We start from the raw sequence: 111288 nt of genomic DNA on the forward strand, positions 1-111288 counted from the left end.
CGAGGTGTTGGTGCACGACGTGATCGAAGCGATCACGACCTTGCCCGATTCCATGGTGTAGTCCTCGCCCTTGACGGCGACTTCCTTGCCCATCGGACGCTTGAAGGTCTCTTCCATCTCTTTCGAGAAGGCGGATTTGGCACCGGTCAGTGCGACATAATCCTGCGGGCGTTTCGGGCCGGAAATCGCCGGAACGATGCTGCCCATGTCCAGCGACAGAGTGTCGGTGTAGACCGGCGCATAGTCCGCACCGCGCCAGAAACCGTTTTCCTTGGCGTAGGCTTCGACCAGCGCGATACGGTCTTCGTCGCGGCCGGTATTGCGCAGGTAGCGCAGGGTCTCATTGTCAATCGGGAAGAAACCGCAGGTGGCGCCGTATTCGGGCGCCATGTTGGCGATGGTGGCGCGGTCTGCGAGCGGAAGACGGTCCAGGCCAGTGCCGTAAAATTCGACGAACTTGCCAACCACGCCCTTGGCGCGCAGCATTTCCACCACTTTCAGCACCAGGTCGGTGCCGGTGGTGCCCTCAAGCATCTGGCCGGTCAGCTCAAAACCGATGACCTCGGGGATCAGCATCGAAATCGGCTGGCCCAGCATCGCGGCCTCGGCCTCGATCCCGCCAACACCCCAGCCCAGCACGGCCGCGCCGTTCACCATGGTGGTGTGGCTGTCGGTGCCAACCAGGGTATCCGGATAGGCGACCTCATCCCCGTTCTGATCCACATCGGTCCAGACGGTTTGCGACAGGTATTCCAGGTTGACCTGATGGCAGATGCCGGTGCCCGGCGGCACAACGCGGAAGTTGTTGAACGCGTTCTGGCCCCACTTCAGGAACTGGTAGCGCTCCATGTTGCGCTCATACTCGCGGTCCACGTTCATCTGGAACGCGCGCGGGTTGCCGAATTCGTCAATCATAACCGAGTGGTCGATGACCAGATCAACGGGGACCAGCGGGTTGATCTTGGCAGCCGAGCCTTTCAGCCCCACGATGCCGTCGCGCATGGCAGCCAGATCGACAACGGCGGGAACGCCGGTGAAATCCTGCATCAGCACGCGGGCCGGGCGGTATGCAATCTCACGCGGGTTCTTGCCGCCATTGGCACCCCATTCGGCAAACGCCTTGATGTCGTCGGTGGAGACGGAAAAGCCGCCATCCTCAAAGCGCAGCATGTTTTCCAGCACCACCTTCAGCGCGGCGGGCAGCTTGGAGAAATCGCCAAAGCCTGCTTCGGTGGCTGCGGGGATGGAATAATAAGAGATCGACTTGCCGTTGACGCTGAGCGTTTTGCGCGCTTTGGCATTGTCTTGTCCGACGGTGATAGGCATGTTTGGCCTCCCTCAAGGATTTGAAATCGGGGAATTCGCTGCCTGCTAAATGCATGAGGAAGATTAAGCATTCAATAGCCCAATCGCCGCAGGGGGCACTTTTGTATGCAATAGTACACATTTTTTGCGGTGCAACGGGCCTGCTCCGTTCAATCCCGGCTCAAAAATGATTGATTGGCGTATTTGCAGGCACATCTTTAGACCAGAAGCCTAACAAACGAAGCGGGCGATTCATGAAACTTCTGGCGTCGATCATTGCAGCTTGGGGCCTGGCCCTGCCGGTATACGGCCAATCCGCAGCGGAACCTGTGGTGGTGGAGCTTTACACGTCGCAAGGGTGTTCGTCCTGCCCGCCGGCCGATGCACTGCTGCATGAGCTGGCTGCACGCGACGATGTGCTGCCGCTGGCGCTGCATGTGGACTATTGGGATTACATCGGCTGGAAGGATCAATTTGCCAAGCCGTCCCATACCAAGCGGCAAAAGGGCTATGCGCATGCGGGCGGGCGCAGGATGATCTATACGCCGCAGATGATCATCATGGGGCAGGATGATGTGGTCGGCGCCGATGGAATGAAGGTGGCCGATGCCATCGGCAAACACCAATCCCAGCCGCGTCCGGTGTCGCTATCGGTTGAGCGGAAGGGGGAGGATCTGGTGATCCGGCTGCAGCCACGGGCGCAGATGGGGGAGGTGAGGCTGCTGGTGCAGCTGGTACGCTATACGCCCGAAAGATCCGTCAATATCACCCGCGGTGAACTGGCCGGTAAAACCTTGAGCTATGCCAATGTGGTGGAAGACTGGCAAATCGCAGCGGAATGGGACGGGGCAGGGGATCTGGAACTGTCAGTCCCGGTTCCGGGCCGCCAGCCTGCTGCCGTCGTGGTGCAAGAAGCGCCCTTTGGCCGGATCATAGCCGCTGCCCGTGCCGAGTAGCAGCCTGGGTCAGCCCGCCTCGGGATTTGCCTTCCTGCCGGGTTTGGGCAGTGGAACATAGGGTTTCCAGCGGCGGTGGATCCAGAACCATTGGCCGGTGTGCTTGCGCACAATGGCTTCCAGATCCGCGCTGAGGGATTTGGTCATGGTGAGCGGATCGGAATGCGGGATCTCAGCGCTCATCACGATCTCGAAGTCCAGACCGTTGTCCTGCCGCACCGCGTAAACAGGGATGACAGCAGCGCCGAATTTCAGCGCCAGTTCGGCCGGCACGGTAGAGGTTACCGCAGGTTTGCCGAAGAAATCGATCAGCTCTCCGCCCTGGGCGTGAAGATCAGTGACGATTGCCGCGATACCGCCCTTTTTCAAGTGCCGGACAAGCGCGACCATGCCACGCTTTCCCTGTTCGAACAGGGGTTCGCCGTTGCCTTTGATTGCTGCCACGTAATGGTCGTTGAAATAAGGGTTGGCCATCCGGCGGTAAAGCGCACCCATCTCGAAACCGCGGGCAAACAGCGCCGCGCGGGCGGCATCGTAATTGCCGAAATGCGCCGTAGCCAGCAGGACCGGACGCCCTGCTGCACGGGCCTCTTCCAGCGCTTTCAGGCCGGGGCCGGTAATGGGGGCAGCCCTGGCGCGGTCGTGAAAAGGGGCGCCGGCATAGATTTCGGCTATCATCCGGCCCGCATTATCGCTGACGTCCCGGTAAAGCGCGCGGGGATCAATTTCCGCCAGCTCGGGGCTGACAAGATCCAGGTTGCTGCGCACCCGCTTTTCGAACCCGGCCAGCCGGCCCATAGCTGTCACCAGCCGGCCCATCATGGGCACCCTCAACCCATAAGGGATCAGCCGCGTGCCAACCAGCAGCCCGCGCAGAAACAGGTTGCTGCCATAATATTTGACATGGCTCCAGGTGGAGAGCTCGGAAGGATCTACGGGCATGGCGTCTGGATGGCTGCGGCGCGGGAATGCGCCCGGAAGCCCGCATCATACGCAGCTGGACCGGCAGGTACAAGCCGCTCGCAGGCGCGGGCAGAATGGTCTGCGCGCCTGCCGTCCCGGCGCAAGTTGCGGATCTTAGCCGCCGTCCTCCTCATCCTCGTCGGATTTCAGATCAATCTCGCCTGTTGCCACCAAATCGCGCATCGCCGAGATGATCATGCTGAACGCAGCCTCGCCATCGCTGCGCTTGACCTTGCCGCGCTCGCCCACTTCCTCGCGGATATTGTCTGCCATCCGGCTGGACATGTTCTTGAGCAGGAATTCGTTGGTTGCCACGTCTTCCTCGTCGGTGGCAAAGGCCATGGCCGTGACCAGATCCGGCTGCGACAGCACCCGCATCAGCTTGGGCACGTCGATCGGCTGCATCCGTTCACCGATCAGCGCATAGGTGAAGATCGCCTTGCGCACCTTGGTGGCAAAATCCTCATCCTCTTCATCCAGCGCTGTCAGCACTTCATCACGTTTGGCTGCCGCCGCTTCGGTCAGAATGCCGCCAAGACGCTGGCCCGGAGTCTCATCAAAGGCGAGATCGGGCCGGGCTTCGACCTGAGCGGCAAGCGACAGGCCGATCCGGTCCACGGTGTCGGGCGTCACATTGGCGGTGTGGCTGACGGCATAGGTGATGCGGCGGGCAATCGGGCCGGGCAGATGCACCAGCATTTGCGCCGCTTTGGCGGTGTCCAGCTTGGACAGCAGAACCGCGGCCACTTCGGTGCTTTCCGCCTCGGCCAGACCTGCCAGATCTTCGGGCGGCAGCTGTTTCAAGCGCTCCCATGGGTCACCGAACTGGCGCACACCGGCTTCCTTGCGCAGGCGGCTGTGGGTGTGGCGGCTGATCTTGCCTTGCATCGCATTCAGCGCACCGGCCAGGCCATTGGGGAAATGCAGGCCAACGTTGTCCAGCAGATCGGCAAATTCGCCGACCACCGTATTCAGCGTATCGCGATCGACAATGCTCATCTTGCCCATCTGCTGGGTCAGCTCCAGCTGCAAGTCGTCCGGCAGCTCCTCCAGCGGGATTTCTGCGCCTTCATTTAGCAGCAGCCGGACGATAATTGCGGCCTTTGCCTTGCCGCTCAGCCCGCTGCCGCCCCCGCCGCCCAGAGGGGCCGGGGCTCCGAACCCGCCCAGGTCCGGCCCGCCTGAAGCCATCGGAAGCGCCAGCAAATTGTCTTGAGGCATTCTCGCACCCTACCAAAGATTCTTCTTGATCATCGAGGGCAGGATAGGCCGCAAGCCGTAAAGAAAGGCTGAAGCTAGTAGCTGTAAGTTGCACCTGTTTCCAAGGCGTTGCGCAGCGAAGCTTCGGCCCAGGTGCCATCACCGCCCCGTGCCTTGATCTCTTTCCACTGTATCAGGGCCGCGCCGTATTTCCCCTGATTCACAAGGCCTTGGCCCATATAGGAGCGGGCAAGTATGTTATCCGGATCCTGTTCAAGCGCCTGATCGTAATAGGCCTGCGCCAATTCCAAATTTCCCAGTTTGCGGTGGGTGAAACCCCAATAGGTCAGCACCAGGGTATCCTGCTGGTCCGGCGCCGCGCTCAGCACTGCCTGTGCATCCTGCTGGCGGCCCGCATAGGCCAGCTCGCGCGCCGCATTCAACAGGTCCTGCTGGTTCAGGGACGATTTCTTGGGCCGCACGCAGCGTTTCTTGTTTGGGTCCCAGATCCGCTTGCCCTTGCAGGTCTTGGTGGTCTCGGAAGGTTTCGGCGGGTTCCAGTCATTGCCGCCTGCGGCATAAGCCGTCATCGGCAGGGTCAAGGCAGCGGCGAGAGCAAAATAACGCATGTCGTCATCTCCTGATGCATGAAATCGTGATCAACGTACCCTTACAACCCGCAGGCCGGCCAATTTATTCACATCAAAACTGCGGGAGATGAAAATAGTTCAGAAATCATTCAGTCGGCAAGCGGTTGTGCAAAGGCGGTTGAGAACCGCGCCAGAAGGAGTTCAAACCGGATCTTTCTTTTCTTCGTCCCAGCCTTAGAGATGCAGCAGCTCCCGACGGCACCAATGTGCCAAGGTGGGTCTGCAACGATCCACAAAGGAGAGCGGTCACGCCGGAGATTAATACGGTCGAACTCGATCTGGCCAAGAATGTGTTTCAGGCCCGACAGGCAGATAGAGCGGAACAGCCTGTTCCGCGCAAGAAGCTGCGGTGGGGTCAGGTGCAGGCCTTCTTCAGCGAGTTGCTGCCCTATGTTTTCTAGATGAGAGACTGCGGTGGCGCGCATCACTTGGGCCGCGGGATCAGCATGCCAGGCCACGATGCACGCCTGATCCCGCCTGCAAATGTCAAACCCTTCGTCAAGCAAGAGAAGAACGATGCCGCCGATGCCCCGGAAAGCGGTCTGCCAGCTAGTGCGATCCCCACACTCAAGGTGCTGATCGCGGCCTTGACCCGGATGGAGGCAGAGATTGCCAAGCTCAATGCCGGGCTTCGGCCCGCTGATCTCTACGGCCATCGCCACCCTTGCGCTGCCGCCTGGGACGTTCCCCAAGGCCCGCGATTTTGCGGCTTGGCCCAGCCTCACGCGCCGACAGCATTCGACAGGCAGCAAACAGCGGCTGGGGGCTGCGACGAGGTACAACTTCACGAACTGGCCTTCGTACAGCGAGCCATTGATGCACCATTGGTTCGAGCACAATGGCGAGCGCACTAAAGCAACGCGGATTGCTTTCGGTCTTGATTGATCCCGGGATGATCTGGGTGCCGCCACCAAGCGGCAAACGGGGTCGGCTGCGGCAATTCAGTGACGTATCAATCCAGACGTGCCTGACCACTGCCCGGCATCAAAGCTGAGGATGAAGGCGGGCGGCTTGAAGCGCCACACCTGGCGCAAGATACACATCGGTATCGATGAGGAAACACTGGAAGTCCGGGCGATTGAGGTCACCAGCAGCAACATCGGTGACGCGCCCTTGTTGCCTGAACTGCTGAGCCAATTCCCGCCAGAGCTGGGCATTGAACGGTCACCGCTGCCGGGGCCTACGACACGCGCAAATGCCGCGACGCGATTGCAGCTCGCAATGCTCATGCTGTCATTCCACCGCGCAAGTACGCCAAGCCGTGAAAACCCGCAACTGCCGGAGCTACCACCCGAAGCGCGGCGGTCAACGCGTCGCGGTTCCTCGGCCGCGAGCTGTGGCGGCGATGGAGTGGATTTCACCGTAGGAGCCGCGTCGAGATATGAGCCGGATCAGAAAACGATCCGGGGAACCGTTTTCCGGGTGATTGGATGAACTGCCTGAAACCGTTGGGCCAGTCGTTGATGGCACGGGACTTCGAACGCCATGCTGCGAAAATCCAGGTCCGCGTTGCCGCGCTCATTCGCTACACCGCTCTGAGCATATCTGTCACAGAGCCCGTAGGGTAAGCCCGTCCGGGGAAAGGGGGAGTCTGCCCGTCATCCGATTTGCGCAACAAAGCCGTTTAGGTTCACCGTGGACTTCCGGATGCGCATCAGCTCAATCAGCAACCTGGCCCGCAAATGGATATTCAGCAAAGGGCGGCTGATGGGGCGCCGTTCGGTTTTGTAAAATACTCCAAACTGGACTGCCGCACCCCGCCGGGGCCGATGTCCCGGGCGGCGAGAGGGTTTTTCAAGTCGCTGGTCAGGAAGTCAACCTCGTCGTAGATGGCCGGTTTATTCTCGCGGTAGGCCAGATCCAGACCCAAGGCCGTCCCTTTGCCAAGGATCAGATTGCCGCTGTGAAGGTCGCCTTGGAAAGGCACGCGGTTGCAGGAGGCGGCCTGAAACTGTTGTGATTGACCATGGAGCTGTTCCGGAAATGCAGAGTAGTGATCCGGTTGCGCGCAAACATCGTCACCAGCCGCTAGTTTGTCAATTTCGGTTAAAACCCAGTTCATCCAGATGTTTTGCGGTTCGCAAGGCTGGTATTTAGGAAGATGGTAAAGCCATTTTCCGCAACGCCGGAAACCTGATTGGCCTGTGCTTGTGATTGCGAGGTCCGCAAGGCATCCGAGGCGGTCCGGCCTTCGGCAAATTTGGTGATCTGAAAGTTCTTGTCTGCTCACAGGTAGACTGGGCCGGCAACCTCGCAGCCATCTGCCGCCGTGAAACGGGGGCGGAGCTGTTCGAACGGGCGGAACTCCCTTTCGATCCATGGGGTGCTGGAATTGACGTCTTTCTTGAGGATCAGAACGGTGCCGCTCTCATGCATGAGGGAGAACACCATCTGCTGCCGTCCCGGATCAGTGGACTAATGGATACAATTTACGCTGAAACAGCATTCCGGGCCTATGGCCGCCTGAAATTACTGCAGGTGGCGCCGGATCAGGGCTTCGCCAAATTCTGCAAACAATTGCATGGGCGGTATGAGCGATGCCTGGGTTAAGGTTTCTGTACCATTCCCTTTCAGGTGCAGGATGAACCCCGGATGAAGAAACGCCCCGCCATGCTGACGGGGCGTTCACATTGGTTTCCAGGAGCCGGTTTACTCGCCGAACACCCGGCGGAAGATCGTGTCGACATGTTTGGTGTGATAGCCCATGTCGAATTTCTCGTTGATCGCCTCTTTGCCAAGGGCCGCAACCACATCGGTATCCGCAAGCAGCAGTTCGCGGAAATCAACCCGGTCTTCCCAGACTTTCAAGGCGTTGCGCTGTACCATGGCATAGGCGTCTTCGCGGTTGACGCCGGCCTGGGTCAGTGCCAGCAGCACCCGCTGCGACATTACCAGACCTGGGAATTTGTTCATGTTGTCCAGCATGTTCTCGGGGAACACCAGCATCTTGTCGATGACACCTGCCAGACGGTGCAGGGCAAAGTCGAGGGTGACGGTGGCATCGGGGCCGATGCCGCGTTCCACGGAGGAGTGGGAGATATCGCGCTCATGCCACAGCGCCACGTTTTCCATTGCGGGCACAACGGTCATGCGGACCAAGCGCGCCAGGCCGGTCAGGTTTTCGGTCAGAACCGGGTTCTTCTTGTGCGGCATCGCCGAGGAGCCTTTCTGGCCCATCGAGAAGAATTCGGCACCCTCCAGCACCTCGGTGCGCTGCATGTGGCGGATTTCCACAGCAACGTTTTCGATCGAGGATGCGATGACGCCAAGGGTGGCAAAGAACATCGCATGACGGTCGCGCGGGATTACCTGGGTCGAGATCGGCTCAGGCCGCAGGCCCAGCTGTTCGCAGACGTGATCCTCGACCACGGGGTCAACATTGGCGAAGGTGCCGACGGCGCCGGAGATCGCGCCGGTGGCGACTTCCCAGCGGGCTTTTTCCAGACGGTTCTTGTTGCGGTCCATTTCGGCATAGAAACGGGCAAAGGTCAGACCCATGGTGGTAGGTTCGGCATGGATGCCGTGGCTGCGGCCGACGCGCACGGTGTTCTTATGCTCCAGCGCGCGTTTCTTCAGCGCCGCCAGCAGCTTGTCCATGCCGTCCAGCAGAATGTCGGCGGCACGCACCAGCTGCACGTTCAGGCAGGTGTCCAGCACATCAGACGAAGTCATGCCCTGATGCACAAAGCGGGCTTCTTCAGAGCCGACATGCTCAGCAAGGTGGGTGAGGAAGGCGATAACGTCGTGCTTGGTGACGGCTTCAATCTCGTCAATGCGGGCGACGTCGAATTCGACGTCCTTGGCTTTCCACACGGCATCAGCGTTTTCGCGCGGGATCACGCCGAGGTTGGCCATGGCTTCGCAGGCATGGGCCTCGATCTCGTACCAGATCTTGAATTTGGTTTCGGGCGACCAGATGGCGACCATTTCAGGGCGGGCATAGCGCGGGATCATGGGCGAAAGCACCTTTATGTGATTGTGCAGCAGATGCCGGGCCTATTAGATCAGGTAAGGCGTGACAGCAAGGCTGGGAGACGGACATGAGGCACATTGCCCTGATGATTGCGGTATCATTGACCGTTTCGCCGCTTGCGGCGGCGGAATGGCGGGCGTTGAGCGGAGAGGACGTGCAAGCCGCGCTGGCAGGGCGCAAGCTGGTCTATGGCAGCGGCGCCTGGCAGGAGTTCCGGACGTCGGGACGGACGTTGTACAATGCTGGTCATGACAGCTGGGGCTACTGGGGTGTGCGGGACGGTAAATACTGCTCCACCTGGCCGCCGTCGGACCTGTGGGCCTGTTTTGTTTTGGAAAGCGATGGAGCGGCATTGCGGTTTGTGGATGAAAGCGGAGGCATCACTGCTGGCCGCTACTCTGAATAACAGCAGGGGCGGTCTCCCGCCTGCGCTGCGGCCTTCTGGCGAAGGCCTGCCGCAGTTGGGCCCGGCGCCGCGCCTTGGCGCGGCGCCGGGCCCAAGGCCGCTGCCGTTGCAGGTTTCCTGCAACGGCCGGGCGCGGGAGATCCTGGAATATTGAAAGTTACGCAGTCGCCGCCTGGGGGGTGGTCTCCAGATGCGTCACCACTTTGGCGCCGCTCTCCAGTGTCCGGTGCACCGGGCATCTGTCTGCAATCTCCATCAGCTTGGCCCGCTGCTCCCCGCTCAAAGGGCCGCAGAGGTGGATCACACGGGTGAACTGGTCGATTTTGGCAGGTCCCGTCGGCTGGGCATCCTGGGCGTGCACCTTGTCATGGCTGACATCTACGCTGATCCCCTCCAACGGCCAGCCCTTGCGGCGGGCATACATGCGCAGCGTCATCGAAGTGCAGGCGCCCAGCCCCGCCGCCACAAAGCCGTAAGGCGACATGCCGCGATTGGTGCCGCCATAGGCCAATGGCTCATCCGCAAAGGTGTGGTGATAGGGACCGGATTGCACATCCTGCAGGAACCCCTCCGGGTCCGCCTCGGTCACCCGCAGGATGCCTTCGGGGGCACCGGGCGGCGGCGCGGGCGGGGCCATTCTGACATAGCGCCCGGCCCAGGCGGCAATCACCTCGGCGGCATATTCCGCATCCGCAGCACGGCTGATCAGGTGATCGGCATCATCCAGGGTGACAAAGCTTTTGGGGTGTTTGGCCGCGGCAAAGATCGAGGCCGCATTGTCGATGCTTACTGTTTCATCCCGCGGGGCATGCAGCACCAGCAGTGCAGCCTTGAGGCCGGTAATTGCAGGCTCCAGCGCTTCGGCGTTGATATCGTCGACGAATTCCCTGCCAATGACAAAAGGCCGCCCGCCCAGGCAGACTTCTGCACGGCCTTTGGCTTCAATCTCGGGCAAGGCAGCGTCGAAGTGGTGCGAGACATGGCCGGGATCAAACGGCGCGCCCAGTGTCACCACGCCTTTGACAGACGGGATGCCTGCCCGCGCCCGCAGCACCGCCGCGCCGCCCAGGGAATGGCCGATTAGCAACGAGGGCGCCATGCCGCGCGAGGCCAAATATTGCGCCGCCATGATCAGATCCGCGACATTAGAGCTGAAGGAGGTGTTTTCGAACTCCCCTTCGGAATGCCCCAATCCGGTAAAGTCGAACCGCAGCACCGCGATCCCCATCGCCGCCAGCCGCCCGGCAATCCGCCGTGCCGCCGGGATATCTTTGGAGCAGGTGAAGCAATGGGCAAAGAGCGCCGTTGCAAGGACCGGTCCCTCGGGCAGATCAAGGCGGGCAGCAAGGGGTGTTCCGGCATGGCCGGGAAAGGAGATGCGTTCAGCGGGCATGGGCGTGGCCTTTGTTGGGTGTTCTGCATAGATTGAGCGCGCAATGAGCCCTGAACAAGGCGGCAGCCCGCAACGTCACGGGAAGGTGAAGGCAGATGAGCGCAATAACTCTGAGCGGCGTTGGATATTACAAACCCCGGACAGCCCGTGACCGGAAAATGTGGCGGCATTTGCGGAAGTTTTGCGAAAGCGAGCCTCAGGCCTTTGGCCGCAATGCTGAGACCGGCCATGTGACCGGATCAGCCTTTGTGATGTCACCGGACATGAAATGCGTTCTGCTTACCCATCACCGGAAGCTGGACCGCTGGCTGCAGTTGGGCGGCCATTGCGATGGCATTGCCGACGTGCCTTTTGTCGCGCTGAAAGAAGCTTATGAGGAAAGCGGGCTGTCCCGGATCAAGCCGTTGTCCGGCCAGGTGTTTGATGTGGATATTCACGAAATCCCGCAAACTGCGAAGGACCGCGCGCATCTGCATTATGATGTGCGTTATCTGTTTCAGGCGGAGGCCGGGGAAATTGCGGTGAGCGGGGAATCCCATACGCTGGCCTGGGTGCCGCTGGACCGGCTGCAGGAGGTGACGGAGTCACCGGGTGTTTTGGTGCTGCGCGAAAAGCTGGCGCTGTTCTTAAGCGGAGGCGCCTGACGGCGCCGCAGGGTATCCCGGCCCCGCCTGTACAGGCGGGGCCGGCAGTTCAGGTCAGGCTTCCCCCATGAGTGCCTTGTCGAACGGGTATTTGGTCAGGTTCTCGTAGCCGTCCTCAGTGATCAGCACCTGGTCTTCCAGCTTGATCGAAAAATCGCCGCCTTCGGGGGAGATCAGCGCTTCGACACACAGAACCATGCCCGGTTCCAGGTCATAGTCAAAGGCGCCCTCGACCATCTGGTCCGGATAAGCAACCAGCGGCCATTCATCGCACAGTCCAACGCCGTGCATCATGCAGCCGTATTTCTGCTTTTGGAACTGCGCATCCAACACATGGCAGCCGCGTGACAGTTCCTGGATGTTCACGCCGGGTTTCAGCATCTCCATATTGTGGCGAATGTGTTCGACGCCGTGCTGCATGGCATAGACCATATCGGCGCGGGGTTTTTCATCGCCGATCCACCAGCTGCGCGAGATATCGATGCAGATCCCGTAGGACCCCACCAGATCGGTGTCAAAACTGATCATCTCATTGTTCTGGATAATACGGGGGCCGCACTCCTGGAACCAGGGGTTGGTGCGCGGGCCGGAGGCCAGCAGCCGGGTTTCGATCCACTCGCCGCCGCGACGGATGTTTTCCGCGTGCAGCACCGCCCAGACGTCGTCTTCCGAGATATCGCCGCCGGGCACCTTTTCGCGGGCGAACCGTTCCATCGCGGCCACTGCGGTTTCGCAGGCGTGATGGGCGCAGCGCATTGCCAGGATCTCGTCCGGGCCTTTCACCGCGCGGCATTTTTCGGTCAGCTCTTCGCCGGGGAGGATCTCCAGGCCTTGCGCCTCCAGCGCGCGCAGCCCGTGCAGCATGACCTTGTCCACTGCCAGGCGCTTGTTGCTGCCGCTGTGTTCCTCCAGCAGTTTGCGCACCTCATTGGAGAACACATCCGCCGCCACATCCACCTTGTCGCCGCGGTCGAAGTAAAACAGGTCCGCACCAGCGCGCTGTTCGCGCACCAGCGGGTTGAATTCGCTGAGGAAAGGCGACTGTTTGTAATCCCACAGCACCATGTAGCCGTCGGCGCAGATCAGCAGGGCGCGGAACGGGTTGTGAGTGTTCCACAGCTGCATGTTGGTGCTGTCGGTGGCATAGCGGATGTTCAGCGGATCAAATACCAGAAGGCCGGCATAGCCGCGGTCGTTGATGAAACGGGTCAGCCGCTCCCAACGGAATTTGCGCATGGCCTGCAGGTCAGGAAGCTGCAGACCGGCCTCGGCCCATTCGCCAAAAGCCAGCTGGGTCGGGCCGATCTCCACCCGGTCATTGTTGTTCGGGGTGTTGTCGCCCAGATTGGCGCCGCGGGTTGGATCTATTTTGCGGATGTCGCGGTAATGCTCGTTCATGCGTGGCCTCCGTCGCTGCACAGGTTTGTCCAGTGTGCAGCCGTCTACTGGCGGAAGCGCAGCAGAAAACGACGGGTTTTACAGTCGTTTCTGACCCTTGGGCATTGGATAATGTGAACCGTGAAGGGGGGGGGTATCATCAAACGTGGCGGTCCGTGTTCGTACACAGGGCCTATGGCACCAGCGGGCGGGCAGCCTGCACCATTCCGGCACTTTCCAAATACAGCAGCAAAGCTGTCAGAAGCATAAGATGGCTGATGAAGCGCAATCGGCGGGTGCCCGCAATGCTGAAAGCGGCAATCGCCGTCGATCTGAGTTGATACGCCCAGCCGCGGTAGGGGCTTTGGGCCTGTTCCGGTTTGCGGGCTCTGGCCTGAGCACGATCCGCTTTCTGGGTTTCTTCTGGTTCGCTTTGGGTAAGCCTGACGGCTTGGAACGCTTGGTCGCAGTGGGCATCAAGTGCCAGCGCAGCTTGATCAACCGGAGTGAAACATGCCCGGCCGCGCAGCCTGACAGGAGCGGGTTGTTCCTGCCGGGTTTCGGCTGGCCCGGGTGTGGCTTGCAGGCTGCTTTCCGGATTGGGCTCGAACACGCTCAGGAACTGTTCGCACGTCAGTGCCACATCGGATTCGCGCCATTCAACCAAAGTTGCCTCGACAGCAGGAAGCAGCCGCCGCAGCATTTCGGCCAGGAACAGCTCCGAAATCTCCTGATCGCAATAATCGGGAAAGGCGGGCGTCAGCGAAAGTTCCAGCAGTGCCGCGGGCTGCAGCATCGAGTTTGTCAGCCGGCTGGCGCGCCGCAAGGGGACCCTGCGCAGGCGTACAGTCACCAGGTAATGGTCACATTGAATTTTGGCTGTATTTTCTGCCCGCGCCTCAATTGTTTCTGCCGGATGGCCGAAATCCTCGAGCGTGTCCACAACAGCCGAAACCGCTGCTGAAAGGGTCCCGGTATCGCGGGCTTCCAGTCCAAGCCTGCCTGTATACTGCACTTTCTCTGCCACCGTCCGGATCCTCCATTCAGGGTGCCGTTAAAAGAAGGATAAAATTTGAACGAGTTGAAAGTGGGGCGGAAAACACGGCGTCAGGCGAAACAGCGCGAACAGAGTTGCAGGAAACAGGGCGTTGTTGATGCTATTGTTTTTATTGGGTTTATTTCTATGTGTTCGATTTGGATGGCTGGATTGCGGCCCAATTGCGGCGGTCGGCGGACACATTGATGCCCAAGAGCCTACAATGGCGCGGGAATCATCTTCACTGTTCCTGGCGGTCAAAAGGGCAGACGCAATACAGCCAAAGGAGCAGGCAGCAACCTTGCCTGAAATTTTCTTGGTTGCGGCTTAGCCGTCGATCTGCCGCCCCATGATTGCGAGAGACTGCTGATAAACAGTTGCGGCGTTCCATTCTTTCAGAACCCGGTAGTTCGGCTCGCCCTGCTGATAGCCCTTGCCGGGTTTCCAGCCTTTTTGGCGCAGGTAATTGGCGGTGGAGGCCATCGCGTCCCCCATATTGTAGAAATCCACCTGCCCGTTGCCGTCCCAGTCCACCCCGTATTGCAGCGCATTGCCGGGCAGGAACTGGGTATGGCCCAGCTCGCCGTGCTTGGCCCCCAGCGTGGCCGGGGTGATGGCGCCCTGATCCACCAATTTCAGCGCCCCCAGCGCATGCGGGCGGAAAAAATCGGAGCGGCGGCAATCATAGGTCAGCGTCACGATGGCGGAAACCACCTGGCTGTCGCCCATATAGTTGCCGAACGCGGTTTCCATCCCGTGGATTGCAATCAGAACGCCGGCGGGCACGCCGAATTTCCGCTCAAGTGCGGCATAAAATTCCGGGTTGCGCGCCTTGCGCTTGCGGCCCTGCGCCACGATGGTCGCCGAGCCGCGGATCTGCATGAATTTCTCCAGCGAGTATTTAAAGCTCTTCTGGTTGCGGTCAGCAGAAATCGTGCGGCGGGCATATTGCGCGGCGGCAAGCGCCTGCAATCCTGCCTTGCGCACGCCTGCGCGCTTGGCCTCGCGCTGAAAATCCCGCTTCCAGGCGTCAAACCCGGATGAGGTATTGCCGCAAGGCGCGGCCAGGGCAGGGGAAGCTAGCAGGGTGGAAATCAGGGCAGAGGCCAGCAGACGGCGCATGAAAGACTCTCTCAAATGTGACTCGTAGCTTTCAGCCTAACGTGCTGGCCGCGCGTGTCTAACGGGAAAAGCCGTGCATGGTTCCCATTTACCTAAGCAAAGGCTGTTCCGGCGGCCAGGGCAAGCCCGTCCGCCACCGCTGTCATGGCATTTCCTGTTTCAACGCGGGCGTTTGGACAGATGCTGCGCATTTGCGCCTGAACCGCCCCCAGCAGCGAAGAGCCGCCGACCAGTACGATCCGGTCCACCTTGCCAGCAGTAAGACCGGCCTGCGCCAGAGTCTCGGCAGCGCAGGCCCCGATGGCTGCGGTCTGTTCTGCCAGAGTCTGGTTCATTTCTGCGGCGGGCAGCGGCACTGACAGGCCGCGCTGCAGCAGCTTCAGGTCGATCGCCGCCGCGCCGCCTGCCGTGTTGGCCTGGATCTTGCCGCGCTCAACCGCAAAGGCCAGTTCGTGCCCCAGTTCGTCCTCCAGCACGTCAACCAACCGGGTCAGCCTGTCCGGTTCAACCGCATTGGCGGCCAGGTCCTTTGCGGCCCGGCGGTTCTCCGGACTGTAAAGGAACGGGATCATCTGCCAGGTGGCCAGATCGTTGAACAGCCGGTTCGGGGCCGGCAGGGTGCCGCCGCCAAAACTGTTGCGGATTTGGCTGCCGCGTCCCAGCAGCGGCATCACATGATGGATGCTCAGCTGCCGGTCAAAATCGGTGCCGCCCAGCCGCACCCCATGCGAGGCCAGGATGCGGGTTGCGCCGTTTGCGTCCTGTTCAAAGGCGGTAAAGTCCGAGGTGCCGCCGCCGATATCGACAATCAGCCCGCGGCCCGGCGCAGGTGCTGCAGCGCGCAGGGCGGCTTCGGGTTCATACATGAACAGCACGTCGTGAAAACCCGCCTCCAGGTAACAGGCGCGCAGGTCCTTTTCGGCCTGGATATTGCGGGCCTCATCCTTGGAATGAAACCGCACCGGCCGGCCGGACAGCGCGTGGGTGAATTCCATATGCGTCGCCGTCTCGGCGCGGGTCTTCATCTCGGCCAGAAAGCGGGCGATGAGGGTGCCGAAACTGATCCGCTCGCCGCCCAGCCGCCGTTCCTCATGCAGCAGCGGCGTGCCCAGCAGGCTTTTCAAGGCGCGCATGAAACGTCCCTCGTCACCGTTGATCAGCGCCCGCGTGGCGCTGTGGCCGATCCGCATGGCACGCGCGCCGTCCTCAAAGAACACAGCGGTAGGCAGGGTCTGCTCGCCAGGTTCCATCTCGACCAGCCAGGGCCGGCCGGCCACGGCAATCCCCGCCGCCGAATTGGAGGTGCCAAAGTCGATACCAAGGGTGTTGGGGGCAGTCATGGGAAGGCTCCTGTCTGCTGGGCTGAGCCGGGCGGAATACTGAAAGTGCCGCCCAAGAGCAAGAGGTGCAATAGAAAAGGGCGCCCCGAGGGACGCCCTTTCTAAACATGGTGCTGCAGCTTAGCAGCTGTAGTACATGCCGAATTCGACCGGATGCGGGGTGTGCTCGTACTTGTGCACCTCTTCCATCTTCAGCTCGATGTAGCCGTCGATCTGGTCTTTGGTGAATACGTCGCCCTGCAGCAGGAAGTCGTGGTCGGCGGCCAGCGCGTCAACAGCTTCACGCAAGCTGCCGCAGACGGTCGGGATGCCTTCCAGCTCTTCGGCCGGCAGATCGTACAGGTTCTTGTCCATGGCTTCGCCGGGATCGATCTTGTTCTTGATGCCGTCCAGGCCGGCCATCAGCAGCGCGGCAAAGCACAGGTAGGGGTTCGCCGCCGGATCGGGGAAACGGGCCTCGACGCGCTTGGCTTTCGGGCTTTCGGTCCACGGGATCCGTACGCAGCCGGAACGGTTGCGGGCGGAGTAGGCGCGCAGAACCGGGGCTTCAAAGCCGGGGATCAGGCGCTTGTAGGAGTTGGTGGACGGGTTGGTGAAGGCATTCAGGGTCTTGGAATGCTTCAGAATGCCACCGATGAAATACAGCGCTTCCTGGCTCAGGTCGGCGTATTTGTCGCCTGCAAACAGCGGCTTGCCGTCTTTCCAGATCGACATGTTCACGTGCATGCCGGACCCGTTGTCGCCATAGATCGGCTTCGGCATGAAGGTCGCCGATTTGCCATAGGCGTGCGCCACGTTGTGGATCACGTATTTGTATTTCTGCAGCTCGTCGGCCTGTTTGGTCAGGCTGTCAAAGATCAGGCCCAGCTCGTGCTGGCAGGAGGCAACCTCGTGGTGGTGCTTGTCGACCTTCATGCCCAGACGCTTCATGGTCGAGAGCATTTCGGAACGCAGGTCCTGCGCTTCGTCGGTCGGGTTCACCGGGAAATAGCCGCCCTTCAGGCCCGGGCGGTGGCCCATGTTGCCCATCTCGAACTCGGCGTCGGTGTTCCAGGAACCGTCGGTTGCGTCTACTTCATAGGACACCTTGTTGATGGTGTTGGAGTAGCGCACGTCGTCAAACAGGAAAAACTCCGCTTCGGGGCCCATATAGGCCACATCGCCGATGCCGGAGGACTTCAGGTAGGCTTCAGCCTTCTGGGCGGTGCCGCGCGGGTCGCGCTCATAGGCTTCGCCGGTGTCGGGCTCAACAATCGAGCAATGGATGCAGAGGGTTTTCTCGGCATAAAACGGATCGATATAGGCAGACGTGGTGTCGGCCATCAGTTTCATGTCGGAGTTTTCAATCGACTTCCAGCCGGCGATCGAGGAGCCGTCGAACATGAAGCCTTCTTCGAGGAAGTCTTCGTCGACCAGGTCCACGTCCACGGTCACGTGCTGCAGGCGGCCGCGCACGTCGGTGAAACGGATGTCGACATAGGCGACGTCGTCTTCACGGAGAGTCTTGAGAACTGCGTCTACGCTCATTCCCTTAGTCCTTCTTTAGAGATGTCTTGGAGATTTTCTGTTAACTTACAACGCGTCCGGGCCGGTCTCGCCGGTGCGGATGCGGATGGCTTGCTCGACGGGCGAAACAAAGATTTTGCCGTCGCCGATCTTGTCGGTTTTGGCGGCGTCGACGATGGCCTCGATCGCTTGGTCGACCTGATCGTCGTCCAGCACAACCTCGACCTTCACCTTGGGCAGGAAGTCGACCACATATTCAGCACCGCGGTACAGCTCGGTGTGGCCCTTCTGACGGCCAAAGCCTTTGACCTCGATGACGGAAAGACCCTGGACGCCGACGTCCTGCAACGCTTCCTTCACCTCATCCAGTTTAAAAGGCTTGATGATGGCTTCGATCTTTTTCATCGGAATGGCTCCTCGCAAGCTTGTTGAGGGTGTCATTTCACTTCTAAATGAAGGCAGCAATGCGCGGCTGTGCAGCTGCGGCAATTCTGGCCAGGATTTGATGGTCGCCGCCTAAAAATTAAGCATTGCGCCCAAGGATTGCGCAAAAATGAATCGGGAAAGAAGACGAAATGACCGAACTGCTGACCGCCGCCCAGATGCGGGCCATTGAACAGGCCGCCATTGAGTCCGGCGAAGTGACCGGGCTGGAGCTGATGGAGCGGGCCGGGCAGGGGGTGGTTGAGGCCATCTTTGAGGAGTGGCCGGAGCTGGCAGAAGAGCGAGGGGCCGGCCCCTCGCACTCCCCGGAGTATTTGGACAAAGATGAAAAGCCGCGCCGGGCGGTGGTCCTGTGCGGGCCGGGCAACAACGGCGGCGACGGCTTTGTGGTGGCGCGGCTTTTGAAGGAGCGCGGTTGGGCGGTGGAGGTGTTTCTTTATGGAGACCCGGACAAGCTGCCGCCGGATGCGAAGACGAATTATGAGCGGTGGCGGGAGTCAGACGCGGTACGGCCGCTTTGTGAGGAAGTGATTGACGCTGGAGGGGATGCGGATCTGGCGGTTGATGCGGTCTTCGGCACAGGGCTGACGCGGCCGTTTCTGGATCAAGGCGAGATTCAAAATGAGCTGAACCTCTGGCAAGCCGCTTCCCGCCGTGGCGCGGCCCCGCGGGTTGTAGCAGTCGATATGCCCAGCGGCGCTTGCGCGGATAGCGGGCTGTACCTGGGGTACGCGGGTGAAAATCCGTTCGATTCAGTAGTGATGGCAAATTTCACGGTGAGCTTCCACCGGGCCAAGCTCGGGCAGTTCCTCTCTGACGGCGCGGTTGCGTGCGGCAAAATTGTTGTGAAAGACATCGGCCTTGCTGACAGGGACAGCCCAGCGGTGCCGGGCAAAGTGGTGACGCTTGCGGCACCATCTGGGGGCGGCAAGGCGGCGGGGCACAAATATTCCCACGGCCACGCCCTCATCCTCTCCGGCGGCCACGGCAAAACCGGCGCCGCCCGACTGGCTGCCCGCGGTGCTTTGCGGATCGGGGCCGGGCTGGTCACCGTCGGTTCGCCGCGCTCGGCGATGTTTGAAAATGCCGCCAATCTGACCGCCATCATGCTTCGCCAGATCGACGGCGCGCATGGGCTGGTGGAGCTGATGGAAGACGAACGGCTCAGCGCTATTTGCCTTGGCCCCGGTATGGGACGCGGGGCGGATACGCAGGCGATGGTTTTTGCCGCGCTGAAGGAAAAGCGGCCAACCGTTTTGGATGCAGATGCGCTTACCCGGTTCGAGATGAAGCCGGAGGTGCTGTTTGAGGTTTTGCATGAAGACTGTGTGATCACCCCGCATGGCGGTGAATTTGCCAGGCTGTTCCCGGACCTGGCCGAAAAGCTGAATGCGCCAGCCACCACAGGCCCGGCTGACTCTAAAGTGGATGCCACCCGCGAGGCGGCAATACGCGCCGGCTGCGTGGTGCTGTTCAAGGGGCCGGATACGGTGATTGCCGCGCCGGACGGCCGCTGCTCGGTCAATTCCGCGCATTACGAACGTTCTGCTCCCTGGCTGGCCACCGCCGGGTCGGGCGATGTGCTGGCGGGCTTCATCACCGGGCTGATGGCGCGCGGGTTCTCTCCCATGCAGGCGGCGGAAACGGCCGCCTATGTCCATGTGGAATGCGCGCTGGAATTCGGCCCCGGCCTGATTGCCGAGGACCTGCCAGAGCAGATCCCCGCCGTGTTCCGCAAGCTGGGCCTGTAACGCTCCGGTTCAGGCTGCCGGGCGCAGATCTTCGTCCGGTGCGGCGGCTGCGGCCAGTTCCAGTCCGCCTGCATAAATCACATGCGGGCGGGAAAACTCCAGGATCGTCAGATCCATCATCTGCAGACCCAGATCACGGATGAATTCGCCATCCACCAGCTCATAGGCCGGCACCACTGCCTGCGGCTGGCCGAACATTGCCTTGGCGCGCCAATCACGGACCAGGACCCGCTGGTCCCAAGGGACGGTCAGGTCGCTGTCTGCGCGGGTGTCGCCAAGCGATCCGGCAGAAATGCATACGGCTTGCAGCATGGCGCGGCGGGTGCGGACCGCTTCTACCCGGGCCATGCCCTGGGTGCGGGTGATGAGGCCGCCGCCTGCTTTAACCTCTTCCGCTGCGCGCTCACCCTCGCGGGTCAGTACCAGGGTGCCGCGCAGCAGGCTGATGTTCTGGCTGCCCTGATACAGGCGCCGGGGCTGTGCTTGGCCGCGCATCGCCAATTGCGCGCGCAAGGCCGCATTACCAAACGGTTTCATGTTGTTACTCGCTCTGTCTGCCTCAGACTTTTTTGTGAATCTATGCCAGAACCGGATTCCAGGCCCAGCCTTTTCCGGCGAATGCCTGCCCATTGTTGCAATTATGCGGACGGATTGTTGCTGTTTTGCACAGGGCGCCCGAGGACGCGTTTTCCGCTCGCATCCGCCGCTGTCCTTTGATAATCACCGCGTCACACAAAGCATTTTTGTGTGCGTGCGGGTGTGGCGGAATTGGTAGACGCACCAGATTTAGGTTCTGGCGCCGCAAGGCGTGGGGGTTCGAGTCCCTTCACCCGCACCAGATTGATTTTACGGGTAAATTTCTACAAACTCAGCGCGGCGAGTGTTCTGCGCTATGTTTTGTACTCTTGATCATGTTCTTGTTATGTTCTGGCGCGGCCGGGCGGTCTTGGATAGCTGCCTTTGCTTAGCCTGTTCTCATCCCAGCGGGTGGCAGGATCGACCCCAAGTGCCGGATCCTGCGAGGTGGGCGAACGGCAGCTTTGGCAAAATTCCTGGTACGCTGCATCGCTTGTTCCGAAACGATCCCCGGATCATTTAATTGAGGCCGGTCAACAGGTTCAGGGCGGCTCTACCCCAAACAGGTTGCGCTCTTTGGCCAGATAGGCGAGGCGCGCGGTTGACTTGCAGCCGAACTTTTGCCGCATCCGCAGAAAACTGGTTTTCACTGCTGATAAAGAAAGCGAAAATTGCTCTGCGATCTCATCATAAGACATCTCCTGCTGGATATGCAGGCGCAGCATCTCCAGTTCTTTCCCGGAAAGGGACGGGGGTGGAAGCAGCGAGTCAAAAAACTCGGTGACAACCATGCTCAGCCTGCGCATCTCGTTATCCGAAAGCTCCCTGTCCTGCCGGGAAACAAACACCATTGATCTTTTTGATCCCGTCAGAGCCGCAAAGGCAGCGCCATATACCAGACCGTACCGCTGAGACTTTTCGAGTATCTGCAGAGGGTCGGGCAGCTGAATGGCCGACCAGCGTATGGCGCCTTCGTTCTTCAGCGCCCAATTGAATACAGGGTCATGAAGGAAGTAGTTTTCCCGGTCATACTGTTCCTTCCATTTTTCGTGGAAGGAACATTCAAAGTGCTCATACCCCATGATTGAAAAGTTGACCATAAGGGTGAAACCCGTGGTGCTTACTTCGTTGATCGCGGATCTGCAGGCCGAAAAAGCCTCGGCAATCTTTGTGCTGTTTGCTCCGTCCGAGGGCAGATTCGTTGTAATCACAGATTTTGGCATCTCAACCTTCCACCCCGAATGACTTGCGACTTAAGTCTCACTGCCGGCAACCTTGGTTGTCTTGCCCGCAACCTAGGTCGCATTTGATGTGACCAGAGTTGCAAATAGAATGCAACAGTCAGGTAGTTGTGGACAGACGAAAATCTACCCTTAGGTGTAATTTCTGCGCAGGGAAGGTCGAAACCTGTACTGGAGATACATTTATGCAAAACGGATACGCCAGGAGCGAGGCCAAGGCCCGGACAGGTATTGAAACTATGGTTGTCCGGTTTGAGCCGGTGCGGCTGCCAAAGTCACTGAGAAGTCCAGATCAGGATGTGCTGGACGCCTTTATGTCGTTGCGCAAGAGCGTGTTTGCGGACGGCAAAAACTGGCGCGTGTGGTTGTCCTGCCGAAGCGATCTGGATCAATACGATCATCTGGACGCCTACTACATTATCGCATTTGATCCTGCCACAGGCGAAGCGCTGGCCGGTGCGAGGCTGCTGCGCACAGATCGCGGGGGCCGCCATCCAGGCAGATCCGAAATGACTTATATGGTGCGTGATGCGGTCCGCGGCATGCTTCCCGGGCTGCCCGCGGACTTGTGTGATGAAGAGCCGCCGTGCGATCCCGCGGTCTGGGAACTTACCAGGTTTGCATCGAATGGTGCCGCGGGAGCAGGGCAGCTGGTGTTGCAGCGGCTGCGGACATTCCTGCAGGAGCTGGGCGGAGAACGTTTCGTGTTTCTGTCTCCGCCGGTTGTCGCACGGCTGGCCAAGTCCTCAGGCTTTGCAAATGTCGTCCCGCTTGGCCCGCTCAGAGGCGATCAAAACGGCAAGTACCGTGTTTATTCTGCCGATGTGCCCCAGCCAGGAAGCAGCGAAGCGTGAAGAGCTTTCTGTTTTTCCGCAGACAGCACCACCACGACGGCACTCACGGCCCCAGACGGAAATCCGAGCACTCCCGCATGTCAAAGATTAACACTCAGCAAAGTATTTCCGACTGGCGCATCCTGTCCGAGCTTCAGGGCATCCCGCGGGCGTCTCAATTCGTCATGATGGGCGGCGAAGTCAGGCTGGTGCGCGGGGAACAGACAGCTGCGCCCGAATGCCGGTGGTTAGTTCAGCTGCACGGGTTTTCCGCACGCGGCGCCACATTGCGCGATGCGCTGGATAGCTGGATAGTGATAGCTGGACTAAGCCCCTTCGGCATGCCGTAAGCGCTGGCCCGGCGTTCCAAGCGCATCGCCTTGGAACAGGCTGGCCGCGGATGGCGCAGGCATTCCGGAAACCACGCCGCGCAGCGGCTCTAGCTGGATCTGATCGCTTGGGTTCAAGGCGCAGGTTGGAAGATCTGATCCTTGCGGGACGCAGCGCACTGAATTGCCTCGTTTGTCCGGGACTTTTTTTGCCGGACTCCGCTGCGCTGTTCTGTGCGAAAATGAATGCAGTATTGAGCGTGTGCGCAGGGTTGCAGAAATTGCATGCCCCCTCTGAGCCTAGTGATTGGGTGAAAGTGACCTTTTTCACCTAACGCATTGCCCATAGGCGGTTTCTTGCAGGCTTAAAGTTGCAGTAGGCAGAAAACCGCCTATTCATTTCTCCTGATCCCGGGGTGAATTTTCAACCCTGAAGGGGCGGAAAAACGCGTGATAGCTCCTGGCCCAAGCGGCGGTCTCAGGGATGGAGAGACATGCTGCTGACGGAACAGGAGACTTGAAGAAAATGAGCATTAAATTTGCAGCGCGCGCAGGCGCGGCCACTTTGGCAGCAGCGCTTGCAGCCCCGGCATTTGCGGGCCCGACTTACACCAACGACACTGGCGGCAGCTTCCGCTGGTACGGGCAATTCAACCCGTCGTTCCAGTCCTTTGATGACGGGCAGGAAGACTTTAACCGTCTGGTGGACAACGAGGCGTCAAATTCGCGCATCGGTTTTGAGATTGAGCAAGCTTACGGCGAAAACACTCTGCGGTTCCGCTTTGAGACTGCGTTTGGCTTTCGCGGCTCCGACGGGGTCAGCCAGCTGACCACCGGCGACAACATCAGCTGGGACCGCACCAACATCCGCCATGTTGATTTCCAGTTCGACACTGCCAGCTATGGCCGTTTCTCGGCAGGTCAGGGCTCGATGGCAACCGACGGCATCACCGGCGCGGATTTTTCGGGCACCGGCCTTGGCGCCTCCAACTCTGTTGCCGACTCTGCGGGCGGCTATGCTTTCCGCACCACCGGCGGCGCTCTCAGCGGTGTGGATATCGGCGATGCCTTCACCGATCTGGACGGCGGCCGTCTGGGCCGGGTCCGCTATGACACCCCGGAACTGGCGGGTTTCACTTTGTCCACCTCTTACGGCACTGACGTGCTGAAGGACGCAAACGACCGCGAAAGCTATGACGTGGCGGTGCGTTGGGCCAATGATGACGCGGCAGGTTTTGCCATCGACAGCGGCATCGGCGCCTCCTGGACCGAAGAGACCGGCAAGGCCGACCAGCGCGATATCTCCGGCTCCTTCGCGGTGCTGCACAAGGCAACCGGCCTGTCGCTGAACCTGGCTGCAGGCGAGCGCGACATTGCGGGCACCTATGCCTATGCCAAGCTGGGCTACAAGGCAGATTTGATCGCGGCGGGCTCCACCGCGTTCTCGGTTGATTACTACGATGGTTCGGACATGGTGACCGCCGGTGACAGCGCCGAGTCCTGGGGCATTGCCGCGGTCCAGAAGATCGACGCTTACAATGTCGAAACCTATCTGGCCTACCGTGACTATTCCTATGCTGATACCAGCGCCACCACCTATCAGGATGCCAATGTGATCCTGGCCGGTGCCCGCTGGAAGTTCTGAACCTTCCTCCCTCGGTTGCAGAACGGAAAACACGCCCCTTTGCGGGCGTGTTTTTCATATTCGGGCACCGGAAATCCGCGTGATTGCGCGGCAAACCGGCAATGCCTCTTGCGCCGGGGCGCCGGGGGAAATAGAAGACCGCAAATTGTCTGGGGGCGCCTGCGCGCACGCGCCCCGAATCTCTATGGGGTATAGGATGCAGGTCACCGAGACGCTGAACGAAGGTCTGAAACGCGGCTACGCTATCACCGTTACGGCTGCTGAGCTGAACGAGAAGGTCAACGAAAAGCTCGTCGAAGCGCAGCCGGAAGTCGAAATGAAGGGTTTCCGCAAGGGCAAGGTGCCGATGGCGCTGCTGAAAAAGCAGTTCGGCCAGCGCCTGATCGGCGAAGCCATGCAGGAAGCTGTTGACGGTGCCATGAACAAGCACTTCGAGGACAGCGGCGACCGTCCGGCGCAGCAGCCCGACGTGAAAATGACCAACGACGAATGGAAAGAAGGCGACGACGTCAATGTCGAGCTGGCCTATGAGGCGCTGCCGGAAATCCCCGAGGTCGACTTCTCCGGTGTTGAGCTGGAAAAGCTGGTTGTGAAGGCAGAAGAAGAAGCCGTCACCGAAGCGCTGACCAACCTGGCCGACACCGCCAAGGAATTCGAAGCCCGCGAAGACGGTGCGGCTGCAGAAGACGGCGACCAGGTTGTGATCGACTTTGTCGGCCGGATCGACGGCGAAGCCTTCGAAGGCGGCGCAGGCGACGACTACCCGCTGGCCCTCGGCTCCAACTCCTTCATCCCTGGTTTTGAAGAGCAGCTGATCGGCTCCAAGGCCGGTGAAGAAAAAGACGTGACCGTGTCCTTCCCGGAAGAGTACGGCGCCGAGCATCTGGCCGGTAAAGAAGCCGTGTTCTCCTGCACCGTGAAAGAGGTGAAAGCCCCGAAAGCGGCCGAGATCAACGACGAGCTGGCCACCAAATTCGGCGCTGACGATCTGGACGCGCTGAAAGCTCAGATCAGCGAGCGTCTGGAAGCCGAATATGCCGGTGCAGCGCGTGCTGTGATGAAGCGTGCGCTGCTGGACCAGCTGGACACTCTGGTCTCCTTCGATCTGCCGCCGTCGCTGGTCGAGGCCGAAGCCAAGCAGATCGCGCATCAGCTGTGGCACGAGGACAACCCGGAAGTCGAAGGCCATGATCACCCCGAGATCGAAACCACCGACGAGCACAACACCCTGGCCGAGCGCCGCGTGCGCCTGGGCCTGCTGCTGGCCGAGCTGGGCCAGAAAGCCGAAGTCGAAGTGACCGACGCCGAAATGACCCAGGCGATCATGGCGCAGGCGCGTCAGTATCCGGGCCAGGAACGCCAGTTCTTTGAATTCATCCAGCAGAACGCTCAGATGCAGCAGCAGCTGCGGGCGCCGCTGTTTGAAGACAAGGTTGTCGACCACATCGTCGCGCAAGCGAAGGTGACGGAGAAAGAAGTCTCCAAGGACGATCTGCAGAAAGCTGTCGAGGCGCTGGACGAGGAGTAATCCTCTTAAGCCGTCAGCATTACGGAAAGGCCGCCTTTGGGGCGGCCTTTTTCGTTGCGGCCGGCCTTACAGAACAACCCGGTCCTGCAGCCATACCAAGGACGGGTAGGCGGCCAGCCAGATCCAGAAGAACCGGTTCAGCCCGAACAGGCAGGCATTTGCCAGATGGAACAGCGCGGCGGTGAACAGCGCCAGCACCAGTGTCTCGCGGATTAAAAGGGCCAGCGGAAACAGCACCTCGAACGACATCACAGCCCAACCCATGACCCACAGCAGCCGCGGGCGGTCCGCCAGCCCGCGCAGGTCCTCGCTGACCGGATAGGCGGAGAAGCGGAACACGTCCTGCAGCGCGCGGCCGGAGCGCCACTCCGGATTCACGATCTTGACCTGGCCGGAAATGAAGTAGCAGATCACCAGCTGCCCGGCGAGATAGGCGAACGCGTATTCCTGCCACTGTTCAGAGGGCAGCCAGCGGGCTGCAGTGAGGCAGCAAAGAACCAGAAGGCTCATCTTGTCGCTGCCGCCGTTATAGGGGCCTTGGAACCGCTGCAGAATCAGCAGGCCCAGTCCGAGCAGTCCCAGCAGCACCCAAGGTGTGGCAATGCCGAACAGCAGGAACCCGGACATTATCAGGCGGGGTCCGTAAATCACCTGTTCGTCCCGGAACCCGGCCAGATGCTCTGCGCTTTGCTGCATAAAGGCGAGCGCCAGCAGGATCTCGGTCAGGCGCAGGGCCAAATCCAGTGTCATGCGGAGGCCACCCCAGCCACCAGATGCGGTTCGGATAGGTAGGTTACGGCCCTGACCAGCCGGCCATCCCCGGCGCGGTCGGTGAAAACCAGCCGGAACTGCAGATAGGGCAGCCGGGCACCGGGCGGCAGTGTGCGCTCCAGCTCGGCGGTGATCCGGCGCAGGATCTCCTGCCGGCTGTGGCCGGACGGCGCCAGCGTCAGCCGTTCCGCGCAGCTGACCAGGAACAGGTTTTCGTTCCAGCGCGGGTTCCACAGCATCCGGCAAGCCATTGCCCAGGGCGTCAGCTGCTGCGGGCGCGGCCGGAATTCATACCATTGGTCTGGCGTGCTGGTGGCATTGGCAAGCATGGCCCATTCCACCCGCGGCGACGGATCCACCGCCTTGAAGAACCGCCAGGAGGGCATCAGGGCAGGAAGAAGGAGTTTGATCAGGCTCAGCATGACGCCAGTTAAGCGGCTTCTGATTACAATTCCCCTAAAATGCAGGCCGCAGCCGGGTGCTCCCGCCCGTCCTTGCCGTCTTGCTGCGCAAGACAGCGCGTCCCGTTGGGCCGGGCAGCGCCCTGCCGGGCGCTGCAGCCGCCTGCGTCACCGGGGCTTCAGGGGCGCAGGCCGGTTTCTTTCAGCATGCCGCGGCGCTTGGCCTCGTGGTAATAGCCGCGGGAATAATGTTTGACGGCCTGATCCTGGCTGCCGTCCGAGATCAGCCAGGCGCCGCGCAGGTATTTCACTGAGTATTGCAGGTTGGTGCCGGCATCCAGCAGATCCTTGGGCTTGCCCTGGAACCCCATCGAGCGCGCGGTGGCAGGAAGGATCTGCAGCAGCCCGTAGTAGGGCCGGTTCACCGCATGCGGGCGGTGGGTGCTTTCGCGCACGGCCAGCCGGTGCACCAGGCTGCGCGGCACCTCGTAATGATCGGCCCAATAATTGATCTTTTGCCGCAGTTCGGGCGTTTCATTGGGGTACAGCGGGGGGGCGGTTCTGCTCACCTCAGGCGGAGAGGCGGTGCTGCTGCAGGCTGTAAGAACAGCAGTTGCAAAAATAAAGATCAGAGTGGTCCGGCGCGTCATGCGGCCTCCGAAAATTGTTATCCGGGACCAGATTAGCCGCATCGCCGCAAGCTGCAACGACGGCGTTGCCGGGGGTTCCCCGGACCGGCAGAGAACTGCCGGAACCAAGCAGATGTCCGCCTGTCCCAGCCCCGATCAGACGGCGGAAGGGTCAATCAAACTTTAATCATTAGAGATTTGTTAAATATGGATTCCTACTACATATTGGGGATGCGCATTGAGGCAGAAACAACCCTCAGGGCAGTTAGCCCCTCACGCCTGTGGGGCTGCTGACCAAATCGGGCAGAGGGGGCCGCGGCTGTTTCCCAACTTTTCCGCGGTCCCTATAAGCGCCGGGTTCTACCTGAAACATGCATCACACCAGCAAATTCACCGGGAGCCGGTCATCGGATGGCCGCGGTTCTTCCTGTTGCTGGTGTTCACCATGCGCTGGCTGCACTCATTGCCAACCGTGCCGTCTGCCGCGCAGAATACCCCGCGGATGACAGCACCTGCATCAGATCCTGTTCTGCCCGGCGCCTTGATGTTGTGCAGTGCCATCCTGGCGGCACTGGAACAGGTTCGCGCCAAACCGGGCGGCATCAGGCCCGCGCCAGGTGTGCGTCTTTGCTGCGATCTGCAGGTCCTTGACCTGTCAGCCTGGCGGCACTCCGGAGTTATGGGCTGCAGGACTGGGATCCGTCCTGAGAAGGGGGCTGCCCAGCTGGCCCTGAAGGCGTGAATAGCCCGTTTCCAGGTTTGATCATTCCCTGCGGCACCGGGTCGGAAATCGCCTCTGTTTTGAAGACCGGCGTGTCGAACCTGTGCCCGCGCAGCAACCGGAACAACAGCCGGCGGCGCAGGGCCAGTTCCTCTTGCTCCAATGATTTTTCCATATCACGGCCCCGTTTTTTTCCTTCTCCCGGCACCATCCTGCCAAAGGAAGGCAAACGGGAGGTTTATAGGGGAGGTGTATGTTCCTACAACTTAGGACATCTTTTCAAACTGTTAAGATAAAAAAAGAAAAGGCCGCTCAATCGAGCGGCCTTTTCCCTGTTTCCCTGATCCGGTTGGATCAGTTGGTTTCTTCGCCAGCGGCGTCAGCAACCGGCGCGTCGTCGTCGTCAGACGCGGCGGAACCGATATCGTCGAACAGTTCCGAGATCTCGTATTCAGCAGCGGCTTCCTCTTCGGCGGCCAGCTCCTGGATCGATTTACCGGATGCCTGCAGTTCGGCTTCTTCGACCGAGCGGGCAACGTTCAGATTGATGACGGCTTCGACTTCCGGGTGCAGGCGCACGGAGACAGAATGCAGGCCGAGGTATTTGATCGGAGCGATCAGAGCGACCTGTTTCTTGTCGACGGTGAAACCGTCTGCGGTTGCAGCATCGGCTGCGTCGCGCGGGGTGACCGAGCCGTACAGCGCGCCCGCGTCCGATGCGGAGCGAATCACGATGAACTGCTGGCCGTCCAGCTTTGCTGCCAGAGCCTCGGCCTCTTTTTTGGTTTCCAGGTTGCGCGCTTCCAGCTGCGCTTTCTGGTCCTCAAAAGATGCGATGTTGGCCTCAGAGGCGGTTTTCGCCTTGCCCTGCGGCAGCAGGAAGTTGCGGGCGAACCCGGGCTTTACGTCAACGACGTCGCCCATCTGGCCCAGCTTCGCAACGCGCTCAAGAAGGATAACTTGCATGTGCTTATCTCCTTACTTCACGGCGTAGGGCAGCAGGGCGAGGAAGCGGGCGCGCTTGATAGCACGGGCCAGCTCACGCTGCTTCTTGGCCGAAACGGCGGTGATGCGCGACGGTACGATCTTGCCGCGCTCGGAAATGTAGCGCTGCAGAAGACGGGTGTCTTTGTAGTCGATCGCCGGTGCGTTGTCGCCCGAGAAGGGGCACACTTTGCGGCGGCGGAAAAACGGTTTGGCTGCCATGGTTTAGCGTCCTTTTCTCAAGCTAAGATCAGCGGCGCTCGCGACGGGTGTCGCGTTCATCGCGTTTCTGCATCTGGACCGAGGGGCCTTCCTTGTGCTCGTCGACCTTGATGGTCAGGACGCGCATCACGTCGTCATGCAGACGCATCAGGCGTTCCATTTCCTGAATGGCGCCGGCAGAGGCGTCAGTCTTCAGGAAGGAGTAATGCCCCTTGCGGTTCTTGTTGATCTTGTAGGCCATCGTTTTGACGCCCCAGTACTCCTGCTCGACCAGCTTGCCGCCGTTGTCGGACAGAACAGCACCGAAATGTTCGATGAGGCCTTCAGCTTGCGAGTTGGACAGGTCCTGACGCGCAATCATGACATGCTCATAGAGTGGCATGCGAACTCCTGTTTGTGTCTAGGCGCATTTCATAGAACGGGCATCAAAGCTTCCGCTGCCCGGTCACGAGAGGCTGCGCGGATCGAAAATGTCGCGGAAGCAGGGCCTCCTATACAGGCTGCGGCTGAAAGAGCAAGGCAAAAGGGCGGTTTCACGCCGCCGGCCGCTGCCGCCGCTGCAATACCGCTAGCCCGCCGTATTGATGCCCCAAAGCAGGTCTTCACTGATTAACGAAGCCTTAACGCGGGCAGAAACCGCGGAGCCGGGCCATCCGGCAGGTGCAGCTTGAAAAAGGGCAATCAAATGGCAGTGACAGACCAAACCCCGCCGCAGGTTACCAAAACCCCCGGAGCCGCTGCGTTTGGTGCGATGGCAGCAGCTGTGCCGCTTAGCCTCAGACTGGAGGCCAATTGGAAGCTCCGGGTTGCGCTGCTTCGGGTGCTGGGGGCCGCGATGATCCTCAGCTCCACCGGATTGTGGCTGGTGCCGGGTTCCGGCGCCGATCCGGAAATGAACCTGATCAGGATCGGTATCTCGGTTGCCTTTTTGCTGATTGGTCTGGTGCTGATGACAACGCATGAACCGGGCAACCGGCCCGAAGCCTGCTTTGATCCGGTGCGGCGCGAACTGCGGGTGCTTCAGCGGGATGGCCGGGGCCGTCCGTGTACCGTGTTGCGCCGCAGCTATGACACCTTGGGCGGGGCACGGCTGACGGCGGTGTCGGTGCAATTGTATGAGACCGACGGCAGCCTGCTGATTGAGCTGCCCATCGGCTCTGCCGCGATGCGCAGCCAGCTGCGCGACCAGCTCAGCGGTGCGGTGCGGATCCTGACCTGACCCGCCTTCACATTTGCGCGAGGAAAATCCGTCGGCCTGTCCGGCGGGTTTTGTGTTCGCCGGTTCACAGGTAATGTTGGTTTTTGCGGGCTTCCCTTTCGGGCGCATGCGCCGCATCTGTTGCCTCATGATTTATTCTGACGGAGCTTTTCCCATGAAAACGACCCTGATTGCTGCCGCCCTGGCCGCTGTTGCTGCAACCGGCGCTGCTGCCGCCCCGGAAAAATACGTGCTGGATTCCAGCCATAGCCAGATCCTGTTTGACTACAATCACCTGGGATACTCGACCACCTATGGTATGTTCGCCGGTTTTGAAGGCGAGATCATGTTTGATCAGGAAGACCCGGCAGCCTCCAGTGTCGCGGTGTCCATGCCGCTCAGCATGATGTTCACCGGCTGGCAGGCCCGTTTCGACCATTTCATGACCAAGGATTTCTTTGACGCAACCGAAGACGAAACTGTCAGCTTCACCTCCACCGCGATCGAAGTGACCGGCGACAACACTGCCAAGATCAGCGGTGATCTGACCCTGAACGGCGTGACCAAACCGGTGGTGCTGGACGCCAAGCTGAACCAGACCGGCGACCACCCGATGGCGAAAAAGCCCTGGGCCGGTTTTGACGCCACCACCTCGGTGCTGCGGTCGGACTACAATCTGGGCCAGTTCGCGCCTTTCGTCAGCGACGAGGTGAACATCAAAATCTCGGTCGAAGCGATGAAGGCCGACAGCTAAGGTTGAGCCTCTGCTTTGAAAGGCTTGCCGCCAGCTCCACCGGGGCTGGCGGTTTTTTGTTGCCCGGCCACCAACCCATCTTCTAGCCCGGAGATAGATCCGGCGTTGGATCCGGCGCCGGCCCCTCGCCGAAGCGTGACAGAAGTTCATTGGTGTTCTCCTAGCTGCTGCGGCAGGCTGTAACCGGCCCCTCCGGCCGCTTAAGAAAGGAGGCATCATGTTTCGCCTAGGCTACTTCGTATCAGCCGGTGCGGCATTGGCCCTCGCTGCCAACCTGGCGTTCACACCACCGGCTGCCGCCCATGATTCAGGCCGTGATACCGCCCGCGCCATTGCCGGGCTGATTGCTCTGGGTCTTATTGCCAAAAACCTGAATGACCGTAATGACCGTCACCGCGGCTACACACATTCATATCAGCCGCGCACCTACTACCTGCCGCATCGCGGCCACGGCCATTACGCCGGCCGCCACAGGAACCATGACCGTGGCATACACCGCCACCGCACCCGCCACGGCGGCTACTACCGGCACCGTCACTGACATTTCGATGCGGTAAAACCTGTTGCGCAGAAACAGACCGGCTGAAACGGCACAGCGCCGCGCGTCAGCGCGGCGCTGTGCCCAAGGCTGCCAGGGGGATCAGCCCGCTGATCACCCGCAGGCTTGGGAGGGCTCCGGCCCCGGATCAACCGGCACCCGGATCTGCCAGCGCCCGGATTATTCCGCCCGTTTGGCCTCCAGCTCCACCGGAACCTCCACGGCAAACCCCAGCGAACTTTCATCCGGCAGGCTTTTGCCAATGCCGAAATCGAGACGGTTCAGGGTCAGGGTACCGGCCATCTTTGCGGTGCCGCCCTGCAGATCCAGGCTGAAGGGCAGGGTGACCGGCACCGTCTTGCCCTTAATGGTCAGGGTGCCTGATGCCTGATATCCTGCGGCCAGCTTTTCGATATCCGCCTTGAACAGGGCAGTTGGGAAATTAGCGCTGTCAAAGTAATCGGCGCCCATGGCCTGACCGGCAACCGATCCCAGTTCCAGAGACGGGATCGACACTGTCACCTCCACATCACCCGCCGGCCCCGGGGCCGCGGGTTCCTCAAAGTTGATCACCGCAGACCACTCGCTGAAACTGCCCGAGATGACGCTACCCATCTGGGTGACGGACAGGCCTAGTGTGCCGGACTGCACCACCCAGCCGCCCCCGGCCGCAGGGTCCACTGCCACAACTGGGGTCACGGTGCCTTCCGTGCCGTGATCCTGCGCGTTCCCGTGGCTGTGGTCATGACCGCCAAAGACACCAATGGCCGCGCCGCCGCCCAGGGCGCCGGCCCAGACCGCCAGCGCTGCCAGCACCGGCATCAGCCTGTGGCTTTGCGCGGGCGGCTGCGGCAGGTCGGCACGGCCCGGCAGCATCCGGCGCAAAGTGGCGTCGCGGTCCATCACATGATGCTTCAGCGCCCCGGCAATATGCAGGCCCAGCGAGGCGGCCAGGGTCCAGACCAGAACCCAGTGCAAGCCGCCGAAAAAATCCGCCGCGTGGTCGGATTTCGGCACAAACGGCAGGTTCTGCCCGAACGGCCACCAGATCGGCGCAAAACCGGTGGTCGCGGCGTGATGGATCCACCCCGACAGCGGCACCGCCACCAGCGAGCCGTACAGCAGCCAATGCACCATCTCGGCCGCCAGCGCCTCGGCCTTACGATCGGGATGCAGCAGGCCGGGTTTCGGCTGGCTCAGCGCCCACAGGATCCGCAGCAGCGCCGTAAAGAACACCGCAACCCCCACAGTCTTATGCAATGAGAACAGCAGGGTGGCCCGTGCAATCACCGCCTGGCTGCCGTCAAAGCCGGGGCTTTGGATCTCATGCGCCAGCTCATTGGCGAAATACCCCAGCGGAAAGGCCGAGAAAATCAGCAGGGCGGTCAGCCAGTGAAACGTTTTGGCGACACTGCCGTAAGAGGTGAACGTGTTGGCACGGGACATTGGCGCGCATTTCCTTGTCAGATTCCGGTGGCTCTAACCTAACCGCGGGGGGCTGCGTTGCAACGGCAGGAATTGTCAGCCGGTGCACAGCTTTGGTGCGCAAAGTGCGGCTTTGCTTGTACGCAGGGGAAAGGCCCGCTAAATCAGGCAAAACGTTAAAACAGACGAGGTCTTCAATGACGATCGCATTTGTGTTCCCGGGACAGGGTGCCCAGACCATCGGTATGGGCAAAGCACTGGCCGAGGCTTATCCAGCCGCCAAAGCCATCTTTGACGAGGTGGATGACGCTTTGGGTGAAAGCCTGAGCCAGCTGATCTGGGAGGGCGACATTGAAACCCTGACCCTGACACAGAACGCCCAGCCCGCGCTGATGGCCACTTCGATGGCCGCCATGCGCGCGCTGGAGGCCGAAGGCGTCACCATCGGCAAGGCCTCCTTTGTAGCCGGCCATTCACTGGGTGAATATTCCGCGCTGGCTTCGGCGGGGTCGATTTCGGTGGCCGACACTGCGCGTCTCCTGCGCACCCGCGGTCTCGCGATGCAGAGCGCGGTTCCGGTGGGCGAGGGCGCCATGGCCGCGATCCTGGGCTTGGATCTTGAGGCTGTGCGCGCCGTGGCAGAAGAGGCCGCGCAGGGCGAGGTTTGCCAGGCGGCCAACGACAATGACCCGACCCAGGTGGTGGTCTCCGGAACCAAGGCAGCGGTCGAACGCGCTGCGGTGATCGCCAAGGAAAAGGGCGCCAAACGCGCGGTGATGCTGCCGGTCAGCGCCCCGTTCCACTGCGCCCTGATGCAGCCCGCAGCTGACGCCATGGCCGAAGCGCTGGCGGGCGTGGACATCAAATCCCCGGCGGTGCCGCTGATCGCCAATGTGCGCGCCGACGCAGTGACCAGCCCGGATGAAATCCGCGCATTGCTGGTGGAACAGGTGACCGGCTCGGTGCGCTGGCGCGAAAGCGTGCAGGTGATGGCCGCCAACGGTGTGAACGAATTCTGGGAAATCGGTGCAGGTAAAGCCCTGTCCGGCATGATCCGCAAGATCGACCGTGCGCTGGTTTGCCGCCAGGTGGGCGCCCCCGAAGACGCCAAGGCTGCCGCCGAAGCATAAAGAGATTTAGCCGGCGCGCGCCCGTGCCGCGCCGGCCTCTGATATAAAGGACAAGAAAATGTTTGATCTGACTGGCAAGAACGCCCTTGTGACCGGCGCTTCGGGCGGCATCGGCGGCGACATCGCCCGCGCCCTGCATTCCGCAGGCGCCACCGTGGCCCTGTCCGGCACCCGTGAAGAGCCGCTTAATGCCTTGGCCGAGGAGTTGGGCGAGCGCGCCCATGTGCTGACCTGCAACCTGTCGGATGCAGAGTCGGTTGAGGCTCTGCCGAAACAGGCGGCTGCCGCCATGGGCTCGGTCGACATTCTGGTGAACAACGCGGGCATCACCCGTGACAACCTGTTCATGCGCATGAAGGACGAGGAATGGGAGAGCGTGCTGAACGTGAACCTCACCTCCACCATGCGCCTGTGCCGCGGCGTTCTGCGCGGCATGATGAAGGCACGCTGGGGCCGCATCATCAACATCTCCTCGGTCGTGGGCGCCACCGGCAACCCGGGCCAGGCCAACTATGCGGCATCTAAGGCCGGCATGGTCGGCATGTCCAAATCGCTGGCCTATGAAATCGCCAATCGCGGTATTACCGTGAACGCGGTTGCTCCGGGCTTTATCGCAACCGCAATGACCGACAAGCTGAACGATAGCCAGAAAGACGCGATCCTGACCCAGATCCCGGCCGGCCGCATGGGGGAATCGAAAGAAATCGCCTCAGCCGTTCTGTATCTGGCCAGCCAGGAAGCGGGTTATGTCACCGGCACCACGCTGCACGTGAATGGCGGCATGGCAATGATCTAAGCCCCGCGCCAACCTGTGCCATGCATTGCCCTGCAGCCTGTCTGCAGGGAATTTCCATGTCTGCCCCGGCCTGACCGGGCCGTAGGAACGGTGCAGGTTTCGCTGCCAAGCAGTTGAAAAGGAGCGGATTTGCGAAAAATTTGCTCTGCCCCTCTTGCAAGCACTTGATTACGGGGCCATCTGCACCCTTCATAGCCGCCAGAAGCCATCTGGTCCCGGCTGCTGTGACCAAGCGAAACCGTTTGCCTTGGCCGCGGTCTATGTTATAGGCGGCGCATATCTGTACTGGTGTTTCCCCAAGGGAGCCGCCGCACTGTCCCCGCCCGGCGGGGATTACAACGCCCGCTCCGGGCAATAACCACGCCGCCCGAACGGGCAAGGGCAGAACTGGGCAGAGTGCCCTGAAAGACGAGGAATAGACATGAGCGACGTCGCAGACCGCGTAAAAAAGATCGTTGTTGAGCACCTGGGTGTAGAAGAAGACAAGGTCACCGAAAACGCTTCCTTCATTGACGATCTGGGCGCAGACAGCCTGGACACCGTGGAACTGGTGATGGCGTTTGAAGAAGAGTTCGGCATCGAGATCCCGGACGACGCAGCCGAAACCATCCAGACCTTTGGCGACGCGGTCAAATTCATCTCCGAAGCGTCCTAAGCCACGCTTCCGGAGAACCGGACCCAGCGGCGTCTTCCCATCGGGGAAGGCGCCGTTTTCGTTTGTCCGGCAGGGCTCTGATTCCCATTTTGCCGGAAAATTTGCGGGGTGTTTGTTTGCGCTATCAAGCGACAGCTCCGCTGCGCCGCAATTGTTCCATAAATCGTCATGATACGGCGTTCCGGCGGCAGCGTTCCGTGCTAATCTCTTTGTAAGAGGCAAAACTTAGGAGATAGGCATCATGATGATTTACCCCACTATGGAGATTCAGAACGGCCGCTGCGTGAGCCTCGAAAAGGGCCGCCTGGATGAGCCGATGATCTGGCATGTGGATCCGGTGGAAACCGCTAAGGGCTTTGCGGCCGCCGGGGCGGAATGGATGCATGTGACCGACTTCAACGCAATTGAAGGCGATCACTGCAACGAGGAGCTGATCTGCGACATCATCCGCGGCGCCGGCATTCCGGTGCAGTTGGGCGGCGGCATCCGCTCACGTGAGCATGCCGAGCATTGGATCGACAAAGGCGCAGGGCGCGTCGTGATCGGCACGCTGGCCGCGCGCGATCCGCAGCTGGTTCAGGAACTGGCCAAACACCACCCGGACCAGATCGTGCTGGCCGTGGATGTATACCAGGGCCAGGTGATGACCGATGGCTGGCGCCAGTCCGGCGCAATCTCGCCCGAGGACTTTATCGCGGCGTTTGATTCCGCGCCGCTGGCGGGAATCATTGTCACCGATATCGACAGCGACATGTCGGATCTCGAAGCTCAGCTTGGCCTGATTTCCGCCCTCGCGGAAAAGTCCCGCACGCCGGTGATCGCCAATGGCGTTGTGCGCAGCTCGGATGATGTTTCGCGCCTGAAATACATCTACAATATTTCCGGTGCGATGATTGGCCGGGCGCTGTTCCGCAAAACAGTGACTGTCGAGGAAGTTCTGGAAGTGGCCCGGCCCGAACCCGAGCCGGTCGCCGAGTTCCAATAAATCAATGCCTGCGGATTTTGGTCCGCAGGCGATTTTTTACCCCTGTTGCGGCCATCCTTCGAGTGGCCCGGTACTGAAGGCAGGGATCCGGAAGGCCGGCAGCATGTTGCTGGATCATGCTTCGTTGGCGGCGGGTTCCGGTTGTTCCTGACCCGGTTGATTTGAATTGAGCAAGGCTTTCATATCGGCACGCAGCAGTTTGGCATTGAATTTGATGCCGAAATAGTCGGCGTTTTGCCACATAATCTGCGCGTCAAAAGACGCCACACCGGGCACCGAGGCGATTACAGCCTCTTTGATATTGAACTGCGGTTCGCGCGGTTCCTGCGGTTGCTCCAGCACCCGGATTTTTGCACCCACCCGGCTGATGTCCACAATTTTTGCAGGGAACCGGCGCTGGCGGCAGTGCAGGGTGCACGGCAAAGAGCAATGGTAACGGCGCCTTAGCCGCAAGCGTTTGCGCGTGACCCGCTCTGCCAAAAACAGGCCGGCGCCGGCGAGAAGCAGAGCTAAGAGAGAACTGGCAATGGCGGTCCTCCGCCGGTACGGCAGCAATGGGCCGAGGTTTGCCTGTGCCTGACCGGTTTGCATGTCTTTCGGTACGAAATCGCAGGGCAAAGAAACGATCTGTCGGGACAAATCCTCCAGCAAGGCCCGTGCGCCCAGCCGCCGCGCACTGACCTCCGCCCGTTCCCGTCCATGGATACGGTATACTTCGAGAAGGCCTTTTTGTTGTGTAATCAACCTCATGGTAAGCGGTTCATAAGCCCCCATGCCCGACCTGCGCATCCGCATGCGCAGCGGTACGGCCGGGTGGTCAGCCATCCAATGGCGAAGGTTCCTGGCCTGGCCGTCCTGTTGCCCGGTCCGCAAATAATCCAGGAATTCACGCATCTCATGCCGCATTAGCGCGAGATCCGATTGCAGCATGCAGGTCGCCCTGGATGATGCGGCAGCCATGCCTGCACTGCCGCAAACCACAGCCGGGGCAATCGATAGAGCGATAATCAATGGCCAGTGTTTCAATACAGGACCCTTCCGGTCATGAGGGGAAATGCAGTCGCGGTGTTGGATGCAGTAGAACCACCCAATGGATAATCGGATACCGTTAACACCCTCTATGCGGGTATATAATTCACCATAAAACCGGCAACACCGTCCGGAGTTGCACCTTACGGTGTGTGACATTGGCCGGTGATTTCGGAACTGAAAAGACACGCAATGCGCCTGCCGCCTGGCAAGTCCGTGCGGGACATGTCAGGTTCGCGCGTCTTTTCCAGGCGGTTTCATTTGGAAGGGCAGTTGAATTGCACAGTTTTTGTGCTGGACCCGCCGGATCCTTTAGCGCGCCGGAGGGCTGTTATATCCCGAGCCGCACTTCTTCGCGCAGGCCGTCGCCCTGAAGCGGGAAGGCCTCAAGCAGGCGGTGCAATTGCATGAAGTTGAAATCCTTGGAGAATTGGACGCCGCAATAGCCGGGGGTTTGCCAGCGGACCTGGGCGTCCATTGTGTATCCGCCGAAATTGAGGGTTACCCGCCCAGACACTTCGCAAGGGCTGTCGGGGCGCACCTTGGCGCCGGCCCGGCTCAGATCGACCAGATGAGCTTGGACTGTCCTGCCGCCCGCCTGCAAGACGCAAGGCACTGCGCAGGGGTAGCGTTTTGTGCGGCGGATTTTGCGGATGCCGATCCGGTCCAGGAAATACAGCGCACTGCCGCCCAGAACCAGAAACGACAGCCAGGCAATTGCGGCATTTCTGATTTGCTGGCTCTGCCGTGCATCGCCCGCAGCCACGGCAACCAGCTTGCTGCCATTGCCGCTTTCCTTCACCCGGTCGCAGGGCAAAGCTTCGACACGGGTTCCGAATTCCGACGCCAGCACCGGGGTGCCCATATGGCGCGCAGTTTCAAGCGCGGCGGCCCGGCCCTGGCTGGAGAGGATTTTCAGCAGGACCTGCTGCTGCTGTAAAAGCTCCTGCATGCCGGCAGCGACGGATTGAATGCCAACCGCTTTCATCCGCTGCCGCATCGGCGCGGGCGGGTTTGTGCTGATCCAGCTGCGCAAGTGCTGCACATAAAATGCATTCTGGCCGGAGCTGAGATAGGCGAGGAACCCCTTGGACGCCCGGTGCAGGTTCGACAATTCCTGATGCACAGCGCAACTGGCGGCTGCGCGTTCCGGCAGCAGTCCAATCACCAGTAAAAATGCAGTTAGCGGGAGCCAATTGCGCATGGCGGGGCCGTTCCTTTATGCCTTTGGACTAAAAGAATGACGTATAAATGCAAATGTGCCGTTAACGCAGGCGGCTTTTTGGGGCCGCCCAGACCGCCCAGGCTGCGCAGGGCACAGGGCACAGGCAGCAGCCGCAGGGATGCTCCGGCGACCAGAGGCGCCTCGAAGCGCAATTTCCGCCGGCCTTGGCCTTGATCTTCCCAGTGGCGGAAATTTGCCGGTCTCTGGCGGCTGGCCGGCGCCCGGGTCTGAACCGCGGCTGGCAACGCCGGGACAGCAACATGGAAACCGGCGGAGCAGCGGCGGCAATTAAATCAGGGCACGGATCACCGGTGAAACAAGCATAGGCAAAGTGCTGTCAGCATAGCGGAGAGAAAAAGACGGGCTGGAGGAAAATTGGCCCAGACCTCCAGCCCGGTTTTGGCAATCCACGAGGACGGATGCCGAGTTCTGTCATCATCGCGCTATCAACCTAGGGGGTATTGGTTAACAATAAATTCCACTCCCGCAATTTCTCCGTTAAATGCACATTGCACATGGCGGCACTGCAGATCAGCCCGCTCTTGCACCCAGCCGCCATTCCAAGCTATTTGAACGGACGGATTGCCGAGGCAAAGGAGAGCAAGGAATGCGTCGAGTAGTTGTCACCGGACTGGGCCTGGTCACCCCGCTGGCCAGCGGAGTCGAAGAAACCTGGTCCCGGTTGCTGGACGGCCAGTCGGGCGCGGGCCCGATTACCCTGTTTGATGCCGAAGCCAGCGGTGTAACCACCACATATGCCTGTGAGGTGCCGCGCGGCGATGGCTCCGAGGGTACATTCAACGCGGATGACTGGGTCATCAAGAAAGACCAGAAGAAGATTGACGACTTCATTCTATATGGCATCGCTGCTGCGGATATGGCTGTGCGGGACGCCGGCTGGACGCCCGAGGATGAAGAAAGCCGCCTGCGCACCGGCGTGATGATCGGCTCTGGCATTGGCGGGTTGTCGTCGATTGCGGACACCGCCGTGATGATCAAGGAAAAAGGCCCCCGCCGGGTGTCCCCATTCTTTATCCCCGGTGCGCTGATCAACCTGATCTCGGGCCAGGTGTCGATCCGCTTTGGCTTCAAGGGCCCGAACCATTCGGTTGTGACCGCCTGTTCGACCGGCGCCCACGCCATCGGCGATGCGGCGCGGCTGATCAAATCCGGCGACGCCGACGTGATGATCGCAGGCGGCGCCGAGGCCGCGATCTGCGAGATCGGCATTGCCGGCTTCAACGCCTGCAAGGCGCTGTCCACCAAACGCGCCGACGACCCCAAGGCGGCCTCGCGCCCCTATGACGCCGACCGCGACGGGTTCGTGATGGGCGAGGGCGCCGGCATCGTTGTGCTGGAAGATTACGAGCACGCCAAGGCCCGCGGCGCCAAGATCTATGCCGAGGTGCTGGGCTATGGCATGTCGGGCGACGCCTACCACATCACCGCGCCGTCCGAGAATGGCGAAGGCGGCGAACGCTCGATGAGGGCGGCGCTGAAAAACGCGGGCCTGGAGCCGTCTGCCATTGACTATATCAATGCGCATGGCACTTCGACCATGGCCGACACAATTGAGCTGGGTGCGGTTGAACGGCTGTTGGGCGACCACGCCGCCAATGTCACCATGTCTTCGACCAAATCGGCCACCGGCCACCTCTTGGGCGCGGCCGGTGCGATTGAGGCGATCTTCTCAATCCTGGCGATCCGCGATCAGGTTGCACCGCCGACCATCAACCTGGACAACCCCGCCATCGAAAGCCAGGTGGATCTGGCCCCCAACGCCAAACGTGAGCGTAAGGTTGAGATTGCGCTGTCGAACTCCTTTGGGTTTGGCGGCACCAATGCCTCGGTGATCTTCGGAAAGGCCGGCTGATGTGGCGCAGCCTCGCCTCCAACATGCTGACAGTGCTTATTGCAGCTTTGTTCCTGCTGGGCGGTCTGATCCTGTGGGGCAAATCGCAATATACCGCTGAAGGCCCGCTGGAGACAGCGATCTGCCTGCGGGTCGAGCGGGGCTCGAACATGGCACGGGTCAGCCGCGATCTGGAAACCCAGGGCGCGGTCGCCTCCGCCGCCATCTTCCGCCTCGGCGCCAAATACAGCGAGAAGACCGGCCAGCTGAAGGCCGGCAGCTTCCTGCTGGAACCGGGCTCCTCGATGGAGCGGATCATCGACGGGATCACCCATTCCGGCGCCTCCACCTGCGGCACCGAGATTGTCTATCGCGTCGGCGTGACCCGCACTCAGACTGTGGTGCGCGAATTGGATCCGGCGACCAATAAATTCGAAGAAAAGGCCGCCTTCATCCTCGGTGAAGGGGAGGTTCCTGCTGCCTATACCGAGACCCGCCAGGAGGCCGACACCCGTTACCGGATTGCGTTGGCCGAAGGCGTGACCAGCTGGCAGGTGGTTGAGGCGCTTAAGGCCATGGATGTGCTGAACGGCGACCCCGGCGAACGCCCGGGCGAGGGCCTCCTGGCGCCCGACAGCTATGAGGTCACCACCGGCACAGACCGTGCCGCCGTTCTGGCTGAGATGCAGGAGCGCCAGCAGCTGCGCATCAACGCCGCCTGGGAAAGCCGGTCTGCGGATGCTGCGGTCGGCAGCCCCGAAGAAATGCTGGTCCTCGCCTCGATCATCGAGAAGGAGACCGGCGTTGCCTCTGAACGCGGCGTGGTCTCCTCGGTCTTCACCAACCGCCTGAACCGCGGCATGCGGCTGCAGACGGACCCGACGGTGATCTACGGCGTCACCAAGGGCGAAGGTGTCCTGGGCCGTGGTCTGCGCCAAAGCGAGCTGCGCAAAGCCACGCCCTGGAATACCTATGTGATCGAAGGCCTGCCGCCGACCCCGATCGCCAATCCCGGCATGGAAAGCCTGGAGGCCGCGGTGAACCCTGAAGCCACGGATTATGTGTTCTTTGTTGCCGACGGCACCGGCGGCCATGCGTTTGCCGAGACGCTGGACGAACACAACAGGAATGTGGCCAAATGGCGCGAGATCGAAGCCCAGCAGCAGAACAACTGAGGCTGATGCCAGGGCTGGAATTAGGGCTGGAATTCGTGCCGGGAAACAGTCTGCGGTGAGATATCCATGAGCAGGAAGGGCGCCCTTGGGGCGCCCTTTTTGGTGCAAGCTTTGGGGCCGCCGTTATGACAGGCCGGCTTCACGTGTAGATGCAGATGTAGAAATTTGTCCCGCTCTGGTAACCGCCGCATTTATCATAGAATTCAATGGTCGCCTTGACGGTTTTTCCAGCCAGCGCGCTGAACTGCGCGCTTAGGTCCACTGGCTGCATCGGCGTCACCACACCGGAACAGCCATTGCTGTAGTCATGTGAATATGTGGCGGTGTTTTCTGGATCGCTTTGGTCCGTCATGGTCAGTTTGACCACATCGTCAACGGATGTCTGGCCTTCGCCGCTGGGGCCGCCTGACATCACGATTGTGGCGTTTGCCGGAATGTTCACATAGTGGAGTGTGGCATCATAAAAGATCTTTCCGGCATCCCCCGGTATAGGTGTCGATTCCTGCGCGGTGGCGATCTGGTAGTTGGTCCAACCCATGTGCGGTTCCTCGTTATCAAAAAAGACGTTGCTGCACGGCGTCGTGCAGGGTTGACGCTACAATCCTGGATTGCATTTCGGGAAGGGTGATTTTGCGAAAGATGCACATCATTTAAATCACCTCCGATTTATGGGAATCCGCCCTTTCCGTATTCGTTTACAGGGGTTTGGTCTGCTTTGCCCAAAGATGTGTGCCGCCCGCCTGTGCGGCTGCCCGTTGCGCACCGACCGTACGCATGCCTCGCGCTAACCCTTGACTTTTCCGGCATAGTATCGTATAGGTTGTATCGCAGCTGGAAGAAACAAGGACGGCCCCGGACTCCTCCGCCGGTGGCCGCCGTTCTTTCTCTTGTGCGGACAAAAAACGCATGAGGCAGACAAATTCATGACAGATCACCCAACAGACCAGGACGGCGCCGCTGTGCTGACGCGGCAGGTGCATTACACCGCCGATCTCCTGCGATCCCTGCAGGAGAGCATCCACCGCCTGCGCAACGAGGCAGAGGAGCTGCGCGAGCAGCTCGACGCGGAAGGCGCCGATGAAGTGACCGGCGCCAAAAGCCAGATCAGCAAACTGGAACAGCTGATCCGCGATTGCCAGAAAGTGGAGAGACTCCTTGCAGAACAAAGCACCGAATTCGCCCGCATGCTCAAATCCGAACATGAACTCGATCTCGTCGCAGCACGCGCTGCTGTCGAGCGCGGACTTTCTGGCCTGCGTTCCGCTCTCGCTCCAGAACTGGTTCTTGAATGAGCTGGACCGCAAGTCGCTCTGCGCGCTGCCGCATCTTTTTGACATCTGGGCGCTGGACCACCAGCGGCCGCCGCCGGGCGGCTGGCGTGCCTGGGTGATCCTGGGCGGCCGCGGGGCCGGCAAGACAAGGGCAGGGGCCGAATGGATCCGCACCCTTGCCGAAGGGCCGCGCCCGCACGATCCCGGCACCGCCCGCCGCATTGCGCTGGTGGCGGAAACCTATGACCAGGTGCGTGACGTGATGATCCATGGCGACAGCGGTATCCTGGCCTGCTCGCCGCCTGACCGGCGGCCCAAATGGAAGGCCTCCGAACGCAAGCTGATCTGGCCCAACGGCGCCGAGGCGCAGGCGTTTTCAGCCCACGACCCCGAGGCCCTGCGCGGACCGCAATTCGATGCCGCCTGGGCGGATGAGCTGGCCAAGTGGAAAAAGGGGCAGGAGTGCTGGGACATGCTGCAGTTTGCCTTGCGGCTGGGCCAGGACCCGCGCGTCTGTGTCACCACCACACCGCGCAATGCGCCGGTGCTGAAACGGCTGCTGGCCGCCCCCAGCACCGTACAGACCCACGCCGCGACCGAGGCCAACCGTGCCAACCTCGCACCGTCCTTCCTGCAGGAGGTGCGGGCGCGTTATGCCGGCACCCGTCTGGGGCGGCAAGAGCTGGACGGGGTAATGCTGACCGATGTGCAGGGGGCGCTCTGGACAAACGCCGCTCTGGTCGCTGCGCAGGTGGCAGAGGCTCCGCCGCTCGACCGGGTGGTGGTGGCGGTGGATCCAGCGGTCAGTTCGGGGAAATCCTCGGACGCCTGCGGCATTGTGGTGGCCGGTGCCGTCACCCAAGGCCCGCCGCAGGACTGGCGCGCCTATGTTCTGGCGGATTGCACCGTGCAGGGCGTCGGGCCGCTGGCCTGGGCCCAGGCCGCAATTGCCGCCCGCGATACCCATGGCGCCGACCGGGTTGTGGCCGAGGTCAACCAGGGCGGTGCCTTGGTGGAGACCGTGCTGCGCCAGGCCGACCCCATGGTGCCGTTCCGCGCCTTGCACGCAAGCAAAGGCAAATCCGCCCGCGCCGAACCGGCTGCCGCGCTGTATGAGCAAGGCCGTGTCAAACACCTGCCGGGGCTGGGAGAGCTGGAGGATCAGATGTGCCTAATGACCCCGCAAGGCTACCGCGGCAGCGGCTCGCCCGACCGGCTTGATGCGCTGGTCTGGGCCCTGCATGAGCTGATCATTCATCCAGCGGCGAAACTGCAGCTGCCGCAGGTGCGGGCCTTATAGACGCAGCCCCGCCGCAGGCTGGGGGAACTGCGGAAATGAAAGACCAGGGAATGGCAGCGTGCAACGCTGCCATTTTCAGCTTTTACAATGGGTTACGTCAAGGTGTTGCGCCCCCTGCGTACGCACCGCTGGTCAAATCTTCAGGCCTCTCTGTCATTAATCATCCTCAGCAAAGGCGCAACAGGCCCCCCGGCACAGAGCGCCCCAAACAGCAACCATGAGGAGCGGACAATGGTCTTTGACCTGCTGCGGCGCAACAAGCCCGAAACCCCGGAAACCGCCCTGGAACAGAAGGCCAGCCAGACCGCCCGCGTGGTCTCCTGGCAGGGCGCAGGCCGCACCGCCTGGAGCCCGCGCGACAGCGTCTCCCTGACCCGCAGCGGTTTTGCCGGCAATCCGGTCGGCCACCGGGTGATCCGTATGATCGCCGAGGCCGCCGCCGCGGTGCCGCTGGTGCTGCAGGACAGCCGCCAGCGCTATGACAGCCACCCCTGGCTGGCGCTTCTGGCCCGCCCCAACCCGGCGCAGGGCCAGGCCGAACTGCTGGAGGCGCTGTATGGCCATCTCCTGCTTTCCGGCAACGCCTATATCGAAGCGGTGACGGCAGAGGACAGCGCCCCGGCAGAGCTGCATGTGCTGCGCTCCGACCGGATGAACGTGGTGCCGGGGCCGGACGGTTGGCCCGCGGGTTTTGACTATGTTGTGGGCGGGCGCAAGCACCGCTTTGCCAACGATCCTGCCCAATCCCCGATCTGCCATATCAAAAGCTTCCACCCGCAGGACGACCACTATGGCCTGTCATCGCTGCAATCGGCGGCAATGGCGATAGATGTGCACAACGCCGCCTCCCGCTGGTCCAAGGCGCTGCTGGACAACGCAGCCCGTCCCTCCGGTGCGCTGGTCTGGAAAGGCTCGGATGGCCATGGCCGCATGTCCGAGGAACAATTCCGCATCCTAAGTGACGAGATTCAATCAAACTTTCAGGGTGCCAAAAATGCCGGCCGTCCGATGGTTCTGGAAGGCGGCCTGGACTGGAAGCCAATGGGCTTTTCGCCTTCCGACATGGAATTCCAGAAAACCAAGGACACCGCCGCCCGCGAGATTGCGCTGGCCTTCGGGGTGCCGCCGATGTTGCTCGGCATTCCCGGCGATGCAACCTACGCCAACTACCAAGAGGCCCACCGCGCCTTTTACCGGCTGACCGTGCTGCCCCTGGTCTCCAAGGTCACCGCCGCGCTGGCCGATTGGCTGACCGGCTGGACCGGCGAGGTCCTGACCCTGAAACCCGACCTTGATCAATTGCCCGCCTTGGCGGCCGAGCGCGAGGCGCAGTGGCGCCGGGTGTCTGGCGCGGATTTCCTCAGCACCGCGGAAAAGCGGCAGCTGCTGGGTTTGCCCGCAGAAACCCCCGCCGCGCCGCAAGCGGGGGGCGGACAGGATGACTGAGCACCCGATGCACGCATTCGATTGTTCACCGGGACTGCGCCTGTCCGCCCATGAGCGGGTCGCCCAGATCCAGAACGAGGCTGTGAACCGCCGTCTCGACCGGATCGAACAAATGATGGAACGGCTGGAGAAACGCCTCTGGCTCACCGTCTACGGCGTTGCCGCGGTGATCCTGGCGCAGGCCTTTCAATCCTTCTTGACGGTTCAATTGCCGTAACAACAACAACTTGCGAGGCAAATATCATGCAGGGACCACCCCGGCTTGAACATAAATTCGCACGCTTCGGCGAGGATCTCTCGCTGAAGGACGCAACAGAAATCAGCGGCTACGCCAGCCTGTTCGGCCAGACCGATCAGGGCGGCGATGTGGTGGTGCGCGGCGCCTATACCGCGTCCCTCAAGGCGCTTCAGGATCAAGGCCGCACAGTCAAGATGCTGTGGCAGCACGACCCGGCGCAACCCATCGGCGTCTGGGACGAGGTGCGCGAGGACAAGCGCGGGCTTTACGTCAAGGGCCGCATCCTGACCGCCACTCCCAAGGGGGCCGAGGCCGCCGCACTGATCGGGGCCGGCGCCATCGACGGCCTGTCAATCGGCTATCGAACCGTGAAATCCAGCCGCGGTCAGGACGGAACCCGCCAATTGGCCGAGGTGGAGCTGTGGGAGGTGTCGCTGGTCACCTTCCCGATGCTGCCCGCGGCGCGGGTGGCGGGCAAATCCTCCGCCCTGGATGCCGAGGCAGACGCATTGCGCGCACTGGCCACAGGCCTGCGCCAGATCACCAGTGACCTCAAGGCAGGACAACAATCATGAGCAACCAAGACCTCCCGGACATCTCCGGGGACACAGCGCCCCTGGCGCATGAAGTGAAACAGGCCGTCACCGGCTTTCTTCATGAATTCAAGGGCTTTCAGAACGACGTGCAATCAAGGCTGAAACAGGCAGAAGAGCGAGTGAACATGCTGGACCGTAAGACAATCTCTCAGAACCGCCCCCATCTGGCAGCCAGCCAGGACGCGGGCGCGCCGCATCAAAAGGCGTTCAACGCCTACCTGCGCAGCGGCGACGACGACAGCCTGCGCGGGCTGGAACTGGAGGGCAAGGCGATGTCCACTGCCGTGGGCGGCGACGGCGGTTATCTGGTCGACCCGCAGACCTCGGAAACCGTCAAGGCGGTGCTGAACGCCTCCGCTTCGATCCGCGCCGTGGCCTCTGTGGTGCATGTGGAGGCATCGTCATATGACGTGCTGATCGACCACAGCGAAATGGGGGCCGGCTGGGCCAATGAAACCGGCCCGGCGGCAGAGACCTCCACCGGCACTATCGACCGCATCTCGATCCCGCTGCACGAACTCAGCGCGCTGCCCAAGGCGTCGCAGCGGCTGTTGGATGACAGCGCTTTTGATATCGAGGGCTGGCTGGCCGGCCGCATCGCCGACAAGTTCTCCCGGTCCGAGGCCGACGCCTTTATCAACGGCGACGGCGTCGACAAGCCCCGCGGTTTCCTTGACTACACCGTGGCTGAAAACGACATCTGGAGCTGGGGCAGCATCGGCTACAAGGCGACCGGCGTGGACGGCGAAATCGGCAACGGCGACGCGATCATCGACCTGGTCTATGCGCTGGGGGCGGAATACCGCGCCAATGCCACCTTCATTCTGAATTCCAAGACTGCGGGGATGCTGCGGAAACTGAAAGACGCCGATGGCCGCTTTCTGTGGTCCGACGGCCTGGCCGCGGGTGAGCCCGCACGCCTGATGGGCTACCCGGTGCTGATCGCCGAGGACATGCCGGATCCGGCCGCCAACAGTTACCCGATTGCATTCGGCGATTTCCGCGCCGGTTACACGATTGCCGAACGCCCGGACCTGCGGGTGCTGCGCGATCCCTTCAGCGCCAAGCCGCATGTGCTGTTTTACGCGACCAAGCGGGTCGGCGGCGACGTCAGCGACTTTGCTGCGATCAAGCTGATGAAATTCGGCGCGAGCTAACGCTTTGCGCTGATGGCGGACCGGCAGACCGGTCCGCCGGCGGGCATGCACCCTACAGTCTTTTGCCGTCCAGCTGCTCCCCTCCGTCCGAGCGGCAAGGGATGGTGCATGCCCGCCGAACCCCACCCGGACAGCAGATCAGGGCCGCAGCAGGGGAAGGCCCGCAGGAGTGAGATGATGATGCTGAGCGAAGTGACACCCGTGCCCGAGGCCGCCCTGCCGCTGGCCCAGTTCAAGGCGCATTTGCGTCTGGGCACCGGCTTTGGCGAGGACAGTCTGCAGGATGAGGTGCTGTTTGGCTTTCTGCGCGCCGCCCTGGCCGCGATCGAAGCCAGGACCGGCAAGGCGCTGATAATACGTGAATTCGAGCTGGAGATCCGCCACTGGCGCGACCGCGCCCGGATGATCCTGCCCATCGCCCCGGTGCAATCGGTGACCGGCGTTGCAATACGCGACGCCGGCGGTACCGAAACGGTTCTGGATGCCTCCCTTTATCACCTGGAGCGCGACAGCCAGCGCCCGCGTCTGTGCCCGGCAGGCAGCCTGCTGCCGGCCATTCCAACCGGCGGTCTGGCGCGGATTTCCCTGCAGGCTGGCATGGCCGCGGACTGGGGCGGTTTGCCCGCCGATCTTGGTCAGGCGGTGATGCTGCTGGCCGCGCATTACTACGAATACCGGGCCGACACCGGCCTGCACGGCGGCTGCATGCCCTTTGGCGTGACCAGTCTGATCGAACGCTACCGCAGCCTGCGGCTGACATTGGGAGGCCTGGTATGAAAATCCCTCCGAAACTCACCCGCAAGCTGGTGCTGGAAGACCCCCAGCGCGAGGCCGACAGCGCCGGCGGCTTTACCGAGACCTGGGTGGCGCTTGGCACCCTTTGGGCTGAGGTGAAGTCGCTCTCCGGGCGTCTAAGCGGGGACAGCCTGTCATTGCAAAAATACCGGATCACCCTGCGTGCAACGCCCGAAGGCTTTGCATCCCGGCCCCGTCCGGATCAGCGGTTCCGCGACAGCAACAGGATCTACCGCATTGATGCAATTGCGGAATCCGATCCAGATGCTCGTTACCTGACGTGTTTCGCGGTTGAGGAGGTGAGCGGATGACCTATGCCATCGCAGGCGGGTTGCAATCCGCCGTCTACACCCATCTGACCGGCGACGCGGGCCTCACCGCTCTGGTCGGCGGCGCGATCTATGACGCGATCCCCGCAGGCCCCTTGCCGCAGACTTATGTGGCATTGGGATCAGAGGAGGTGCTGGACCGTTCCGACAAGACGGCAGGCGGCGCCGAGCACCGGTTTTTTATCACCGTCACCACCGACACCGCCGGTTTTGCGGGCGCCAAGGCCACCGCCGCGGCGGTCTGCGACGCGCTGGTTGGCGCCTCGGTACCACTGACCCGCGGCCAGTTGACCGGCCTCTGGTTCGACCGGGCCAAGGCGGAACGGCTGAACACCGGCGGCCGCCAGATCACCCTGCGGTTCCGGGCGCGGGTGGATGACGTCTGAATATCAGGACACCCTTAAAACCAATTGAAATACCGGGAGAAAACCCATGACAGTTCAAAACGGCAAGGACCTTTTGGTCAAAGTGGACATGAACGGCGCCGGCCTGTTTGAAACCATCGCAGGCCTACGCGCCACGCGGATCAGTTTCAACGCCGAAAGCGTCGATGTGACCAGCCTTGAAAGCCAGGGCGGCTGGCGCGAGTTGCTTGCTGGTGCTGGCGTGCGCTCGGCGAGTATCTCCGGTTCCGGCATCTTCCGGGACGAGGCAACGGATGAACGCGCCCGGCAGTTGTTTTTCGAAGGGCTGACGCCGGAGTTCCAGGTCATCATCCCGGATTTCGGCATCGTGCAGGGCAGTTTTCAGGTGACTGCGCTTGAATATGCCGGCAGCCACAATGGTGAGGCGACTTATGAATTGTCGCTGGCCAGTGCCGGTCAGCTCAGCTTTGCAGCGGTTTGACCAATGGTGAACCCGCACGCAGGCGAGGCGGAATTGCTCGTAAATGGAAGATCTTACGCGCTGAAGCTGACTCTTGGCGCCCTGGCAGGGCTGGAGGCTGCGCTGGAGGAAGGCGCGCTGGTGGATCTGGTGCAGCGGTTTGAGCAGGGTCGGTTTTCCGCCCGCGATGTGCTGGCGCTGCTGGCGGCCGGCCTTGAGGGCGGCGGGCATGACCTTAGCCGTGATGACCTGGCATCGGCCGCCATTTCCGGCGGTCCCATGCAGGCGGCGCGGGTGGCGGCAGAGCTGCTGGTGCGCAGCTTTGCTGTGCCGGAAGGCAAATGACCGCGCTCGACTGGCCTGCCCTGATGCGCGCCGGCATTGCAGGCCTCAAGCTGCTGCCGCGCGACTTCTGGCAACTGACCCCGGCAGAGTTGCGGCTGATGCTGGGCGAGGCCGCAGCACCGCAGCCGCTTGGCCGGGACCGGCTGGCGGCGCTGATGCAGGACTTCCCCGACGTCCCGGGCCCTCAGGAAAAGGAGACAACAGATGGCTGACTCGTCATCAATGGCAGAACTGGAATTGCAAGGCGAGGCTTTGGGAGAAGCGCTGGACGGTGCCTCTGGAATGGCTGCTGCCTTTGCAGAAACGCTGGGCCGTGTGAAGGAAGGGTTTTCCGAAACCGGCCGCGACGCGCAAATATTGGACCGCAGTCTTTCCAAAGGTTTGCGGCGTGCTTTTGACGGGCTGGTTTTCGACGGCGACAGCCTGTCGGAGTCGATGGACACGCTGGCGCGCTCGATGATCCGCACCACCTACAACGCGGCCATGAAACCGGTGATGAACCATGCCGGCGGGTTGCTGACTGACGGCCTCACCTCGCTGATCGGAAACATCCTGCCTTTTGCCGATGGCGACGCCTTCAGCCAGGGAAAGGTGATGCCGTTTGCCAAAGGCGGCGTTGTCACCGGACCAACCGCATTCCCGATGCGCGGCGCCACCGGGCTGATGGGCGAAGCGGGGCCAGAGGCGATCCTGCCGCTGACCCGCGGCGCTGACGGGTCGCTGGGCGTGCGCAGCCAGGGCGGCGGCGGGGTCAATGTGGTGATGAATGTCTCCACCCCTGACGTCAAAGGCTTTGAACGCAGCCGCAGCCAGATCGCGGCACAGCTGTCCCGTGCGTTGTCACGCGGCGGGCGCAACCGTTAACCACGGAGGGTAACTATATGAATTTTCACGAAGTCCGCTTCCCTGCTTCGCTCAGCTTCGGCTCGGTTGGCGGGCCTGAACGGCGCACCGATGTGGTGACGCTTGCCAACGGGTTTGAAGAACGCAACACCCCCTGGGCGCACTCCCGCCGCCGTTATGATGCCGGTCTGGGCCTGCGCGCGCTGGAGGATATCGAAACCCTGATCGCCTTCTTCGAAGCCCGCCAAGGGCAGCTGTACGGCTTTCGCTGGAAGGACTGGAGCGACTACAAATCAGCCCGGCCCAGCGCCGAGGCGGATTTCCGCGATCAGGTGATTGCCACCGGCGACGGCAGCACCGTAACGTTCCAGCTGGCCAAGACCTACCGGTCGGGGGAGTTCACCTATCAGCGCCCGATTGCCAAGCCGGTAGCGGGTTCTGTGCGGGTCGGCATCGAACAGGATGAGCTGCGCGAAAGCGTGGATTACCAGCTGGACACCGCCACCGGGTTGATCACGCTGGCGCATCCGCCCGAGGTCGGCCTTAGCATCAACGCCGGCTTTGAATTCGACGTGCCGGTGCGCTTTGATACCACTGGCATCCAGACCAGCGTGGCGTCGTTCCAAGCGGGTGAGGCGCCGGCGGTGCCGGTGGTGGAGGTCCGGGTATGAGCAGTCTTTCCAACGCATTGCAGGCCCATCTTCAGTCCGGCGTCACCACGCTCTGCCGGGCCTGGGCGCTGGAACGGCGCGATGGCACGGTGCTGGGGTTCACCGATCACGACTGTGTGCTGAGCTTTGACGGGTTGCGCTTTCAGCCAGGCAGCGGGCTGACGGCACGGGCCGTGAGCCAAGCCACAGGTCTGTCTGTCGACAACACCGAAGCGCTGGGGGTTTTAAGCGACGCCGCCGTGCGCGAGACGGACATTGAGGCAGGACGTTTTGACGGTGCTGAAGTACGCTGCTGGCTGGTGAACTGGCAGGATGTCTCAATGCGCTGGCTGCAGTTCCGCGGTTCGATCGGCGAGATCCGCCGTGCGGGCGGTGCGTTCGAGGCTGAGCTGCGCGGGCTGACGGAGCTGCTGAACCAGCCGTTGGGGCGGATCTATCAGAAACCTTGCACGGCGGTGCTGGGCGATGCGGCCTGCCGCTTTGATCTGGAGACGCCCGGCTACGCGGTTGAGTTGCAGACCGTCGCAGTTGAGCGCAACGAGGTGTTCCATTGGGACGCGCTGCCGGGGTTTGAACCGGATTGGTTCGCCGGCGGGCGGTTGACGGTGCTAAGCGGTGCGGCTGCGGGACTGTGGGGCGCCGTGAAAGCGGATCAGACCAAGGCCGGCGGGCGCCGGATCACCCTGTGGGAACCGATCCGTGCGGCAGTGGCACCGGGGGATACGGTCCGGCTGGAGGCCGGTTGCGACAAGCGCATGGAGACCTGCCGGCTGAAGTTCAACAATTTGGCGAATTTCCAGGGATTCCCGGACATCCCCGGCGAGGACTGGGTGATGGCGGTGCCGCGCCAGTCCGGCATGAACACCGGGGGCAGCAGACGATGAGCAGGGTGGTTCGGGCCGCCCGCGGCTGGGTCGGTACGCCTTATGTGCATCAAGCCGCCTGCAAGGGTGCGGGCTGCGATTGCCTGGGCCTGATCCGGGGCCTGTGGCGGGAGCTGTACGGGGCCGAACCCGAGGCGCCGCCCGCCTATACCATGGACTGGTCCGAACCGCAGGGGGCTGAGGCGCTATGGCGGGCCGCGGCGCGGCATTTGATGGCGAAACCTTTGTCTGAGGCCGCCTCCGGCGATGTGATCCTGTTCCGGATGCGCGACGGCTCGGTGGCCAAGCATCTGGGGGTGCAGTCCGCAGTTGGCGAAACAGAACCGGGGGCAGCAGCGGTCAAACCAGGCCCCGCCTTCATCCACGCCTATGCGGGCCATGGGGTGGTCGAGAGCCCGCTGAGCCCGCCCTGGCAGCGCCGCATCGTGGCGCGGTTTCAATTCCCAAAGGAGCTGATCTGATGGCAACCATTCTTCTTTCTGCCGCCGGTGCTGCGATTGGCGGCACAATCGGCGGCACCGTTGCGGGACTGTCCTCGGCGGTGATTGGCCGCGCGGTGGGCGCGACTTTGGGCCGGGTGATCGACGAGCGGCTGCTGGGCAGCGGCGCTGACCCGGTGGAGACCGGCAAAATCGACCGTTTCCGCCTGAGCCAGGCCAGTGAAGGCACGCCAGTGACGCAGGTCTATGGCCGGATGCGGCTGGGCGGACAGGTGATCTGGACCTCACGGTTTCTGGAAACAGCCTCAACCACCAGCGGCGGCGGTGGCAAGGGACGGCCCAGCCAGCCGCAGGTGACCAGCTACAGCTATTCCGTCTCGCTGGCGATTGCGCTGTGCGAGGGCGAGGTCGCGCATGTGTCCCGCGTCTGGGCCGATGGCGAGGAAGTGGCGCCCAAGGATCTGAACATGACCGTCTACACCGGCAGCATGGACCAACTGCCAGATCCGGTGATGGAAGCGGTAGAAGGTGCGGGGCAGGTGCCCGCCTACCGCGGCACGGCTTACGTGGTGATGGAAAACCTGGACCTTGGGCGTTTTGGCAACCGGGTGCCGCAGTTTTCATTTGATGTGCTGCGCCCCGAACAGCCCGCCAGCAGCAGCCATACGCAGGATCTGGGCCGGCTGGTGCAGGGGGTGGCGCTGATGCCCGGCACTGGCGAATACGCGCTGGCATCGGATGTAGTGCAGTATTCCGGCGGGCCGGGAGATGCAAAGCCGGCCAATGAGCATACGCCCTCCGGCCTCAGTGACCTCAAGACTTCGCTGAATGCGCTGGAGGCTGAGCTGCCGGCCTGCGGTGCGGCCTCGTTGATTGTGTCGTGGTTCGGCGGCGACCTGCGTTGCGGCGATTGCACGCTGAAACCCAAGGTGGAGCATAAGCACGCCGAGGGCAGTATGCCCTGGTCCGTCAGCGGCTTGACCCGCGCCGCGGCCGAGGAAGTGCTGAAGAAGGACGATGAGCCGCTCTATGGCGGTACCCCGGCGGATGCATCGGTGATCCAGTCGATCCGCGAGATGCAGGCGCGCGGCCTGCGGGTGATGTTTTATCCGTTCATCCTGATGGATCAGGCCGAGGACAACATGTTGCCCGATCCCTGGACCGGGGCGGCCAGCCAGCCGCATCTGCCCTGGCGCGGGCGGATCACACTGTCAGCGGCACCGGGGCAGCCTGGCTCTCCCGATGGTACCGCAGCGGCAGAGGCTGAGGTGGCGGCGTTTATTGGCACTGTCACGGTGGCGGATTTCACTGTGGGCGACGGTACTGTCGCCTATACCGGGCCGCAGGAATGGAGCCTGTCGCGCTTCATCCTGCATAATGCCGCGCTGTGTGCGGCGGCGGGCGGGGTGGAAGCGTTTTGCATCAGCTCGGAAATGCGGGCGCTGACGCAGATCCGCGGTTCCAGCGGCTTTCCCGCAGTTGCGGCGCTGAAGGCGTTGGCAGCGGAGGTGCGCGCGCTTTTGGGGGCGGAGACCAAAATCGGCTATGCCGCCGACTGGTCGGAATACTGGGGCTATCAATCGCCCGGTGGCGACCGTTATTTCCACCTCGACCCGCTGTGGGCGGATGCCAATATCGACTTCATCGGCATCGACAATTACATGCCGCTCAGCGACTGGCGCGAGGGCGAGGACCATCTGGACGCGCAATCCGGCGTGCCGGCGATCTATGACCCGGATTATCTGCGCAGCAATGTCGAGGGCGGCGAGGGGTTTGACTGGTATTACCACTCACCGGAAGCCCGCGAAGCGCAGATCCGCACCCCGATCACCGACGGCGCCCATGATGAGCCATGGGTGTGGCGCTATAAGGATATCCGCAGCTGGTGGGCAAGCGAGCATCACGAGCGGATCGGCGGGGTGCGGCAGGTAGCGCCCACCGAATGGGTGCCGCAGTCCAAGCCCGTCTGGTTCACCGAACTGGGCTGTGCGGCGATCGACAAGGGCACCAATCAGCCGAATAAATTTCTGGATCCGAAAAGCTCGGAATCAAAACTGCCTCGCTATTCCAACGGCTTGCGCGACGATCTGATGCAAATCGCCTATTTGCGGGCGTTTCTGGGCTATTGGGGGGAGGCCGCCAACAACCCGGTGTCTGAGGAATATGAGGGGCGGATGCTGGACATGGCCAACGCCTATGTCTGGGCCTGGGATGCGCGGCCGTTTCCGGCCTTTCCCAGCCGCATTGAAATCTGGAACGACGGCGAAAACTACCTGCGCGGTCATTGGCTGAACGGCCGCGCCGGGCAGCGGACACTGGGATCGGTGGTGGAGGAGGTCTGCCACCGCTCCGGTCTGTATGACATTGATGTCACTGGTCTTTACGGCGTGGTGCATGGGTTTGCGAACCCGGATGTCAGCGACGCGCGCACGGTGCTGCAGCCCCTGATGCTGCGGCACGGGTTTGATGCGGTGGAGCGTGACGGGCTGCTGAAGTTCCGGATGCGCAAAGGGACAGGCGCCGAGGCGCTGGCGCTGGCGCAGTTGGCCGAGAATGACGAGATGGACGGCAGCCTGGAGCTGGCCCGCGCCAGCGAGGCGGAACTGGCGGGCCGGGTGCGGCTGCGGTTCACCGAATGGGGCGGCGACCATGCTGCCGGCTCGGTTGAGGCAGTGCTGCCGGATGAGGCAACGCATAGTGTCAGCCAGAACGAACTGCCGCTGGCGCTGACCCGTGCCGAGGCGCGCCAAGTGGTCAGCCGCTGGCTGGCCGAGGCGCGGATTTCGCGCGATGCGGCGCGGTTTTCGCTGCCGCCCTCGATGCTGCATCTGGGGGCGGGGGATGTGGTCTCCCTGCCGGTGGAAGGCGGTGACCAGCTGTACCGGATCGACCGGGTGGAGCAGGCCGAGGCGCAGATGGTGGAGGCGGTTCGGATCGAACCCGGCGTCTATGATCTGGCTGCGGTGGCCGAAGAGCTGCCGGGCGTCAATGCCTTTGCCGCCCCTGGACCGGTGCTGCCGTTGTTCATGGATCTGCCCCTGATGCGCGGGGATGAGGTGCCGCATGCGCCGCATCTGGCGCTGACCGCGCAGGCCTGGCCCGGCAGCGTTGCGGTTTATGGCTCCGGGGCGGATGAAAATTATGCGCTGGAACAGGTGGTTGCGGCGCGGCAGGTGGTCGGGGTGACACAATCGCCGCTGTTCGCCGCCGGCTCTGGGCGCTGGGATTTGGGGGCGGATCTGCAGGTCAGGCTGATCTCCGGCTCGCTGGAAAGCCGAGCGGCGGAGGCCGTGCTGAATGGGGGCAACGCGGCGGCCATCGGGGACGGCACATCCGGAAACTGGGAGCTGTTCCAGTTCCGCGAGGCAGAGCTGATTGCGCCGCAGACGTATCTGTTGCGCGGCCGGTTGCGCGGACAGCAGGGCACGGATGCGCTGATGCCTGAGGTCTGGCCTGCGGGATCATTTGTGGTGCTGCTGGACGGAACGCCGGTGCAGATGGAACTGGCGCCGGAACAGCGGCGCCGGCTGCGCCACTACCGGATCGGCCCGGCGCGGCGGGCGCTGGAGGATCCGTCTTATCTGCATCTGCAGGAGGCGTTTGAGGGCGTTGGCCTGCGCCCCTATGCACCGGTGCATTTGCGGCTGGCAGGCGGCTTGGGGGCGGACATTGCGGTTTCCTGGGTTCGCCGGACGCGGATTGAGGGTGACAGCTGGGAGCTGGAGGAGGTGCCGCTGGGCGAAGAGATCGAATCCTACCGCATCCGGGTGATGCGCGGGACCACGGTGCTGCGGGAGGAGAATTCCGGAACGCGGGGCTGGACCTATCCGGCGGCACTGCAAGCGGCGGACGGGGTGCAGCCGGGCGACAGTCTTGAAATCGCGCAGCGCTCCGCTCGGTTCGGCGCCGGACTTGCGGCCAAACGTGTGCTGGGATGAGGCTTCCGGTGCTGCCGGGGGATGTCACTGCCGTTGCGCGGGCGCTGCTGGCGGTGCCGGAGAACGAACGGCTGCACCTGTGCCGCCGTATCTTAGGCGGCGCGGCGGAGGCGGCGGCGCATTGCCGCCGGATGGGCCATCTGCATCCGCGCTGGGGCGATGGGTCTCTGAGTGCGGCAGCCCGGCGGTTCGCACTGGCCGGCGAGCCGTTTCTGGATGATCCGGATTATCTCAGCTGCACCCGGCTGGTGCTGCGGGAACTGGCGGCTGCGATGGACGCGGAGCGGAGCGCTCCCGCCCGCTGATCCGAGCAGGGAACCTGCCCGGCCAGCCGTTGGGCGCAGCGCCGCCTGGCGGCGGCGCGGGTGGATTGCAACTAAGGGCAGGCGCTCGTCCGGCGCTTGCGGCTTGATTCCGGGCGCAAAAGCCTGTCACCCCGAAGCGCATCTGATACAGTTGAGCGCCGCCGGCTCCAGCGCCAACTGGGCGGTGGTCTGCTGTATCAGATGCGCCTGATCCGACTCATTCATTTCAAAAATATGCCTCATCACGGGTTTGCGTTTGCTGTATTCCCCCTTAGATGGGTAGTCTGAGCGGAGAAAGGACGTTGACCCATGGCAAAAACACAGCAAGCCGTAACGCCAGTGGATCCCGTATGGGACCGCATCACCCGCGAAGCTGAGGAGGCCGTGGCCACCCAGCCGCTGATGGGCGGGCTGGTCCATGCTTGTATCCTGCACCACAAGACGCTGGAGAAGGCGCTGTCCTACCGGATCGCCGCCAAGCTGTCCTCAAACGAGATGTCGATGACAATCCTGCGGGAAATTGTCGATGACGCCTATGCGGACTGCCCGGAACTGGTCGAGGCGGCGCGAGCCGACCTGATGGCGATCAACGAGCGCGACCCGGCCAGCCACCGGCTGCTGCAGCCGATCCTGTATTTCAAGGGGTTCCAGGCGGTTCAGGCCTATCGGGTCAGCCATTACCTGATGGAGCAGGGACAAAAGGATCTGGCCTATTTCTTTCAGATGCGCACCTCGGAGATTTTCGGAATCGACATCCACCCCGGCGCCCGGATCGGCAAGGGGATCATGATCGACCATGCCCATTCCATCGTGATCGGCGAAACCGCGGTGGTGGGCGACAATGTGTCGATGCTGCATTCGGTGACCCTGGGCGGCACCGGCAAGGAAGAGCAGGACCGCCATCCGAAGATCGGCGATGGCGTGCTGATCGGTGCCGGGGCCAAGGTGCTGGGCAACATCAAGGTCGGCCATTGCAGCCGGATTGCTGCCGGGTCGGTGGTGTTGCAGGAGGTTCCGCCCTGCACCACGGTGGCGGGCGTACCGGCCAGGATTGTTGGCGAAGCGGGCTGTGATCAGCCTTCGGTCAATATGGATCAGGTGGTGCCGGCGGGGTCCCCTGCTGCGGAGTGAGGCACCCGGCGCCGGCCGCAGGATTTGAGTATTTGTAAGAAAGATGAAGGGGCGTTTGGCGCCCCTTTTTTGATGGCCGGACTTGTGGGGTAAGGGACTGGGATCGCGCTTCTTTTCTCAGGCTTTCCAGCCTTGTTTCCGTCTGCGCTTGGGCGCTGGCTGAGCATCTGGTTCTGCTTCGGCTGCAACGCTTTGAACACCAGTCTTTCCTTGCATGGCTGCGGCGGTCTTTCCTTGATCACAGGGGCGGTGATGGGCATATGTTTTGGAAGCAATTGCAAACTGAGACGACAGGAACGGGGGAAAGACGATGATTTACACAACTGAAGGCCGCGGCCGTTTGTATGGGTCGATCCTGGAAACCGTGGGTGACACGCCGGCCATCCGGCTGAACCGGATCGCACCGGATCATGTGCAGATGTATGTGAAGTTTGAGGCGTTCAATCCGGCGGGATCGGTGAAGGACCGGCTGGCGCTGAACATCATTGAGGCTGCTGAGCGCGAGGGCCGGCTGGCGCCGGGGCAGACCGTGGTCGAGGCGACCAGCGGCAATACCGGGATTGGCCTTGCGATGGTCTGCGCCGCCAAGGGCTATCCTTTGGTGATCACCATGCACGACGGGTTTTCCGTCGAGCGGCGGCGGCTGATGCGGATGCTGGGCGCCAAAGTGGTGCTGACCCGCAAGGAGGACAAGGCCGTCGGCATGGTGGTGAAGGCCAAGGAGCTGGCCGAAGCAAACGGCTGGTTCCTGGCGCATCAGTTTGAGACCAAGGACAACGCCGACATCCATGAGAGCACAACTGCGCGGGAGATCCTGGGGGATTTTGACGGGCAGCGGCTGGATCATGTGGTGCTGGGTTATGGCACCGGCGGCACGGTCACAGGCCTGGGACGGGTGCTGAAGGGCGCGCGGCCGGATCTGAAGATCACCCTCAGCGAGCCGGCCAATGCGGCATTGGTGCAGTCGGGTAAGGCGCAGGCGCGCAATGATGAGGGCGAGCCGGCGGCGACGCATCCGGCGTTTAATCCGCATCCCATTCAGGGCTGGACCCCGGATTTCATCCCGCTGGTGCTGCAGGAGGCGCTGGACAAGGGCTATTTCGATAGGCTGGAGCCGGTAGGCGGCGACGAGAGCATTGCTTGGTCCAAGCGGCTGGCGGCGGAGGAAGGGATCCTGACCGGCATTTCCGGCGGAGCCAGCCTGGCGGCGGCAATCAAGGTGGCAGAGAGCGCGCCGGAAGGTTCCGTTCTGCTGGCGATGCTGCCGGATACCGGTGAGCGCTATCTGTCGACGCCGCTGTTTGACGGCATCGCGGCGGAGATGGACGCGGATGAGGCGGCGCTGTCGGCCTCGACGCCCGGCTATCAGTATTGAGAGGTTAGCGCGCCGCCGCTGATGGCGCGGGCGCGGCGGGTGTTGCGCAGGTGAGTATTTTTGAAAAGATGAAAGGGAGCGGGGCAGCTCCTTTTTCCGTCTGCGTTCAGCCGCTTGTCCGCGTGTTTTGAGGCAAAGAAAAAGCCCCGGTTTCGGCCGGGGCTTTTTACGTTTCGCAGTGAAGGCGGATCAGGCCAGCATCACCATCGGGTTTTCCAGGTTGTCCTTGATCGCGTTCAGAAGCTCCGCGCCAAGGGCGCCGTCGATCACCCGGTGGTCCACGGACAGCGTGACAGACATTACGGTGGCCACCGCCAGTTCGCCGTCTTTGCCGACGATGGGCTTTTTGACGCCGGCGCCAACCGCCAGGATGCCGGCATGCGGCGGGTTCACGATGGCGTCGAAATTGTCGATGCCGAACATGCCGAGGTTGGAGATCGCAAAAGAACCGCCCTGGTATTCATGCGGCGCAAGCTTGCGGTCGCGGGCGCGTTTGGCCAGGTCCTTCATCTCGGTTGACAGCGCAGAGAGCGACTTCATGTCGCTGTCCTGCAGAACCGGGGTGAACAGACCGCCTTCGATGGCGACGGCGACAGCCACATCGGAGGCTTTCATTTTCAGCACCCGGTCGCCGGCCCAGACAGCATTGGCATCCGGCACCGATTGCAGCGCCAGGGCGCAGGCCTTGATGATGAAGTCGTTGACCGAAAGCTTTACACCGCGGCCCTCAAGCTGTTTGTTCAGCTCACCGCGGAATTTCAGCAGCGCATCCAGCTGGATGTCGCGGCGCAGGTAGAAATGCGGCACCGTCTGCTTGGCCTCGGTGAGGCGGGCGGCGATGGTTTTGCGCATGCCGTCCAGTTTGACCTCTTCGAAGTCGCGGCCCTCGTACATGCGGGCGACCATGTCTGCCGAAGCGCCGGTTGCCGGTGCTGCGGCAGCCGGGGCTGTGGCGGCGGGTGCAGCGTCTGCTTTCGGGGCAGCGGCGGCTTGCGGCTTGGCGTCCATCACGTCGGCCTTGACGATGCGGCCTTTGGGGCCGGAGCCCTTAATCTGGCTCAGGTCCAGGCCCTTGTCCGCGGCAATGCGGCGCGCCAGCGGTGACGCGAAGATCCGGCTGCCATCAGACGCAGCCGGTGCCGCCGGGGCTGGTGAGGCCGCGGCAGGAGAGGGGGACGCTGCGGGCCCCGGCTCTGCTGCGGCTGGGGCAGGCGCCGCGGCTGCTGCCGGGGCGGAACCAATATCATCAGCGCTTTCGCCGTCTTCCAGCAGCACCGCAATCGGCGTGTTGACCTTCACGCCTTCAGAGCCTTCGGGCACCAGGATCTTGCCGACGACGCCTTCGTCCACGGCTTCGAATTCCATGGTGGCCTTGTCGGTTTCGATCTCTGCCAGCAGGTCGCCGGAGGAGACAGTGTCGCCCTCCTTGACCAGCCATTTGGCAAGGGTGCCTTCCTCCATGGTGGGGGACAGCGCGGGCATCAGGATTTCAGTAGGCATTTAATTTTCTCCCGTTTCGGAGCAGCGGCCGGCCCGTTTCTCAAGGTCGCTGATGTATGAGTTCATCATTACGTTGTGCAATCCATCCTTGATCTCAGCCGTTGCGAACCCGGCAAAGAATACAAACGGGATTATGAGAAACAGCCAGCGCCTTTTCATCTTGTTACCGGTAGGTCACTTGTTTCACGGCTGCGACCACCTCATCCGTGGTGATCAGCGCGTGGCGTTCGAGATTGGCTGCATAGGGCATGGGCACGTCCTTGCCGGTGCAGGTGATGATCGGCGCGTCGAGGTAATCGAAGGCCTGTTGCATCACTTCCGAGGCGATGTAGCTGCCGACCGAACCCTGCGGCCAGCCTTCCTCAACGGTGACCAGACGGTTTGTCTTCTGCACGGATGCGATCACCGTGGGCAGGTCCATCGGGCGGATGGTGCGCAGGTCGATGACCTCGGCTGAGATGCCGTCTTCTGCAAGTTTATCAGCCGCTTCCAGCGCATAAGTCATGCCGATGCCAAAGGAAACGATGGTGGCATCGGTGCCTTCCCGCCAGATCCGGGCCTTGCCGAAGGGGACGGTGTAATCATCCAGCTTGGGCACGTCGAAGGCACGGCCATAGAGGATCTCATTCTCGAGGAAGATCACCGGGTTGTTGTCGCGGATCGCGGTTTTCATCAGACCCTTGGCGTCAGATGCCGAGTAGGGCATCACCACTTTCAGGCCCGGGATCTGCATGTACCAGGCGGCGTAGTCCTGGGAGTGCTGGGCGCCGACGCGGGCGGCCGCACCATTGGGGCCGCGGAACACCATGGGCGCACCCATCTGACCGCCGGACATATAGAGCGTCTTGGCCGCCGAGTTGATGATGTGGTCAATCGCCTGCATGGCGAAGTTGAAGGTCATGAACTCGACAATCGGGCGCAGGCCCCCGAAGGCGGCACCGGTGGCGATGCCGGCAAAACCGTGTTCGGTGATCGGCGTGTCGATCACCCGCTTGGCGCCGAATTCATCCAACAGACCCTGGGAGATTTTGTAGGCGCCCTGATATTCGGCGACTTCCTCGCCCATCAGGAACACGTCTTCGTCGCGGCGCATTTCCTCGGCCATGGCGTCGCGCAGGGCTTCGCGGACCGTGGTTTGCACCATTTCGGTGCCCTCCGGATAGTCCGGTTCCAATGTCACAGAGGCGACCGGCGCAGGCGCGGCAGCAGCGGCGGGGGCTGCAGGCGCCGCAGGTGCCTCAGCGGCCGGCGCTTCGCTGGCTGCGGCGGATGCCGGCGCGGCGGACGCGTCGTAGCTCTCGCCGTCTTCGACCAGCACCGCGATGGGCGTGTTCACCTTGACGCCCTCGGTGCCTTCACCGATCAGGATCTTGCCGACGATGCCTTCGTCAACAGCTTCGAACTCCATCGTGGCCTTGTCGGTTTCGATCTCGGCCATGATATCGCCGGAGTTCACGGTATCGCCTTCCTTGACCAGCCATTTGGCCAGCGTGCCTTCTTCCATGGTCGGCGACAGGGCGGGCATAAGAATTTCGGTTGCCATATCAGTTGCTCTCCGCAGGAGTGATCATTCCGACGATGTTGCCTTGACCGTCCTCAACATAGGCGCAGCGGCCAATGCCGGGATAGTCCTGGGGCGGCAGCGCCTCGGCGCCGCCGTTGCCAAGCGCCCAGTTGTAGCGCTCGTCACAGTCGCCGACTTCAAAGGTCATGGTGCCGCCGCGGACCGGGCCGCCGGCGGCAGGGGCATCGCCCATACGTTTCATCAGGCCGCCGGTCACGCCATGGGCCATGCCGATAGCGGCGCCTTCGATCAGGTGATACGCCATATCTTCGCCGCCCGGCATCGGCTCAAACTGCCAGCCGAACAGACCGCTGTAAAAGGCCTTTGCGGCCTCAACATCCGTTGCGTGGATTTCGAAATGCGGCATCAGGCACTGGCCTCCTGCGGGACGTCGTCCGCATAGATGTCGGTCCAAAGCTCGTCGAGCGCAGGTTCCGGGCTTTCCTTGGCGAAATCCGCGGACTTGGAGACGATCTCCTTGATCTCCTTGTCGATCGCCTTGAGGTCGTCCTCGGTTGCGTGCTTGCCGGTCAGCAGCATCTCGCGGACCTGCTCGATCGGGTCGCGCTCCTCACGCATTTTCTGGACCTCTTCGCGGGTGCGGTACTTGGCCGGATCCGACATCGAGTGGCCGCGGTAGCGGTAGGTTTTGACTTCCAGGATATAGGGGCCGTCGCCGCTGCGGCAGTGGGAGACAGCGCGCTCGCCGGCCTCTTTGACGGACAGCACGTTCATGCCGTCCACCGCTTCACCCGGAATGCCGAACGCCTTGCCGCGTTCCCAGATCTCGGCGCTGGAGGTGGAGCGCTGCTGCGAGGTGCCCATGGCGTATTGGTTGTTCTCAATGACGAAGACCACCGGCAGTTTCCACAGGGCGGCCATGTTGAAGGTCTCGTAGACCTGGCCCTGGTTCGCCGCACCATCGCCGAAATAGGCAAATGTCACGCGGCCGTTGCCCTTGTATTTGTCGGCAAATGCGAGACCGGCGCCGAGCGGCACCTGGGCGCCGACGATGCCGTGGCCGCCATAGAAATGCTTCTCCTTCGAGAACATATGCATGGAGCCGCCCTTGCCCTTGGAGTAGCCGCCCTCGCGCCCGGTCAGTTCGGCCATGACGCCGTCCGGGTCCATGCCGCAGGCCAGCATGTGGCCGTGGTCGCGGTAGGAGGTAACGCGCTTGTCGCCTTCCTCGGCTGCGGCCTCAAGCCCGACAACAACCGCTTCCTGGCCGATGTAGAGGTGGCAGAAGCCGCCGATCAGACCCATGCCATAAAGCTGGCCCGATTTTTCCTCGAATCGGCGGATCAGCAGCATTTCGCGGTAGTGTTTCGTAAGCTCTTCGGCAGAAACGTTTGGTTTCTTTGCGCTTTTCCTAGCGGCCATGGTGGTCGACTCCCCCTGCAGGCTAGATAGTTTAGTGTTAAACCAATTGATACCCGGTTTTGACCCGGCTGAATAGTGTTATTCTGCCGCGGGGTTTCCGCCGCGTAAAAATCCGCCCATGGAACGCAAAAATGCCACGCAGCAAACAGCAAGCGCGGCACAAGCGGGGGCGGACAGGAGGGCGTTTAGCGGATGACAATCTCGTCCGCGCGGACAAGGCCAAGCACCGATCGGGCCTGCTCATCCAGGAGATCAAGGTCGAGATAGTCGTCGGACAGGCGGCGGGTCAGGTTTTCCATGCCGCCGATCCGGGACTGGAGACGGTCGAGATCCAGCCGCAGTTCTTCTGCTTCGGCTTGGATCTCGACCCGTCTGAACAGACCGAAGTCGCCCTGTACCGCCGCAAAGGTGAAATACGCGCTGAGCGCGAAGGCGATGGCAAAAAAGGCGATGGCGCCCAGCGACGGGCGATTGCTTCGGGTCACTTTGGAGGTGCCTGTATGTTACTGCTCAAGTTTTTGTTTTTGCGCCGTTTCCCGGCGTCTGCCCTTGTTATGCCACAACCGAATCGGCTTGTGAATCCTAAAACTGTCCAAAGCGGGGAAAATTTGCGGATGATGCTCGGTGTTAAGGTCGCTGAAACCGCTGCTGCTAGCAAACCCTCAGATGTTCATGTGCAATTTCGCGGAAGTCATCGGTAAAATTCTTGTCCGACGGATCGAGATTGAAAACCGCTTCTCTGATGCGTTCTAGGCCTGCACAATGGTACTGGTCTTCGGCCTGGTAAAGTTCCGTGGCATCACCTGTCTTGTCGATGGAGTGGAATTTGGCTTCCAGCAGCTGGCGCTCTGTGCTGTTGAGGCTGAGGCATGACCAGAGGTCGTATTTCGCCCGGTAGGATGCAAAGGCGTCCGCAAATTCATCCTCTGTGCCGGCGCCGTCCTCGGGCAACGATTTATACAGGGTGAAAAAGGAGCGGATATGGTCTTCCAGCGCAACAGTGGAGGCAATGTGCTTGTTCCAGACCTCAAAGCTCTCGGCGCTTGGGTCATCGGCCGGAACTTCTACCAGGTTGTTTGCGTGACTTGCAGGTGTTTCGTCCAGCCACGCGGCTTTCTCTGAGGTTGTCAGGGCGTGCCACTGCGGCGCGCAATAATGGTCGACGATCCCTATCAGGCGGGTGTTTTCCTCCGGTGTTCGGGATTCTTCAGACAGGACGGCAAGCACAAGCGCTGCTGTGCAAAGAAACAAAAACCCAGCCAAAAGCAGTCTAAAGGTTTTCATCAAAAATCCTCTGGTATTGGCGCATAACTGACAGCGGCATGCGGCGAAAATGCGGGGGTGTTTCAGGGGAGAGCGCAAATGGCGCAAAAGGCAGCTCAACAGAAAACCGCCGCAGAAGGAGGTCTGCGGCGGTCCGGTTCAGCCAACAGGTAGGCAGCTGTGCCGCTTCAGGTGCATTCCAGCGCCGCGACGCCGGGCAGCTCCTTGCCTTCCATCCATTCCAGGAAAGCGCCGCCGGCGGTGGAGATATAGGTGAAGTCGCCTGCCGCGCCGGAGGCGTTCAGCGCTGCAACAGTGTCGCCGCCGCCGGCCACAGAAATCAGCTGGCCCGAGCGGGTCATGGCCGCGGCTTTTAATGCGGCTGCATTGGTGGCGGCGTCAAACGGTTCCAGCTCAAACGCGCCAAGGGGGCCGTTCCAGATCAGGGTCTTGCTGTTTGCAAACACCTCGATGATGCGGGCAACGCTGTCGGGGCCTGCGTCCAGGATCATGCCGTCCTCGGGGCACTGGTCGGCGGGCAGGATTTCATGGGGCGCGTTGGATTCGAACTTCTTGGCGACCACGATGTCGGAGGGCAGGATGATCTCGCAGCCTGCGGCTTCGGCCTTGGCCAGGATTTCGGCTGCGGTGTCCTTCATAATGCGTTCGGCCAGCGAGATGCCGACCGGCAGGCCTTTGGCCACCAGGAAGGTGTTGGCCATGCCGCCGCCGATCACCAGGTGGTCGACCTTTTCAATGAGGTTGCCCAAGAGTTCCAGCTTGGTGGAGACCTTGGCGCCGCCGACCACGGCGGTCACCGGGCGCTGCGGCTGGCCCAGGGCGCTTTCCAGCGCTTCCAGTTCTGCCTGCATCAAGCGGCCGGCGCAGGCGGGCAGCAGGCGGGCGATGGCCTCGGTGGAGGAATGCGCGCGGTGGGCAGCCGAGAAAGCGTCGTTGCAGTAGACCTCGCCCAGGCGCGCCATGCCGGCGGCCAGGTCGGGGTCGTTCTTGGTCTCGGCGGCATGGAAGCGGGTGTTTTCCAGCAGCAGCACTTCACCCGGCTGCAGCGCGTCTGCGGCGGCCTCGGCGCCGGCACCGATGCAGTCGGCAGCAAACAAGACGCGGGTTTCAAAGGCGCGTTCCAGCGTCGGCACCAGCTGGTTCAGCGACAGGTTTTCGCGGCGCTCGCCGCCGGGACGGCCGAAGTGGGCCAGCAGGATCGGCTTGCCGCCCGCGGCCAGAATATCGCGCACCGAAGGGGCAATGCGGCGGATGCGGGTGGAGTCGGTGACAACCCCGTCGACGATCGGCACGTTGATATCCACGCGCACCAGCACGCGCTTGCCGTTCAGATCCATGTCGTCGAGTGTTTTCCAGCCCATCAGCGAGACCCCTTATGGTGAAAATGCAGGTAAATCCGCGGGCTGTTTCGGGGGTTTTTGCGCATCAGTCAATGCTCCCTTGGCATTTCCGGGCGCGGGCCTTAGGTATCTGTGCAAATTTCGACGACAGGAGAGCCAGATGGCCGAGATTAAAGATCCCGAGAACACCGTTATTGTTGAACTGAAAGACGGCAACGTCGTGATTGAGCTGCTGCCCGACGTGGCGCCGAAACACGCCGAGCGGATGAAGGAACTGGCCCGTGCCGGCGAATATGACAACGTCTGTTTTCACCGGGTGATTGACGGCTTCATGGCGCAGACCGGCGACGTGGCCAATGGCGACATGGAAGACGGTTTCAACATCCGCATGGCGGGCACTGGCGGTTCCGACCTGCCGAACCTGCCGGCTGAGTTCTCGAAGCTGCCGCATGACCGCGGAACCCTGGGCGCGGCGCGCTCGGCGAACCCGGATTCGGCAAACTCGCAGTTCTTCATCAACTTCAAGGACAACCACTTCCTGAACGGCCAGTACACCGTTTACGGCCGTGTCATTGAAGGCATGGAGCATGTGGATGCGATCACCAAAGGCGAGCCGCCGGCAAACCCGGACCGGATGATCTCGGTCAAGGTTGCTGCGGATGCTTAAAAGCCTGTCCCTGGTAGCCCTGCTGGCGGCAGGGCCTGCCTTTGCCACCGGCCTGGAGGTTCAGGTCGAGGGCGAGGCCAACGGCACCATCAAGATCGACTTGTTCGAGGATGTGGCACCCGCCCATGTGGCGCAGATCACCGCGCTTGCTGCTGAAGGCCAGTATGACGGTGTGGTGTTCCACCGGGTGATCGAGGGCTTCATGGCGCAGACCGGCGATGTTGAGTTCGGCAAGGCCGGCGGCGACATGAGTGCTGCCGGGCGCGGTGGCTCCGACCGCCCCGATCTGCCGGCCGAGTTTTCGGACCTGCCGTTTGACCGCGGTGTGGTCGGCATGGCCCGGTCGCAAAGCCCCAACAGCGCCAATTCGCAGTTCTTCATCATGTTTGATGCGGGCCACTTCCTGAACGGCCAGTACACGGTTGTCGGCAAGGTGACCGGCGGCATGGATGTGGTTGACGCGATCAAGCTGGGCACAGGCGGAAACGGCGCGGTGATCGGCCAGCCCGACGCCATGACCAAAGTGACCGTCACCGAATAAGCACCTCCGGTTTTCCGGAAAATCCAAGGCCCGTTCCCGGTATCCGGGGGCGGGCCTTTGCCGTTGCAGCCCTGCGCTGTGCCAGGCCACTGACATGATGTCACAAGCCTGTGTTTCCCACTGTTCAGTCCCGGCTTGTCCCGAATACTGGGGGTTCAGCGGGGAGCGTGTGATGCTGGGACGTTTGTTAATGAGTGCGGCTGTGTTTTTGCCCTGGATGGCGCAGGCCAGTCCCGCGGAGTGGAAACGGGAATGGCCGAAAACCGATTTCAGCCGGACGAGTGTCGGGGATTGGGGCCAGATCCGCTCTGGCGGGGTGCCCAAAGACGGCATTCCGGCACTGGATGCGCCGCAGTTCACGGCGGCGGCCAAGGACCGGCGGCTGATGCCGCGAGAGCCGGTGATCGCGCTGGAGATAGAGGGCGCGCCGGCCCGTGCCTATCCGCTGCGCTACCTTACCTGGCATGAGATTGTGAACGACGAGGTGGCCGGGGTGCCGGTGGCGGTGACCTATTGCCCGTTGTGCAATTCCGCGATGACATTCGACCGGCGCACCCGGGCGGGGGTGCTGCGGTTCGGGGTCACCGGCAAGCTGCGCTATTCCGATATGGTGATGTATGACCGCGAAACCCAAAGCTGGTGGCAGCAGGCGATCGGCACCGGCATTGCCGGCGAGATGAGCGGCCAGCGGCTGGCCAGCCTGCCCAGCTGGGTCGAAAGCTGGCAAGAGTTCAAAGCGCGCAACCCTGATGGTCTGGTGATGGCGCAGCCTGGCTATAACCGGCGCTACGGGCAAAACCCTTACCGGGGGTATGACACGTCGGACTGGCCGTTTCTGTATGACGGCACCCCGCCGCCGCATGGGCTGGCGCCGCTGGACCGGGTGGTGCGGGTCGGCAGCCGGGCCTGGCCGCTGGCGCGGCTGGCAAAGACGGGCGAGATCCGTGAGGCAGGCGTGGTGCTCAGCTGGCGGGCCGGGCAGGCCTCGGCGCTGGATGCGGGCACGCTGGCCAAGGGGCGGAACATCGGATCAGTCAGGGTGCGCGATGCAAGTGGGTTCGACGTGGCGCATGATGTGATGTTCGCCTTTGCCTTTCACGCCTTCTGGCCGGACGGACGCTGGATGCTGAAATGACAAAAGGCGCGCCGCCGGGGCGCGCCTTGAGCAGGTCAATGACCGTAGTGGTCAGAACAGAAAGTTGTCCGCGTCCTGCAGCTGCGCCACGGTGATGTCTTCCACCAGAATGGTGACATTGGCAAAGGAGACCAGGACATCGTCGCCTTGGCTTTCAAAATCCAGCTGGCTCAGCCGGGAGGCGCCGCGGCCGATTGCGATGCGGTCCTCACCGGCGGTGAAATCGGTGACAGTGTCGTTACCGTGGCCTTTGTGGAAGACGAAGGTATCCGCCTGGCTGCCGCCGGTCAGCACGTCGTTGCCCTTGTGGCCCAGCAGCATGTCGCGCCCGGACTCGCCCTTCAGTGTATCGCTGCCGCCGCCGCCGACCAGCAGGTCGTTGCCCGAATTGCCGATCAGAACGTCCTTGCCATGGCCGCCCTTCAGCTCATCGGCGCCGCCGCCGCCCAATAGCCTGTCGCCGTGTTTGCCGCCAATCAGCAGATCATCGCCCATGCCGCCAATCAGCATGTCGCGTCCGCTGCCGCCCCAAAGGTCGTCATCGCCATCGCCGCCGTTGAGCGTATCGCGGCCGGCGCCACCCAGCAGGCGGTCATTGCCATCTTCGCCCAGCAACAAGTCGCTGCCGGACAGACCGGATAAGGTGTCATTGCCGGCACCGCCCAAGATCAGGTCGCTGGAAAGCCCGGCGGATTTGTCTCCGGTCAGGGAATTGCCGCTGTAGCTGCCGGCTGTCAGGGCAAAGGTCCGGTTGGAAAACTCCAGCTGTTCGATCGAGGACACAATATCGCGGCCATCGCCCGAGTCGATTGTGACCGTGCTGAAATTTGAGGAGAAAGACGCATTGCCGAATGTGTCGGCAATAATCAGGCGGTCCGTGCCGCTGCCGCCGTACAGCGTGTCGTCGCCGGTTCCAAGCTTGATTGTATCATTGCCGCCATGAGTGAGCCAGCGCTGTCCCTCGGCCATGTTGGAGGTGATTGTATCGCTGCCGGCCAGAATGGATGCTTCCAGACGTGCGCCGCTGGAAGATGCGAACGTGTAGAAGTTCATCGAAAAGCCGGAGAATGAAAGAACTGGAGTTCCGTAGGATGTGATGCTGAGAGACTTAAGCGTCCAGGAATAGGGGGACGCGGAGGAAAAATCCCCGGTCAGGCTGAAGCCAGCCCCGTTGGTGCCGGTAAAGACAATCAGGCTGGAAGTTTGCGTTGTGATGCTTGCGTTGGCAAAATCCGGAGAGTTCAGGTCATTGAGCGACCATGTTCCGCTCGGGTCATTCAAGTTTACTGTCGCCATTTCCTTTAAGTACCCTTCTCGTTGTGCCGCGTGCCGGGCCGCAGCCCTGTATTTTCCGTGTTAACTATCGGTCTCAACTCGTGGCTGCAAGGTAAGGAATGCAAGATACCGTTGCGGGACTGGCAGAATGGAGAGCTGCCCCGATAAAAAAAAGCCGCAGGCGTTGGCCTGCGGCTTTTGAAATGGTCATGCCGGATCCGGCAGTAACGGCGGATCAGCCCTCGGCTTTATGCGCGGCGGTGGCAGCTTTTACCGCTGCTGACGGGGCCGGGGCAGGCGCGGCTGCCGGGGCGGCCGCCGGGGCGGATTTGCGGCCGCCCGGGTTCAGCGGGTCGTCCTGGCGCTGCACGGAGCCTTCGAAGTGGGCGCCGCTTTCAATGGCGATGGTCTTGTGGATGATATCGCCTTCGACGCGGGCGGTGGCGGTCAGGCGCACCTTCAGGCCACGCACGCGGCCAACGATGCGGCCGTTGATGACCACGTCATCGGCGGTGACTTCGCCCTTGATCGTTGCGGTTTCGCCTACCGTCAGCAGATGCGCGCGGATGTCGCCTTCAACCGTGCCTTCGACCTGGATGTCGCCGGTGGTCTTGACGTTGCCGGTGATGTGCAGGTCCGAGCTGAGCAGCGACGCGGCGGGCTTGGCCTTGGGGGCGCTGGACCTGTAGTCGCTGACCGGAGCCGCCGGCGCCGCAGTGGGTGCCGGGGTCGCTTCGGCCTGTTTCGGCCCGGGCTCGTTGATTTTGCTCTTAGAAAACATTTCTCGCAGCCTTGATGTAGATCATGGGGTTTACAGGTTGCCCGTTGACCCTGACCTCGTAATGGAGGTGGGTCCCGGTGGACCGTCCGGTGTTACCCATATCAGCAATGTGATCCCCGCGCGAGACCCTTTGGCCCTTTGTCACGCGGAGTTTCGAGTTATGGGCGTATCTGGTTTCGATGCCGAAGGCGTGGCGGATGGTGACCATCCTGCCGTAGCCCGACTGCCAGCCGGCATGGGTGACGACGCCGTCGGCAGTGGCAAAGATATCGGTGCCGGTGCTGCCGGCAAAATCCGACCCTTTATGCAGGCGGCGGCCGCCGGTCTTGGGGTCGCGGCGGTAGCCGTAGCCCGAGGTCTGGCGCACCTGGCCCAGGTTCACCGGCGTGGCAAACGGCGCCTGCTGGGCGGCCAGGCGGTAAAGGTTCAGCTGATCCAGCTTGGCCAGGATGCTGTTGGCCCGCAGCGCTTCGGCTGTGGGTTCTTCACCGCGGGTCGACATTGCCAAAGGGGCAAGCGGCCCGCCCTGGCCGTTATAGCCGCGGCGGACCTGTTCCAGAATGCGCTCAGGCGGCATGCCGGCGTTGCGGAACATCTTGTCGAGCGGGGTGACAGAGACCGCCACCGCTTCTTCCAGCTGGCGGAAAATCTGGCTGTTGCGCTCGTCCATCAGCTGCAGTTCCAGTTCCAGCTCGTCGCGCTGGCCGATGGCGTCGCGGGCATCGGCCATGATCCGGTCGCGCTCGGCTGCGGTGTCCGACAGCACTCCGGCTAGCAGGTCCATCTGCGCCGAAGCGCTGGCGATGACGGCGTGGGGGGCGTTCTCGTCCTGGGTGTCTGCCTTGAGCTGCGCCAGGGATTTGCGGGCGGTGTCGCGCTGGCGCATGGTGTCGCGCAGGGTGGACTGGATAACCTCGATGCCGGTTTCCAGCTCGCGGCGGCGGGTTTCCGAGGCTAGAAGCTCGGACTGCATCATCGAAATCTGTGTCAGCGCGGCATTGAAACGGTCCTGCGCCGCCAGGGCCTCAACGGCGCGGATGTCGCGTTCATCGGAAATAGCGTTAAGCCGCTCGCGGTAGGTTTGCTGATCGCGTTTGGCCAATTCGCGGAAATTGCCCGACCCGATACTGTCCATCAGCACAATCGCGGTGGCGACAATGGTCCAGGCGGTAAACAGGGTAACGCCAGCGACGGCTGCCAGCTGGGTTTCCGAGCGCAGCCGGATGAAGCGTGTATCGTTGTCGGACTTCAGGAACACCCGCCGCTCGGGAAAGCGGCGTTCAAGGAAGCTGTGGATTCTGATCGCGAGCCGTGTGCGCAAAGTCTGGTCCCTGTCCCGTTCTGCACAGACCCCTCAAGGCGGAGCCGGTGCCTTGGGCGAAGTGAATAGACAGGGCGGGGCAATTGGGCAAGCCTGTTGACCCTTTGGGCAGGGAAGCGGCGGGAGGAGCCGCTTGATAGGCGGAAATTTGCCGAAGAAACCGGGGCTTGCGTCGGGAGAACCCGGCTAAGTTGCCGGGTTCTATCCGGACCTCAATCCGGGGAGCGGCCGATCAGGCGCAGGATAGCCACCAGGACAATCCCGAAAAGCACGTGGCCAGCCAGGGCGACCCAGGCGATTCCGGTGAAGTTCAGGAAGAACGGCAGCCCGGCGATGGCGGTGATGCCGCCGATGGCAAATACCCAAAGGCCAAAGCCATAGAGCGCAGACGGCAGCAACCAATGGGTGCCGCTTGCCACCCGGTTCCAGACGGGAGCAAATAGGAACAGCCAGCCCGCCGGGTAGCCGATCAGGCCGACCAGGTAGAAATGCACAAAATAACCGGCAAAATCGCCGTTTGGCAGGCCCAGGCTGCCCAGAAGGCTGCGGGCCAGCCCGTGCGGCGACAGGCTGGCGAATCCCATGCCAGGGCTGATCACCTGCCCCCAAAGGTCAAAAGCGTTGGTGGCAAAGAAGCCGGAAATGAACATCAGGCCAAGGGTTTGGACATTGAACCCGGGGCAGGCGGGAAGGGCGCGGCGGCCGGCGGACGTCATGGCAGTTGGTCTTCCTGTGTAAGGGTAAGTTGGCGCTTTGCTTCTGCTGAACATCGGGACGGCGGCCGCAACGTCAATTCGTTGCGGCGCGATCTCACTGATTGGTGATCCGGCCCGGGCCTCGTTGCGAGGAGTGTTACAGGACCATTCGGTGCGGCGGCGGCCGCAGGCAGCAGGTCGGGTCAGCTGCCGGGCAGCACCCGGGCCTGATCGGCCAGCGGCCAGTAGAAATCCGGCGGCAGGCCGGCATCGGCGCGTTTTTCCTCGTTGAACGGCGGTTTGAGTGCGCCGTGGAAATATTTGCGCACCAGCGCGTGGAACACTTCCTTGGGATCCAGATTGTCCCGTCCGCAAAGGAAATTGAACCATTTGGAGCCATAGGCGACATGGCTGACTTCCTCGGCATAGATCACTTCCAGGGCGTCTACCGCCTGGGTGATGCCGGCCTTGCGGAAGACCCCGATCATGCCGGGAGTGACGTCCAGCCCGCGCGCCTCCAGCACCATCGGCACCACCGCGAGGCGGCCCATCAGGTCTTGCGCGGTGTCCTCGGCGGCGCGCCACATGCCGGCATGGGCAGGCAGGGCGCCATACTGGCTGCCCAGCGCTTCAAGACAGTCGCACATCAGGTTGAAATGTTTAGATTCCTCATCCGCCGCCTGGACCCAGTCGTCAAAGAACCCCATTGGCATCGGCACATGGGAAAACCGCGCGATGATGTCCCAATGAAGGTCAACGGCATTGAGTTCGATATGGGCCACAGCGTGAAGCAGGGCGATGCGGCCGGCCTCGGATCCCGGTTTGCGTTTGGGCACGTCGCGCGGATGCAGCAGCTCTGGCCGGTCCGGTCGGGCCGGGTGCATGGGCGGCGCGGCGGTGCCGATGGCGATCTCCGGCGCATCGCCTTTGCGGTAAGCGAACCACTCGGCGGCATGGCGGCGGGACAGCTCGGTCTTGGCGCGCCCATCTGCGGTGGTCAGCACCTCGGCGGCACGTTCGGCAAGCGAAAGGGGCTGATGGGTCATGCGGCGTCTCCTCAATCGGCGGGCTGTGCCGGGTTCACCTGATTTGGCCGCCGGAGTCCAGAACAGAAACCGGGGCGCTCCCGCGCCTGCGGGTGATCAGCAGGCTGATCCCCCTGGCAGCCTTGGGCATGGCAGCGCGCGGAATGCGCGCTGCGCGCCGCCCGGATGGGGCGGCGCCGGACCCAACAGTGGCGGTTGCGCCCGGCAGGGCGCGGGCTGAGCTGGCGGGAGTGCACCGTCCGGACGGGCGGTGCGGGATCAGAGCGCCTGGACGGCGGCCAGCACCTCGTCCACGTGGCCATCGACCTTGACCTTGCGCCAGGCGCGGGCGATGCGGCCATCGGCGCCAATCAGAAAGGTGGAACGTTCAATGCCCCAGTGTTTTTTGCCGTACATGCTCTTTTCCTTCCAGACGCCGTAATCCTCGCACACGGTGCCCTCTGCATCCGACAGAAGCGGCGTGGTCAGCCCGTGTTTGGCGGTGAAATTCTCATGCTTCTTCAGGCTGTCCTTGGAAATCCCGAAAACGTGAGCGCCGGCATCGGCGAATGCCTGCAAAGCCTCTGAAAAGCCGATGGATTCTTTGGTGCAGCCGGGGGTATTATCGCGGGGATAGAAAAACAGCACCACGGGCGCGCCCTGGAGGCTGGACAAAGCGACCTCTCCGCCGCCGCCGCGGGGCAGGGTAAAGGAAGGGGCGGGATCTGAAACGTCGAGCATTGGCCTGTCTCCGGTCATTTGCGAACATCATTGCGCGGCAAACATAACCCATGAGCAGCAAAGGGAAAGCTGAGATCAAACCTGCCGGCGAGAATAACCGCGCTGCTGCTGAGGCGTTGCCCGTGAAGGGTCCGGGGCCGGGTGCTGAAGCCGTGCCTGGACGCGGTTCGGAGCCAGGTGCGGAACCGGGCGCGGTGTCAGGTCATGGCGCGGTGCAACGGCCTGCGCGCCGCCGCTGGCGCTGGCGGCTGCTGCGCGGGTGTATCTGGATGCTGGCGCTGCTGAGCTTTCTGGCCGCCGCTGCGGTCTATTTCGGGATCGGCACCCGGCTGGATGCGCCGGATTGGGTGCGGAGCCGGGTGGAAACCCGGATTGAGCGGCATCTGAACGGGCTGCAGATCGAATTCGGCGCCATTCACGTGGTCGTGAACAAGGGCTTGCGGCCGCGGGTCAGCCTGAAGGATGTAGTGCTGCGGCACCCGGATGGCACCCTGTTTGCACAGCTGGCCGATGCCCAGGCCAGCCTGGCGATGCGGCCGCTGCTGCGCGGCAAGCTGCAGCCCAAGCAGATTTCGCTGAACGGCTTGTTTGCGACCCTGCGGCGCAACAAGGACGGTTCTTTTGCGATCAGTTTTGCCAGCGGCGGGCTGCCGTCGCGGCAGGCGGGCAATCTGGCGGAGCTGATCGAGCAATGGGACAGCCAGCTGCAAAAACCGGTGCTGGCTGCGCTTGCCGGCATGGAGACCAGCGCGCTGACGCTGTCCTACACCGACGACCGGCTGGGCCGCGCCTGGACCTTGGACGGCGGCCGGATCGGACTGAAGCGCGACGGCAGCACGGTGTCCCTGTCCGCCGTGTTTTCGGTCCTGAGCGGACGCGGCGGCGTGGGCACGGTGGAGGCGAGCTACACCTCTGAGATCGGCAGCCCCGGTGCCGAGTTCGGGTTTCTGGTGTCGGACATCGCCAGCGAGGATATCGCATTGCAAAGCCCGGCGCTTGGCTGGCTGGGGGTGCTGCGGGCGCCGATTTCCGGTTCCTTGCGCGGCGAGGTGTTCAGCGATGGCGGGATTGCGCCGGTGCAGGCCAGCCTGCGCATCGGCGAAGGTGTGATCCAGCCGGCCGCCCAGACCCGGCCGGTGCCGATTACCGGCGCGCGCAGCTATTTCACTTATTACCCGGCAGAGCAGCTGCTGAAGTTCTCGGAACTCAGCGTGCAAAGCGGCTGGGGGTCCGGGGTGATGCAGGGGCAGGCGAGCCTGGCCGGGGTGCAAAACGGGCAGCTGACCGGGTTGGTGGGGCAGCTGCGGTTTTCCGATCTGGAACTGAACCCGCGCCGTCTGTTTGAAACACCCGTCAAATTCCCCGTCGTTGATGCGGATTTTGACCTGAGCCTTGCCCCGTTCCGGCTGCGCCTGGGCGAGATGCTGGTGCGCGACGGGGACAGCCGCATTCATTTTGACGGCGATATCGGTGCTGGTCCCGAGGGTTGGGATTACGATTTGAACGGCAGCGTTGACCAGGTGTCTGTCCAGCGGGTCAAGGAACTGTGGCCGGAGCCGCTGGCGCCGAACCCGCGTCTTTGGGTGCGGGAAAACCTGCGGGACGGCGAGGTGCGCAATGTCGGGTTCCACATGCGCGGGCGCGGCAGCGGCAAGCCCTTTGTCAGCCTGGACCTGGCCTTTGACGGCGCCGAGGTGGTTTTTCAGAAGTTCATGCCGCCGGTGCGCAAGGCCGCGGGCCAGCTGAGTCTCTACGGCGACCGCTTTGTGGTGACGGCCTCCGGCGGAACGGTGACGGCTGAGAAGGGCGGCGAGGTTGAGGTGGCGGGCACCTCCTTTATTATTCCGGATGTGTCGGCCAAGGACGGCACCCCTGGCATTGCCCGGATCATGGCGCGCGGGACGGCGACGGCGGCGCTGTCGCTGCTGAACCGGGAACCGCTGCAGGTGATGGAAAAGGCCGGCCTGCCGGTGGATCTTGCCGAAGGGCAGGTGGAGGCGGAGGGCACGCTGGCGCTGCCGCTGCAAAAGCAGGTGCCGGTAGAGGATATCCTGTATCATTACCGCGGTACGGTTCGCGCCGTGGAAAGCAGAATACTGGTGCCGGGCCATGTCGCGGCGGCCCCGGTGCTGGACGTGGAAGGCAATCAGAGCCAAGTGCGCCTTAGCGGCGCAGGCAGCCTGTCCGGGGTGCCGCTGACGGCCAGCTGGCAGCAGCGGATCGGCAAGGACGCGCCGCCGGACAGCCGGGTGGAGGGGACTATTGAATTGTCGTCGCAGGCGGTGGAGGCCTTTAATCTTGGCCTGCCGCGCGGGGCAGTCTTTGGCAAAGGCCAGGGGCAATATTCTGTGGATCTGGCCCCAGGGGCGCCGCCGCGTCTGGAACTGCAGTCGGATTTGGCGGGGCTTGGCCTGCGGATCCCCGAGATCAGCTGGCGCAAAGGCGAGGCGGCAAAGGGGGAGCTGTCGGTTTCGGCGCTGCTGGGTGAGACCGCCGCGGTAGAACAGCTGACGTTGCAGGCGCCTGGGCTGGCTGCCACCGGGAGTGTGGCCACGCGCAAAGGCGGCGGGCTGGATCAGGCGGTGTTTTCATCCGCACGGGCAGGGGATTGGTTCCGCGGGTCTGTGACTTTCCGCGGGCGCGGTGCAGCACCGCCCGCCATCGAGGTGACCGGCGGCCGGCTGGATTTGAACCGTTCGCCGTTTTCGGCAACCTCAGCCAGCGGTGGCAGCAGCAGCGGCGGCGGCGGGTCGAGCCCGGTAACCCTGCGGCTGCAGAACCTGCAGGTGACCGACAGTATCGGGCTGCAGAATTTTCAAGGCCGGTTTTCCACCCAGGGCGGCATGAACGGCGAATTCACCGCCCGCCTGAACGGCCAGACCCCGGTGGCGGGCACCGTGGTGCCGCAGAACGGCGGCACCGCGGCGCGGATCCGGGCCAATGATGCAGGGGGCGTGTTCCGCTCGGCCGGGATGTTTGAACATGGCCGCGGCGGCCGTTTTGAGATGACCCTGATCCCGGCGGACAAGCCGGGCGAATACGACGGCAAGGTCAATGTGCGAAACATCCGGATCCGCAATGCGCCGTCAATGGCGGCGATCCTGAATGCGATCAGCCTGATCGGGCTGCTGGATGAGATGACCGGCCAGGGCATCCTGTTCACCAGCATGAACGGGCAGTTCCGGCTGGGCGCCTCGCATCTGATCCTGCATCAAAGCAGCGCGGTCGGCCCATCGATGGGGCTGTCACTGGACGGCAATTTTGACCTGGAAAACAGCCGGCTGAACATGCGCGGCGTGATTTCACCGATTTACCTGGTCAACGCAATCGGCAGGATCCTGGCACCGCGCGACGGCGAGGGGCTGATAGGTTTTACCTTCACCCTGCGCGGCACGGCGGATGATCCTGCGGTCTCGGTCAACCCGCTGGCGGGGCTGGCGCCGGGCTTTCTGCGCGAGATTTTCCGCGGCCCGGCGCCAAAGGTTCCAGGCCAGCAGCGCGCCTTCACGGCGGAAGAAGAAGAAGCGCAAGAAGAGCGCAGGCAGTACCGGACACCGCGGGGCGCCGACAAGTGACCCTGACAAACGGCGAAAAACACCGTAGATTTCCCCTGCAGCACAGCCTATAGCGCGCGACATGAAACTCAGCGATTTCGACTTCGACCTGCCCGACGATCTGATTGCCACCCGGCCTGCCAATCCGCGCAGCGCGGCGCGGCTGCTGGTGGCTGCTGGCGGGGAACTGCATGATGGCCGGGTGACCGATCTGGTGCAATGGCTGCAACCCGGCGACCGGCTGGTGCTGAACGACACCAAGGTGATCCCGGCCCGGCTGAGCGGGCTGCGCCACCGTGACAGCGCGCAAGGCGCCGTGGCGGCCAAAATCGAGGCGACCCTGCTGGAGCCGCGCGCCGATGGCACCTGGGCGGCGCTGCTGAAACCGCTGAAAAAGATCAAGCCGGGTGAGGCGATTGTTTTCTCGGACGATCTGAGCGCAACGCTGGAAGGGATTTCCGAAGGCCAGGGGCATCTTCGTTTCAATCTGAGCGGTACGGATTTCGACACAGCGCTGGCTGAGGCCGGCGCGATGCCGCTGCCGCCCTATATCGCCGCCAAACGCGCCGCGGATGAGCAGGACAAGACAGATTACCAGACCGTCTGGGCCCGCAATACCGGTGCGGTGGCGGCGCCGACCGCCTCTTTGCATTTCGACGCAGCGCTGCTGGATGCGCTGACCGCGCGCGGGGTGGACCTATCCTATGTCACCCTGCACGTGGGCGCGGGCACCTTTCTGCCGGTCAAGGTCGAGGATGTGACCACCCACCGGATGCACGCGGAATGGGGCAAGGTCAGTGAGCAGGCTGCGGCAGAGATCGTTGCGACCAAGACCGCAGGAAAGCGGGTGATCCCGGTCGGCACCACCGCGCTGCGGCTGATCGAAAGTGCCGCCAAGGACGGACAGATCCACGCTTGGGAAGGCGATACGGATATCTTTATCTACCCCGGATTCGATTTCCAGGTGGCGGATGCGCTGATGACCAATTTCCACCTGCCGAAATCGACCCTGCTGATGCTGGTGTCAGCGCTGATGGGGCAGGAGGAGATCCGCCGGATCTATGAACACGCTGTCGGCAACCGCTACCGGTTCTTTTCTTATGGCGACGCGTCGCTTTTGATCCCGGCTAAGGCGGATACACCTCAGAAAAGCGGCGCGAATCCATAGACAAGCGCCGCAACCATGACCCCGTATAGCGCAATCCGGGTCATGAAATTGAAATCTGAATCAGCGATACCGGCCACGCGAGCCTTGATCGCCCGTACATAACATTCAAATGTGATGGCAGCCCGTCCCTTGTGGAGGGCTGCTTTGCTTTCAAAGGAGGCATAAAATGCTGCAGGTGCTGTCGAGCGCATGGGCGCTGCTCTTGGGTATGATGCTGCTGATGGTCGGCAACGGCCTGCAGGGCACCATGCTGGGTGTGCGGGGCGAGCTGGAAGGGTTTTCCACCTTCCAGATGTCGATTGTGATGGCGGCCTATTTCGTCGGCTTCCTGGGCGGCTCGCGGCTGGCGCCGGAGATGATCCGCCGGGTTGGCCATGTGCGGGTGTTTGCGGCCTTGGCCTCATTCATTTCGGCGGTGATGATCCTGTATCCGGTGCTGCCGAATACCGTGGCCTGGGGGCTGGGGCGCGTGATCATCGGGTTTTGCTTTTCCGGCGTGTATGTGACGGCGGAAAGCTGGCTGAACAACTCTGCGGACAATTCCAACCGGGGCAAGGCGCTGTCGCTTTACATGATCGTGCAGATGGTCGGTATCATCGCTGCGCAGGGGCTGATTCAGGTTGGCGATCCAGCCGGTTACGAGGCGTTCATCATCGCCTCGATCCTGGTTTCGATCTCCTTTGCGCCCATTCTGCTGTCGATCTCGCCGACCCCGGCGTTTGACACCACCAAACCGATGACCCTGCGCGAGATCATGCGGATTTCGCCGCTGGGCTGTGTCGGCATGTTCATTCTGGGCGGCGTGTTTTCCGCCCAGTTCGGGATGAGCGCGGTTTACGGCGCCGCTGCGGGGCTGAGCCTGGGCAACCTGTCGCTGTTTATCGCGACCTTCTATATCGGCGCCACCATCCTGCAGTATCCGCTGGGCTGGGTCTCGGACCGGATGGACCGGCGGCTGCTGATCATGGTGGTGGCGGCTGCAGGCGGCTGCGGCGCGGTGCTGGGCTTTTTCTACGGCATGGACTTTAAGATGCTGCTGGTTGCGGCCTTTATCATCGGCGGCCTGTCGAATCCGCTGTATTCGCTGCTGATCGCCTATACCAACGACTACCTTGAGCATGAGGACATGGCGGCGGCATCAGGCGGGCTGGTGTTCATCAACGGGCTGGGCGCCATTGCTGGCCCGATGATCACCGGCTGGCTGATGAGCGACGCGGTGTTTGGCCCGGCTGGCTTCTTTGCGCTGATTGCGGCGCTGATGTTCTTGATGGCCGTCTATGCGGCTTACCGAATGACCCAGCGCGCTGCGACGCCGGTTGACGAGACCGGGAGCTTTGCCGCGATGTATCCCAGCTCGACGCCTGTGGCGGTTGAGTTTGCCCAGGAGTACGCGATTGAGACCGAGCTGGAAGAGCAGGAAACCGCCGGCGAGGAGAATTGATTGCGCTAACCAGCCGGAATTGTGAGGATTATTTCACACAGAGGTCTTGCCTGTCGCAATTTGTGACCCAAGGTTACTTGTAATGGTAATGTAAAATGGCCTGAAGTTAGGGTCAGGAAAAACTTGGAGTTACGACCGATGACTGGTCCCGAAGAGATACTTGCATTCTGGCTCGATAAGGTTGGGGAAAAGGGATGGTATCTGCAGGATGACGCGCTGGATCAGGAGATCCGCACGACGTTTCAAAAGACCTGGGAGGAGGCCTGCGAGGGCAGGTTTTCCTTCTGGCTGACCTACCCCAGCGGCACCCTGGCCTACATCCTCCTGATGGACCAGTTCCCCCGCAACATGTTCCGCGGCGAAGGCAAGGCGTTTGCCTCTGACCGGGCGGCGCTGTCGGCGGCCAAGGTGGCGATCAACAAGAAATGGGACAAGAAGATCGACGAACCGGCGCGCCAGTTCTTCTATCTGCCCCTGATGCATTCCGAAAACCTGTGCGACCAGGAACGCTGCATCCGGCTGATGCTGGAACGGATGCCCCGGACCGGCACCAGCAACCTGCTGCATGCCCGGGCCCACCGCGAGGTGATCCGCCAGTTCGGCCGCTTCCCCTACCGCAACGAGGCGCTGCACCGCGCCAGCACCGCGCCGGAGCTGGATTACGTGATGGCGGGCGGCTACGGCGAGACCGTGCGGCAAGTGCAAGCTGCCGGCTGAACCCGGATCTGAAGCAATAGAAAACGCCGCGCCCTGAAAGGGGCGCGGCGTTTTCCATTGGGGGGCGCCAGCCGCTGTCTTTCCCCGGTGAATGCAAAATTGTGCTGGCAGGATGTTTGCCTGCAGCATAGCCTGTTCAGACGGCGTTGCGCTGTTTCTTGCATGGCCGCTATGCCGCAGTAGAGGATGATTGCAGCGCAGAAAAAAATAGTTTAACGGTAAACTAGTTTTGGAACCTGTTCGAGGGCGAGGGAGCACTATGGCCGCACAATCTTATGACGTGATCGTAATCGGCGCCGGGCCGGGGGGCTATGTCGCGGCCATCCGTGCCGCACAGCTGGGTCTGAAAACCTGCATTGTCGAGCGCGAGCATATGGGCGGTATCTGCCTCAATTGGGGCTGTATCCCGACCAAGGCGCTGCTGCGCTCCTCTGAGGTGTTCCACCTGATGGAGCGGGCCAAGGATTTCGGCCTGAAAGCGGAAAATATCGGCTATGATCTGGACGCGGTGGTGAAACGCTCGCGCGGGGTGGCGAAACAGCTGTCCTCCGGCATCGGCCATCTGATGAAGAAGAACAAGATTGCTGTGGTGATGGGCGAGGCGTCCCTCCCGTCCAAGGGCAAGGTGTCGGTCAAGACCGACAAAGGCACCGAAGAGCTGACCGCCAAGAATATCGTGCTGGCCACCGGTGCACGGGCGCGTGAGCTGCCGGGGTTGGAGGCCGACGGCGATCTGGTCTGGACCTACAAGCACGCGCTGCAACCGCCACGGATGCCAAAGAAGCTGCTGGTCATCGGCTCGGGCGCGATCGGCATTGAATTTGCCAGCTTCTATAACACGCTGGGTGCTGACACCACGGTGGTTGAGGTGATGGACCGGGTGCTGCCGGTGGAAGACGCCGAGATTTCGGCCTTTGCCAAGAAGGCCTTTGTCAAACAGGGCATGAAGATCATGGAGAAAGCCATGGTCAAGCAGTTGGACCGCGGTAAGGGTAAGGTAACGGCCCATATCGAGGTTGGCGGCAAGATCGAGAAACAGGAATTCGACACCGTGATTTCTGCCGTGGGCATCGTTGGCAATGTTGAGGGGTTGGGTCTGGAAGGTCTGGGCGTCAAGGTTGACCGTACCCATGTTGTGACCGACGAATACTGCCGCACCGGAGTTGATGGACTTTACGCCATCGGCGACATCGCCGGCGCACCCTGGCTGGCGCATAAGGCGTCGCATGAAGGCGTCATGGTGGCCGAGCTGATTGCGGGCAAACACGCCCATCCGGTGAAACCCGAAAGCATTGCCGGCTGCACCTATTGCCAGCCGCAAGTGGCCTCGGTCGGTTACACCGAGGCGAAGGCCAAGGAGCTGGGCTATGACATCAAGGTCGGCCGCTTCCCCTTCATCGGCAACGGTAAGGCGATTGCGCTGGGAGAGGCGGAGGGCATGGTGAAGACCGTCTTTGACGCCAAGACCGGTGAGCTGCTGGGTGCCCATATGGTTGGCGCCGAAGTGACTGAGCTGATTCAGGGCTATGTGGTGGGCCGCCAGCTGGAAACCACCGAGGAAGATCTGATGAACACCGTATTCCCGCATCCGACGCTGTCGGAGATGATGCATGAATCGGTGTTGGATGCCTACGGCCGGGTGATCCATATGTAAGCTGCGCATGCAGCGGAGTTAGAAAAGGCGGCCTGTGACGGGCCGCCTTTTTCTTTGGCGGCTGGGCTCTGGTCCCGGCGCCGGGTCCGGGGTAACCAGAGGCTGATCAAGTGATACAACAGGGGCAGCGGCCATGACGGCATCCGGAAATTCGCGCTGGGGGCTGATCCTGGCGGTCTGGGGCGCAGGCCTGGGGGCGGCTGCGCAATACGGCAAGATCAGTGTGATCTTTGGCCGGATGGGGGAGCTGTACCCGGAGGCGGGCAACGCGATCAGCTTTTCCGTGTCGCTGGTCGGGACTTTGGGCATTCTGCTGGGGGCTGTGGCGGGGCTGTATGTGGCGGCCTTTGGCTACCGGCGCACGCTGGTCTGGGCGCTGTGGGCGGGGGCGGCGATGTCTGCTCTGCAAGCGCTGCATCTGCCGTTCGGGGTGTTTCTGGCGTCCCGAGTGGTCGAGGGGCTGTCGCATCTGGGCATTGTGGTTGCCGGGCCGGTGCTGATTGCGCAGCTTAGCTCAGACAGTGGGCGCGGGCTGGCGATGACCCTGTGGAGTACCTTCTTTGCCGTCGCCTTTACCCTGCTGGCCTGGTTCGGCCTGCCGCTGGCGGATGCCTGGGGATTGCTGGCGCTATTCGTTGCACATGCGGGCGTAATGGCGGGACTGGCGCTGCTGCTGGGCTTTTCTTTGCGCGATGTACCCGTGCCGGAGCGGGGGCCGCTGCCGCGTCTGGCGGAATTGCCGGGGCTGCATCTGCCCATTTACCGGTCTCCCTGGATTTCGGCGCCGGCCGCGGGCTGGCTGTTTTACACCTGCTGTTTTGTGGCGGTGCTGACGGTGATCCCGCCTTATATCGCCGAGGACATGCGCGCCTTTGTGCTGGGGATGATGCCGCTGGCCAGCATTGCGGTGTCGATGACTCTGGGGGTGTATCTGCTGCGGTTCCTGCCGGGGGTGCGGCTGGCGCAGCTGGGGTTCCTGGCCTGTGCCGCTGCCGCCCTGTGGCTGTGGGCCATGCCCGGCGCGCCGGCCGCCTGTATCGCCATGGCGGGGGCTATGGGGCTGGTGCAGGGCGGCTCCTTTGCGGCGGTGCCGCAGCTGAGCAGCAGTTCGGCAGCGCGGGCGCAGTCCAGCGGTGCGATGGCGCAGATGGGCAATCTGGGCAATACCATCGGCACGCCGCTGATGGTGCTGGCACTGGCTGGCGGTGGCTTTGGCGGCATGATGGCGGTGCTGCTGGTACTGTTCCTGAGCGGTGCTGCGGTGCATGGTCTGCTGTCAGCGCGGCGGCGCAGCATGGCTTAAGGGGGCCTCTCCCGCCCGTCACCGGCCCCCGTGCCGGGGGCCGTCGCCTGTTGGGCGTGGCGCCGCAAGCGGCGCGCCGGATTCCGGTTGAAATCCGGGCCGGAAAACGCGTGTTTTCCGGTTTGATCCGGGGCCGGCGCAACCTGCTGCCAGCTGCTGTCAGCAAGTTTTGTCTTGTTCGTGATATGTTCTTTTTTGGGGCTTGGCGTTTCCCGGTGCATTCCCTATTTGTATGGCGGGCGTTTGCCGCTGGTTTGGCAGGCGCGGGCACGGGGGCATTATGGCTGAGCTGAAATCCATCGAAGTACGCGGCGCGCGCGAGCATAATCTGAAGAACATCGACGTGGATATTCCGCGCGATGAGCTGGTGGTGATCACCGGCCTTAGCGGTTCGGGCAAGTCCAGCCTGGCGTTTGATACCATCTATGCCGAGGGCCAGCGCCGCTATGTCGAGAGCCTGTCGGCCTATGCCCGCCAGTTCCTGGATATGATGGAAAAGCCGGATGTCGACCACATCAGCGGCTTGTCTCCGGCGATTTCGATTGAGCAGAAGACGACGTCGAAGAACCCGCGCTCAACCGTTGGCACGGTGACCGAGATTTATGACTATTTGCGGCTGCTGTTTGCCCGCGCAGGCACGCCCTATTCCCCCGCCACCGGCAAGCCGATCGAGGCGCAGCAGGTGCAGGACATGGTCGACCGGATCATGGAGATGGAGGACGGCACCCGCGGCTTTCTGCTGGCGCCGATCGTCCGCGACCGCAAGGGCGAGTATAAGAAGGAATTCCTGGAGCTGCGCAAGCAGGGCTTCCAGCGGGTGAAGGTGGACGGCGAATTCTATGAGCTGGACGAGCCGCCGACGCTGGACAAGAAGTTCCGCCATGACATCGACGTTGTGGTCGACCGGCTGGTGGTGCGGGAAGGCATGGAAACGCGGCTGGCGGACAGTTTGCGCACCGCGCTGGATCTGGCGGACGGCATCGCCATTTTGGAAACCGCACCCAAGGAAGGCGATCCGGAGCGGATCACCTTCAGTGAGAATTTCGCCTGCCCGGTCAGCGGCTTCACCATTCCCGAGATCGAGCCGCGGCTGTTCTCCTTCAACGCGCCGTTCGGGGCCTGCCCGGAATGCGACGGGCTGGGGGTTGAGCTGTTTTTTGACGAGCGCCTTGTGGTGCCGGATCAGTCCCTGAAGGTTTATGACGGCGCGCTGGCGCCCTGGCGCAAGGGCAAGTCGCCCTATTTCCTGCAGACGATTGAGGCCATCGCCAAGCATTACCAGTTCAACAAGAACACCGTCTGGAAGGACCTGCCCGAGAAGGTGCAGCAGGTGTTCCTGTATGGCTCCGGCGAGGAAGAGATCATGTTCCGCTATGACGAGGGCGGGCGGGTTTATCAGGTCGAACGCACGTTCGAGGGCGTCATTCCGAATATGGAGCGGCGCTACCGTGAGACCGATTCCAACTGGATCCGCGAGGAGTTCGAACGTTATCAGAACAACCGCCATTGCCACCATTGCGAGGGCTACCGGCTGCGCGCTGAGGCGCTGGCGGTGAAGATTGCCGGCGTGCATGCAGGCCAGGTGGTGCAGCTGTCGATCCGCGAGGCGCTGGCCTGGATCGAGGATGTGCCGAACCATCTGAGCCAGCAGAAACAGGAGATCGCCCGTGCTATTGTCAAGGAAATCCGCGAGCGGCTGGGGTTCCTGAACAATGTCGGGCTGGAATACCTGTCTCTCAGCCGCAATTCCGGCACCCTGTCCGGCGGCGAGAGCCAGCGGATCCGGCTGGCGTCGCAGATCGGCTCAGGCCTGACCGGGGTCCTCTATGTACTGGACGAGCCCTCGATCGGGTTGCACCAGCGCGACAATGACCGGCTGATCGGGACCCTGAAGAACCTGCGCGATCAGGGCAATACGGTGATTGTGGTGGAGCACGACGAGGACATGATCCGCCAGGCGGATTATGTGTTCGACATCGGCCCCGGCGCCGGGGTGCATGGCGGCGAGGTGGTAAGCCACGGCACGCCCGGAGCGGTTGCCTCGGATGTGAATTCGATCACCGGCCAGTATTTGTCGGGCACACGCGAAATCGCGGTGCCGCCCAAGCGCCGCAAGGGCAATAAGAAGAAGATCAAGGTGGTGAAAGCCACTGGCAACAACCTGAAAGAGGTCACAGCCGAGTTCCCGCTGGGCAAGTTTGTCTGTGTGACCGGCGTGTCCGGCGGCGGCAAATCGACACTGACGATTGAGACGCTGTTCAAGACCGCTTCCATGCGCCTCAACGGCGCGCGGCAGACGCCCGCGCCTTGCGAGAGCATCAAGGGGCTGGAGCATCTGGATAAGGTGATCGACATCGACCAGCGCCCGATCGGGCGCACGCCGCGGTCGAACCCGGCGACCTATACCGGCGCCTTTACCCCGATCCGCGACTGGTTTGCCGGCCTGCCGGAGGCCAAGACGCGCGGCTACAAACCCGGGCGGTTCTCCTTCAACGTCAAGGGCGGCCGCTGCGAGGCCTGCCAGGGCGATGGCGTGATCAAGATCGAGATGCATTTCCTGCCCGACGTCTATGTGACCTGCGAAACCTGTAAGGGCGCCCGCTATAACCGCGAGACATTGGAGATCAAGTTCAAAGGCAAGAGCATTGCCGATGTGCTGGATATGACGGTCGAGGACGCGCAGGAGTTTTTTCAGGCAGTGCCGTCGATCCGCGACAAGATGGATGCGCTGATGCGGGTTGGTCTGGGCTATATCAAGGTGGGCCAGCAGGCGACAACGCTGTCCGGCGGCGAGGCGCAGCGGGTGAAGCTGTCGAAGGAACTGTCGAAACGCTCGACCGGACGGACGCTGTATATTCTGGATGAGCCGACCACGGGTCTGCATTTCGAGGATGTGAAGAAGCTGCTGGAAGTGCTGCACGAGCTGGTGGAGCAGGGCAATTCTGTGGTGGTGATTGAGCATAATCTGGATGTGGTCAAGACCTCCGACTGGATCATCGACATCGGCCCCGAAGGCGGCGATGGCGGCGGAGAGATTGTTGCGGCGGGCACGCCCGAAGCCGTGGCAGATGAGCCGCGCAGCCACACCGGGCGGTACCTGAAGGACATTCTGGCGGCACGGAAGGTGGCGGCGGAGTAAGGGCAGGGCACTGTCCCTCACGTTGGATGGAAGAGGGGCGCTGCCCCTCTTGGCCTTTGGCCAATTCACCCCGGAGTATTTCTAGAAAGATGAAAGGGGGCGGTTTCCCCCTCCTTTTTCATGCAGTCTGGGCGGCGGCGGGGCGGGCCAGTAACAGCGGCACCAGGAACAGCAGCAGGAAGGGCGTGTTCATCACCACGTTGAACCAGGCGCCCGCGGCGAGGGAGCCGAGGCTGTCGGGGATGTACCAGGCCAGCAGCGCCGGGATCAGCAAGCGGCGGCCCAGGGCGGGATCGGCGCTGTAGATATGCTCTGTCACCAGATAGATCAGCACGCAAAAGCCGCACATTAGCCCGCCGCTGATGGCGGTCATCAGGGCGGCCGAACCAGGGGTGAGCGCCTGGGCGCCGTCCAGCGGCAGGAAGGCGAGATCAATGAACAGGCTTAGTGCTGTGCCGAGCGGGGTGGCCAGCGCCAGCACCATGGCGAGGCCGAAAGCGGCAGAGAGAATCGAGACGATCTTAAGCATGCGGATTGATGCGGCGTGGGTCATTGGAAGCTCCTGATGATGTCTGCGCGCAGAATGCGGGCAGGCGCGGAAACGAAACAATTACCTTGGAGGTAAGTGAACTTCTGATTGTGGCCGTCTATGCTGCGGCAAAAGGAGTCAGCTCATGGCGGAAGGTTTCGGCGCGGTTCTGAAGAAATGGCGCGGGCTGCGGCGGATGAGCCAGATGGCGCTGGCGCTGGAGGCCGGGGTCTCGGCGCGGCATCTGTCTTTTCTGGAGAGCGGAAGGTCGCGGCCGAGCCGCGGCATGGTGCTGCGCTTGAGCGATGAGCTGCAGGTGCCGGGCGGGGCGCGCAATCAGCTGCTGGCGGCTGCCGGTCTGGCACCTGCCTTTGCCCGGCGGAAACTGAACGATGCGGAATTGGCGCCGCTGAAACAGGCCGCTGAACAAATGATGATCGCGCATGAGCCGTATCCGGCGCTGATGATCGACCGGCATTGGCGGCTTTTGCGCCTGAACCGGCCTGCGGCCCTAATGCTTGAAGGCGTTGGGATCCGTGCGGGCTGCAGCCTGATTGAGGCTCTGCTGGAGAACGCCGGTCTGCGGGAAGCGCTGGAGAACCTGCAGGATATCGAACGGCTGAGCCTGGCCCGGCTTAGAACCGAGCTGGCCCATTTCGGCGAGGATCCGGTGCTGGAACAGGCGGTGGAGCGGCTGCAGCGGATGGTGGCGGCCTCGGGCAGCGCACCGGAGGGGGAACTGCCCGCGGTGATCCCGGCCCGCTACCGGTTGGGCGGGCAGGTGCTGTCGTTCTTTTCCACCATTACCCAGTTCGGCGGCACTGGGGATCTGGCGATGTCAGAGCTGCGGATCGAAATGCTGTTTCCGGCTGATGAGGCCACGCGGGAGGCGATGGCCGCGATGGGCGTCCGCTAGCAGGCAGTGCGACCGGTCTAGTTCTCCAGGTCAGCCTCTGCACCGATCAGGCGCAGCACTTTCTGGGTCTCGCGGTTCACCTGATAAACATAGCCGCCGGCCTGAACATAGCTGCCAAATGGGTCCGGTGCCCATTCGCCGGGAGTCCCGATCCAGATGTACTCATCCAGAATATGGTCGCCGCGGCGGTAGAACTTCTTGGCATGGTCCGGCGGCACGCAATGCGATGAGGTCTTGGCCAGGCCCGCCGGGCAGTGCAAACCTGCCTGGTCTGACTTGCCATGCCCGATGCCATTGCCAGCAGCAAGCGGAATAGCCACTGCACAAGCGGCAGTGAGAACAATGATGGAAACAAAATAACGGCGTACCATTTACGGCGGGTCCTTTCCTGGTCGCCTTTGACATAACGGGCCAGGCGCAAAATCCAAGAGGGCGGTAAAGCCGGCGGCGGCGGCCCGCCTGCAGTTGCTTACGCGGCGGCAAGAACCCGCGCTTCATGGCTGCGCAGGGCCAGCCGCGCCGCATTTCCGTATCCGCGGCCGGTTTCAGCGCAGAGTTCCGGGAACAATTCGCGGATTTCCGCCAGGGTGCCTGCGTCAAATCCTGCCGCTGTTTGCGGGCCGGGCTGGTAGCTTTCGCTGAGGGCGCCATCGGCCCAGAGAATCTGGTGGCGGCCGAACAGCAGGTGGACATACTGCGCTTCCTGCATCTCCAGCGCCGGGCGGATGGTGCTGTCGTTCACCAGGTCCTTTGCCTTGACCAGTACCTCACCCTCGCCGAACAGCAACTCGGCGCGGCTGCCGGAAACCAGCATCCGGTGCTGCGGCGACACATAAAGGTCGCGGATATTGCCGCAGCTGCCTTTGGAAAAGCGGATCGGAGCAGTTCGCGGCGTGCAGGCGATGCGGCGGCTGCCCGCCCATTGCAGCACCTGCGGGCCATGGTCGTAGGTCAGAACCTCCATGCCGGGGCGCAGATCCTCGACCCGCATCTCGCCGCCGGGCACCCGGATCATGGTGCCGCGCAGGAAGCAGGGCACGGTCTGGTTGATCTCGACCAGGCCGGTGTCGGAGTTGCCCAGTCCGTTGTCTGCAGTGTAGTTGAAGTAGACGGTTTCCAGGTCGCCGTCGGTGACGACGGTCAGGGTGCCGTCGGCGTTCAAAGTGATCTGCTGGCCGGTGGCCAGGGTGACGGTATCCCCGGCCGAGACGGCCTGGTCGTTGATATGGGTGATAGTCAGCGTGCCGGCGGCGGCGGTGTCGTTGTCCAGAACATCCACCACACGGGTCTTGTTGATCGCGATGTCTTCCTGATCATCCTGCGCAACCACCGCTGTCTGCACTGAGCCGCCGGCAATCAGCAGGTTGGTGTCATAGCTGCTGTCCACAGTATCGGCGACGCCGATCTTGAGGGTGTTGATCTCCCCTGCATTCACCGGAGCGACAAAGGTCAGGGTGATGGTGAACCCGTCCATTTCGGTGTTGAACTGGTCGCCGGTGTTATCGACATAGACGTTTTCGGTGCCATCGTTGATATTGCCGATCGAGGCGGTGCCGTTGCCGATGGAGACCTGGGCCTCGACCCCGTTCACCCATACGCCGACCACGTCATTGTATTGCGAATTGGCGAACTCGGGGTATTCCTCGGACGACAGCACAAAGTCGATGGTCAGCAAGTCGCCTGCAGGAGTGAAGTCGATCTCCAGAAACGAGGCATCGCGGGTGGCGGCACCGGCCAGAGCGTTGAAATCCGCGTCGTTGTTGGCGCCGGTGGTATTGGTGCTGGTGTTGCCGCGGACGTTGGTGTTGGTGGTGCCGCTGCTGTTGGTAAAGTCGCGGGCGTAACCGGTTGACAGGATCACGCCGGAATCTGCGGGCGCCACGCCAGGTGTGGTTGTATCAGCGCCGGAATAGATGCCCGATGACAGGGCATCGCCGCTGTAGCTGGCGTTTTCAACCGTGACGCCGTCGCCAAAAATTTCCTCCGCCATCTGGGTGGCAGTCGCAGAGGAGTTAATGTTCAGTTCCGTTGCCGTGGCCATAACAGACAGCGCGCCTCCGGGTGTGCGAGAATTTACGATCACTTACCGGAATGCTGGGGAACTGAGACAGAACTGTGGCGGACTGGCGCCGAAATCCTGGAGTTTACTCGAATTTTAGGGATATTTTAAGAAAGCCGGATAGCAAGAGGCGGCCCGGAACAGGCCGCCTGACAGGTCATTTGTTCAAAGCCTGCGGTTGAGGAGGCAGGCCTCAGCCGTTGCGGCTGCGTGTCTCAAACCGGGGCAGCATGGCGGAAAAGTCCATGCCTTTGCCGTCTTCGTCCTCGACGAATTTCTTGTACAGCGCCATGGCCAGTTCACCCATCGGCGTGTCGGCGTCGGCGCTGGCCGCGGCTTGCTGGCTAAGGCCCAGGTCCTTCAGCATCAGCTCAGCCGCAAATCCGGGCTGGTAATTGTTGTCGGCAGGCGATTGCGGGCCGACGCCGGGGGCGGGGCAATAGGCGTTCATGGTCCAGCTATAGCCGGAGGAGGTGGAGACCACATCGAACATCTTCTGCCGGTCCAGACCCAGCTTGTCCGCCAGCGCAAAGGCTTCGCAGGTGGCGATCATGGTGACGCCGAGGATCATGTTGTTGCAGATCTTGGCGGCTTGGCCAGCGCCGGCCTCGCCGCAATGCACAGCCTTCTGGCCCATGATATCAAACAGCGGTTCGGCGGCGGCAAAGGCATCAGCCGAGCCGCCGGCCATGAAGGTGAGCGTGCCGCCGGCCGCACCGCCGATGCCGCCGGAGACCGGGGCGTCCACGGACAAAAGACCTGCGGCGTCGGCCTGTTCGGCCACCGCGCGGGCCGAGTCCACATCAACGGTGGAGCAGTCGATGAAGGCAGCGCCCTTGGTCATCGCCGGGATGATCTCAGCGGCGACAAGGCGCAGGATGGCGCCGTTGGGCAGCATGGTGATGACGGCCTCTGCACCTGCCGCGGCCTCGGGGCCGGAGGCGGCCATGGTCACGCCTTCGATGCTGACATCGGCCATATCAAAACCGGTGACCTCATGGCCTGCCTTGGCTAGGTTGGCGGCCATCGGCCCGCCCATGTTGCCAAGCCCGATAAATCCGATTTTCATGAGAGTTCCTCCTCGAATGTCAGTGCATCAGCGCCCAAGGGCGCCAGCATGTCTTCAATCGCCTGGGCCGGCACCGGCTGGCCCGCATATTGCCATTTCGGATTGCGGTCCTTGTCAATGATCTGGGCGCGGATGCCCTCCAGGAAATCGCTCTGGTCCATGGCGCGGAAGGTGAAGCGGTATTCCAGATCCAGCGCCCGGCGGATGGCAGGGCCATCAGCACGCAGGCGGCGCAGCATTTCCAGCGTGCAGGCCATCGACAGAGGCGAGTTGCGGCTAAGAGGCTTCAGCGTCGCGGCGGCAAAATCGCTGCCCTCGGCCTGGAGGCTGGCTTGAATGTCTTCCAGTGAGTCCTTGGCGAAATGGCGGGTGATATCCGCCAGTGCCGGGCGCAGCTTTCCTTGCGGAGCGGGCAGGGCGGCGTCCTCCACCAGTTTGGCGCTGCCGGTTTCTTCCAGCGCGGATATCAGTGCGGGCCATTGCTCTTGCGGGATGAAAAAGTCAGCAAAACCAGCCAGGATCGCGTCATCCGCGCCCATCCGGGCCGCGGTCATGCCAAGATATTCACCCAAATGGTCCGGCGCCAGCGCCAGCATCAGCGAACCACCCACATCCGGCACCAGGCCGATGCCGACCTCGGGCATGGCAATCTGACTGGTCTCGTTCACAACCCGGTGGGTGCCATGGCAGCCGATGCCAACACCGCCGCCCATTGTGAAGCCCTGCATGAAGCTGGTCACCGGTTTCTTGTATTCGAAAATCAGCGCGTTCAGCCGGTATTCATCGCGCCAGAAGGTGCGGCCATAGCTGTAGTCGCCCTTGGTGCCGGTATCATACAGCTCGGCAATGTCGCCACCGGCGCAAAAGGCCTTGTCGCCCTCGGCGTCGATCACCACCAGCTTGACAGTGTCATCCTGGGCCCAGCCGCGCATGGCGGCATCAATCGCCATGCACATCTCATAGCTCATCGCGTTCAGCGCCTTGGGGCGGGTAAAGGTGATGCGGCCGGCCTGGCCGGTCTTGCGGATATGGATATCACTCATCCTGGGTGCTCCATCGTGGTGTTGCGCCGGTGTAATTCTGTCGGCTGCAGTTTACTCAGCTATCAGCTGGCGGGCGACGATCAGGCGCATGATCTCGTTGGTGCCTTCCAGGATCTGATGCACCCGCAGGTCGCGGACGATCTTCTCGACACCGTAGTCGGCCAGATAGCCGTAGCCGCCGTGCAGCTGCAGGCAGCCGTTGGCCACATCAAAGGCGGTGTCGGTGACCATCAGCTTGGCCATGGCGCAAAACTTGGAGGCGTCATGCGCGCCGGTATCCAGCTTCCACGCCGCCTGGCGCAGGAAGGTGCGGGCAGCCTGCAGGCGGGTTTCATATTCCGCCAGCCGGAACTGCAGCGCCTGGAACTGGTTGATGGACTTTCCGAAGGCCTTGCGCTCGGACATATACTGCACGGTCTGGTCCAGCGCCGTCTGGGCGCCGCCCAGGGCACCAGCCGAAATGTTCAGCCGCCCGCCGTCGAGGCCTGCCATGGCGTAGGAAAAGCCCTTGCCTTCCTCACCGATCAGGTTGTCCGCCGGGATCGCGCAATCGTCGAATTGCACCTGCGAGGTGGGCTGCGCCTTCCAGCCCATCTTGTCCTCCAGCGCGCCGAACGACAGGCCCTGCGCGCCATCCTCGACCACCACAGTGGAGATGCCCTTGGGGCCATCCTCGCCGGTGCGGCACATCACGACATAGGCGTCGGAGTAGGAGCCGCCGGAGATGAACGCCTTGGTGCCGTTCAGCACATAGCCCTCATTGCTGCGCTCGGCGCGGGTTTTGAGGGCGGCGGCGTCGGAACCGGAACCGGGTTCGGTCAGGCAATAGGAGAAGATCTTCTCCATTGTGCAAAGCGCGGGCAGCCATTTCTGCTTGGTCTCTTCAGAGCCGAACTTGTCGATCATGCCGCCGCACATGTTGTGGATCGACAGGAACGATCCAATGGCGGGGTCCGCCATCGCCAGTGCTTCGAACACCAGAGTGGCATCCAGGCGCGAGAGGCCGGAGCCGCCGTATTCCTCGGACACATACAGCCCGCCAAATCCCAGCTCTGCCAATCGCGGCCACAGGGATTTGGGGATGGTGCCGTCTTTTTCCCACTGCCGGGAATGCGGCGCGATATTTTCCTGGCCGAACGCATGAGCCATATCGAAGATGGCCTGCTGTTCCTCAGTCAGCGCGAAATCCATAAGCAGCTCCTCCCGTCGCTCAGATGAATTGAACAGTTGTTTATTTAATAGCGGGCACGCGGCGCTGAGGCAAGCTGCGCAAATGCAAAGCCACCGTGCAGTTTGTGGCGGTGTAGCGGGACACTTCGCGTTGCAGTGCGGGACACTTCCCGTTGCAGCAACTCATTTTTGCAATTCCCCTGATTTTTAGGCCTGAAACCGGGGTTTAGCCAGCCCGGATCTGCACCGGTTCCGGGTTTTGACGCCGGGATTTTGGGACACTTCGCATTGCAGTACGGGACACTTCCCGTTGCAATACCCGGCAATCCGCCGCCCAAACCGTAAAAAAACGCCGGGCGGCAGAGGGTTTTAAAGGGTGTTTAAAGGGCTGTTGTAGGGGTTGGCGGGACTATCCGGTCATTCGCCGCTGGTGCAGAATGGAAAGTACGGCGCGCCCGGTTTGCGCGCCAAGCGGGCATTGCAAAGACAAATGAACGGTCCAAAAGCAGGGGCGCCAAGGGAAAATGCCGAGGTACTGCAAGGGCGACTGAGGCATTTACCCGGTCTTGGATTGAGCTCTGACTTCAAGGGTGCTGACGGAAGCCTTCAGAATGTCGCAAATTACATTGCAAACAGGCACGCCCGGGTCGGGTCGGCCTGCGTGGCGGGCTCTTCATTGTAGTCCGTGTGCGGACCCCGCCGTCGAGAGAATCAGCTTTGCCAGTTTAGTTGAATAGGTCTTCGTGATGTGGTTCTGGTCAAAGATAACCAGTTTCCCTTCGCCATCGACTGACGGGCAATTCTCTGGCCCGCAAAAGAAGTCAACGGTGCCGACAAAGCTGTCGAACTCGTTGGCCAGCCGGTGCGTCGGGGTGGTCCTGGCTTCCTGCACGGTCCGTGGAATGGATTGCGGTTCAGTCAGATTGCTCCGCAATCGTTGAAGCTCATACGCTGCAACGGGCTCGTCAAAGATCGGGCCTTCCTGGATCAATACTGTCTGCAGACCCGCTTCTTTGAATGTTTCCAAGGCCAGGCGGATTTTCTGACGGACAGCTCCGGGAGACACGCCCTGCCCGTCAATCAGAACATTTCCCGCGGAGGAGGCGACAGACAGGTTTCCAGTGATCAATACAGTCTTGGCATCCGGAAGATTCATGATCCGTTTCATGGCCTCTTCATGGGTTTTGGCCGAGCAGGTTGATACACTGGTGTTGCGAAGTCCCAGCACTGGAGGGCAGGCATCGGAAACAAAGGCCATGCCGGCGATGCCGTTTTCATCAGCAATCAGATCCATCCCGTGCAACAGCGCCCCGGCCAGGCTGTCTCCCCACAATACCAAGGTCACTGGCTGGTCTACGGCACCAAACCGGCAGTATTTCAACCCGACGTTTGCCACAGAATCTGCGCAATCCTGCCAATGGCCGGATTGTCCGCTGTATTCAACAAGGTCAGCCGGCGCGTGGTCCAGCGCCCATTTGTAGGAGGGAATGGCCAGATGATTGTGCCGCACAGTCACCATCAAAGCCGCGGTAGCCCCTGCTGTCAGGACGAAACAGGCTGACATGCAAGCGGTGAATTGTTTCAGAGAGGCTGTGCGGCGGAACGGCTTCTCAACCACCCAGTAGCTGAAAACAGCCAGTAGAAACGTCAGTGTAATCAGCTCAAAAACATGCTGATCGAAAGACGCCGAACCGAAGCGGTGCTTAAAAAATGCGAAGATCGGTTGATGCCACAGATAGGCACTGTATGAGATCAAACCAACTGATATCATCGGCTTGGCGGAAAGCAGCCGGTGAACCAGGCTTCCCGGTGCTGCAAAAAGTATGATCAGTACGGTACCCAACACGGGAGGCAAAGCATAAGCGCCTGGAAACCTGGTTGTTTCCGTGTAGATGAACACCGGAGCCAGGATCATCAGCAGCCCCATCGCTGCAAGCATCCCGGCATGGCTTGCCCCTGGAACAGCGCCATCGCGGCGCAGGAGCATGGCCGCAAATACGCCGGCCAAGAGTTCCCAGCCCCGGGGCGGGAGCAGGAAAAAGGTGGCCGAAGGGTGGTGCGAAAGCCCCCAGTGCGACAGCGCCAGGCTGATGGCAAACAGCAGTGCCAAAGCTCCCGTCACGGCTCGCCCGCCAAGGGGCATCAACAGCATCAGCAGCAGTGGATAGATAACGTAATACTGCTCTTCAACCGCAAGGCTCCAGGTGTGGAGCAGGGGCTTGAGCTCGGCTGCAGTATCAAAATACCCCGCTTCCGACCAGAAGTGGAAATTCGACAAGAAAAACAATACCCCAACCAGGCTTTCCAAAAAATCCTTGAGGTCGCGCGGCATCAGCCAGCTCCAGGCGAAAGGCAGACTTGCCAGCACCACGAAGAACAGAGCCGGCAGAATGCGGCGCGCACGGCGCTGATAGAACCGAAGGACAGAGAATTCCCCGCGCTCAAGCTCGTTAAAGATGATTGAGGAAATCAGGTAACCGCTAATGACAAAAAACACATCAACACCGATGTAGCCGCCCCCAAACGGCGCAATGCCGGCATGGAACAGGATAACGGGTACGACCGCTAAGGTCCGGAGGCCATCAATTTCGCTGCGGTATTTCATTGTACAATCCGGCTTGGTTCCGCGGCGATATACATGTGCAACCCACCTGCCGCGAGCAAAAATTACCGGTCGGCCAGCGCCTCAACACTGTCTTCGACTAAACGAGCATACCAATTGTAGTAGGTACGTGACCGTCCGGTCAGGGCGCTCTGGCGCAATGGTGAGGAACGTTGCTACGCTGCGATGGCAGCGTTTCCCACCCATTAGGTAGGGTTCTCCGGGCGGACATCATTATTGCGCCGCGGCTTGAGTTCATTTTGCGGCGTCCTGAAAATCTGCTTAGCGCCGTACGTGGCGTACTACACATGCGTGGAAATGCTGGGGGGCCAATGACTTCAATGGGCTCAAAATGACAGCCCGCGCCGTTAGCCGCGGCTGCCGCCTTTCCTGGCCCAGCTTGTGTCTGGCAGTTTGGTCATGAATTGGCCTTCTCGTTATCGCGTTCGGCTTGGAAACTTGTCGTCAATGTGCCCGCCAGTGTGTGGGTGACGCTTGTAATCAGCCATTCCCCCTCCAGTTCGGGCTTGATGCCGGTCAGGTTCACTTTGGCCTCGGCCATCAGGTCACCCCAAAAGCCGCCCAGGTTGATATTGACGGTGCCGCTGGCCCGGCCGCTGCGTTCCAGGGCGGCGTCGGCCGCGCGCTGTGCTTCGTTCTGGGACGGGTAGCGGTGGCGCAGCTTCAGCTTCGGGTCTTTGTCTCCGGCTTTGCAGGTCTGCACCTTGGCGGTGCCCAGGTCGGTCCATTCCACAATAACGCAGCCGTATTTGCCGCGTCCGTTGATCTGCCAGTCACCGGAGGCAATCTGGCTGCGGTGGACGTCAAAGACAGGCAGGTCGGAACCGTCAGCGCCTTTGTTCTCGCCGCGTTTGGCAAACACCAGGGCACCGCCTGCGGGCTTGGAAACGGCGTCCAGGTCCTGGGCCAGGCGGGTGAGGAAGTTCAGGTCGCTCTCGCTGGTTTGCGCCAGATAGGCGTAGACGTGGGCCTTCAGGCTGTCGCTGATGACGGCTTTCAGCCCATGCTCCCCAGCGATTTTGCCCACCAGCTCCTCCACGGTGACCTTGTGCCAGGAGCGGGTTTTCTTGGCGCGGATCCCGCCCAGCATATCGGCGGCCTTGGCTCCGATCGTCATGGTGTCCGGTGCCAGTTCGCCGCTGATTTCATCGACGGTGAATTGCCCCAGTTCGACCAGGTCGCCGGTGAAGCCCAGGGCAATGTCCAGCTTGGCGCCGGTCGCGGGTAGGGCGACCGCATAGTCGCGGTCGTCAACCTGGATCTCGGCGCGGTCTGACTTGCTGCCCGCCTCATCGACAATGGTCAGCCCGATAAGCCGGTCGGCAAAGTTGCCGGTGACGTCGGAGCCGTCAGCAATGATCCGGAAGGCAATTTTCATGACTTACCCCCAAAGCCGCACAGGCTTGCGCACGGTTGCGGGCTGCGTGGCGGGCAGGGTGATTTCCAGCCCTTTCGGCAAATCCGGGCCAAGCTGGGCCAGACCCGGATTTGCCTCATAGACAGTCACGGCCATATCTTCGCGGCCGTAGTGATCCTTGCAGATCTCATCGATCATATCGCCTTCACTAGGCATTGTTGCAGAACTCTGACCGCTAAGGATTCACATCACGAATCCATGCGGTTAGACGGGTTAGATGAGCAAGCCCGCACCTGCCCGCTACCGCACGACGAATTGGTCCAGCTACAACGATGCGCTCAGGAAGCGCGGGTCGCTTCTGATCCGGTTGGACAAAGAGATGACCTGGCTCGCGCCGCATGAAGGGCGACCGGGGCGTCCACCAGTCTTCTCGAACTCGGCGATCCAGTTCTGCCTGTCGATCAAGGTTCTGTTCAAGTTGCCACTCCGGCAGACCGCCGGGATGGTCGCCAGCCTTTTGCACCTGTGGACTGGCCCGTTCCCGATTTCTCTACACTGTGCCGCCGGCAGAGTGAGATGGGACCGTGGCCCCAGTGGGGCCGCGTAAGCCCATAGAACGCTGGCCGTCCAGATCCCGTATCGCCGCGCCGATGGTCCGTTGAACCTGCGTCCCCTCTCGGGACATTGCTATGCAATGCCCTGCCGGGCAACGGACAGCACCGGGATCAAGTTCCTTGGCGATGGTGAGTGGCAGGCCCGCAAGCACGGCGTTCAGGGGCGACGCCAATCGCTGCCCGGCAGTTGATTGCAGAGCAATCAATGAGAGGGGCGCAAGGTGCATCTTGCGATGGATGCTGCCACGTCTGACATCCGTGCTGTCCCTTGTCCGGCAGGCGATTTGCAAAGCAAATCTGACGAGAGGGAATTCACCCCCAGCCGCGACGGCCCCTCTCGTGGTTATGCTGCGCAAACCACTGCCGGGCAGTGGACAGCCCGGTCCTGCCGGAACTGCGCGACCAGAGTCCGAAGGACGAAGAGATCGGCAGCGTGACTGCAGACGGGGCCTATGACACGCGCCGTTGCCACTCCGCCATCATCAAGCGTGGGCCGTCCCGATTATCCCTATCCGCAAGAATGGCCAGCCGTGGAAAGAAAACTGCCCGGCGGCACAGGTCAGAAACGAAACCTTGCGCGCCACCCGGCACTACGGCCGGGCCTTCTGGAAACGCTGGACAGGATACCACGCCCGGAGCCGGGTCGAGGCAAAGATGCGCTGCTTGAAGGCATTCGGCGAACGCATCGCCGCAAGAGACCCTGGTAGCCAAACCGCTGAAATCCACATCCGCATCGCCCTCATCAATCGCTTCAATGCACTCGGCACCGCCGAGATCGTCCGCGTCGCCTAAGTTCAGAGGGGAAAGGGGTAGTCAGGCCTCAAGAGGGAGTTTTGCAACAACGCCGCGGCAATGCACGAAGTCATATGACCAGACATGGTTGCGCCGTTGTGGCCGAAGACGCGCACACGATCCATCGTTCAGCCAGAGCCGTCCCTTTTTCGGCTGTTTCATTGGTACTTTCAGCCCCTCTCGCCGCCACAGCCTTTCGACCCGCTTGTCATTCACATGCCAGCCAGCGTCCCTCAGCAAAGCCGCAATCCGACGATAGCCATATCGACCGTATTGTCCCGCCTGCTCGATCATGCCGGCAGCCAATCGTTCTTCATCAGCGCGGCCTACTGGCACTTTGCGCTGCGTGGATCGATGCTGTCTCAGAACCCGGCATGCCCGGCGCTCCGGGCTGTGCAGTTCAGCACGAACGCGATCAATGCAAGCGCGGCGGCGAGCGGGGCTTAGAAGTTTCCCTTCGCAGCTTCCGCCAAAATCAACTTGTCCAGCGTCAAGTCAGACACCGCCTTTCTCAGCCGTTCATTTTCCTTCTGAAGACGCTTCAGTTCTTTCAGCTGGTCCGTGCCCATTCCACCGTACCCTCAGCATCACGCTTGAACCAATGGCGCTGCGATGCTTCGATCTTCCAGCGATAAGACGTCTGTTCAGTCACACCAATCTGACGGATCGCATCCAGACGCGGCATACCTTGCCCAGTCAGAACCTCAACTTGCCGTAACTTCGTGACAATCTCCTCGGGCTTTGGCCGTTTGTTGGCCATGGTATTCCGCCGTTTTCCTAAACATAGCGGAGGACCACTTCAGTGGGGGAAGACCAGCATGGCCGACAAAGAAAACAGTGAAATTGCAGAAATCGCGCGAAAGGACGGGCTGGATATTGCCGTGGATTTGAAGGGGTATACAAAGGACAACCGCCTGAACATCTTTAATGAACGGCTGGCTCCTTTAATGAACGGCTGGCTCCTGTGCATGTTACATATCTGGGGTACCCTGGCACCTGCGGTGTCAAGGAAATGGACTACATGGTTGCTGATCCCGTCACGATACCGACTCAATTGCGAAAGCACTATACCGAAAAAATCCTTTATATGCCCGACTGTTATCAGCCAAATGACGACAAACGCTCCGCATCAGCGAACAATCCATCCCGTTCCGATGTTGGACTGCCGGAGGATGCGTTCGTATTTTGCTCCTTCAATAGTCCGTACAAGGTTTCACCTGAAGAGTTCGATATTTGGATGAAACTCCTGAAGAAGGTACCGGGCAGCGTCCTTTGGTTCTATTGCAATGAAAGTGAAGCTCAGAAAAACATTGTCAAAGAAGCTAAGAAGCGAGGTGTTTCCGCCGACCGGATAGTTTTCGCCGGATTTGCAGATCAAAGTGATCACTTGGCCCGCTTGCCTCTTGCAGATATCTTTTTGGATACTTTTGCAGTGAACGCGCATACCACCGCAAGCGACGCCTTGTGGGCCGGGGTGCCTGTTGTCACCAAAATTGGCAAACAGTTTGCGGCGCGTGTCGCTGCCAGTCTACTCCACAACGTTGGAATGCAGGAACTTGTAGCCAGTTCGCCTCAAAAATACCAGGCTCTTGCACTCAAACTGGCACGGGATCAAAAGCATCTTGCCGATGTGAAAGCAAGGGTCAAACAGGGGATCGCAGAAGGGCCTCTGTATGACACTCAAAAGTTTACTCGTAATTTCGAGGCCTTGATGGAAAAAACCCTTGAGAGGGTCAATGCAGGTCTGAAGCCGGAACACATCAGCTTGACCTGATCTCGGGTCAGCGGAATGCAACGGAGCGTAGTCACGTCTGCGCTCCGCTTGTTTTGAAATTTTGAACCCGGTCTTCTGGCTACAGCAACCGGACCTGGGTGCCGATCTGCACCATTTCAAACAGTTCCTCGGCGTGCTGATTGTATAGGCCGATACAGCCGGAGGAGCTTTGCCGTCCGATCTTGCGGGTGTCGTGGGTTCCGTGCACCAGATAGGCCGGCCAGTCCAGATACATTGCCCGGGTGCCCAGCGGGTTGCCGGGAACGCCGCCCTCGATCCGGACCGGCAGGGTCGGATCACGCTCGCGCATGGAGGCGGTTGGGGTCCAGCTTGGGTTTTCCCGTTTGCGCACCACTTTGGTGTAGCCGCGTTTGGTCAGATCCTCGGTCATCGGCACAGAGGAGGGGAACAGCCGGTAGGTTTCCCCATCCGGCCCCCAGTAATGCAGCGCGCGGGAACTGATATCGGCGAGCAGGCAACCGGCGCCAAGCGTGTCGAAATGATCCTGCCAGTTCTGCTGGGTAAAGGCGGACAGGTTGCGCTGAACCGGCACTTCCTCACGGATTGCGGGTTCGTTTTGCGGAAAGGCGTCGGTGGATTGCGCGCGCAGGATGGCCGGGGTGGCCAAAGAGGCGCCGATGCCAGCCAGGGCGGCGCGGCGGGTGATGCGGAGTTTGGTCATTTTTCCTCTGCCAAGCTGCTCGAAAACTCCGCAGAAAGATAAGCAAGCGGACGGGTTTTCCTAGGGGCGGCATACTGGAATTGCCGCGCCTCACAAGCTTGTGTTGGGAAAAGCGGCGGAAGACCGCCGCCGGGGTCCGGGTTTCCCGCCTGGCTTTAGGCTTGCAGTTGGCGGGCCTGGGCGAAGGACAGCAGGCGTTTGCTGTCTTCATCCCACAGGTGCAGCCGCGCATTGGCCAGGCTTTCGCGGATGGTCATCCGGTTGCCTTCGGACAGTTCCGCATGATCGCGCAGCACTTCGGTCAGGCGGTAGAACGGGATGCGGCTGTAAAGGTGATGCACATGGTGGATGCCGATATTGGCGCTGATCCACTGCAGAACCGGCGGCAGCACATAGTGCGAGCTGCCATGCAGGGCGGCGTCATGCAGCTGCCAGTCTTCTTCCTGTTCCCATTGCGTGGTCTCAAACTGGTGCTGCACATAGAACAGCCACATGCCTGCTGTTGCGGCGACCAGTGTTGCCGGCACAAAGATCAGCAGAAGCGGCATCAGACCGCCAAAGTACCAGATAATGCCGACAGCTGCGAGGATCACCGCATTGGTGCCCATCGCGCTGATCCAGTAGCGGGCCTGGTTCATCAGACCGTAGGGAATGCGGTTTTGCAGGAAGAACAGGTAGCCGGGGCCAAAGCCGAACAGGGTCACAGGGTGGCGGTAGATCCGGTACATCAGCCGGTCCCAGCGTCCCAGTGCCCGGTATTCGGCCACCGTCATCGTGTGGATGTCGCCCATGCCGCGCTTGCCCAGGTTGCCATGGGTGCTGTGATGGATCGAATGCGTGCGGCGCCAAACGTCATACGGGGTGAGGGTCAGAACGCCGATGATGCGGCCGACCCAGTCGCTGACATGGCGGTTGCGGAAAAAGGAACCGTGCCCGCAATCATGCTGAATGGTGAACAAGCGCAGCAGGAAAGCCGCGATCAGAATGGAGATCGCCAGCGTCAGCCAGTAGCTGACCGACAGCGACCACCAGGCCAGAGCCCAGAGCAGGAGAAAGGGGACAACCGTGACCGCCAGTTCAAACGCGCTGCGCCTGTGATCGGGTTCCCGGTACTGCGCGAGGACCTTCACCCAGTCGCGCGCCGTTTTCTCGGCCGCCTGCGGCCTGGTGGGGTCTGGGGAGTTGCTCATACGCCTGCCGTTTTATTTGTCTGATGCAGACCGGATAGACTACCAGACGCGTGGGGCAAGTGAAATTCTGCCGCAGGCCCGCCAAAACAGGGTCAATTCAGCCTAAACCGCAAAATAGTGATCGATTGGCCCCGGATTTTCGAAGTCTGATCAAAAAAATGAGGCCCCGGAAATCCGGAGCCTCTGATTGTTTCCGGCCTGGCCGGAAGGTCAGTCCATCGCTTTGAAGTTGAACTCGCCGCCTTCTTTGATGCCCGAGGGCCAGCGTGAGGTCACGGTCTTGGTGCGGGAGTAGAACTTGAAGCTGTCGGGGCCGTGCTGGTTCAGGTCGCCGAACATGGACTTCTTCCAGCCGCCGAAGGTGTGATAGGCCAGCGGCACCGGGATCGGCACGTTGATGCCGACCATGCCGATGTTGACGCGGCTTGCGAAATCACGCGCGGTGTCGCCGTCACGGGTAAAGATCGCGGTGCCGTTGCCATATTCGTGATCCATCGCCAGCTTCAGCGCGTCCTCGTAAGTTTCCGCGCGGACGGTGGACAGAACCGGGCCAAAGATCTCCTGCTTGTAGATCTCCATGTCCGGGGTCACCCGGTCAAACAGATGGGCGCCGACAAAGAAGCCGTCCTCGTAGCCCTGCAGTTTAAAGTCGCGGTTGTCGACCACCAGTTCCGCGCCCTGATCGACGCCGGACTGGATCAGGCCCAGGATGCGCTCCTTGGAGGCCGCGGTCACAACCGGACCCAGATCCACGTCGTCGCCTGCGGTATAGGGGCCGACTTTCAGTTTTTCGATGCGCGGGATCAGCTTTTCGATCAGCTTGTCGGCGGTTTCCTCACCCACCGGAACCGCAACCGAGATTGCCATGCAGCGTTCGCCTGCTGCACCGAAGCCTGCACCGACCAGCGCGTCTGCTGCCTGGTCCAGATCGGCGTCGGGCATCACGATCATGTGGTTCTTGGCGCCGCCAAAACACTGCGCGCGCTTGCCGTTGGCGGTGGCGCGGGAATAGATGTACTGCGCAATCGGGGTGGAGCCGACAAAGGACACGCCTTGGATGATCTCGCTGTCGAGCAGGGTATCAACCGCTTCTCGGTCGCCGTTCACCACCTGGAACACGCCTGCGGGCAGGCCGGCCTCGACAAAGAGTTCAGCCAGCATCAGCGGCACCGAGGGGTCGCGCTCGGAGGGCTTCAGCACCACCGCGTTGCCGCAGGCCAGGGCCGGGCCGACGTGCCACAGCGGCATCATCGCGGGGAAGTTGAACGGCATGATCGAGGCAACCACGCCCAGCGGCTGACGCATGGAATACATGTCGATGCCGGGGCCTGCGCTGTCGGTGAATTCACCCTTCAGCATCTGAGGTGCGCCAATGCAGTATTCGATCACTTCCAAACCGCGCTGCAGGTCGCCCTTGGCGTCGGGGATGGTTTTGCCGTGCTCGCGGCTCAGCGCTTCGGCCAGCTTGTCCATGTCGCGGTTCATCAGGCCGACCATGGCCATCATCACGCGGGCTCGTTTCTGCGGGTTGGTGGCGCCCCAGGCGGGCTGCGCAGCGGCTGCTTTTTCAATGGCGTCAGTGGTTTCCGCAACGCTGGCCATCGGGCAGAGATACTGCACTTCGCCGGTTGCAGGGTTGAAGATATCGTCAAAGCGGCCCGAGGTGCCGGAGACCAGTGCGCCGTTAATAAAATGGCCGAGTTCTTTCATCGGATCCTCCTCTGTTCATCTTGCCTTAATCCTAGGCTTGCAAAAATCATCGGAAAAGAGGAAAGATTTCAAAGAGGCTTTGCAGGAACGCAAAAGGTTAACAGAACGTTAGCAGCAAGACGGAGGACCCGGGCCAATGGATCCGCAGTGGGATGATATGAAAGTGTTTTTGGCGGTGGCACGGGAGGCGAGCCTGTCGGGCGCCGGCCGTATCCTGAAAATGGACCCTGCCACGGTGGGGCGGCGGGTCGCCCGGTTTGAGGCCGCACTGGAAACGCCGCTGTTTGTGAAATCGCCGCAGGGCTATGCGCTGAGCGCTGCGGGCGACCGTCTGCTGGTCCATGCCGAAGCGGCCGAACAGGCCATGCGGGCCGGGACCGAAGCGCTGAGCGGACCCAGCGACACCATGTCCGGGCAGATTCGCATCGGCGCCCCGGATGGCAGCGCCAATTATCTGTTGCCGCAGGTCTGCGCCCGGATCGCTGAGGAGAACCCGGATCTGGACATCCAGATCGTGGCGCTGCCGCGGGTGATCAATCTCAGCCGCCGCGAAGCGGATATGGCAGTGACCGTCAGCGCGCCGACAGCGGGCAAGCTGCTGGTGCAGAAGATCTGCGACTACCGGCTGCATCTGGTCGCCTCGCGCCATTACCTGAAGAACCATCCGCCGATCAACGGGCTGGCGGATCTGAAGGGCCACAAGATGATCGGCTACATCCCGGATATGATTTTCGACAAGGAACTGGACTACCTCAACGACATCGGCGTCGAGCGGGTGGCGCTGGCGTCGAATTCCGTGTCAGTGCAGATCAAGATGGCAGCGCAGGGCACGGCGATCTGCATCGCCCATGATTTCAGCCTGCCGGCCCACCGGATGCTGCGCAAGATCCTGACCGACAAGGTCAGCCTCAGCCGCAGTTTCCATCTGGTGCGCCACCAGGGCGACCAGCGCAGCGAGCGGTTGAACCGCTTTGCCCAGGCGTTGTCGAAAGGCATCCGCGACGAGGTGGCCCGGCTGGAAGCCTTGACTTAAAGCTGCGTTGCGGCACACTTAATTGAAACGCGCCAATATTATGGAGGTCTGCAACGTGCTCGTTCAGGTCATTTTGAAGTCCAAAGCCACCAACGGTGTGGTCACGATCAAGCCGGATGCCAGCGTGTCGGAAGCAGCAAAGCTTTTGGCCGAGAACAAATTCGGTTCCGTTGTAGTTTCCGCGGATGGAGAAAAACCCGATGGCATTCTGTCTGAGCGCGATATTGTCCGCGAGCTTGCCGCCACCGGGTCCGGCTGCCTGAGCAAACCTGTCAGCGAATACATGACGCGCAAGCTGGTGACCTGCACCAGCCAGTCGAATGTCGGCGGTGTGCTGCAGCAGATGACCGAAGGGCGTTTCCGCCATATGCCGGTTGTCGAAGACGGAAAACTTGTTGGGATCGTAACGCTTGGCGATCTGGTCAAAGCGCAGCTGGCGCAGGTGGCGATGGAGAAAGATGCCCTGCAAGGCATGATCATGGGGCACTAAGCCGCAGCGGCGGCGTCCGTATTTCTGCCCTCTTGCAATGATGGCCGCAAATATGTTTGCCTGTGCAAAAATTCTGACAAGGCAGGAGGCCGCCCATGCGTGTGGGTCTGTATCCCGGCACATTTGACCCGATCACCATCGGGCATATCGACATTATCCGCCGCGCCAGCGCGATGGTGGATAAACTGGTTATCGGCGTGGCAATCAACCGCGACAAGGGGCCGCTGTTTGACCTGGAAGAGCGGGTTGAGATGATCGAGGCGGAATGCGCCAAGCTCAGCACCGAAACCGGTACCGAGATTGTTGCGCATCCGTTTGAAAACCTGCTGATCAACTGCGCCCGCGATGTCGGCGCGCAGATCATCGTGCGCGGTTTGCGGGCGGTTGCCGATTTCGAATATGAGTTTCAGATGGTCGGTATGAACCGGGCGTTGGACAGCTCGATTGAGACCGTGTTCCTGATGGCAGAGGCTCGGCACCAGGCGATTGCATCCAAACTGGTCAAGGAAATCGCCCGGCTGGACGGCGACGTGTCGAAATTCGTCACCCCGCTGGTCAACGACAAGCTGCTGGAACGTCTGGGCAAGACCGCCTGAACCGGCGTGGCGCAATCCCGCTGCACAGAGTGGACCGCAAGCTGACGCGGGAGGGGCGCTGCCCCTCTTGGCCGCAGGCCAATTCACCCCGGGGTATTTTGCACCAGAAAGAAGCAAAACCGGCACGGGCGGCCGCGAAACCTGTGGCAGGCGGCCACAGGCCGGTCAGCGCCAGAAGGCGACCCAGTCGATCAGGGTAAACAGTTTCTTGCCCAGGAAGATCATGTGCTGATCGCCGAACATGGCAATGTCGATCACCGCGGCGGCAATCAGGAACACGCCGAGGGCAATGGCAATCCGGTTAGTCATCGGGGCTCCGCCGCAATAGAAAACGCCCGCCCAGATAACCTGAGCGGGCGTGAAGTCTCAAGGGGTTAGACTGAGATTAGCCCAGTTTGCCCATGGCAACGGCCACATCAGCCATGCGGACCGAGAAACCCCATTCATTGTCGTACCAGGCCAGCACCCGCACCATGCGGCCGTCCAGCACCCGGGTCTGATCCGGCGCAAAGATCGAGCTTTCCGGCGAGTGGTTGAAGTCGCAGGAGACCAGCGGCGCCGGCTCATAGCCCAGAACGCCCTTCATCGGGCCTTCGGCGGCTTCCTTGACGGCGGCGTTGATCTGCTCGGCGGTCACATCGCGGCCTGCACGGAAGGTCAGGTCCACGGCGGAGACATTCGGTGTCGGCACGCGGATGGCGGAACCGTCCAGGCGGCCTTTCAGGTTCGGCAGTACTTCACCAAGCGCTTTGGCGGCGCCGGTTGAGGTCGGGATCATCGACATGGCAGCGGCGCGGGCGCGGTACAGATCGCTGTGGCGGCGGTCCAGGGTCGGCTGGTCGCCGGTATAGGCGTGGATGGTGGTCATGATGCCATGCTCGATGCCAAACGCCTCGTCCAGCACCTTGGCCAGCGGCGCCAGGCAGTTGGTGGTGCAGGAGCCGTTGGAGATCATGGTGTCGGCAGCGGTCAGCTGGTCGTCGTTGACACCGAACACGATGGTCTTGTCGACGTTTTTGCCGGGGGCGGACAGCAGCACTTTCTTGGCGCCGCGCTCAAGGTGCGCCTTGGCTTTTTCACCGTCGTTGAACTTGCCGGTGCATTCCAGAACCACGTCGCAGCCCGACCAGTCCAGCGCGCCCAAGTCGTAGGTGGAGAACATCTGCATGTCGCCGCGGCCCAGGTTCATGGTGCCCTCGCCGATGGTGACCTCGCCGGGGAAACGGCCATGCACGCTATCGTATTTGATCAGGTGGGCTGCGGTCTCCAACGGGCCGGTTGCGTTCACCTTGATCACTTCGATGTCGTCGCGGCCCGAGGCGGCGATATGCGACAGGGTGCAGCGGCCGATGCGGCCAAAACCGTTGATCCCGACTTTGATGGTCATGAGTTACGTCTCCAAGCGAGCAAAAACCTTTGACCGCCATATAGACCGGGGCTGATGTGGTCTAAAGAGGTAAAAGCGTCATTAAATGAAACTGTTAGCGCAAAAAGCGAGCGGTGGCGCTAACGGTTTGCGGCGGTGGCGTTAACGGAAATCTGCGGTTCGGCGGCGGTGGCGCTAACGCTTGTGCTGCGGCGCGGAAGCGGGCAGATTGCCCCCGAACGCGGACAGGATTTGAGGGATTTGGCATGAGCGGTTTGCTGGCACTTCTGGATGATGTTGCAGGGATTGCCAAGGTTGCGGCGGCCTCGGTCGATGATGTGGCGGCGGCGGCGGGCAAGGCCGGCGCCAAGACGGCCGGCGTGATCATTGACGACGCGGCGGTGACGCCCAAGTACCTGCAAGGCTTTGCGCCTGCGCGCGAGCTGCCGATCATCTGGCGCATCACCCGCGGTTCGCTGTTCAACAAGTTGATCCTGTTGATGCCGGTGGCGATGCTGCTGGCCAATTTTGCGCCTTGGGCCATCACGCCCTTGCTGATGCTGGGCGGGAGTTACCTGTGCTTTGAGGGGGCCGAGAAGGTTTTTCACGTGCTGTTCCCACACGCGAGCCACGCCATTGATGAGGATATGAGCGTCAAGGATCCCGGCCATCTGGAGGAGCAGAAAATCAAGGGGGCGATCAAGACCGATTTCATCCTGTCCGCCGAGATCATGACCATTGCCCTGGCCGCTATCGAGGCGCCGAACGTCTGGATGCAGGCGGCCACGCTGGCTGTGGTGGCGATTGGTGTAACGCTGGCGGTCTATGGTTCTGTCGCGCTGATCGTGAAGATGGATGATGTTGGCCTGTATCTGGCGCAAAATGCCCCGACACCCATCGGCCGCGGGCTAGGGCACGGGCTGGTGAAATTCATGCCGGTGCTGATGAAGATCCTGTCGGTGGTCGGCACCGCTGCGATGCTGTGGGTTGGCGGCTCCATCATCATCCACGGGCTGGAGGTGCTGGGCTTTGGTTGGCTGGGCCATCTGATCCATGACTGGGCCTATGCCGTGGGTCATACTGTGCCTGCCGCCTGGACCGGCTTTGCCGAATGGACCGCTAAGGCGGCAATGGACGGGGTGTTTGGCGTCGGGCTGGGACTGTTGCTGATCCCACTGGCGACCAAGGTGATCGGGCCGGTTTGGGGGACGATAAAGACGGAGAAGAAAATGTAGTCGCGAAACTGCCCAGGTTCTAGATACGCATCAAGCCTTCTCTTGGTGGAGCGGAGTCTGGCAGCTTTACGTTCCAAACGAATCCGATGCGTTCAAGTATGGTAATCAGCCAAAAGCCCGGATCGGTTTGACCTTTTTCGATGCCAAGCCGCGCGGAATGCGGAAAAGCATGATGATTGCCGTGCCAGTTTTCCCCAAAGGTGATCAAACCAAGA

At 61.8% G+C, this 111288-nt stretch carries 109 protein-coding genes, 1 tRNA gene and 4 pseudogenes (2 of these 114 cut by a window edge); 57 read left to right on the top strand and 57 right to left on the bottom strand.

All coding sequences use genetic code 11. The features are described from left to right. Window positions 1-1326 carry the beginning of an aconitate hydratase AcnA gene (gene acnA, locus K3724_RS08620; protein WP_259991841.1) on the bottom strand. It extends 1362 nt beyond the left edge of the window, so 1326 of the gene's 2688 nt are visible here — the first part of the coding sequence; its start codon is at window positions 1324-1326; the stop codon falls past the left edge of the window. A gap of 233 nt (window positions 1327-1559) precedes the next feature. On the opposite strand from acnA, the gene K3724_RS08625 reads away from it, so the two are divergent. After that, the gene (locus K3724_RS08625; RefSeq protein ID WP_259991843.1) at window positions 1560-2261 is read left to right on the top strand and encodes a thioredoxin family protein; all 702 of its coding nucleotides are present in this window, start codon (window positions 1560-1562) and stop codon (window positions 2259-2261) included. A gap of 9 nt (window positions 2262-2270) precedes the next feature. Here K3724_RS08625 and K3724_RS08630 read toward each other — a convergent pair whose 3' ends face one another. The 3 genes from K3724_RS08630 to K3724_RS08640 all read right to left on the bottom strand — a co-directional run bounded on the left by K3724_RS08630 (window position 2271) and on the right by K3724_RS08640 (window position 5053). After that, window positions 2271-3203 carry a lysophospholipid acyltransferase family protein gene (locus tag K3724_RS08630; RefSeq protein WP_259991845.1) on the bottom strand — a complete coding sequence of 311 codons (933 nt, stop codon included), beginning with the start codon at window positions 3201-3203 and terminating at the stop codon, window positions 2271-2273. Between the two features lie 135 nt (window positions 3204-3338). Next, entirely contained in the window at window positions 3339-4445 is a 1107-nt protein-coding gene (locus K3724_RS08635) for a flagellar motor switch protein FliG (RefSeq protein WP_259991847.1), read from the bottom strand. A 74-nt stretch (window positions 4446-4519) separates the two neighbouring features. Then, window positions 4520-5053, bottom strand: coding sequence for a tetratricopeptide repeat protein (locus tag K3724_RS08640; RefSeq protein ID WP_259991860.1), 534 nt, complete (start codon window positions 5051-5053; stop codon window positions 4520-4522). A gap of 227 nt (window positions 5054-5280) precedes the next feature. On the opposite strand from K3724_RS08640, the pseudogene K3724_RS08645 reads away from it, so the two are divergent. Together K3724_RS08645 and K3724_RS08650 are read left to right on the top strand one after the other, a co-directional pair. Next, window positions 5281-5851, top strand: a pseudogene (locus K3724_RS08645) (transposase); the annotation flags it as partial. Between the two features lie 61 nt (window positions 5852-5912). Then, window positions 5913-6642: pseudogene (locus K3724_RS08650) on the top strand (transposase). 122 nt (window positions 6643-6764) lie between these two features. Here K3724_RS08650 and K3724_RS08655 read toward each other — a convergent pair. The 3 genes from K3724_RS08655 to purB form a co-directional block, all read right to left on the bottom strand. Beyond that, the gene (locus K3724_RS08655) at window positions 6765-7136 is read right to left on the bottom strand and encodes a hypothetical protein (RefSeq protein WP_259991862.1); all 372 of its coding nucleotides are present in this window, start codon (window positions 7134-7136) and stop codon (window positions 6765-6767) included. Between the two features lie 164 nt (window positions 7137-7300). Continuing rightward, the gene (locus K3724_RS08660) at window positions 7301-7465 is read right to left on the bottom strand and encodes a hypothetical protein (RefSeq protein ID WP_259991864.1); all 165 of its coding nucleotides are present in this window, start codon (window positions 7463-7465) and stop codon (window positions 7301-7303) included. Between the two features lie 258 nt (window positions 7466-7723). Beyond that, complete coding sequence (purB, locus tag K3724_RS08665) at window positions 7724-9028, bottom strand: adenylosuccinate lyase (protein ID WP_259991866.1); 1305 nt, start codon at window positions 9026-9028, stop codon at window positions 7724-7726. Between the two features lie 86 nt (window positions 9029-9114). Between purB and K3724_RS08670 the strand changes: the two genes are divergently transcribed. Then, window positions 9115-9453, top strand: a complete 339-nt coding sequence (locus tag K3724_RS08670) for a hypothetical protein (RefSeq protein WP_259991868.1) — start codon at window positions 9115-9117, stop codon at window positions 9451-9453. 157 nt (window positions 9454-9610) lie between these two features. Here the strand turns inward: K3724_RS08670 and K3724_RS08675 are convergent, their stop codons facing one another. Next, a complete protein-coding gene (locus K3724_RS08675) occupies window positions 9611-10846 on the bottom strand; it encodes a bifunctional alpha/beta hydrolase/OsmC family protein (RefSeq protein ID WP_259991870.1) in 1236 nt (411 codons plus the stop codon). A 95-nt stretch (window positions 10847-10941) separates the two neighbouring features. Between K3724_RS08675 and K3724_RS08680 the strand changes: the two genes are divergently transcribed. Beyond that, window positions 10942-11490 (top strand): NUDIX hydrolase, encoded by a 549-nt coding sequence (locus tag K3724_RS08680; protein WP_259991872.1) that lies wholly within the window; start codon window positions 10942-10944, stop codon window positions 11488-11490. 54 nt (window positions 11491-11544) lie between these two features. On the opposite strand, the gene dddP is transcribed toward K3724_RS08680, so the two are convergent. The 6 genes from dddP to K3724_RS08710 form a co-directional block, all read right to left on the bottom strand. Further along, a complete protein-coding gene (gene dddP, locus K3724_RS08685) occupies window positions 11545-12888 on the bottom strand; it encodes a dimethylsulfonioproprionate lyase DddP (protein WP_259991874.1) in 1344 nt (447 codons plus the stop codon). A gap of 172 nt (window positions 12889-13060) precedes the next feature. Then, a complete protein-coding gene (locus tag K3724_RS08690; RefSeq protein WP_259991876.1) occupies window positions 13061-13894 on the bottom strand; it encodes a hypothetical protein in 834 nt (277 codons plus the stop codon). 336 nt (window positions 13895-14230) lie between these two features. Further along, window positions 14231-15025 (bottom strand): lytic transglycosylase domain-containing protein, encoded by a 795-nt coding sequence (locus K3724_RS08695; protein WP_259991878.1) that lies wholly within the window; start codon window positions 15023-15025, stop codon window positions 14231-14233. Between the two features lie 92 nt (window positions 15026-15117). Further along, window positions 15118-16365: an Hsp70 family protein gene (locus K3724_RS08700; RefSeq protein WP_259991880.1), complete on the bottom strand. Its 1248-nt coding sequence runs from the start codon at window positions 16363-16365 to the stop codon at window positions 15118-15120. A gap of 120 nt (window positions 16366-16485) precedes the next feature. Continuing rightward, on the bottom strand, window positions 16486-17892 hold the full coding sequence (gene glnA, locus K3724_RS08705; RefSeq protein WP_027259157.1) for a type I glutamate--ammonia ligase: 1407 nt from the start codon (window positions 17890-17892) through the stop codon (window positions 16486-16488). A 45-nt stretch (window positions 17893-17937) separates the two neighbouring features. Continuing rightward, on the bottom strand, window positions 17938-18276 hold the full coding sequence (locus tag K3724_RS08710) for a P-II family nitrogen regulator (RefSeq protein ID WP_008554830.1): 339 nt from the start codon (window positions 18274-18276) through the stop codon (window positions 17938-17940). Window positions 18277-18446: 170 nt separating this feature from the next. On the opposite strand from K3724_RS08710, the gene K3724_RS08715 reads away from it, so the two are divergent. Then, entirely contained in the window at window positions 18447-20066 is a 1620-nt protein-coding gene (locus K3724_RS08715) for an NAD(P)H-hydrate dehydratase (protein ID WP_259991883.1), read from the top strand. 9 nt (window positions 20067-20075) lie between these two features. Here K3724_RS08715 and K3724_RS08720 read toward each other — a convergent pair whose 3' ends face one another. Beyond that, window positions 20076-20603 carry a Hint domain-containing protein gene (locus tag K3724_RS08720; protein ID WP_259991885.1) on the bottom strand — a complete coding sequence of 176 codons (528 nt, stop codon included), beginning with the start codon at window positions 20601-20603 and terminating at the stop codon, window positions 20076-20078. A 216-nt stretch (window positions 20604-20819) separates the two neighbouring features. Between K3724_RS08720 and K3724_RS08725 the strand changes: the two genes are divergently transcribed. Next, a tRNA-Leu gene (locus K3724_RS08725) sits at window positions 20820-20904 on the top strand. Window positions 20905-21184: 280 nt separating this feature from the next. Here the strand turns inward: K3724_RS08725 and K3724_RS08730 are convergent. Continuing rightward, complete coding sequence (locus K3724_RS08730; protein WP_259991887.1) at window positions 21185-21865, bottom strand: autoinducer binding domain-containing protein; 681 nt, start codon at window positions 21863-21865, stop codon at window positions 21185-21187. 278 nt (window positions 21866-22143) lie between these two features. Here K3724_RS08730 and K3724_RS08735 point away from each other — a divergent pair, with 278 nt between their 5' ends. From K3724_RS08735 to tig, 4 genes are all read left to right on the top strand, one after another. Beyond that, the gene (locus tag K3724_RS08735) at window positions 22144-22737 is read left to right on the top strand and encodes an acyl-homoserine-lactone synthase (protein WP_259991889.1); all 594 of its coding nucleotides are present in this window, start codon (window positions 22144-22146) and stop codon (window positions 22735-22737) included. Window positions 22738-22814: 77 nt separating this feature from the next. Next, complete coding sequence (locus K3724_RS08740; protein WP_259991891.1) at window positions 22815-23066, top strand: hypothetical protein; 252 nt, start codon at window positions 22815-22817, stop codon at window positions 23064-23066. A gap of 505 nt (window positions 23067-23571) precedes the next feature. Then, on the top strand, window positions 23572-24690 hold the full coding sequence (locus tag K3724_RS08745; RefSeq protein WP_259991893.1) for a porin: 1119 nt from the start codon (window positions 23572-23574) through the stop codon (window positions 24688-24690). A gap of 196 nt (window positions 24691-24886) precedes the next feature. Next, window positions 24887-26218 carry a trigger factor gene (gene tig, locus K3724_RS08750; protein ID WP_259991895.1) on the top strand — a complete coding sequence of 444 codons (1332 nt, stop codon included), beginning with the start codon at window positions 24887-24889 and terminating at the stop codon, window positions 26216-26218. Window positions 26219-26284: 66 nt separating this feature from the next. Here the strand turns inward: tig and K3724_RS08755 are convergent, their stop codons facing one another. The 7 genes from K3724_RS08755 to rpsF all read right to left on the bottom strand — a co-directional run bounded on the left by K3724_RS08755 (window position 26285) and on the right by rpsF (window position 30328). Then, complete coding sequence (locus K3724_RS08755) at window positions 26285-26968, bottom strand: HTTM domain-containing protein (RefSeq protein ID WP_259991897.1); 684 nt, start codon at window positions 26966-26968, stop codon at window positions 26285-26287. Beyond that, window positions 26965-27375 (bottom strand): hypothetical protein, encoded by a 411-nt coding sequence (locus tag K3724_RS08760; protein WP_259991899.1) that lies wholly within the window; start codon window positions 27373-27375, stop codon window positions 26965-26967. Before K3724_RS08760 ends, K3724_RS08755 begins: the two co-directional genes overlap by 4 nt. A gap of 194 nt (window positions 27376-27569) precedes the next feature. Beyond that, window positions 27570-28040, bottom strand: coding sequence for a lytic transglycosylase domain-containing protein (locus tag K3724_RS08765; protein ID WP_259991901.1), 471 nt, complete (start codon window positions 28038-28040; stop codon window positions 27570-27572). Between the two features lie 369 nt (window positions 28041-28409). Beyond that, the gene (locus K3724_RS08770; protein ID WP_259991903.1) at window positions 28410-28580 is read right to left on the bottom strand and encodes a hypothetical protein; all 171 of its coding nucleotides are present in this window, start codon (window positions 28578-28580) and stop codon (window positions 28410-28412) included. Between the two features lie 514 nt (window positions 28581-29094). Further along, window positions 29095-29706, bottom strand: a complete 612-nt coding sequence (gene rplI, locus K3724_RS08775; RefSeq protein ID WP_129371035.1) for a 50S ribosomal protein L9 — start codon at window positions 29704-29706, stop codon at window positions 29095-29097. 12 nt (window positions 29707-29718) lie between these two features. After that, window positions 29719-29946, bottom strand: a complete 228-nt coding sequence (gene rpsR / locus K3724_RS08780; RefSeq protein ID WP_005852865.1) for a 30S ribosomal protein S18 — start codon at window positions 29944-29946, stop codon at window positions 29719-29721. Window positions 29947-29974: 28 nt separating this feature from the next. Beyond that, complete coding sequence (gene rpsF, locus K3724_RS08785) at window positions 29975-30328, bottom strand: 30S ribosomal protein S6 (RefSeq protein ID WP_027259123.1); 354 nt, start codon at window positions 30326-30328, stop codon at window positions 29975-29977. A 303-nt stretch (window positions 30329-30631) separates the two neighbouring features. Between rpsF and K3724_RS08790 the strand changes: the two genes are divergently transcribed. The 3 genes from K3724_RS08790 (at window position 30632) to K3724_RS08800 (ending at window position 32439) form a co-directional block, all read left to right on the top strand. Further along, entirely contained in the window at window positions 30632-31165 is a 534-nt protein-coding gene (locus tag K3724_RS08790) for a hypothetical protein (RefSeq protein ID WP_259991906.1), read from the top strand. 154 nt (window positions 31166-31319) lie between these two features. After that, window positions 31320-31898 (top strand): YceI family protein, encoded by a 579-nt coding sequence (locus tag K3724_RS08795; RefSeq protein ID WP_259991908.1) that lies wholly within the window; start codon window positions 31320-31322, stop codon window positions 31896-31898. Between the two features lie 217 nt (window positions 31899-32115). Beyond that, on the top strand, window positions 32116-32439 hold the full coding sequence (locus tag K3724_RS08800) for a hypothetical protein (protein WP_259991910.1): 324 nt from the start codon (window positions 32116-32118) through the stop codon (window positions 32437-32439). Window positions 32440-32616: 177 nt separating this feature from the next. On the opposite strand, the gene K3724_RS08805 is transcribed toward K3724_RS08800, so the two are convergent. Then, a complete protein-coding gene (locus K3724_RS08805) occupies window positions 32617-33882 on the bottom strand; it encodes a cytochrome b/b6 domain-containing protein (protein ID WP_259991912.1) in 1266 nt (421 codons plus the stop codon). Window positions 33883-34058: 176 nt separating this feature from the next. Here K3724_RS08805 and fabD point away from each other — a divergent pair, with 176 nt between their 5' ends. The 4 genes from fabD to K3724_RS08825 all read left to right on the top strand — a co-directional run bounded on the left by fabD (window position 34059) and on the right by K3724_RS08825 (window position 37427). Further along, a complete protein-coding gene (gene fabD, locus K3724_RS08810) occupies window positions 34059-34991 on the top strand; it encodes an ACP S-malonyltransferase (RefSeq protein ID WP_259991914.1) in 933 nt (310 codons plus the stop codon). A gap of 58 nt (window positions 34992-35049) precedes the next feature. Beyond that, a complete protein-coding gene (gene fabG / locus K3724_RS08815; protein WP_259991916.1) occupies window positions 35050-35787 on the top strand; it encodes a 3-oxoacyl-ACP reductase FabG in 738 nt (245 codons plus the stop codon). A 421-nt stretch (window positions 35788-36208) separates the two neighbouring features. Continuing rightward, window positions 36209-36442 (top strand): acyl carrier protein, encoded by a 234-nt coding sequence (locus K3724_RS08820; RefSeq protein WP_005982462.1) that lies wholly within the window; start codon window positions 36209-36211, stop codon window positions 36440-36442. A 241-nt stretch (window positions 36443-36683) separates the two neighbouring features. Next, window positions 36684-37427, top strand: a complete 744-nt coding sequence (locus K3724_RS08825; protein WP_259991918.1) for a 1-(5-phosphoribosyl)-5-[(5-phosphoribosylamino)methylideneamino] imidazole-4-carboxamide isomerase — start codon at window positions 36684-36686, stop codon at window positions 37425-37427. A gap of 114 nt (window positions 37428-37541) precedes the next feature. On the opposite strand, the gene K3724_RS08830 is transcribed toward K3724_RS08825, so the two are convergent. Further along, complete coding sequence (locus K3724_RS08830; RefSeq protein ID WP_259991920.1) at window positions 37542-38357, bottom strand: PilZ domain-containing protein; 816 nt, start codon at window positions 38355-38357, stop codon at window positions 37542-37544. A gap of 430 nt (window positions 38358-38787) precedes the next feature. Next, entirely contained in the window at window positions 38788-39660 is an 873-nt protein-coding gene (locus K3724_RS08835) for a PilZ domain-containing protein (protein ID WP_259991922.1), read from the bottom strand. A gap of 628 nt (window positions 39661-40288) precedes the next feature. Here K3724_RS08835 and fabF point away from each other — a divergent pair. Next, window positions 40289-41554 (top strand): beta-ketoacyl-ACP synthase II, encoded by a 1266-nt coding sequence (fabF, locus tag K3724_RS08840; protein ID WP_259991924.1) that lies wholly within the window; start codon window positions 40289-40291, stop codon window positions 41552-41554. Beyond that, window positions 41554-42708, top strand: a complete 1155-nt coding sequence (gene mltG, locus K3724_RS08845) for an endolytic transglycosylase MltG (protein WP_259991926.1) — start codon at window positions 41554-41556, stop codon at window positions 42706-42708. Before fabF ends, mltG begins: the two co-directional genes overlap by 1 nt. Window positions 42709-42847: 139 nt before the next feature. Here the strand turns inward: mltG and K3724_RS08850 are convergent, their stop codons facing one another. Then, on the bottom strand, window positions 42848-43246 hold the full coding sequence (locus tag K3724_RS08850; protein WP_259991928.1) for a hypothetical protein: 399 nt from the start codon (window positions 43244-43246) through the stop codon (window positions 42848-42850). 385 nt (window positions 43247-43631) lie between these two features. On the opposite strand from K3724_RS08850, the gene K3724_RS08855 reads away from it, so the two are divergent. The 20 genes from K3724_RS08855 to cysK all read left to right on the top strand — a co-directional run bounded on the left by K3724_RS08855 (window position 43632) and on the right by cysK (window position 60597). Beyond that, window positions 43632-44000, top strand: coding sequence for a hypothetical protein (locus tag K3724_RS08855; protein ID WP_259991930.1), 369 nt, complete (start codon window positions 43632-43634; stop codon window positions 43998-44000). Then, window positions 43993-45279 (top strand): DNA-packaging protein, encoded by a 1287-nt coding sequence (locus tag K3724_RS08860; protein WP_259992599.1) that lies wholly within the window; start codon window positions 43993-43995, stop codon window positions 45277-45279. The genes K3724_RS08855 and K3724_RS08860 overlap by 8 nt, the downstream gene beginning before the upstream one ends. 231 nt (window positions 45280-45510) lie before the next feature. Continuing rightward, on the top strand, window positions 45511-46725 hold the full coding sequence (locus K3724_RS08865; protein WP_259991932.1) for a phage portal protein: 1215 nt from the start codon (window positions 45511-45513) through the stop codon (window positions 46723-46725). Next, on the top strand, window positions 46718-46942 hold the full coding sequence (locus tag K3724_RS08870; protein WP_027259106.1) for a hypothetical protein: 225 nt from the start codon (window positions 46718-46720) through the stop codon (window positions 46940-46942). Before K3724_RS08865 ends, K3724_RS08870 begins: the two co-directional genes overlap by 8 nt. 26 nt (window positions 46943-46968) lie before the next feature. After that, a complete protein-coding gene (locus tag K3724_RS08875) occupies window positions 46969-47538 on the top strand; it encodes an HK97 family phage prohead protease (RefSeq protein ID WP_259991936.1) in 570 nt (189 codons plus the stop codon). After that, the gene (locus K3724_RS08880; RefSeq protein WP_259991937.1) at window positions 47535-48716 is read left to right on the top strand and encodes a phage major capsid protein; all 1182 of its coding nucleotides are present in this window, start codon (window positions 47535-47537) and stop codon (window positions 48714-48716) included. The genes K3724_RS08875 and K3724_RS08880 overlap by 4 nt, the downstream gene beginning before the upstream one ends. Window positions 48717-48893: 177 nt before the next feature. Then, a complete protein-coding gene (locus K3724_RS08885; protein ID WP_259992600.1) occupies window positions 48894-49493 on the top strand; it encodes a head-tail connector protein in 600 nt (199 codons plus the stop codon). Next, on the top strand, window positions 49490-49822 hold the full coding sequence (locus tag K3724_RS08890) for a head-tail adaptor protein (protein WP_259991938.1): 333 nt from the start codon (window positions 49490-49492) through the stop codon (window positions 49820-49822). The genes K3724_RS08885 and K3724_RS08890 overlap by 4 nt, the downstream gene beginning before the upstream one ends. Next, window positions 49819-50226 carry a DUF3168 domain-containing protein gene (locus K3724_RS08895; RefSeq protein ID WP_134829941.1) on the top strand — a complete coding sequence of 136 codons (408 nt, stop codon included), beginning with the start codon at window positions 49819-49821 and terminating at the stop codon, window positions 50224-50226. The genes K3724_RS08890 and K3724_RS08895 overlap by 4 nt, the downstream gene beginning before the upstream one ends. 46 nt (window positions 50227-50272) lie before the next feature. After that, window positions 50273-50686: a phage major tail protein, TP901-1 family gene (locus tag K3724_RS08900; RefSeq protein ID WP_259991941.1), complete on the top strand. Its 414-nt coding sequence runs from the start codon at window positions 50273-50275 to the stop codon at window positions 50684-50686. Between the two features lie 3 nt (window positions 50687-50689). Beyond that, window positions 50690-51010, top strand: coding sequence for a gene transfer agent family protein (locus K3724_RS08905; RefSeq protein ID WP_259991943.1), 321 nt, complete (start codon window positions 50690-50692; stop codon window positions 51008-51010). Then, a complete protein-coding gene (locus K3724_RS08910) occupies window positions 51007-51222 on the top strand; it encodes a rcc01693 family protein (protein WP_259991945.1) in 216 nt (71 codons plus the stop codon). The genes K3724_RS08905 and K3724_RS08910 overlap by 4 nt, the downstream gene beginning before the upstream one ends. Next, entirely contained in the window at window positions 51215-51874 is a 660-nt protein-coding gene (locus K3724_RS08915; RefSeq protein WP_259991947.1) for a phage tail tape measure protein, read from the top strand. The genes K3724_RS08910 and K3724_RS08915 overlap by 8 nt, the downstream gene beginning before the upstream one ends. A 17-nt stretch (window positions 51875-51891) precedes the next feature. Then, window positions 51892-52524, top strand: a complete 633-nt coding sequence (locus tag K3724_RS08920) for a DUF2460 domain-containing protein (RefSeq protein WP_259991949.1) — start codon at window positions 51892-51894, stop codon at window positions 52522-52524. Further along, entirely contained in the window at window positions 52521-53408 is an 888-nt protein-coding gene (locus K3724_RS08925) for a DUF2163 domain-containing protein (protein WP_259991951.1), read from the top strand. Before K3724_RS08920 ends, K3724_RS08925 begins: the two co-directional genes overlap by 4 nt. Next, window positions 53405-53869: an NlpC/P60 family protein gene (locus tag K3724_RS08930; RefSeq protein WP_259991953.1), complete on the top strand. Its 465-nt coding sequence runs from the start codon at window positions 53405-53407 to the stop codon at window positions 53867-53869. The genes K3724_RS08925 and K3724_RS08930 overlap by 4 nt, the downstream gene beginning before the upstream one ends. After that, window positions 53869-57786, top strand: coding sequence for a glycoside hydrolase/phage tail family protein (locus K3724_RS08935; protein WP_259991954.1), 3918 nt, complete (start codon window positions 53869-53871; stop codon window positions 57784-57786). The genes K3724_RS08930 and K3724_RS08935 overlap by 1 nt, the downstream gene beginning before the upstream one ends. Further along, window positions 57783-58091, top strand: coding sequence for a hypothetical protein (locus K3724_RS08940; RefSeq protein WP_259991956.1), 309 nt, complete (start codon window positions 57783-57785; stop codon window positions 58089-58091). The genes K3724_RS08935 and K3724_RS08940 overlap by 4 nt, the downstream gene beginning before the upstream one ends. Before the next feature lie 309 nt (window positions 58092-58400). Continuing rightward, complete coding sequence (cysE, locus tag K3724_RS08945) at window positions 58401-59222, top strand: serine O-acetyltransferase (protein WP_259991958.1); 822 nt, start codon at window positions 58401-58403, stop codon at window positions 59220-59222. Window positions 59223-59532: 310 nt separating this feature from the next. Further along, entirely contained in the window at window positions 59533-60597 is a 1065-nt protein-coding gene (gene cysK, locus K3724_RS08950) for a cysteine synthase A (RefSeq protein ID WP_259991960.1), read from the top strand. A 189-nt stretch (window positions 60598-60786) separates the two neighbouring features. Here the strand turns inward: cysK and K3724_RS08955 are convergent, their stop codons facing one another. The 7 genes from K3724_RS08955 to K3724_RS08985 form a co-directional block, all read right to left on the bottom strand. Continuing rightward, window positions 60787-62097, bottom strand: a complete 1311-nt coding sequence (locus tag K3724_RS08955; protein WP_259991962.1) for a pyruvate dehydrogenase complex dihydrolipoamide acetyltransferase — start codon at window positions 62095-62097, stop codon at window positions 60787-60789. Between the two features lie 163 nt (window positions 62098-62260). Further along, a complete protein-coding gene (locus K3724_RS08960) occupies window positions 62261-63640 on the bottom strand; it encodes a pyruvate dehydrogenase complex E1 component subunit beta (RefSeq protein ID WP_259991964.1) in 1380 nt (459 codons plus the stop codon). A 1-nt stretch (window position 63641) separates the two neighbouring features. Continuing rightward, window positions 63642-64028: a VOC family protein gene (locus K3724_RS08965; RefSeq protein WP_259991965.1), complete on the bottom strand. Its 387-nt coding sequence runs from the start codon at window positions 64026-64028 to the stop codon at window positions 63642-63644. After that, window positions 64028-65044 carry a pyruvate dehydrogenase (acetyl-transferring) E1 component subunit alpha gene (gene pdhA, locus K3724_RS08970; RefSeq protein WP_259991967.1) on the bottom strand — a complete coding sequence of 339 codons (1017 nt, stop codon included), beginning with the start codon at window positions 65042-65044 and terminating at the stop codon, window positions 64028-64030. The genes K3724_RS08965 and pdhA overlap by 1 nt, the downstream gene beginning before the upstream one ends. 185 nt (window positions 65045-65229) lie before the next feature. After that, complete coding sequence (locus K3724_RS08975; protein WP_129371000.1) at window positions 65230-65529, bottom strand: septum formation initiator family protein; 300 nt, start codon at window positions 65527-65529, stop codon at window positions 65230-65232. Window positions 65530-65695: 166 nt separating this feature from the next. Beyond that, the gene (locus tag K3724_RS08980; RefSeq protein WP_259991969.1) at window positions 65696-66427 is read right to left on the bottom strand and encodes a hypothetical protein; all 732 of its coding nucleotides are present in this window, start codon (window positions 66425-66427) and stop codon (window positions 65696-65698) included. A gap of 68 nt (window positions 66428-66495) precedes the next feature. Beyond that, window positions 66496-67689 (bottom strand): phosphoglycerate kinase, encoded by a 1194-nt coding sequence (locus K3724_RS08985; RefSeq protein ID WP_259991971.1) that lies wholly within the window; start codon window positions 67687-67689, stop codon window positions 66496-66498. A 139-nt stretch (window positions 67690-67828) separates the two neighbouring features. Here K3724_RS08985 and K3724_RS08990 point away from each other — a divergent pair, with 139 nt between their 5' ends. From K3724_RS08990 to K3724_RS09000, 3 genes are all read left to right on the top strand, one after another. After that, window positions 67829-68335 carry a peptidylprolyl isomerase gene (locus tag K3724_RS08990; RefSeq protein ID WP_129370998.1) on the top strand — a complete coding sequence of 169 codons (507 nt, stop codon included), beginning with the start codon at window positions 67829-67831 and terminating at the stop codon, window positions 68333-68335. Next, on the top strand, window positions 68328-68876 hold the full coding sequence (locus tag K3724_RS08995) for a peptidylprolyl isomerase (protein WP_259991973.1): 549 nt from the start codon (window positions 68328-68330) through the stop codon (window positions 68874-68876). The genes K3724_RS08990 and K3724_RS08995 overlap by 8 nt, the downstream gene beginning before the upstream one ends. A gap of 172 nt (window positions 68877-69048) precedes the next feature. Further along, window positions 69049-70011 carry a DUF3179 domain-containing protein gene (locus K3724_RS09000; RefSeq protein ID WP_259991975.1) on the top strand — a complete coding sequence of 321 codons (963 nt, stop codon included), beginning with the start codon at window positions 69049-69051 and terminating at the stop codon, window positions 70009-70011. A gap of 51 nt (window positions 70012-70062) precedes the next feature. Here the strand turns inward: K3724_RS09000 and K3724_RS23845 are convergent, their stop codons facing one another. The 6 genes from K3724_RS23845 to K3724_RS09040 all read right to left on the bottom strand — a co-directional run bounded on the left by K3724_RS23845 (window position 70063) and on the right by K3724_RS09040 (window position 75849). Next, window positions 70063-71307, bottom strand: coding sequence for a calcium-binding protein (locus K3724_RS23845; protein WP_311200220.1), 1245 nt, complete (start codon window positions 71305-71307; stop codon window positions 70063-70065). 214 nt (window positions 71308-71521) lie between these two features. Further along, entirely contained in the window at window positions 71522-72067 is a 546-nt protein-coding gene (locus K3724_RS09020; protein WP_259991977.1) for a polymer-forming cytoskeletal protein, read from the bottom strand. Continuing rightward, entirely contained in the window at window positions 72057-73388 is a 1332-nt protein-coding gene (locus K3724_RS09025; RefSeq protein ID WP_259991979.1) for a M23 family metallopeptidase, read from the bottom strand. The genes K3724_RS09020 and K3724_RS09025 overlap by 11 nt, the downstream gene beginning before the upstream one ends. Before the next feature lie 212 nt (window positions 73389-73600). Beyond that, window positions 73601-74104, bottom strand: coding sequence for a hypothetical protein (locus K3724_RS09030; RefSeq protein ID WP_259991981.1), 504 nt, complete (start codon window positions 74102-74104; stop codon window positions 73601-73603). 182 nt (window positions 74105-74286) lie between these two features. Further along, window positions 74287-75129: a ferritin-like domain-containing protein gene (locus tag K3724_RS09035; RefSeq protein ID WP_259991983.1), complete on the bottom strand. Its 843-nt coding sequence runs from the start codon at window positions 75127-75129 to the stop codon at window positions 74287-74289. A gap of 258 nt (window positions 75130-75387) precedes the next feature. Further along, window positions 75388-75849 carry a peroxiredoxin gene (locus K3724_RS09040; RefSeq protein ID WP_259991985.1) on the bottom strand — a complete coding sequence of 154 codons (462 nt, stop codon included), beginning with the start codon at window positions 75847-75849 and terminating at the stop codon, window positions 75388-75390. 50 nt (window positions 75850-75899) lie between these two features. On the opposite strand from K3724_RS09040, the gene K3724_RS09045 reads away from it, so the two are divergent. Beyond that, window positions 75900-79424 carry a DUF3971 domain-containing protein gene (locus tag K3724_RS09045; RefSeq protein WP_259991987.1) on the top strand — a complete coding sequence of 1175 codons (3525 nt, stop codon included), beginning with the start codon at window positions 75900-75902 and terminating at the stop codon, window positions 79422-79424. 61 nt (window positions 79425-79485) lie between these two features. Continuing rightward, window positions 79486-80571, top strand: a complete 1086-nt coding sequence (queA, locus tag K3724_RS09050) for a tRNA preQ1(34) S-adenosylmethionine ribosyltransferase-isomerase QueA (protein ID WP_259991988.1) — start codon at window positions 79486-79488, stop codon at window positions 80569-80571. Here the strand turns inward: queA and K3724_RS09055 are convergent. Further along, window positions 80547-80762 (bottom strand): hypothetical protein, encoded by a 216-nt coding sequence (locus K3724_RS09055; RefSeq protein WP_259991990.1) that lies wholly within the window; start codon window positions 80760-80762, stop codon window positions 80547-80549. The genes queA and K3724_RS09055 overlap by 25 nt on opposite strands. Between K3724_RS09055 and K3724_RS09060 the strand changes: the two genes are divergently transcribed. The 5 genes from K3724_RS09060 (at window position 80738) to uvrA (ending at window position 88825) form a co-directional block, all read left to right on the top strand. After that, a complete protein-coding gene (locus K3724_RS09060; RefSeq protein WP_259991992.1) occupies window positions 80738-82012 on the top strand; it encodes an MFS transporter in 1275 nt (424 codons plus the stop codon). The two genes, K3724_RS09055 and K3724_RS09060, sit on opposite strands and share 25 nt — an antisense overlap. A 138-nt stretch (window positions 82013-82150) precedes the next feature. Next, entirely contained in the window at window positions 82151-82729 is a 579-nt protein-coding gene (locus K3724_RS09065; RefSeq protein WP_259991994.1) for a DUF924 family protein, read from the top strand. 259 nt (window positions 82730-82988) lie between these two features. Then, window positions 82989-84383 carry a dihydrolipoyl dehydrogenase gene (gene lpdA, locus K3724_RS09070; RefSeq protein WP_259991996.1) on the top strand — a complete coding sequence of 465 codons (1395 nt, stop codon included), beginning with the start codon at window positions 82989-82991 and terminating at the stop codon, window positions 84381-84383. Between the two features lie 133 nt (window positions 84384-84516). Continuing rightward, window positions 84517-85686 carry an MFS transporter gene (locus K3724_RS09075; protein ID WP_259991998.1) on the top strand — a complete coding sequence of 390 codons (1170 nt, stop codon included), beginning with the start codon at window positions 84517-84519 and terminating at the stop codon, window positions 85684-85686. Window positions 85687-85966: 280 nt separating this feature from the next. Beyond that, entirely contained in the window at window positions 85967-88825 is a 2859-nt protein-coding gene (gene uvrA, locus K3724_RS09080) for an excinuclease ABC subunit UvrA (RefSeq protein ID WP_259992000.1), read from the top strand. A 118-nt stretch (window positions 88826-88943) separates the two neighbouring features. Here uvrA and K3724_RS09085 read toward each other — a convergent pair whose 3' ends face one another. Next, on the bottom strand, window positions 88944-89378 hold the full coding sequence (locus tag K3724_RS09085) for an excinuclease ABC subunit A (RefSeq protein WP_259992002.1): 435 nt from the start codon (window positions 89376-89378) through the stop codon (window positions 88944-88946). Window positions 89379-89499: 121 nt separating this feature from the next. Here K3724_RS09085 and K3724_RS09090 point away from each other — a divergent pair, with 121 nt between their 5' ends. Further along, entirely contained in the window at window positions 89500-90270 is a 771-nt protein-coding gene (locus K3724_RS09090; RefSeq protein ID WP_259992004.1) for a helix-turn-helix domain-containing protein, read from the top strand. Window positions 90271-90287: 17 nt separating this feature from the next. Here K3724_RS09090 and K3724_RS09095 read toward each other — a convergent pair whose 3' ends face one another. The 8 genes from K3724_RS09095 to K3724_RS09130 form a co-directional block, all read right to left on the bottom strand. Continuing rightward, window positions 90288-90641 (bottom strand): hypothetical protein, encoded by a 354-nt coding sequence (locus K3724_RS09095; protein WP_259992006.1) that lies wholly within the window; start codon window positions 90639-90641, stop codon window positions 90288-90290. Between the two features lie 98 nt (window positions 90642-90739). Then, the gene (locus tag K3724_RS09100) at window positions 90740-92311 is read right to left on the bottom strand and encodes a Hint domain-containing protein (RefSeq protein ID WP_259992008.1); all 1572 of its coding nucleotides are present in this window, start codon (window positions 92309-92311) and stop codon (window positions 90740-90742) included. Between the two features lie 211 nt (window positions 92312-92522). Next, window positions 92523-93398 carry a 3-hydroxyisobutyrate dehydrogenase gene (gene mmsB / locus K3724_RS09105; protein ID WP_259992010.1) on the bottom strand — a complete coding sequence of 292 codons (876 nt, stop codon included), beginning with the start codon at window positions 93396-93398 and terminating at the stop codon, window positions 92523-92525. Next, window positions 93395-94441 (bottom strand): enoyl-CoA hydratase/isomerase family protein, encoded by a 1047-nt coding sequence (locus K3724_RS09110; protein ID WP_259992012.1) that lies wholly within the window; start codon window positions 94439-94441, stop codon window positions 93395-93397. Before K3724_RS09110 ends, mmsB begins: the two co-directional genes overlap by 4 nt. A gap of 51 nt (window positions 94442-94492) precedes the next feature. After that, window positions 94493-95632, bottom strand: coding sequence for an acyl-CoA dehydrogenase family protein (locus K3724_RS09115; protein ID WP_259992014.1), 1140 nt, complete (start codon window positions 95630-95632; stop codon window positions 94493-94495). Between the two features lie 652 nt (window positions 95633-96284). Next, window positions 96285-98216: an acyltransferase family protein gene (locus tag K3724_RS09120; protein WP_259992016.1), complete on the bottom strand. Its 1932-nt coding sequence runs from the start codon at window positions 98214-98216 to the stop codon at window positions 96285-96287. A gap of 415 nt (window positions 98217-98631) precedes the next feature. Then, the gene (locus tag K3724_RS09125; RefSeq protein ID WP_259992018.1) at window positions 98632-99612 is read right to left on the bottom strand and encodes a phage late control D family protein; all 981 of its coding nucleotides are present in this window, start codon (window positions 99610-99612) and stop codon (window positions 98632-98634) included. A 3-nt stretch (window positions 99613-99615) separates the two neighbouring features. Next, a complete protein-coding gene (locus tag K3724_RS09130) occupies window positions 99616-99789 on the bottom strand; it encodes a tail protein X (RefSeq protein ID WP_259992020.1) in 174 nt (57 codons plus the stop codon). 79 nt (window positions 99790-99868) lie between these two features. Here K3724_RS09130 and K3724_RS09135 point away from each other — a divergent pair. Next, window positions 99869-100997: pseudogene (locus tag K3724_RS09135) on the top strand (IS5 family transposase). 54 nt (window positions 100998-101051) lie between these two features. On the opposite strand, the pseudogene K3724_RS09140 reads toward K3724_RS09135, so the two are convergent. Then, window positions 101052-101757, bottom strand: a pseudogene (locus K3724_RS09140) (IS3 family transposase); the annotation flags it as partial. Between the two features lie 204 nt (window positions 101758-101961). On the opposite strand from K3724_RS09140, the gene K3724_RS09145 reads away from it, so the two are divergent. Then, a complete protein-coding gene (locus tag K3724_RS09145) occupies window positions 101962-102771 on the top strand; it encodes a hypothetical protein (RefSeq protein WP_259992022.1) in 810 nt (269 codons plus the stop codon). Window positions 102772-102850: 79 nt separating this feature from the next. Here K3724_RS09145 and K3724_RS09150 read toward each other — a convergent pair whose 3' ends face one another. From K3724_RS09150 to K3724_RS09160, 3 genes are all read right to left on the bottom strand, one after another. Continuing rightward, complete coding sequence (locus tag K3724_RS09150) at window positions 102851-103453, bottom strand: L,D-transpeptidase (protein WP_259992024.1); 603 nt, start codon at window positions 103451-103453, stop codon at window positions 102851-102853. Window positions 103454-103608: 155 nt separating this feature from the next. Continuing rightward, on the bottom strand, window positions 103609-104643 hold the full coding sequence (locus tag K3724_RS09155) for a fatty acid desaturase (protein WP_259992026.1): 1035 nt from the start codon (window positions 104641-104643) through the stop codon (window positions 103609-103611). A 210-nt stretch (window positions 104644-104853) separates the two neighbouring features. After that, window positions 104854-106353, bottom strand: coding sequence for a CoA-acylating methylmalonate-semialdehyde dehydrogenase (locus K3724_RS09160; protein ID WP_259992028.1), 1500 nt, complete (start codon window positions 106351-106353; stop codon window positions 104854-104856). Between the two features lie 136 nt (window positions 106354-106489). Between K3724_RS09160 and K3724_RS09165 the strand changes: the two genes are divergently transcribed. The 3 genes from K3724_RS09165 (at window position 106490) to coaD (ending at window position 108472) form a co-directional block, all read left to right on the top strand. Then, window positions 106490-107386, top strand: a complete 897-nt coding sequence (locus K3724_RS09165) for a LysR family transcriptional regulator (RefSeq protein WP_259992030.1) — start codon at window positions 106490-106492, stop codon at window positions 107384-107386. A gap of 55 nt (window positions 107387-107441) precedes the next feature. Next, window positions 107442-107876 carry a CBS domain-containing protein gene (locus K3724_RS09170; protein ID WP_259992032.1) on the top strand — a complete coding sequence of 145 codons (435 nt, stop codon included), beginning with the start codon at window positions 107442-107444 and terminating at the stop codon, window positions 107874-107876. A gap of 95 nt (window positions 107877-107971) precedes the next feature. Beyond that, entirely contained in the window at window positions 107972-108472 is a 501-nt protein-coding gene (gene coaD / locus K3724_RS09175; protein ID WP_259992035.1) for a pantetheine-phosphate adenylyltransferase, read from the top strand. Window positions 108473-108637: 165 nt separating this feature from the next. Here coaD and K3724_RS09180 read toward each other — a convergent pair whose 3' ends face one another. Continuing rightward, window positions 108638-108781 carry a hypothetical protein gene (locus K3724_RS09180; protein ID WP_259992037.1) on the bottom strand — a complete coding sequence of 48 codons (144 nt, stop codon included), beginning with the start codon at window positions 108779-108781 and terminating at the stop codon, window positions 108638-108640. 76 nt (window positions 108782-108857) lie between these two features. After that, window positions 108858-109859 carry a type I glyceraldehyde-3-phosphate dehydrogenase gene (gap, locus tag K3724_RS09185; protein ID WP_259992039.1) on the bottom strand — a complete coding sequence of 334 codons (1002 nt, stop codon included), beginning with the start codon at window positions 109857-109859 and terminating at the stop codon, window positions 108858-108860. A 245-nt stretch (window positions 109860-110104) separates the two neighbouring features. Here gap and K3724_RS09190 point away from each other — a divergent pair, with 245 nt between their 5' ends. Then, window positions 110105-111073, top strand: coding sequence for a DUF808 domain-containing protein (locus K3724_RS09190; RefSeq protein ID WP_259992042.1), 969 nt, complete (start codon window positions 110105-110107; stop codon window positions 111071-111073). 19 nt (window positions 111074-111092) lie between these two features. Here the strand turns inward: K3724_RS09190 and K3724_RS09195 are convergent, their stop codons facing one another. Further along, window positions 111093-111288 carry the 3' end of an acyl-CoA desaturase gene (locus K3724_RS09195; protein WP_259992044.1) on the bottom strand. 704 nt of this gene lie beyond the right edge of the window, so 196 of the gene's 900 nt are visible here — the last part of the coding sequence; its start codon lies beyond the right edge, outside the window; its stop codon occupies window positions 111093-111095.

Origin of the sequence: Leisingera sp. M658 (assembly GCF_025144145.1) — a bacterium.
Classification (GTDB): domain Bacteria; phylum Pseudomonadota; class Alphaproteobacteria; order Rhodobacterales; family Rhodobacteraceae; genus Leisingera.

What these genes read in the sequence shown, in the direction of transcription:
- K3724_RS08625 (WP_259991843.1), top strand. Translation starts at nt 1,560, where the DNA reads ATGAAACTTCTGGCGTCGATCATTGCAGCTTGGGGCCTGGCCCTGCCG.
- K3724_RS08630 (WP_259991845.1), bottom strand. Translation starts at nt 3,203, where the DNA reads ATGCCCGTAGATCCTTCCGAGCTCTCCACCTGGAGCCATGTCAAATAT.
- K3724_RS08635 (WP_259991847.1), bottom strand. Translation starts at nt 4,445, where the DNA reads ATGCCTCAAGACAATTTGCTGGCGCTTCCGATGGCTTCAGGCGGGCCG.
- K3724_RS08640 (WP_259991860.1), bottom strand. Translation starts at nt 5,053, where the DNA reads ATGCGTTATTTTGCTCTCGCCGCTGCCTTGACCCTGCCGATGACGGCT.
- K3724_RS08655 (WP_259991862.1), bottom strand. Translation starts at nt 7,136, where the DNA reads ATGAACTGGGTTTTAACCGAAATTGACAAACTAGCGGCTGGTGACGAT.
- K3724_RS08660 (WP_259991864.1), bottom strand. Translation starts at nt 7,465, where the DNA reads ATGGTGTTCTCCCTCATGCATGAGAGCGGCACCGTTCTGATCCTCAAG.
- purB (WP_259991866.1), bottom strand. Translation starts at nt 9,028, where the DNA reads ATGATCCCGCGCTATGCCCGCCCTGAAATGGTCGCCATCTGGTCGCCC.
- K3724_RS08670 (WP_259991868.1), top strand. Translation starts at nt 9,115, where the DNA reads ATGAGGCACATTGCCCTGATGATTGCGGTATCATTGACCGTTTCGCCG.
- K3724_RS08675 (WP_259991870.1), bottom strand. Translation starts at nt 10,846, where the DNA reads ATGCCCGCTGAACGCATCTCCTTTCCCGGCCATGCCGGAACACCCCTT.
- K3724_RS08680 (WP_259991872.1), top strand. Translation starts at nt 10,942, where the DNA reads ATGAGCGCAATAACTCTGAGCGGCGTTGGATATTACAAACCCCGGACA.
- dddP (WP_259991874.1), bottom strand. Translation starts at nt 12,888, where the DNA reads ATGAACGAGCATTACCGCGACATCCGCAAAATAGATCCAACCCGCGGC.
- K3724_RS08695 (WP_259991878.1), bottom strand. Translation starts at nt 15,025, where the DNA reads ATGCGCCGTCTGCTGGCCTCTGCCCTGATTTCCACCCTGCTAGCTTCC.
- K3724_RS08700 (WP_259991880.1), bottom strand. Translation starts at nt 16,365, where the DNA reads ATGACTGCCCCCAACACCCTTGGTATCGACTTTGGCACCTCCAATTCG.
- glnA (WP_027259157.1), bottom strand. Translation starts at nt 17,892, where the DNA reads ATGAGCGTAGACGCAGTTCTCAAGACTCTCCGTGAAGACGACGTCGCC.
- K3724_RS08710 (WP_008554830.1), bottom strand. Translation starts at nt 18,276, where the DNA reads ATGAAAAAGATCGAAGCCATCATCAAGCCTTTTAAACTGGATGAGGTG.
- K3724_RS08715 (WP_259991883.1), top strand. Translation starts at nt 18,447, where the DNA reads ATGACCGAACTGCTGACCGCCGCCCAGATGCGGGCCATTGAACAGGCC.
- K3724_RS08720 (WP_259991885.1), bottom strand. Translation starts at nt 20,603, where the DNA reads ATGAAACCGTTTGGTAATGCGGCCTTGCGCGCGCAATTGGCGATGCGC.
- K3724_RS08730 (WP_259991887.1), bottom strand. Translation starts at nt 21,865, where the DNA reads ATGCCAAAATCTGTGATTACAACGAATCTGCCCTCGGACGGAGCAAAC.
- K3724_RS08740 (WP_259991891.1), top strand. Translation starts at nt 22,815, where the DNA reads ATGTCAAAGATTAACACTCAGCAAAGTATTTCCGACTGGCGCATCCTG.
- K3724_RS08745 (WP_259991893.1), top strand. Translation starts at nt 23,572, where the DNA reads ATGAGCATTAAATTTGCAGCGCGCGCAGGCGCGGCCACTTTGGCAGCA.
- tig (WP_259991895.1), top strand. Translation starts at nt 24,887, where the DNA reads ATGCAGGTCACCGAGACGCTGAACGAAGGTCTGAAACGCGGCTACGCT.
- K3724_RS08755 (WP_259991897.1), bottom strand. Translation starts at nt 26,968, where the DNA reads ATGACACTGGATTTGGCCCTGCGCCTGACCGAGATCCTGCTGGCGCTC.
- K3724_RS08760 (WP_259991899.1), bottom strand. Translation starts at nt 27,375, where the DNA reads ATGCCCTCCTGGCGGTTCTTCAAGGCGGTGGATCCGTCGCCGCGGGTG.
- K3724_RS08765 (WP_259991901.1), bottom strand. Translation starts at nt 28,040, where the DNA reads ATGACGCGCCGGACCACTCTGATCTTTATTTTTGCAACTGCTGTTCTT.
- K3724_RS08770 (WP_259991903.1), bottom strand. Translation starts at nt 28,580, where the DNA reads ATGGCACTGCACAACATCAAGGCGCCGGGCAGAACAGGATCTGATGCA.
- rplI (WP_129371035.1), bottom strand. Translation starts at nt 29,706, where the DNA reads ATGCAAGTTATCCTTCTTGAGCGCGTTGCGAAGCTGGGCCAGATGGGC.
- rpsR (WP_005852865.1), bottom strand. Translation starts at nt 29,946, where the DNA reads ATGGCAGCCAAACCGTTTTTCCGCCGCCGCAAAGTGTGCCCCTTCTCG.
- rpsF (WP_027259123.1), bottom strand. Translation starts at nt 30,328, where the DNA reads ATGCCACTCTATGAGCATGTCATGATTGCGCGTCAGGACCTGTCCAAC.
- K3724_RS08790 (WP_259991906.1), top strand. Translation starts at nt 30,632, where the DNA reads ATGGCAGTGACAGACCAAACCCCGCCGCAGGTTACCAAAACCCCCGGA.
- K3724_RS08795 (WP_259991908.1), top strand. Translation starts at nt 31,320, where the DNA reads ATGAAAACGACCCTGATTGCTGCCGCCCTGGCCGCTGTTGCTGCAACC.
- K3724_RS08800 (WP_259991910.1), top strand. Translation starts at nt 32,116, where the DNA reads ATGTTTCGCCTAGGCTACTTCGTATCAGCCGGTGCGGCATTGGCCCTC.
- K3724_RS08805 (WP_259991912.1), bottom strand. Translation starts at nt 33,882, where the DNA reads ATGTCCCGTGCCAACACGTTCACCTCTTACGGCAGTGTCGCCAAAACG.
- fabD (WP_259991914.1), top strand. Translation starts at nt 34,059, where the DNA reads ATGACGATCGCATTTGTGTTCCCGGGACAGGGTGCCCAGACCATCGGT.
- fabG (WP_259991916.1), top strand. Translation starts at nt 35,050, where the DNA reads ATGTTTGATCTGACTGGCAAGAACGCCCTTGTGACCGGCGCTTCGGGC.
- K3724_RS08820 (WP_005982462.1), top strand. Translation starts at nt 36,209, where the DNA reads ATGAGCGACGTCGCAGACCGCGTAAAAAAGATCGTTGTTGAGCACCTG.
- K3724_RS08825 (WP_259991918.1), top strand. Translation starts at nt 36,684, where the DNA reads ATGATGATTTACCCCACTATGGAGATTCAGAACGGCCGCTGCGTGAGC.
- K3724_RS08830 (WP_259991920.1), bottom strand. Translation starts at nt 38,357, where the DNA reads ATGCTGCAATCGGATCTCGCGCTAATGCGGCATGAGATGCGTGAATTC.
- K3724_RS08835 (WP_259991922.1), bottom strand. Translation starts at nt 39,660, where the DNA reads ATGCGCAATTGGCTCCCGCTAACTGCATTTTTACTGGTGATTGGACTG.
- fabF (WP_259991924.1), top strand. Translation starts at nt 40,289, where the DNA reads ATGCGTCGAGTAGTTGTCACCGGACTGGGCCTGGTCACCCCGCTGGCC.
- mltG (WP_259991926.1), top strand. Translation starts at nt 41,554, where the DNA reads ATGTGGCGCAGCCTCGCCTCCAACATGCTGACAGTGCTTATTGCAGCT.
- K3724_RS08850 (WP_259991928.1), bottom strand. Translation starts at nt 43,246, where the DNA reads ATGGGTTGGACCAACTACCAGATCGCCACCGCGCAGGAATCGACACCT.
- K3724_RS08855 (WP_259991930.1), top strand. Translation starts at nt 43,632, where the DNA reads ATGACAGATCACCCAACAGACCAGGACGGCGCCGCTGTGCTGACGCGG.
- K3724_RS08865 (WP_259991932.1), top strand. Translation starts at nt 45,511, where the DNA reads ATGGTCTTTGACCTGCTGCGGCGCAACAAGCCCGAAACCCCGGAAACC.
- K3724_RS08870 (WP_027259106.1), top strand. Translation starts at nt 46,718, where the DNA reads ATGACTGAGCACCCGATGCACGCATTCGATTGTTCACCGGGACTGCGC.
- K3724_RS08875 (WP_259991936.1), top strand. Translation starts at nt 46,969, where the DNA reads ATGCAGGGACCACCCCGGCTTGAACATAAATTCGCACGCTTCGGCGAG.
- K3724_RS08880 (WP_259991937.1), top strand. Translation starts at nt 47,535, where the DNA reads ATGAGCAACCAAGACCTCCCGGACATCTCCGGGGACACAGCGCCCCTG.
- K3724_RS08885 (WP_259992600.1), top strand. Translation starts at nt 48,894, where the DNA reads ATGATGCTGAGCGAAGTGACACCCGTGCCCGAGGCCGCCCTGCCGCTG.
- K3724_RS08890 (WP_259991938.1), top strand. Translation starts at nt 49,490, where the DNA reads ATGAAAATCCCTCCGAAACTCACCCGCAAGCTGGTGCTGGAAGACCCC.
- K3724_RS08895 (WP_134829941.1), top strand. Translation starts at nt 49,819, where the DNA reads ATGACCTATGCCATCGCAGGCGGGTTGCAATCCGCCGTCTACACCCAT.
- K3724_RS08900 (WP_259991941.1), top strand. Translation starts at nt 50,273, where the DNA reads ATGACAGTTCAAAACGGCAAGGACCTTTTGGTCAAAGTGGACATGAAC.
- K3724_RS08905 (WP_259991943.1), top strand. Translation starts at nt 50,690, where the DNA reads ATGGTGAACCCGCACGCAGGCGAGGCGGAATTGCTCGTAAATGGAAGA.
- K3724_RS08910 (WP_259991945.1), top strand. Translation starts at nt 51,007, where the DNA reads ATGACCGCGCTCGACTGGCCTGCCCTGATGCGCGCCGGCATTGCAGGC.
- K3724_RS08915 (WP_259991947.1), top strand. Translation starts at nt 51,215, where the DNA reads ATGGCTGACTCGTCATCAATGGCAGAACTGGAATTGCAAGGCGAGGCT.
- K3724_RS08920 (WP_259991949.1), top strand. Translation starts at nt 51,892, where the DNA reads ATGAATTTTCACGAAGTCCGCTTCCCTGCTTCGCTCAGCTTCGGCTCG.
- K3724_RS08925 (WP_259991951.1), top strand. Translation starts at nt 52,521, where the DNA reads ATGAGCAGTCTTTCCAACGCATTGCAGGCCCATCTTCAGTCCGGCGTC.
- K3724_RS08930 (WP_259991953.1), top strand. Translation starts at nt 53,405, where the DNA reads ATGAGCAGGGTGGTTCGGGCCGCCCGCGGCTGGGTCGGTACGCCTTAT.
- K3724_RS08935 (WP_259991954.1), top strand. Translation starts at nt 53,869, where the DNA reads ATGGCAACCATTCTTCTTTCTGCCGCCGGTGCTGCGATTGGCGGCACA.
- K3724_RS08940 (WP_259991956.1), top strand. Translation starts at nt 57,783, where the DNA reads ATGAGGCTTCCGGTGCTGCCGGGGGATGTCACTGCCGTTGCGCGGGCG.
- cysE (WP_259991958.1), top strand. Translation starts at nt 58,401, where the DNA reads ATGGCAAAAACACAGCAAGCCGTAACGCCAGTGGATCCCGTATGGGAC.
- cysK (WP_259991960.1), top strand. Translation starts at nt 59,533, where the DNA reads ATGATTTACACAACTGAAGGCCGCGGCCGTTTGTATGGGTCGATCCTG.
- K3724_RS08955 (WP_259991962.1), bottom strand. Translation starts at nt 62,097, where the DNA reads ATGCCTACTGAAATCCTGATGCCCGCGCTGTCCCCCACCATGGAGGAA.
- K3724_RS08960 (WP_259991964.1), bottom strand. Translation starts at nt 63,640, where the DNA reads ATGGCAACCGAAATTCTTATGCCCGCCCTGTCGCCGACCATGGAAGAA.
- K3724_RS08965 (WP_259991965.1), bottom strand. Translation starts at nt 64,028, where the DNA reads ATGCCGCATTTCGAAATCCACGCAACGGATGTTGAGGCCGCAAAGGCC.
- pdhA (WP_259991967.1), bottom strand. Translation starts at nt 65,044, where the DNA reads ATGGCCGCTAGGAAAAGCGCAAAGAAACCAAACGTTTCTGCCGAAGAG.
- K3724_RS08985 (WP_259991971.1), bottom strand. Translation starts at nt 67,689, where the DNA reads ATGGGCTGGAAAACACTCGACGACATGGATCTGAACGGCAAGCGCGTG.
- K3724_RS08990 (WP_129370998.1), top strand. Translation starts at nt 67,829, where the DNA reads ATGGCCGAGATTAAAGATCCCGAGAACACCGTTATTGTTGAACTGAAA.
- K3724_RS08995 (WP_259991973.1), top strand. Translation starts at nt 68,328, where the DNA reads ATGCTTAAAAGCCTGTCCCTGGTAGCCCTGCTGGCGGCAGGGCCTGCC.
- K3724_RS09000 (WP_259991975.1), top strand. Translation starts at nt 69,049, where the DNA reads ATGCTGGGACGTTTGTTAATGAGTGCGGCTGTGTTTTTGCCCTGGATG.
- K3724_RS23845 (WP_311200220.1), bottom strand. Translation starts at nt 71,307, where the DNA reads ATGGCGACAGTAAACTTGAATGACCCGAGCGGAACATGGTCGCTCAAT.
- K3724_RS09020 (WP_259991977.1), bottom strand. Translation starts at nt 72,067, where the DNA reads ATGTTTTCTAAGAGCAAAATCAACGAGCCCGGGCCGAAACAGGCCGAA.
- K3724_RS09030 (WP_259991981.1), bottom strand. Translation starts at nt 74,104, where the DNA reads ATGACGTCCGCCGGCCGCCGCGCCCTTCCCGCCTGCCCCGGGTTCAAT.
- K3724_RS09035 (WP_259991983.1), bottom strand. Translation starts at nt 75,129, where the DNA reads ATGACCCATCAGCCCCTTTCGCTTGCCGAACGTGCCGCCGAGGTGCTG.
- K3724_RS09040 (WP_259991985.1), bottom strand. Translation starts at nt 75,849, where the DNA reads ATGCTCGACGTTTCAGATCCCGCCCCTTCCTTTACCCTGCCCCGCGGC.
- K3724_RS09045 (WP_259991987.1), top strand. Translation starts at nt 75,900, where the DNA reads ATGAGCAGCAAAGGGAAAGCTGAGATCAAACCTGCCGGCGAGAATAAC.
- queA (WP_259991988.1), top strand. Translation starts at nt 79,486, where the DNA reads ATGAAACTCAGCGATTTCGACTTCGACCTGCCCGACGATCTGATTGCC.
- K3724_RS09060 (WP_259991992.1), top strand. Translation starts at nt 80,738, where the DNA reads ATGCTGCAGGTGCTGTCGAGCGCATGGGCGCTGCTCTTGGGTATGATG.
- K3724_RS09055 (WP_259991990.1), bottom strand. Translation starts at nt 80,762, where the DNA reads ATGCGCTCGACAGCACCTGCAGCATTTTATGCCTCCTTTGAAAGCAAA.
- K3724_RS09065 (WP_259991994.1), top strand. Translation starts at nt 82,151, where the DNA reads ATGACTGGTCCCGAAGAGATACTTGCATTCTGGCTCGATAAGGTTGGG.
- lpdA (WP_259991996.1), top strand. Translation starts at nt 82,989, where the DNA reads ATGGCCGCACAATCTTATGACGTGATCGTAATCGGCGCCGGGCCGGGG.
- K3724_RS09075 (WP_259991998.1), top strand. Translation starts at nt 84,517, where the DNA reads ATGACGGCATCCGGAAATTCGCGCTGGGGGCTGATCCTGGCGGTCTGG.
- uvrA (WP_259992000.1), top strand. Translation starts at nt 85,967, where the DNA reads ATGGCTGAGCTGAAATCCATCGAAGTACGCGGCGCGCGCGAGCATAAT.
- K3724_RS09085 (WP_259992002.1), bottom strand. Translation starts at nt 89,378, where the DNA reads ATGACCCACGCCGCATCAATCCGCATGCTTAAGATCGTCTCGATTCTC.
- K3724_RS09090 (WP_259992004.1), top strand. Translation starts at nt 89,500, where the DNA reads ATGGCGGAAGGTTTCGGCGCGGTTCTGAAGAAATGGCGCGGGCTGCGG.
- K3724_RS09095 (WP_259992006.1), bottom strand. Translation starts at nt 90,641, where the DNA reads ATGGTACGCCGTTATTTTGTTTCCATCATTGTTCTCACTGCCGCTTGT.
- K3724_RS09100 (WP_259992008.1), bottom strand. Translation starts at nt 92,311, where the DNA reads ATGGCCACGGCAACGGAACTGAACATTAACTCCTCTGCGACTGCCACC.
- mmsB (WP_259992010.1), bottom strand. Translation starts at nt 93,398, where the DNA reads ATGAAAATCGGATTTATCGGGCTTGGCAACATGGGCGGGCCGATGGCC.
- K3724_RS09110 (WP_259992012.1), bottom strand. Translation starts at nt 94,441, where the DNA reads ATGAGTGATATCCATATCCGCAAGACCGGCCAGGCCGGCCGCATCACC.
- K3724_RS09115 (WP_259992014.1), bottom strand. Translation starts at nt 95,632, where the DNA reads ATGGATTTCGCGCTGACTGAGGAACAGCAGGCCATCTTCGATATGGCT.
- K3724_RS09120 (WP_259992016.1), bottom strand. Translation starts at nt 98,216, where the DNA reads ATGAAATACCGCAGCGAAATTGATGGCCTCCGGACCTTAGCGGTCGTA.
- K3724_RS09125 (WP_259992018.1), bottom strand. Translation starts at nt 99,612, where the DNA reads ATGAAAATTGCCTTCCGGATCATTGCTGACGGCTCCGACGTCACCGGC.
- K3724_RS09130 (WP_259992020.1), bottom strand. Translation starts at nt 99,789, where the DNA reads ATGATCGATGAGATCTGCAAGGATCACTACGGCCGCGAAGATATGGCC.
- K3724_RS09150 (WP_259992024.1), bottom strand. Translation starts at nt 103,453, where the DNA reads ATGACCAAACTCCGCATCACCCGCCGCGCCGCCCTGGCTGGCATCGGC.
- K3724_RS09155 (WP_259992026.1), bottom strand. Translation starts at nt 104,643, where the DNA reads ATGAGCAACTCCCCAGACCCCACCAGGCCGCAGGCGGCCGAGAAAACG.
- K3724_RS09160 (WP_259992028.1), bottom strand. Translation starts at nt 106,353, where the DNA reads ATGAAAGAACTCGGCCATTTTATTAACGGCGCACTGGTCTCCGGCACC.
- K3724_RS09165 (WP_259992030.1), top strand. Translation starts at nt 106,490, where the DNA reads ATGGATCCGCAGTGGGATGATATGAAAGTGTTTTTGGCGGTGGCACGG.
- coaD (WP_259992035.1), top strand. Translation starts at nt 107,972, where the DNA reads ATGCGTGTGGGTCTGTATCCCGGCACATTTGACCCGATCACCATCGGG.
- K3724_RS09180 (WP_259992037.1), bottom strand. Translation starts at nt 108,781, where the DNA reads ATGACTAACCGGATTGCCATTGCCCTCGGCGTGTTCCTGATTGCCGCC.
- gap (WP_259992039.1), bottom strand. Translation starts at nt 109,859, where the DNA reads ATGACCATCAAAGTCGGGATCAACGGTTTTGGCCGCATCGGCCGCTGC.
- K3724_RS09190 (WP_259992042.1), top strand. Translation starts at nt 110,105, where the DNA reads ATGAGCGGTTTGCTGGCACTTCTGGATGATGTTGCAGGGATTGCCAAG.